This is a genomic window from Mesorhizobium sp. WSM4845 (assembly GCF_055811455.1).
Window position 1 is genome coordinate 208,179 of record NZ_JBVVQA010000004.1, and the last position, 112,149, is coordinate 320,327.

A 112,149-nucleotide genomic window follows, 5' to 3' on the forward strand; every position below is an offset into this window, starting at 1 on the left:
GCATTTCCTCCACCGGGGATCACGCGCTCGACTCGCGACTTCCCTTCGACGAGCCATACCGCATCCCCGAGCACACCGCGGCGCAGGTCGCGCGGGCAAAGCTGCGCGGCAGCCGCATCATCGCGGTCGGCACGAGCGTCGTGCGCGCGCTTGAGGCGGCCGCCAATCCCGATGGCAGCGTGCGTGCAGGAAATGGCATTGCGACGGGCCGCGTCGCGCGGGACACGCCGCTTCGCGTGGTCGATGCGATTCTCACAGGCGTCCACCAGCCCGGCGAAAGCCATTTCGAGCTCCTGCGCGCCTTTGCCGACGATGCTCTGCTCGCCAACGCCTCCGCAGCCTTCGCCGCGCACCGATACCGCACGCATGAATTCGGCGATTCCATGCTGCTCATCGGCAACCGCTGGATTGGTCGCACGACCCAAACCGTGCGCGAGACGCAGCCTCTACTCTATAGGCGATCCGAGATCTTGGTTTTCCAGGGCTTCCGGAAAACCATGTTTTAACAGGTAATTGATTTAGAATAACTATTTTGACCTTAGTAGCTACGAATCGAGGGTCAGGAGTTCGCATCTCTTCGGGCGCGCCATTCCAAAATCGTGTCGCGACGTCCAGTTCTGACCCAACGGCGACTTTTGTCTGGACCGTCGGTAGGTCTCGTCAGGGTGGAAACCGGAGTACGGCCAGAGAACTGTCCTTCCAGAAGCGACGCGGGATCAAGGGACGTCGCCTGGCCGGACGTGACGCGCAGGAGAGGGCATCTTTGCAACCGCGACGATCACTCCGGCACGCCGGAGATGCCCAGCGCCTCGACGTAACTCTCGGCGAACACCTTGTCCCGCCACGGGTTGATCTGTCTCTGCAGGGTGAGCGTGTAGGTCGGGAACGCCTCCATCAGCCGCCGCGCCGCCGCCTGCGCCTCATCCAGCCGGTTGAGTTTGACCAGCGCCATGATCACCACCCGGTGCGAGGAGCCGTAGTTCGGCATCTCGTGCAGCGCGCTCTCTCCCCATGCCAGCGCTTCTTCGTAGCGCTCGAGCATCAGGTAGCTCATCCCGATGCCGGAGAGCGCGATGCCCTTCTCGGGGTCGACCGGGCTCAGCCGCATTGCCCTGTGAAAATGCTCGATCGCGACGAGCGGGCGGCTGGAATGTGCGTTCACCCAGCCGCTGCCCGTATGGCCTTGCGCCGAATTGGGGTTGAGTAGCAGGGATCGTTCGATCGTGCCCAGCGCCATCTCGTAGTCCTTCGCGCTGTAGGCGATCACCTGCGCGGCGAAGCGTAGGCTCGTGGGGTCGTCGCGCGCTTCAGCCAATACCTCGCGCGCCATGCGCGCGGCGACTCGGTTATCGTCGGGCTCGTGCCAGCACTGGCTCACGGATAGGCTGCGGATATAGGCGCCGAGTGCCTTCGCCAAGTTGAAGCTGGGGTCGATGCTGAGCGCCTCGTTGGTGAGCCGGCGCACGTCGGCAAAGCCTTCGGGCGTCATGCTGTAGAAGCGCGGCAGCGCGCGAAGGTAGAGGTCGTAGGCGCTGATGTAGTCGGTCGGCTTCATGCGCGCCTGCTTGATCTCCTGCAGCCGGATGCTCGGCTCGACGGCGCCGACGACGCTCTCGGTCACCTTGTCCTGCAGGTCGAAGATGTCGCTCACGTCCCCCTCGAAGCGGTCGGCCCAGACATGGTGTCCGCTGATCGCGTCCACCAACTGCCCACTGATGCGTACCCGCGATCCTGCTCTGCGGATGCTGCCTTCGAGCACGTAGCGGACGCCCAGCTCGCGCCCGACCTGGCGCAGGTCCACCGCCCGGCCCTTGTAGGTGAAGGACGAGTTGCGGGCGATCACGAAGAAGGAGTTCACCCGGCTCAATCCCGTGATGATGTCCTCCACCAGCCCGTCGGCGAAGTATTCCTGGTCGGGGTCGCCGCTCATGTTGGTGAAAGGCAGAACCGCGATCGAGGGTTTCTCGGGCAGGGGAGGCAGTGCAGCCACCGAGGCGCTGGCGTCGGTCTCGACGCGGTAGGCGCGCACAGGCCGCTTGATGTTCTTGAGGCGCAGGTCGCCGAGCGGCGTGAAGCCGCAGTCGAGCTTGCCCTGAAGGTGCTCGTAGGCGGTGCCCGATACGACTACGGCGCCGGGATCGGCGATGCTTTCGAGGCGGGCGGCGATGTTGACCCCGTCGCCGTAGAGGTCGCCGTCCTCCTCGCAGACCACGTCGCCGAGATTGACGCCGATGCGGAAGCGAATCCGCTCTTCCTCGGGCGTCTCCGCCTCGTGTTCTGCCAGGGCCTGCTGGATCGCCATCGCCGAGGTCACCGCGTTAACGACGCTCGCGAACTCGCACAGCATCCCGTCGCCGGTGAGCTTGACGATCCGACCCTGGTGCTCGGAGACCAGCGGTACGAGGAGGTCCTTGCGGTAGATCTTCAGCCGCTCGAGCGTGCCGCGCTCGTCGCGCTCCGTCAGGCGCGAATAGCCGACCACGTCACAAGCCAGGATCGCTGCGAGGCGGCGCTTCGTGGTCATTGCACCGCTCAGCCAAGCGCCGGCACGCGGGCCGCCCCGCGTCCATGTCCTGCTAACTTCCGGACGCCCTGTGTGCATGGTATCCATCTCTCCCAGTCGCCGCCCGTCGCCGATACAGAACGGAGATCGCAGCTGACCTTGCCTTCACGAGACTTCGCTATCCCGCTTGCGAGGCGTGAAGCGTTCCAGTCGCCGCGCTAACAGCCAACCGACGACACGCCCACGCTAGCCTCTGGGACGCTGACCACTCCCAGAAGGCCGGAGATATTTCCTGCTCTGTGTAACCGGTTGACGCCACCGTGGCGGTGCTTTGTCACCGCGATGTAACAGGGAGATGCCCGACAACGCCCGCATCACACCAGACGTTCGCGCTTGGAGGTGCTGAGGTCGGCAAGTGGCGCAACGCCGACCCTCCGCTCCGAGAAGTGATCTTAGAAATCAATGGGCGCAGTAATGACATAGCGGTGCCCAGTTTCATCCTCTCCGGCGCGCCATTTGCAGCCGCGATAGTCGGTGACAGCAAACGGCAACGCATTTTTTGTTTCTGGCAGATCAGCGGCGATCGGCGGAACTCATGGGAAAGCGCCAGCACATTTCCATGTCTGTCACAGTCCTGTTCCGCCGTCGCAACGCCTGCTGATGGAATCCACCATTTGCTCAACTCACCCGCAAAGCGAGCTTGCCGACGTAGTGGGTGGCAAGTGCTCGGTGCGCATCAACAACCCTGTTGAACGCGAATGTCCGGGCGACATGGACGTCGAACGGGCCTGAGTCGATCAGGCGGTTAAGCTTGTCGGTCGCGTCCTGGCTGCGGGCGCAACGCGAAGTGGCTGATTATCTCATCGCGCACGGCGTCATCTTGCCAACGCCAGCCCCGATCTCGAAGAAGTTGGCTGCCGCCGACGTAGAGAAAGGCCGATCCTCCTTCTCCCGCCTCTGTGCCTACTGCCACAATGCCGTGCCGGACGAAGGGGCCAATCAGGGACCGACTTTGTGGAACGTCGTCGGTCGCGACAAAGCATCTGTGGCCAAGAGGCGTTACTCCGACGCCTTGCTGGCATGGCAGGGTGTCTTGACATACGAGGACCTGAACAAATTTCTGCTTGAGCCCATGCTCACGACGCCGGGCGTTTACATGGAGGTGCCGGGTGTTCCGGACGAGACTGAACGAACGAACTTAATTGCCTACTTGCGCACACTCAGTGACACGCCAATCCCGCTACCCTGAATCCTCGCTGCCAGGAGTGGCCGCGGCCGGGTTGCGCCGAAGCCGATGAACGCTCGAATTCTGCATGGAGGTCACTTCGCTTCCCCTTGACCAATGACCGGTTGGTCCGATCTTGGCTGGGGCGGCGAGGGCAGTTTATGGGGCGCAAGGCGGACCGCTCCGAGCGGTGATCTCAAAAAGGCGCAGCAACAATATACGAGTTCCCAGTTTCATCCTGTCCGGCGAACTTATTTCGGCTGGACTGCGGTGCACGCTCTGCATGCCCAGCCGTTGAGTTTCACCTCGATTTGGCTTTGCGTTGCGCTATCTAGCCAAAAATGGAGGCAGCCATGCGTATGACGTTCCTACTGGTGACATCAGCGACGATGATGGCGACAGTCGTTGCCCACGCGGACAGTCAGTCCTCGAACACAAGCTCGAATAGCTCGTCGAACAACGGCGTTGTGCGTGAGCGAATTGTCGAGACCTACTGTGAAGACGACTATTGTGAGACCTACGTCAAACGCAGGGTTTACCAGGAGGACCGATCCTCCCGTCGTTACAAGGACTATGATCGTCGCCGCTAGCGACCGCTATACGGATGATGACGACGACGACTAATGCATGTCGCGCAAAAGTGCGTAGCGGTTTTGCGATAACGACATGCATAAAAACAACAACCTAAAGCGCGTCGCATGAGGCTTTAGGAAAAAGCCGCCCCGCTGACGCACGCGAGCGCTCGATTTTGGACCGGATCGGCGGCCCAGCTTCTCGCACCGAGATGCTTTTGGCGCACCAAGGGCGACGATGACGGTATCGGCTTCGCGACCCTGCGGCGACGAGGATTATCGTCGCCAGAAGGGCTTGGCGATCTCTGCCTCGACCTGTCGTCTCGTCAGACCGATGTCGTCGATCAAATGGGGATTGTCCTTCGACATCTGCTCAAGTTCCCAGCGAAAGCGTTTGCGCTCGTCCCAGGCCGCGATAATGCTGCGCAAGGTCGTCAGGTGCCGACGCGACATTTCCGCCGGCTCCACGGGCGTTGCCCCTGCCTGATGTGGGGCCGATGCAAGAGTATCGTTCATAGCAACCTCCATCGGTTTGAAGGTCCAGGGACCCTCGACCTGAAAGAGGCTGAATTCTGCAGGATACGAACAGCGTCGTAATTAAGCTCTGCCAAATAGTTCTCAAAACTTCCAAACGGGCTATAGATACGCCGCATGCAGGGATCGCGCTTTGCCTTTGGTCCGTTCGTGCTTGATTCCGGTGCGGGAACGCTGCTTCGCAATGATGTCCCCGTTGCCGTTGGCTACCGCGGGCTAAAGCTGCTTGCGGCGCTCGTTGGACGAGCCGGCGAGATCCTTGAGAAGGCCGAGTTGATGGACGCGGCGTGGCCGGGCACGGCCGTCGAGGAAGGCAACCTCACCGTGCAGATCGCGCTGCTGCGAAAGCTGCTTGGCCCGGCTGCAGATGGTGGCGACTGGATCGCCACGGTTCCGCGCGTCGGCTACCGCTTCACGGGGGCCGTCGAACAGCTCGGCGCGAAGCGAAAACCTATACCGCTGCCCGGCAAGCCATCGATAGCGGTGCTGCCCTTTGTCAATGTCAGCAACGATCCCGAGCAGGAATCCTTCGCGGATGGCTTGACCGACGACCTGATTACCGACCTGTCCAGGATCTCCGGGCTGTTCGTCATCGCACGCAACTCGGCCTTCGCCTATAAAGGAAAGGCGATGGACGTGCGCGATATCGCACAGGATCTCGGCGTGCGCTACCTGCTGGAGGGGAGCGCACGGCGCGCTGCGGGGCGCGTGCGCATCAACGCCCAGCTGGTCGACGCAGTGAGTGGCGACCATCTATGGGCGGAGCGCTTCGATCGCAGCCTGGAAGACATTTTTGCCGTTCAGGACGAGGTCACCGGCATGATCGTCGAGGCGTTGCTCGGCAGGCTGCGCGCACCGCCGCCGCGCAACCGGCCCAAAAGCCTTGAGGCTTACGATCTCTGCGTGCGGGCGCGCAAGCTGATGGATGACACGCCGCAGACGGCGCGCGAAGCGCATCTGATGCTTACCCGCGCGGTTTCGCTCGATCCGGAATATGCCGAGGCCTATCGCTGGCTTGCCATGAACCACTGGATGGGATGGGTGCATTCCGGCGGACCAACCGAAACGTCCCGTAGCGTTGCGTTGGAACTGGCGCGCAAAGCCGTGGCGGTCGATCCGAACGATGCCGGCTGCCGCTGGGTTTTGGCTTACCTGCTTGCCTATGAGCGCAGCTTCGCCGAGGCGGATGCGGAATTCGCCAGGGCGATCGAGCTCGATCCGAACGAGGCCGATGCCTGGGCGGCATTGTCCGACATCGCGGTCCTGGCCGGACGGGTAAAGGAAGGCCTTGAGCACATTCGCAAGGCGTTCCGGTTGAACCCGTTTCCGGCAAGTTGGTACTATCTGACGCTTGGCCAGGCGCAATATGCGGCCGGCCAATACGAAGCGGCTGCCGAAACACTGCGCAGGGACGAGACTTATCGTACAAGCTCACGCCGCTTCCTGGCGGCAAGCCTTGCCCAACTGGGCCAGGTCGACGCGGCGCGCGCCGAGGCCGAACTGTTCCTCGTCGGCAACCCGCATTTCACAACCCGCCACTGGGCCGCGACGGAGCCATTCCGCGACGCTGCGACGCTCGAGCATTTCGTCGACGGCTTCCGCAAGGCCGGTCTTCCGGAGTGACGTGCCGGCGTGACCTCCCAAAACGCTTTCGTACCGTTCGTGGCGACTACGCCTCAAAGCGACTCGTGGCGTCACGGTCGCGCTCGTACCGCCTCGTGAGCGGAAACGGCGGCAACCAGGACTCGCGACGGATGATCCAGCTTTCGTAGGTTGGCATCAGTTGGTCGGGGGCGTCCAGGGATCCCAGGTTCAACTCGATTTCGTCTGCGGTGCGTCCGAAAATTGTCGAGCCGCAGCGGGGGCAGAAAAACCGCCCGGCGTAGTCGCGCGTCTCGCCTTCGATCGTCACAGCGTCTTGGGGGAACACCGCGGAAGCGTGAAAAAGCGCGCCATGATGCTTGCGGCAGTCGAGGCAATGACAAATGCCGACCCGGTACGGGAGCCCCGACGCCACAATCCGGACGCTGCCGCAAAGACAACCGCCAGTGAATCGGTCCATGCTGCGTCTCCTCCAAAATCAAGCGGTCGCAATGGCTACAACGAACGGCACCGTCATTGCAATTGCCACGCGCGGGGCCGTCTGCGGGACGCATCGACTTCCGCAGTGGGCGACAGCTGGCTCGCTTGCTGCAGCCGCATGCCATCTGGAAAGTTCGGACGAAGCGGCCCTTTCGCTCTTGACAATTACACTCGTCAACGCGCATTGACAGGAAAGATTGTCAATGGGAGGGCTGCATGCTCGATATCGAAGTCATAGATCGGCCGAGCGCGGCCGCCGCCGCGTTGGAGCCCGTTCGGAGTCAACTCCTCTCAGAACTGCGGGAGCCGGCCTCGGCCGCTACCCTCGCCACACGCCTCGGCCTCAAGCGGCAGAAGATCAATTACCACCTGCATGCTCTGGAGGAGCACGGGCTTGTCCAAGTTGCAGACACGCGCAAGTGGGGTGGCCTGACGGAGCGGCTCATGGTGGCGAGCGCCACAAGCTATGTCGTCTCGACGAGCGCACTGGGTCCGGTCGGCGCCGATCCGGACCGCACCCCGGACCGCCTGTCGGCAAGCTACCTGATCGCGCTCGGCGCCCGGCTGGTGCGGGAGATCGGAGCTCTCCAGCGCGCCGCCACCGATGCCGGCAAGCGCTTGGCGACCTTGGCGATCGACACCGAAATCCGCTTCCGCTCCGCCGCCGACCGCGCCTCGTTCACGCGTGAATTGACTGAGGCCATCACCACGCTGGCAGCACGCTATCACGACGAAACTGCGCCGCAGGGACGGTCGCATCGCCTTGTCGTGACGGCGCATCCGTCACCAGCCAAACCGCAAGGAAAGGTGGTTCAGTAAAAAAGATGCTGCAGGCGATCGCTCGGTCGATGCAGCGAGCATCGCAAAACGGGAGGAGCCAAAATGGCGAACCTGGCTTGGAAAGCACTGCCCAACTCCCGCGGAGTAGCGCTGCAGGAGAAACGCAATTGTCAGTTTCATCCACGCTGGCGGCGCCGACGAAGCTTTCCGAGTTATGATTGCCGACTTCGTGCGGGCAAGCCGCTGGGGTGCTTCTGCGCAGTCTGCTCCGCAAGCAGATCGAAGAGCCATGCCACGCCCGCATCCACCATCGCGACCTTGGGAGCGACGGCGTTGAGCCGGAAGCCGGGCAACGGCAACGGGGCATCGAGGCTCAGCACGCCGAAACGCGCCGCATGCATGGCAACGAACCGCCGCGGCAGGGCCGAGATGAGGTCGGTCTCGGCGATGACGGCAAGCGCGAACATGAAGTTCGGAACCGTCAACGCAACCCGTCGCGCCCGGCCTTGCTTGGCTAGTTGTTCATCGACGAAGCCGTAAGGATCGCCGCTGTCCGAGACGACCAGATGCTGCACGCTGCAGTATCGCTCCAGGCTCGGATCACGCGCGAACGGATGTCCAGGGCGCATGGCAATTACAAAGTCTTCCTCGTAGATGCAGCGCTTTTCGAAGCGAGGCGGGATGTCATCGGACGGAATGATCGCGATATCGATGGCGTGCGCCTCGAGATCGACAATCGCGCTCCGCCAGACGCGGGCTGGCGAGGGCAAGATCTGACGCACGCCGACGTCGATGCGTGGCGCAATCCGGCTGAGTTCGGCGAGGAGCGGGCGCAGGATCACGGCTGAGACACCGTCCGGTGCGCCGATTGCGAACCGGCGCATGGCCGTGGCGGGATCGAAGGGCGCGGCAGTCGCCATCACGCTGCGCACGCGCGCCAGAACGTCGGCGATCGGCGCGGCCAGTTCCGTTGCACGCGCCGTCGGCACCACGCCCTTGGGCGTTCTCAGGAACAGCGGATCGTTGAGGAGCCGGCGCAGCCGGCCGAGTCCGTGACTGACTGCCGATGGCGTCAGGTTAAGCCGGTCCGCCGCCCGGCCCACGTGGCCCTCTCCGAGCACGGCCTCAAAGAGGACGAGGAGATTGAGATCGGTACGCGAAAGATCAATTTCATTCAGCATATCCAGATATCATATCATTGGCTTCATCAAGATCAAACATGCAATTCTACCGGCTGGGCGGTGCATCGCTCGGACGAACGCGAAATGGCGGCTTGCGCATCGGCATGCAGACCCGCTCGTCCGGGGTGTCAGCCTGGAGCAGGCGGCCGCGCTGGCCCGCCGCTGCCGGCATTCACGACGAAATTGCCGCGCTCAGAACCTCCCAAGGTTCAGCGCCGCCGCCGTCCTTGCCGGTCGCCAAGATGAAAGACTGGCTGCACGGCAACGAGGCGATGCGAGAGACGGTCTAGCCAGTTGGCGCATGACCCCGAACATCGGAATCGATTTCGCAAGGGATTATGCGCCAGATCAAAAGCTACAGCGGACCCAAAGAGATGGCACCGCCCATTACAAGGCCTGTTGCGCCGGCGGCTCTTTCGCCACGGCGGCTTCCTCCTGGCTGAGGGCGCCCGGCCGGAGCTTGAACAGGATCAGCAGCGGCCCGGCGACGAAGATGGAGGAATAGGTCCCGGCGAGGATGCCGAAGATCATTGCGACCGTGAAGGACTGGATCACCTCGCCGCCCCAGATCGAAAGCGCCGCCAGCGCAAACAGCGTGGTCACGCCGGTCAGGACCGTTCGCGCCAGCGTCTGGTTCATCGACAGGTCCAGCAGCTCGGCAATCGGCATCCTTTTATAGCGGCGCAGATTCTCGCGGACCCGGTCATAGACGACAACCGTATCGTTGATGGAATAGCCGACAATAGTCAGGATCGCGGCAATCGAGGTCAAATTGAACTCTATGCCGGCGACGACGTAGAAGCCGACCATCAGGATCACGTCGTGGAACGTCGAAATGATGGCGCCGAGCCCGAACTGCCACTCGAACCTGATCCAGATGTAGACGAGCATCGCCAGCAGCGAGGCGAGCACGCCCATTGTGCCGTTGAACGCGAGCTCGGAGGACACTGTCGGACCGACAACCTCGATGCGGCGGAACTCGTAGTCGGTTTCGAGCGCGCTTCTTACCTTCTCGACGGCGGACTGTTCGGCAACGTCGCCGCCCCCCTGGGTGCCGATGCGGATCAGCACATCCCGGGCCGAGCCGAACTCCTGCACCTGCACCTCGCCCAGTTCGAGACCCGTCAGCCGCTCACGGATGTCGCCGATGTCGGCCTGCTGGCCCTTTGCCTGCACCTCGATGCTCGAACCACCGCGGAAGTCGATGCCGTAGTTCATGCCGACAGTGAAGAACAGCACCGCCGAAGCGATCGACAACAGCACGGACAGCGTGAAGGCGTATTTTCTGAATGCCATGAACGGCACGCGCGTGTCGTCGGGCACCAGCCGCATGACACCGGCGGGCATGGTTTTCGGCCGCTGCCGGCGAAGCCAGAACGCGACCAGCCAGCGCGTCAGCGTGAACGCCGTGAACACGGTGGTGACGATACCGATGGCGAGGGTGACGGCAAACCCCTTGATCGGCCCCGAGCCGAGGAAGAACAGGATGACGGCGGCGATCAGCGTCGTCACATTGGCGTCGACGACAGTCGCCAGCGCCTGTTTGAACCCGGAATCCATCGACTGCACGATCGAGCGCCCTTGGCGGTTCTCTTCGCGGACGCGCTCGAAGATGATGACGTTGGAATCGACCGCCATGCCCATCGTCAGCACGATGCCGGCGATGCCAGGCAGCGTCAGCGTCGCCCCGAGCACGGACAGGACGGCGATGATCAGTGCGACGTTGGCCAGCAGCGCGATATTCGCGATCAGCCCCAGCCGCCCATAGGCGAACAGCATGAAGCCGACGACGAGGACCCCGGCGATGATTGCCGCGAACTGGCCCGCCTCGATCGAATCGCTGCCGAGGCTCGGACCGACGGTGCGCTCCTCGACGATGGTGAGGTCGGCAGGCAGTGCACCGGCGCGCAGCAGGACCGCAAGATCGTTCGCGCTCTCCACCGTGAAACTGCCGGATATCTGCCCGGTGCCGCCCAGGATCGGTTCGCGGATCTGAGGCGCGGAGATCACCTCGTTGTCGAGGATGATCGCGAACAGGCGCCCGACATTGGCCTGGGTGGCCTGACCGAAGCGGGTGGCGCCGCGGCTGTCAAAGCGAAACGAGACCACCGGCTCGTTGGTGCGCTGGTCGAAGGTTGCCTGCGCATCGACAAGGTTTTCGCCGGAAACGATGATCCGGTTCTCGATCAGATGCGGAACCCGCGGCTCTTCCGTCGAATACATCACCGTTGAGCCCGCCGGCGGGCGGCCGGAGATCGCCTCCTCGACCGGGATCGACTGGTCGACCATCTGGAAAGTCAGCTTAGCCGTCTGTCCGAGGATATCCTTCAGCCGCTGCGGATCCTGCAGGCCCGGCACCTGGACCATGATGCGGTCCGATCCCTGGCGCTGGATGATCGGCTCGGTCGTGCCGAGTTCGTTGACGCGCCGGCTCACCACCTCGATCGATTGGGTCAGCGCTGCGGCGATCCGGTAGTCGATCCCGGCTTCGGTCAGCGTGAAGCGCAGCAGGCCCGGTTCCGGCTCGGTCATCTCCATCTCGGTCACCGAGCCGCTCATGAACATGCCCGTCGAGATCGGCTGCGCCAATCTTTCGAGCGCGCTCTTCGCCGCTTCGATCCGGCCTTGGTCGCGAATGCGGACCTGGATGGAATTGGCGGTGCCGGCAAGCCCGGTATAGCCGATCTGGGCATCGCGCAGCGATGTGCGGACCTCGTCGCGTGCCGATTCGAGACGTTCGTTGGCAAGGTCCTGCCGATCGATCTGGAGCAGGATGTGCGAGCCGCCCTGCAGGTCGAGTCCCAGCGTCAGCTGCTGCTTTGGCAGCCAATTCGGCAGCGATGCCAGAGTGGAGGCGGGAACCAGATTGGGAGCTGCGTAAAGAATACCGGCCAGGACCGTCAGCCAGATGAGAATGGTCTTCCAGCGCGAAAAATGCAGCATGTTCTTGTCCGTTCAGCCCATATCGGGCGGAAACCGCCTCCGACAAGAGCTTTGGCGTTCCGATCGGCGAGCAACTCGACGAACGGAACGCGATGTGAAAGTTTTGCGAGTCCAGGACCCCGGTCGCGGCCAGGTTCACGCCGTGAGAAGCGGAGGCGCGCGCGCATCAAAGGCGCGGATCGGCGACAATTCCGGCCGGTCTTCGGACCATATGCCAAACGGCGCGGCTGACGCGGTTTCAGGCGGCAGCCGCAAATCCGCGATAATGCAAAACGGTTTGCCATCTCTCGCAATGACAGGTGTCTTGAAACGGGAAGTCTCAGCGCCGACGTGGCGCGCAATGCTGCGGGCAAGGACAGTCGGGTGTGTGACTGGCTCGGTCGCGCCGATTTGGCCTTTGGCTAGGTCGTGCGCAACCTGGTCGGCTGTTGCCGCAGGAATGGTCCAGATCAGAAAGAGCAGCGAAGCCAGCAGCCGCAGACCGGCACCCAGGCTGAGCACGACGCCAGGCCCGCCCCGTCCTCGGCCGCCTCGTCTCATCCCATCGCTACGGCTTTCATACACTGCGACCAATACGCTTTCGCTTTCGTTGCCTCGGTAAGCGGCGAGCCGCGTTCTTGGTCTCACTATAGCACTTGTGCTGCGAATTGAAGCGCACCTTTCTCGGGACTAGAACGGTTGGCTGCAGAAGCTGTTCTCAGATTGCCGAACTGGATATTAGTATACTCGTATACCAATATCCACAGGAGCCTCATCTGCATAGCTTTGGACCACCTTTGTCCGGGACGTTAGCGCTGCAGGGCAACGCTACACAATCACGAAATATCAGACAAATCGGACTATTTACGAGCAGCCAATGAGTCTCTAGAGTTCAGATCGTGGCTGGGATGGCGCCGTTCTTTCGCTGCCAGCACCCTTGAGGAGGAGGGCGTCCAAGCCGCATTCGACAAAGTTCAGATCAGCGAAAATGACTGGATCAAATGGGAGGTTGAACATGAAATCTGCGATACGAAATGCGTCCGTCGCCGCAGCGGCCCTGGCTCTAGGTCTGTCCTTCACGGCGATTGCCGGTGCCCAGGACAAACCGACGCTGGCCTTCGTCGTCAACGGCGCTTCCGATTTCTGGAAGGCGGCCGAAGCCGGCGTCAAGAAGGCCCAGGCCGAATTGCCCAACTACAATCTCGAGCTCAAATATCCGGAACAGTCGTCGGTCGCCATCCAGCAGCGGCTGATGGATGATCTGGTGACGGCCGGCGTCAAGGCGATCATGGTTTCGGCCGTCGATCCCAAGACCTCGACCGACGGGCTCAACAAGATCGCCTCGGAGACGGCGCTGTTCACCACCGACAGCGACGCGCCGCAGACCAAGCGTATCGCCTATATCGGCTCGTCCAACATCGATGCCGGCAAGCAGGCGGCCGAGATCGCCAAGAAGGCGATGCCCGACGGCGGCAAATGCCTCGGCTTCGTCGGCCTGCTCGGCGCCGACAATGCCAAAGAGCGCATCGAAGGCATGAAGGAAGGGCTCGCCGGCACCAAGATCGAGTTGATCGACGTGCGTGGCGACGACATCGACCAGGCCCGCGCCAAGAAGAACGTCGAGGACGCGCTGGTCGCCAGCCCCGACGTCACCTGCATGGTCGGCTTCTATTCCTACAACACGCCGCGCATCTATGAAGCGCTGCGCGACGCCGGCAAGCTCGGCCAGATCACGGTCGTCGGCTTCGACGACGATCCGATCACGCTCGGCGGCGTCAAAGAAGGCACCGTTGCCGCCACCGTCGTGCAGCAGCCGTTCGAATGGGCCTACCAGGGCATGAGGCTGATGGCGGCCTATCTCGAGGGCGACAAGTCGGGCATTCCGGAGAACGGCCTGATCATCATCCCGACCAAGATCATCGGCAAGGACGACGTCGACGCCTATGCCGCCAATCTGAAAGCGATGTCCGGAAACTGAGCGTCGTCGGCGCTGGCCCCTCATCCCCCTTCTTCCCGTGCAGAACGGGGAGAAGGGCAGTGGTTGCAACGCTGGCGAATCCTCCGTTTTTTACGGGGAGAGGGTTAGGGGGAGGGCAGCGCGACGCTGGCGTGACTGGCTCCGCTTGTTATTGACGGGCCTGATCAGGCTCATCAATCTGCGGGGAGGCTGGCCCGCCAACTGCTGTCAGGCATGATGAACTATTCCGACGCATCCATCGGCGCATCCACGATTGCCCCGTTCCTCAGTCTCGAGGCCGTGCGCAAGACCTATCCCGGCGTGGTCGCGCTGGACGGGTTTTCGCTGGAGGTGAGGCCTGGCGAGGTTATCGGCCTCGTCGGCGAAAACGGCGCCGGCAAGTCGACGCTGATGAAAATCCTCGGTGGCGTGACCACACCCGACACCGGCACGATCACCGTCGACGGCGTTGCCCATGACGGGCTGACCGTCGAGGCCAGCATCGGTTCCGGCATCGCTTTCGTCCACCAGGAACTCAACCTGTTCGAAAACCTCGACGTTGCTGCCAACATCTTTTTCGGCCGCGAGCCGTTGCGCGCCGGTCCGCTCAGGCTTGTCGACCGCACCAGGCTGCGCATGCTGGCGGCGCCGCTGCTCAAACGTGTGGGCGCCAATTTCTCGGCCGACACCCCGGTATCGGCGCTGTCGCTTGCCCAGCAGCAGATGGTCGAAATCGCCAAGGCGCTGTCGATCGAGGCGCGGCTGGTCATCCTCGACGAGCCGACGTCGAGCCTGCCCCTTGCCGAAACCGACAAGCTGCTCGATGTCATCAAGGCGTTGAAGGCCGACGGCATCAGCGTCATCTTCATCTCGCATCGCCTTCACGAGGTCGAGCGGGTTGCCGATCGCGTCGTCGTGCTGAGGGACGGCATGCTTGCCGGCACGCTGCCGAAGAACGCCATCAACCACGACCAGATGGTCAAGCTGATGATCGGCCGCATGCTGAAGGAGCGGGAGAAGGCCGCAGAATCGGCGCGCCCGCCCGGCGCCGTCGCGCTGTCGGCCAAGGCCGTTCGCACCAGCGCCTATCCAGACCGACAGGTCGATCTCGGCGTCAGGCGCGGCGAAATCCTTGGCCTGGCAGGCCTTGTCGGCTCCGGCCGGACCGAACTGGCGCGCGTGCTTTTCGGCATCGAGAAGAGCCTTGGCGGCGCGCTCCAGCTTGATGGAAAAGATCTGGTTCTTGGTTCGGCGGCCGACGCTGTGGCCAACGGGATCTTCCTCGTCCCCGAGGATCGCAAGCTGACCGGCATCCTGCTCGACCTGTCGATTGCCCAGAACATTTCGCTTCCCAATCTGCCGGCCCATGCCCGGCGATCCCTGGTCTCTGCCCGTGCCGAAGCCGTCACCGCCGAGAAGCAGAAACGCAATCTCGGCATCAAGGCGCCCTCGGTGGCGACGCGCACCGGCACGCTGTCGGGCGGCAACCAGCAAAAGGTGGTGCTGGCCAAGTGGCTGGCCATGAGCCCCAAGGTGATGATCCTCGACGAGCCGACGCGCGGCATCGACATCGGCGCCAAGGCGGAGATCTACGGGCTGATGCGGGCGCTGGCCGATGCCGGCGTCGCCGTGCTGATGATATCGAGCGACATGGAGGAGGTGATCGGCGTCTCCGACCGCATCGCCGTCATGCATGAGGGCCAGATCTCAGGCATTCTCGACAAGGAACAGTTCAGCCAGGAAAACGTGCTGCTGCTGGCCGTCGGCAAGCAGCCGAAATAGCTTTTGTTTGGCGCAGGTTCCGGTCGCAAAACCGCGCAACACTTTTGCGGAACCTGCTTAGGCAGGCATTGGGGAGAAGACGATGAGCAAGAAAGATCTCGGCCTGCTGATCCTGATCCTTGTGGTCGGAGCGGTGGTGGCGATCATCAACCCGCGTTTCCTGCTGCCGATCAACCTCGCCAACACATCGAACCTGATCGGGCTGTTCGGCATCCTGGCGATCGGCCAGGCCTTCGTCATCATCACCGGCGGCATCGAATTATCGGTCGGCTCGGTGGTTGCGCTGCTCGGCGTCCTGTTCGTCGATTTCATCGCCACGCGCGGCATGGCATGGCCGGTGGCACTGCCGCTGATCCTCGTGCTCGGCGGCATCATCGGGCTGGCACATGGCTGGCTGATCACGCGGCTCAAATTGCAGCCTTTCGTGGTGACGCTGTGCGGCCTGTTGATCTATCGCGGCGTGGCGCGGTTCTACACAGCCGACGGCACGGCGGGCTTCGCTTTCGGACAGAATTTCCCGGAACTCGAATTCCTGACCGCGGGGCGATCCTATGGCGTGCCAAACAGCTTCATCGCGCTGATCGTCATCGCCATCGTGATGTGGGTGGTGCTGCACCGTTCGGTGTTCGGCCGCTACCTCTACGCCATCGGCAAGAACGAGGAGGCGGCGAAATATTCGGGCATCCGCACCGGCCGCGTCGTCATGGCGGCCTATGTCATCTGCGGTGTGCTGACGGCGCTGTCGGCGATCTATTTCGCCATGTACACGCGCTCGATCTCGCCGGCCAGCCACGGCCAGTTCTACGAACTCTACGCCATTGCCGCAGCCGTGCTCGGCGGCTTCTCGCTGCGCGGCGGCGAAGGCTCGCTGCTCGGCGTGATCCTAGGCACGGTTCTGCTGCAGGAACTGCAAAACCTCGTCAACCTGCTTGGCATCCCGTCCTCGCTCAATTTCGCGGTGATGGGCGGCGTGATTTTGATCGGCGTGCTGGTCGACCAGCAATGGGGCGTGTACCGGGAGCGGCGGCTGATGCTGGAGGCAACCCGCAAGGGCGCGGCCGGCGCGGCAGCGGAGTAGCGGCTCCGCCTCTCCCTTCTCCCACAGAGGGAGAAGGTAAGAGGCGGCTTAAATCGTGCCCGACCGGTCGGAGAAGGCCATTGCCTTGCGCAGCACTTCGACAAAACGCTCGCCGGCCGCCTCGCGCTGGCCGCTATTGTCGATCGGGGTGACGCCTGGCCCGGACAACGCCACATTGGCGCTGCGCGCCAGCCGCGCCAGCACTTCGCCGCGCGACTCGCGGCCGCGCATCGCCAGTCGCTCAGCCAGGATCTGCGGCGATGCGGTGATCTCGACGACAGCCAGATTGGCATAGCGATCACGCAGCGCCGGGATGATGGCGCGGGAGACATTGGCGATGGCGACGCGGCCATTGGCCACCGACCGGTCGACTTCAGCCGGGATGCCGTAGCGCAAGCCATGCGCCTCCCAGGAGATGGCGAAGGCGCCGTCCGCCTCAGCCTCGACGAAGGCCGCATCGGCCAGCGTGTCGTGATCCTCGCTTGCCGTGTCGCTCGGCCGGGTGATGACCCGGCGCACGAACTCCAGCCGGGTCTCGTCGGCAAACAGTGACCGGGCATAGCCGATCACCGTGTCCTTGCCGGCGCCGCTCGGCCCGACGACAGCGACGAACACCCCGTCGCGGATCGGAAACGCCGCGGCGGACAATTCACGCTCGATCGACGCCGACACCATCACGCGACCCGACGTCCCTGCCGCCAGACCGTGCGGACAACCGGGACATGGTCGTCAAGACGGACGCGAACCAGATCGGCGCGCCGGCCCTGCTCGATGACACCACGGTCGGCGAGGCCGACTGCCTCCGCCGGGTTCTTCGAAACCATCGCCACCGCCTGCGGCAGGGAGATGCCGTCGACAACGTCGCCGAGGAAAAACGCCGACTGGATCAGGCTGAAGGGGATGTAGTCGGACGACAATATGTCGAGCAAGCCTTCGCCGGCGAGTGTCCGGGCTGAAACATTGCCCGAATGCGAGGCGCCGCGCATGACGTTCGGGGCGCCCATCAGCACCCCGAGCCCGGCGGCCTTCGAAGCTTTTGCGGCCTCTTTGGTGGTCGGGAATTCGGCGACGCGGACGCCTTGTTCGATCGCCTCGTCGACATGGCCGGTCGTGGCGTCGTCATGGCTGGCCAGCACGATGCCGCGCTGATGGCAGGCGGCAGCAATGAAGGCGCGGTTCGGCCCCGAATTCGTCGCCGACTCCGCCATCCGCTTCTCGCAGAATTGCTGGAATTCGCGGTCCGTCAGCTTTAGCTTGCGCTGGTAGTAATAGGCATAGGTTTCCAAATCGACGAACTGGCGCTGTCCCGGCGCATGGTCCATCAGCGACGCCAGCTTGATCCTGTCATCGCCGTCAAAATGCGCGAAGGCTGCAAGGCAATCCGGCGCCGAAACCTCGCAGCGCAGATGGATGAAATGGTCGGCCCGCAGCCGGTCCTGCTGGACGCTGTCCTCGATCGCATCGGCCAGCTTGCGCATGTCGGCCGAATTCATGTCGGCGTCGTCGTCCATGCCGACGCGCAAGGCATCGAGCACGGTGGTGATGCCGGCGGTCGCCACCTGCGCGTCGTGGGCGAGAACGGCGGCGATCGGGTTCCAGCGCACCTTCGGCCGCGGCGCGTAGTGACCCTCCAGGTGGTCGGTATGAAGCTCGACCAGCCCGGGAATGATGAAATCGCCGGCCATGTCCTCGCCGTTCCGGCCGGCGCCGGCATCGATCCCGGCGATCAAGCCGTCGCGCAGCACGATCGAGCCTTCGACGATCTCGTCGGCAAGCACGATGCGGGCATTGTTGAGAACGGTCTCGACGGTCATTTCAGGCAGTCCTTGGAGCATTTGCGGCCAATTGAATCACCGATTGGGAATGAGTTGGCGTCGTACAAAAGCGGTTAAAACAAGTAGTTTTCAGGCAGTTTTTCTCACCGGGCGCCGCCCGAGCGCATGATGGGAAAGCACCATGAACGGGGCGCCAGGTTCGGTTTCGACAAACAGGATCAGCGCGTCCACCGGCACCGGCCGTTGCAGGACTCCAGCAAACAGGCTGTCGATTGCTGCGCGAAGACGAGGGCTTTCCTGTGACGAGGCGCGGCCGGACAGCGTCATATGAAAGCGGAAGGTCTCGAAGACATAGGGGTAACCCCACTGGCAGAGATTGCGGAATTCAGCCGGCTTCAGCGAGTCAGGGCTGCGCCGTTCGATCTCAGCCTCGCTCAGCGGCGCGCGAAAACGGTCGAAGTCGCGCACGACGTCGTCGGCGAAGCGGTTGAGCGCCGGCAGCGGTCCTTCCGGCACCAGCGCGAAGAAGCCGTCGATCTGGCTGACGACCAGCCGTGGGATCGTCACCACCGGCGTCGTTTCGGCGAAATCGTCCAGTGCCGCGCGAAGCGCGGCTTCCGTTTCGTTCGAAGCCAGCCGGAAGGGCGCCTTCAGCGTCGCATGAAAGCCGTAGCGGCGCGCCGAAGCGGTATGGAAGGCGACTTCCGCCGGCGACAACTCGCCCACGGCCTCGACCGGCCTCGTGGCGGCGCCGAACGGGTCGCGGCCGAGCCAATTGGCGGCGATCCGCGCCAGCGGTTCGTCCTGCCGGGGGGTGAAATAGATAGCGTAGCGCATCGAAAGTCCTCGTCAACTCCCGCTGCCATAGGCGATTTGCATGACGAAATGACGAAGCTGATGATCGCTCCTGATAACAAACTTGTTCAGGCGGGTCATTAGCCGACGATTTTTTCGCCTTGGGCCAGTTGCCGACCCGGACGGGCAGCGCCTCAGGCCTTCATCAGCCATTCGTGCTCGGGCGCGTTGTGGAATTTCCACGTCCGCTTCGGCCCGGCCATGACGTTGAGGTAGTAGAGGTCGTAGCCATGGCAGGCGGCGCAAGGGTGATAACCCTTGGGCACCAGCACGACGTCGCCGTCCTCGATCGCCATCGCCTCGTCGAGCGAACGAGCCCCGTTCCGGTCGGCATCGGTGTAGACGCGCTGGAAGGCAAAGCCCTGCGGCGGATTGAGGCGGTGGTAATAGGTCTCCTCGAGATAGGACTCGGCCGGCAGATTGTCCTGATCATGCTTGTGCGGTGGGTAGCTCGACGTGTGGCCGCCAGGCGTGATGACCTCGACCACCAGCAATGAATCGGCCGGCTTGCCTTCCGGCAGGATGTTGGTGACATAGCGCGTGTTGGTGCCCTTGCCGCGAACCTCCTGGCCGAGATCTTTTGGCGCAATGACGCGGACCGGCAGGCCGCCGCCAAGCCCCGGCGCTGAGCAGACCGCGAGTTCGAGACCGGTGTCGGCGGTCACCGACCAGTCAGAGCCCTGCGGCACATAGATCGACCACGGCTTGCCTTCGAAGGGCGACATGCGTTCGCCGAGCAGGCCGAGATCGTTGCCGCCGGCCTTGGCCTTGCCCTCGCCGGTGACGAACACCAGGCAGACTTCACGGCTCGCGGTTTGTCCGGAGACGGTCTCGCCGGGCCGCAATCGATGCAGATCGAAACCGACATAGGTCCAGCCGGCGTTTTGCGGCGTCACATGGGCGACGCGGCCATGGCCCTTATCGGCTTTGACGAGCAGTTTCGACATCGCACTTCACTCCTTTGGTTCGGCGTCGGCCGAACCCTTGCCGCTGTCGGCCGGCTTGTAGAGATAGAAGAACTGCCAGACGGCATAGCCGGCGAAGCCGAGCGCGATCGTGCCCCAGAACGGCGCGCCGGTGGCAAACTCGACCACGGCCCAGCCCAGGCAGACCGCGACGATGGCAACACGCCGCCACAGCGGCCGGAAGAACGGATGCTCTGAATCCTTCATCGGATCAGCCCCCGCATCGGATGACCCCGTCGACGGGAATAGACTCGCTCAAGCATTGGGGAAGCCCTGCGTTTCAACCGTGTAGCCGGCGGCCGTCATCACCCGCATCAATTCCCTGTAGCCGACTTGCGCCATCCTGAGCGGCGGATTCTTCTTGGGGTCCTGCTCGGCCTCGACCACGAACCAGCCTTCATAGCCGTAGTTCGCCAGCCTTTCCACAATGGCACCAAAATCCAGCGACCCGTCGCCCGGCACCGTGAAGGCGCCGAGCGCCACGGCATCAAGGAAGGATTGCTTCTGGCGATCGAGTTTTTCGATCACCTCCAGGCGCACGTCCTTGACATGGACATGATTGATGCGCCGGTGATGATTGTCGACGGCGCGCAGCACATCGCCGCCGGCAAAGGCCAGATGGCCGGCGTCGAGCAGCAGTGGAATGCCTTCTCCCGAATGGCGCATGAAGGCGTCGAGCTCCGGCTCGGTCTCGACGACCGCCGCCATATGATGGTGGTAGGAGAGCGGCATGCCTTGATCGGCGCACCATTCGCCGAACTGCGTGAGGCGCCTCGCATAGGCCCTCATCTCGTCGTCCGAAAGCCTGGGCTTGGTGGCGAGCGGCTTTGAGCGGTCACCCTGGATGGAGCGGCCGACCTCGCCATAGACGATGCAGGGCGCGTCCACCGCCTTGAACAGATCAATCATCGGCTGGATGCGATCCTTATTCCTGGCCATGTCTTCGTCGACCAGAGTACCGGAGAACCAGCCGCCGCAGAGCGTCACGTCGGCCTTCTTCAGGATCGGCAGCATGATTTTCGGATCACTGGGAAAACGGCGGCCCATTTCCATGCCGGTGAAGCCCGCCGAGCGCGACTGCGCCAAGCATTCCTCCAGCGACACGTCATCGCTGAGTTCCGCAAGATCGTCGTTCCACCATGCAATGGGGGACATGCCCAGTTTGGCTTTCAAGTCGTCACTCCAATGTCAGTTCGTTCAATTTTCATTCGCCGACATCAATCACCAACACTCTGCATCCGCCGCTTTTCTTCATAGGCTTTGCGTGCGGCGTTGACCTGCGGCCGCGAAGAAACTTCCGGCACGGCGACGTCCCACCAATGGCCGCCGACATCGGTCGACACCAGTGGATCGGTGTCGATGACCAGTACCGTCGTCTTGCTATTGTCTTTCGCTTTTGCCAGCGCCGTTTCCAGCCCGGCGATCGACGAAACTTTCTCGGCGATGGCGCCGAGGCTTGCCGCATGCGCGGCGAAGTCGATGTCGGGCATAATCTCATGGCGGGCGTCCTTCAGCAGATTGTTGAAGTTGGCGCCGCCCGTTGCCATCTGCAGCCGGTTGATGCAGCCATAGCCGCTGTTGTCGAGCAGCACGATGGTCAGCTTGAGGCCGAGCATGACCGACGTTGCGATCTCGGAATTGAGCATCAGATAGGAGCCGTCGCCGATCATGACGACGACCTCCTCGTCGGGCTTGGCCATCTTGACGCCGAGCCCGCCTGCGATCTCGTAGCCCATGGTCGAGAAGCCGTATTCGGCGTGGTAGGAGCCGGGCGCGCCCGCCTGCCAGAGCTTGTGCAATTCGCCGGGCAGGCCGCCGGCGGCATGAAGCAATATCACGTCGGAGCCCATGGCGCGTTGCACGGCGCCGATCACCTGCGCGTCCGACGGGTAGGCGGCATTGGTCGAGGCCGTCACCTTGCCGGCTTCGGCCTGCCATTCTTTCTTGCCCGTGGCCGCATTATCGGTCCAGGCTGCCGGCGCCTGCCAGCCGTTCAGCGCCGCGCCGAGTTCGGCCAGCCCTTCGGCCGCATCGGCTACCAGCGGCAACGCCTGGTGCTTGCCCGCGTCGAAAGGCTGGACGTTCAGCCCGATGATGGTCTTGCCGGAATTCTTGAACAGCGCCCACGAGCCGGTGGTGAAATCCTGCAGCCTGGTGCCGACGGCAAGCACGACATCGGCTTCTTCAGCCAGCCGGTTGGCCGCCAAAGTGCCGGTGACGCCGACCGCCGCCATGTTGAGGGGATGATCGTCCGGCAGCGAGGATTTGCCGCCCTGCGTCTCGCAGACCGGGATGCCGGCGCCTTGCGCCAGCTGCGCCAGTTCGCCGGAAGCCTGCGAATAAAGCACGCCGCCGCCGGCAATCACCAAGGGCTTTGTTGCCGCCTTCAGCGCCGCCACCGCGGCCGCCAATTCCCCACGGTCCGGACGCGGCCGGCGCTGATGCCAGACCCGTTCGGCAAAGAAGCTCTCGGGGTAATCAAAGGCCTCGGCCTGCACGTCCTGGCAGAGCGCCAAGGTCACCGGTCCGCATTCGGCCGGATCGGTCAGCACCTGCATCGCACGGTTGAGCGCCGGGATGATCTGCTCGGGCCGGGTGATGCGGTCGAAATAGCGCGACACCGGCCGGAAGCAGTCATTGACCGTCGCCGTTCCGTCGGAGAAATCCTCTGCCTGCTGCAGCACGGGATCGGGGATACGATTGGCGAAGACGTCGCCGGGGAGAAACAGGACGGGCAACCGGTTTACATGCGCAAGTGCCGCCGCCGTCACCATGTTGAGCGCGCCGGGGCCGATCGAACTGGTCGCCGCCATGAACCGGCGGCGGAAATTGGCCTTGGCATAGGCGATCGCCGCATGCGCCATGGCCTGTTCGTTGTGGGCGCGAAAAGTCGGCAATTCGTCGCGCACCTGATAAAGCGCCTCGCCGATGCCGGCGACATTGCCGTGGCCGAAGATCGCCCAGACGCCGCCGAAGATCGGCATTTTCCTGCCGTCGATCTCGGTCATCTGGCAGCCGAGAAAGCGGGTCAGCGCCTGCGCCATCGTCAGGCGGATTGTCTTGGTCATGTTGTTTTCCTCCGCAGTCCTTGTGCCGCGCCTTCTTATGCTGCTTTGCGGCCGCGCGCGGCAAGCCATGCCTCGGTCAGCCTCTCGAAGCGCGACGCCATGTCGGCCACCGCCTCCTCGTCCGACATCTTGCCGGCAAGCCATTGTTCGGCCGCGTTGATGAAGATGGTGCGACCGACGGCGAAGCCCTTGACGATGGGCGCCTTGGCGGTGGCGGCAAAGGCCGCTTCCAGTTCGTCCGGCGGCGCTTCGAGGCCGAGCAGCACAACCCCGCGGCACCACGGATCGTTCTTCAGGATCACCGCTTCGATCTTCGCCCAGGCCCCGGCTGAGGCCTGCGGTTCAAGCTTCCACCAGTCGGGCTTGATATCAAGCGCATAGAGTTCCTCCAGCGCCCGCGGAATCGTCGTGTCGTTGAGCTCGCCGTGCTTGCCGGCGATGATCTCGATGAGAAGTTCTCTCCCCACTTTCCGCGCGGCTTCGAACAGGCTTTTGAGCTTCTGCTGCTGCTCGGTCTTCAGCGCCTCCGGGTCGTCGGGGTGATAGAAGCACAGGCACTTGATGCAATGGTCGACCGGCCACTCGATCAGTTGCGAGCCGATATCCTGCGAGAATTCGAAACGAAGCGGCCGCGATCCAGGCAATTCGACTGGCCGGCCAAGCCAGGCGAAAGGATGGCGGGCGAATTCGAACATCGCCTCGCGGCCGTATTTTTCGTCGAGCAGCATGCCGTAGCCGGCGCGGCCGGCGGCAACCTTTGCCGCCGCCTTGACCGTCAGCACCTTGAAATCATGGATGCGCGACGGGTCGGCGCCTGCCTTCGCGGCGACATCGTCAAGCTGGATACGGTGATCGCAGGCCAGCGCCATCAGCGATGGAATGTCTCGCCGGCGCGTCGTCGCCCAATGGATATGGTTGATCGCCTCGTCCTTGCGCAGCGCCAGGTGCCTGCTGCCGTTCTTGAGGAAGAACTCCAATTCCTCGAAGGTCGGGTATTCCGGCGCGCAGAGCAGCCGCGACACGGCGAAAGCGCCGCAGGCGTTGGCCCAGGTTGCCGCCGTCTCCAGGCTCTCGCCGCCGAGCCAGCCGCGCAAAAAACCCGACATGAAGGCATCGCCGGCGCCGAGCACATTGTAGACCTCGATCGGAAAACCCTTGCCAACGATCCCGTCCTCGAGGTCGTCGCTGATCGGCCCGTCATAGACGATGCAGCCCATGGCGCCGCGCTTCAAGACGATCGTGGCCTTGGATAGCGAGCGGATCGTCTTCAACGCGCTCAGGCAATCATCGGCACCGGAGGCGATCATGATCTCTTCTTCGGTGCCGACGATCAGGTCGCAGTCGGGCAGCACTGTCTTCAGCTGGGCGGAGACCCGGTCGGATTTCACATAGCGCTCGAAGCCTTCGGCATGGCCGGCAAGGCCCCACAGATTAGGACGGTAGTCGATGTCGAACACCACTTTGCCGCCCGTGGCCTTGATGGCACGGATCGCCTTGCGCTGCGCGGCGTCGCTGTTGGGCCGCGAAAAATGCGTGCCGGTGACGACGATCGCGCGTGCCGAAGCGATGAACGTCTCATCGATGTCGTCTTCCGAAAGCGCCATGTCGGCGCAGTCGGTGCGATAGAAGATCATCGGCGACACGCCCTCGTCCTCGACCGACAGCAGCACCAGCGCGGTCAGCCGGTCCGGATCGGTCCTGAGGCCGTCAACCGAAACCCCTTCGCGCGTCAACTGCTCGCGGATGAAGCGGCCCATCTGCTCGTCGCCGACGCGGGTGAGCAGCGCCGAACGCAGACCGAGCCTCGCCGTGCCGACCGAAATGTTGGCCGGACAGCCGCCGACCGACTTGGCGAAAGAGGTGATGTCCTCCAGGCGCGAGCCGATCTGCTGGCCGTAGAGGTCGACGGAGGCGCGGCCAATGGTGATAACGTCGAGCGGCGCATGTTTCGCGTCCACGGCTTCGCCCATTCGAACCTCCCATCAGCCTTGTTGTCTTGGTAACACATTGTTTGGGTAACACGCGCGAGCGGCAGCGTGGCGCCGGCAATATGAAATAATAATTCCAATCGATAGTCAATATGGAACGCGCGTTCCTTTGCCGAAAAGTAGCCTGTCAGGCCTTGCGCTTCCCGCCGGTGTCGCGCCGCTTTTCGCCGACCGCAACGGTCAGCGCCATGGCCAGCGCCATCGTCGCCGACAGCGAGCGGAAGCCGGCGAAATCGGCCTCGGCGACCTCGAACCAGACCTTGGCGAACTGGGCGAGCGGCGAGAACGAGCTGTCGGTGATCGCCACGATCGGCACGCCTTGCTCCGAGATGACGCGCGCCTCCTCGATGGCCGCCGGGGCATAAGGCGAGAAACTGATGGCGATGACGGCATCCCTGGGCGAGGCAAAGCCGATCATCTCGGCGTTGAGGCCGGCGGCCGATTCGATCAGCTGGTTGCGGATCTTGAGCTTGCCCAGCGCATAGGCGATGTAGGAGGCGACCGGATAGGAGCGGCGCTTGGCCAGCACATAGATGGTCTCCGCCTTTGCCAGCAAGGCGATCGCATCTTCGAGATGGTCTTCGTTCAACCTGCCCGAAATATCGTTGAGTGAGGTGCTGGCCGCCGCGACAAAGCCGTCGAAGATCGCCCGGTGACCGGCGCCTTCCTCGGCCTTGGCGCGCAATGCCGCCAGCCTTTCGTCATAGGACGAATTGCGCTCGCGCAGGCGCTCGCGAAACACCAGCTGCAGGCTGGTGAAGCCGTCGAAGCCGAGCTGCTGGGCGAAGCGGATCAAGGTCGAAGGCTGGACGCCGGCGGAGGCAGCGATGCTGGCGGCGGTGCCGAAAGCAATATCGTCGGGATTGTCGAGCGCATAGGCGGCGATCTGCGCGATACGCTTGGGCAGGCTATGGCGCCGTTCCAGGATCGTCGTACGCAGCGTCTCGAAATCGCGGGGCACCCGTTCGTCCATCGTCGCTCCGCCCAGGTCCATCAGTCGATGCCGTGTGATGCCCCATCATAGCGAGCCTGTGCAAGAAGGCCATAAAAAATGAGCCATGCGTTCCATTTCTGGAAAAAATGGACTAATTCATCCACGCAACCTTTCTGGCAGTGGAGACAAGGAAATGGTCGGAGTCGGTCTTATCGGCACGGGGTTCATGGGCAAGTGCCACGCCATCGCCTGGAACGCGGTCGGCACCGTCTTTCCGGATGTGGCCAAGCCTAGGCTGGTCCATCTCGGCGAGGTCGATGACGACCTTGCCAAGCGCCGGGCGACCGAGTTCGGCTTCGCCAAGGGCTCCGGCGACTGGCGCGCCGTCGTCGATGACCCGGACGTCGATATCGTCTCGCTGACCACGCCGAACCAGTTCCACCCGGAGATGGCCATCGCCATCCTCGAAGCCGGCAAGCACCTGTGGTGCGAAAAACCGATGGCGCCGAGCTTTGCCGAGGCGCAAGCCATGGCGGCGGCGGCCAAAAAATCCGGCAAGGTGGCCGCGCTCGGCTACAACTACATCCAGAATCCGGCGATCCGCCATATCGGTGCGCTGCTCGACGAGAAGATCATCGGTGAAGTCAACCATCTGCGAATCGAGATGGACGAGGATTTCATGGCCGACCCGGAGGCGCTGTTCTTCTGGAAGCACGAGGCGGCGTCCGGTTACGGCGCGCTCGACGATTTCGCCGTGCATCCGCTGTCGCTGGTCTCGGTGCTGTTCGGCCGCGTCGCCCGCGTCATGTGCGACATGGCGAAACCCTATGCCGATCGCCGCGTCGCATCAGGCGGGCGCCGCGCGGTCGAGACCTACGACATCGCCAGCGTGCTGATGCATCTCGAAAACGGCATTGCCGGCACGCTGCTGGTCAACCGTTCGGCCTGGGGCCGCAAGGGCCGGATCGCCATTCAGATCTTCGGCTCGAAGGGCTCGATCCTGTACGACCAGGAGCAGATGAACGAGTTCCAGCTTTACCTGACAGCCGACCGCCCGACCGAGCAAGGCTATCGCACCATCCTGGTGGCGCCGCACCACAAGCCCTACGACGCCTTCCTGCCGGCGCCCGGCCACGGCCTCGGTTTCAACGACCTCAAGATTATCGAATGCCGCGAGCTGTTGACGCGGCTGGCCGGCAAGCCGGCGCGGATCATCGATTTTGACGAAGGCCTCGAGATCGAGCGGACGGTGCATGCTATGGCGCGCTCGTTCGAGGAGCAGCGCTGGATTGCGGTGCGGTAGCGACCCGCAATCCGAGCCTCGACGCCACCCATGCCAGAGCAAGGGAGAGCTTGTGTTGGAGAGTGCCAATTGTCGATATTGACGCAGCCCCTCATTGCCCATGAGGGGGCGGCGCCGGCCTTTCAAAGCCAAGCAGCAAGGTAGCAACCGCCCGCAACATTCCGTGCCAACCGCCTCAGGCGGCGCCCGGACGGCTGGCGATCAGGGCGCGTCGTGCTGACCGGCGCCGCTCGACGGCGTCGGCAAGGCGGTGCAGCACCGTCTCGGTGGTTGTCCAGTCGATGCAGCCATCGGTGATGCTCTGGCCATAGACGAGCGGCTTGCCGGGCATGACCTCCTGCCGGCCGGCGACGAGGTTGCTCTCGATCATGACGCCGATGATGCGTTCGTCGCCTGCCGCGACCTGGCCCGCGACGTCGGCCGCCACCATCGGCTGGTTCTCCGGCTTCTTGTTGCTGTTGGCGTGGCTGACGTCGATCATCAGCCGTGGTGCTACGCCGATCCGGCCGAGTGCCGCGCAGGCTGCAGCTATGCTCGTTGCGTCATAGTTCGGCGCAATGCCGCCGCGCAGGATGACGTGGCAGTCCTCGTTGCCGGTGGTCGCCGCGATGGCGCTGCGTCCGCCCTTCGTCACCGCCATGAAATGATGCGGCTGGGCGGCGGACTTCACCGCCTCGGCGGCGATCCGCAAATTGCCGTCGGTGCCGTTCTTGAAGCCGACCGGGCAGGACAGGCCGGATGCGAGTTCGCGATGGATCTGGCTCTCTGTCGTGCGCGCGCCAATCGCGCCCCAGGCGACGAGGTCGGCAATGTATTGCGGGGTGGCCATGTCGAGGAATTCCGTCGCCGCCGGAAGGCCAAGATTGTTGACCGCAGAGAGCACGTTGCGGGCCATCCGCAGGCCCTTGTCGATGTTGAAGCTGCCGTCCAGGTCGGGATCGTTGATCAGGCCCTTCCAGCCAACCGTCGTGCGCGGCTTCTCGAAATACACGCGCATCACGATCTCCAGCCGGTCCGACAGGCTCTCGCGCAGCGCCACCAGCCGGCTGGCATAGTCGACGGCAGCGATCGGGTCGTGGATCGAACAGGGGCCGACGACGACGACCAGCCGATCGTCGGCTCCGGTCAGCACGGCGTGGATGGCGTTGCGTGACGCGGCAACGGTGCGCGTCGCCGTCAGCGTGCGCGGTATCTCCCGCATCACCTGGTCCGGCGTACTCAATTCCCTTATTTCCTTGACCCGAAGATCGTCGGTGGTTGTCAACACGGCTTTCTGCTCCTGGTTGGGAGACCTGCCGGCTGAAACAAAAAAGCCGCCAGGTCTGGCGGCTGTTAGGATTTTGATGCTGCAATCTTCAGATCGAGCGCAATCCTCCCGCCGCCAGCGAGCTGCCGTAGCTAAAGTACCAGAACGAGGCGGTCAGGTGGATCATGCCAGCCCTATAGCCGAAGCCAGGGTGCTTGTCACGTTCAGATGACGCTACTCAGATGACACTATTCCGGCGAAGACCCTGCAATGGTTTGGTTGTAGTCGACCAGCGAGCCGGTCATGACGCCGGACTGCGAGCTGATCATATAGCTGATCAGCCGGGCAAGCTGCGCCGGCTTCACCAACTGGCCCATGGGCTGCGCTGCCTCGGCCTTTTCCAGCCAGTCGTCCGGCGCGTCGTGCCATTTCTTCTGCACGATCGCCTCGCCCTCGGTATCCATCCAGCCGGGCAGCACGGCGTTGCAGCGGATGCGATTGCTGCGATAGGCATTGGCGACATTCTTGGTCAGCGTCGCCAGTGCGCCCTTGCTCGACGAATAGGGCGCCAGGAACGACTGGCCGCAATGCGCCGACATCGAAAGCACGTTGACGATCGAGCCGGGCGCCTTGCGGTCGAGCAGATGCGCCACCACACCCTGCATCAGGAAGAAGGGGCCGCGCACATTGGTCTGGAAGATCTGGTCAAAAAGATCCTCGGAGGTCTCGACCAGTGAGCCGCGGGCCGAGGTGGCGGCGGCGTTGACCAGCGCATTGACGGTGCCGAAATGAGCGATCGCCGTTTCCACGACCCGCTTGCAGTCGGCCACCACTGAGACGTCGGCGCTGATGAAGATGGCGTCGACGCCGTCTTTCGCAAGTGCGGCGACCGCCTTGTCGCCTTTCTCCCTGGAACGGCCGACCAACGCCAGGGCGCGGCAGCCCTCGTCGGCCAGCACCTCGGCGACGGCGAAGCCGATGCCTTGCGCGCCGCCGGTGACGATGGCGCGTGTTTCTGAATTGCGACCGGCGGAACCGTTCATCGCCTTGCTCCTGTGGTTGATGGTCAGACTGTCTTGTCGAGGCGGACGGTCTTGCCTTCCCTCGCCGATTTCAGCGCCGCGTCCGCCAGCCGCAGCGCGACCAGCCCGTCCGCACCGCTTGGCGCCGCCTTGTTGCCTGACGTCGCCGCCGCGATGAAGGCGGCGATCTCGTTGGCATAGGCGTCGAGGTAGCGGGTCATGAAGAAGTCGTGCAGCGGCGGGCGCGTATAGCCCTTTTCATTGGCCAGTTCGATCGACACCGGCCGCTGGTTCTCGGCCGCCACCATGCCTTTCGAGCCATGCACCTCGATGCGCTGGTCGTAGCCATAAGTGGCGCGTCGCGAATTGGAGATGATGCACTGCTTGCCGGAGGCGGTTTCGAGGATGACGCTGACGCTGTCGAAGTCGCCGGCCTCGCCGATCTTCTTGTCGACCAGCACCGAGGCATGGGCGCTGACCGCCACCGGCTCCTCGCCGAGCAGGAAGCGCGCCATATCGAAATCATGGATGGTCATGTCGCGGAAGATGCCGCCCGAGCGGCCGATATAGTCGAGCGGCGGCGGGCCGGGATCGCGCGACGTGATGGTCACCATCTCGACCTTGCCGATGGCGCCGTCGTCGATCGCCTTGCGCACGGCGGCGAAATGCGGATCGAAGCGGCGGTTGAACCCGACCATCAAAGTGGCGCCGGCCTTGTCGACCACGGCCAGGCATTCTTCCACTCGGCCGGCGTCAAGATCGATCGGCTTCTCGCAGAAGATCGCCTTGCCGGCCTTGGCGAACCGCTCGATCAGATCGGCATGGGTGTCGGTCGGCGTGCAGATAATGACCGCATCGATATCCCCGGCTTTTTCGATGGCGTCGATGCTGCGCACTTCCGCGCCATAGGCCGACGCCAGATCGGTCGCCGCCTTCTCGAACGCATCGGCAACTGCGACCAGCCTGGCCTGCGGATTGGAACCCACGGCGCGGGCGTGGACCTTGCCGATGCGGCCGGCGCCGAGAAGAGCGAAGCGGAGAGACATGGAAATTTCCTTTGGGATGGTTCGAAATGGAAGTGCGTCTTTACTGCACCGTTCAGGGCAAGGCGCAGTAGATTTTCTTATTTCGGCTGATTGGCGACGGGCCGATGACCCGCCGCGCCGGCATCCGCCCTAAGCCGCAAGTTCCGCCTCTCCGGTCTTGGCGCCGGTGATGTATGAGACGATGTCGTTGCCGTCGGTGTCCTGCTTGCGCAGGTTGGCGACGATGCGGCCGCGCCTGAACACGACGATGCGGTCGACGAGGTCGAACACCTGGCGCATGTTGTGACTGATCAGGATCAGCGGCTCGCCATTGGCTTTCAGCGTGCGGATGATGTTTTCTACCTGCGTCGTCTCCTGCACACCAAGCGCTGCCGTCGGCTCATCCATGATGATGAGCTTGGATGCAAAAGTCGCGGTTCTGGCGATTGCCACGCACTGGCGCTGGCCGCCCGACATGTGGCGGATGGTGTTGGAAAGATTGGGAATCTTGACCGCCGTGCGGATCAGCGCTGCCTCGGTCGCCTTGCGCATGAACTTGCGATCGAGGATCGAGAAAGGCCCGAGATTGAAAAGCACCTTTTCGCGGCCGAGAAACAGGTTCGACGGCACGTCGAGATCGTCGGCAAGCGCCAGGTTCTGGAACACCGTTTCAATGCCCGCCTCGCGCGCCGCGATCGGGCCGGCGAAGTTCACTTCCTTGCCGTCGAACCAGACCTTGCCGCTGGTGCGCTGCTCGACGGCGGTGATCTGGCGCACGAAGGTCGATTTGCCGGCGCCGTTGTCACCCATGATGGCGACATGCTCGCCCTTGCGCAGTTCGAAATTCGCGCTTTCGAGCGCATGCACGCCGCCATAGTATTTGGTCAGGTTTTCGGTCTTCAGGACGATGTCTGACATGATCAAGCCCTCATTGCCCGCAGGCGCTGGCGCCACTGGTCGAGAACGACTGCGCCGATGATGATCACGCCCTTGACCATCTCCTGGTAGTAGGCGTCGAGGCGCAGGAAGGTGAAGCCGGAGATGATGACACCGAAGATCAGCGCACCGATCACCGTTCCGATGATCGAGCCGCGGCCGCCCGACAGCGAGACGCCGCCGATGACCGCCATGGCGATCGCGTCCAGTTCGTACATCACGCCCATGCCGGCCTGAGCGGTGAGGTTCTTGGAGCTCAGCACCACGGCGGCGAGCGAGGCGAGGATGCCGGCAATGACAAAGACGAGGATCTTGTGGTTCTGGACATTTATGCCGGACATGCGGGCGGCGTCCTCGTTGGAGCCGATGGCATAACAGTGCTTGCCGTACCTGGTGTATGACAGGATCAGCTGGAACAGAATCGCCAGCGATATGAAGATGACGACCGGCATCAGCCCCTTGCCGATGGCGGCGAAACTTTCGGTGGGAAACGAGATCGGCTGCCCCTTGGACCACCATTTGGCGATGCCGCGCGCCGTGACCATCATGCCGAGCGTGGCGATGAACGGCGGAATGCGCGTGTAGGCGATCAACGAGCCGTTGACCAGGCCCGCCAGCAGGCCGCAGCCGATCGCGACCAGCACCGGCACGATCACCGGCAGGTCGGTCCAGCCTTGCGCGAGGAACACCGCCTTGGGATTAGGGTTGCCGTTGACCGTCGCCACCTGGGCGAAACTCATGGCGATCATCGCCGTGGCGCCGACGATCGAACCAGAGGAAAGGTCGATGCCGCCGGAAATGATCACCTGCGTCACGCCAATGGCGATGATGCCGACGATCGACACCTGCAGGATGATGATCTGCAGGCGCGCCTCGTTGAAGATCGTATCGACATTGGGGCGGGTGTTGAACAGAAAGCTGTCGCCAAGAAAGACGCGGCCTATCAGCTCGAAGGCGCCGACCAGGATGATGAGCGCCAGGAAAACGTTGAATTCGGCAGGCCATGTCCGCTTTTTCGCATCATAGCTCAGTCCGCCGACGCCATGGGTTGTCTGTGTCAACTTTTGCTTCCTCCAACCGCTTCGGCCCGAAAATCGGGATCGATTTTCGGAAAGCACGATGCGTAGTCCCAAAGTTTTAGAGCGTACTTTTGTGCGTCCAAACGGACGCACATCGCTCTAATCGCAGTGGCCCTCTCGCCGTTTGTTTCGGCGATGAGGGAAAGAGGGAGCGGCGCTGCTTTTTTTGTACTTAAAACGTCGGATTCCAAAAACCGGTCCGATGCTCTGCCGCGCCGCCCCTATCGAGAACGCTCCTCTGCTCAATTCTTCTGCAGGAACTTGTCGATGTTTGCCGGCGTGACCAGCTGGAAGGGGATGTAGACCTTCTGCTCGACCGCCTCGCCCTTGGAAAGCTTGAGCGCCGCGTCCAGCGCCCCGGCGCCCTGGCCGGCCGCGTCCTGGAACACGGTGACGTCGAGATCGCCCGCCTGCATCGCGGCAAGCGCGTCCTGGGTGGCGTCCACGCCGCCGACAACAACCGACTTCATGTCGATGTTGGCAGCCTTCATGGCCTGGATGGCGCCGATGGCGCTCTCGTCATTGTTGGCGATCACGCCATCGAACGGCGCGCCGGTCGACAGCCAGTTGGTCATCAGGTTCTGTGCTTCCTCGCGTTTCCAGTTCGACGTCTGCTTGTCGATGATCTTGATGAAGCTGCATTCGGGAGTGGCGATCACATCGTCGATGTCCTTGGTGCGCTGCACCGCGGCCTGGTTCGACAACTCGCCCATGATCACATAGACATTGGCCTCGGTCTTGCCGGCTTCCTTGAACAGGCGGCAAACTTCCTGGGTCTCGAGAGTGCCTGACTCAACCTCGTTTGAGGCAACGAAAGCCTGGTTGTCAGGCAGCTTGTCGACATTGACCGGCTCGCGGTTGACATAGACCAGCGGAACGTTGGCCGCAGCGGCGGCATCCGACATTGCCTGGGTGGCCGAGGTGTCGACTGGATTGACGACAATCGCGTCGACGCCCGAGGCGACGAAGTTCTTGATCTGGTCGAGTTGCTTGGCGACGTCGTTCTGCGCGTCCTCGACCTGCAGTTCGACGCCTTCCATGCCTTTGGCCTGCTCGATCATGCCGTTGCGCAGCACGGTGAGAAAATTGTCGTCGAACAGCGCCATCGACACGCCGATTTTGGCAGCGAGGGCGGACGAGCTCATCAGCGCCAGGAATGTGGCGCCCAACAGCAGCTTTTTCATTCTATTTCTCCTCCACAGAATTGGTGTCCGGCTGCACCGATCTACCCGGAATCCCCGATCTCCCAGGGAATCTCTCCCGATTGCTTCTCCGTTTCCGATGGCGATTTCCGCGTTGGCTGGAACGCCAAGCCCTCCGTTGAAACAGATGTTCCGGAACGAAAGAACCAAAATAGCTAGTTGGTGAAATATTTATTCCATTCTACTGGCGGGCGTCAAGGAGATTCCGAAAGCGGCTGCCGGTTTTTTCGGACAACGCGGCTGAGGGCCGGCAAACCTTCTGCAAGAATCCATCAGGCTGATGGTTCACATCACTGCCGACGCCCCGATCTAAACAGGATGTCTTGGCTGACCCCAGATGTTCTGCCCGAGCCTAGATGTTTTCCGGCAGATAGATGTCGAAGGGCAGGAAGGTCTGGCCCGGCGCATTGGCGGCGCCTGCCTCGATGGCATGCACCATCAGCCCGACAAGTTCGCGGCATAGTGCTGCCAGCGGGGTCGAAATCACCATGGTCAGGATGTTGTCGGCGAGCGCCGCGCGCGATTCGGCGTTGATCTCGTTGCAGACGACCACTGGCATGTTTGCCGGCCTGGCCGCCCGTAGCGCGGAAACCGCGCCTTCCATGCCGCCGCCAGCGACATAGCAGCCGGCCAGATCCGGGTACCGCGCCAGAAGATCGATCATTGCATCATGGGTCACCTGGTTGGCCTCCAGGTTGACCAGCGTCTCCATCACCGTGAATTCCGGCGCATGCTCGCGGAAAAATGATCTGAAGCCGATCTCGCGCAGCTCATGGCCATGGAAGCGATGGCTGCCGACGAAAAGGGCGACCTTGCCGGGCTTCCTCGCCGCTCTGGCGATCATCCAGGCCGCGGTGCGACCGACCTTGCGATTGTCGAGGCCGACATAGCCCTCGCGGATGCCGGCTGCAAAGTCGGATAGCAGGGAGAAGACGGGTTGCCCCCTCGCCTTCAGGGTCTCGACGGCCGCCGTCAGCGTTGGATGGTCCGGACCGATAAGGGCGACTGCCCTGGATTTCGCCGCCAGCTTGCGCATCTGCGCGGCGATCTCGTCGGGGGCCAGCGAACTGGCGAAATCGATGGTGGCGACGCCGCGGAAGCGCTGCGACTGCGAGACAGCCAGTTCGACCTCCCGGGCGAAATCGCTGTAGAAAACATCATTGCCCCTCAGCAGCAGAAAGCCGAGCCGGTATTCCGGCAGTTCCTGGCGCATCCGCTGCTTGATCAGCCCGGCGGCGTGGTAGCCGATGCTGGTGGCGGCCTCATAGACGCGGCGCGCGGTTTCCTCGCGCACCGGCAGGCGATTGTTCAGCACCCGATCGACGGTGGCGACGCTGACCCCCGAAATACGCGCCAGATCGGCGATGGTTGGCCGTTTTGCCATACGCTTCCTGCCTGATTGCCTGGCATAGGCTATACATCATTCTGATGGGAAATGATAGAAACTATCTTCATGATGTTGAGCCTATCACGGCTTGGCGTTATTTTAGGGCATAAGCACCTGTGGCAGAGGCACCCGTTCCGACGGATGCCGACGGAGGCAGCCTCAATGGAAGCGACACTATCCGCAATGCCGTCCCGGCGAGACTACAGCCTGCTCGGCCGCGACGCGAAACGCGCCGTCGAGACCGGGCTAGCGGCGGCCGAATGGTATCATACCGACGTGCCCCGCAAGCAGATGAAGGAGCTGATGCAGCGCTCCGATGGGCCGGCGATCCGCGACACCATCATCTGGCTCTCCGCCCTGGTCCTGAGCGGCGCCGGCGGCGCCTGGTTCTGGGGCACATGGTGGTGCGTGCCGTTCTTCTTCGTCTATGGCGTGCTCTACGGCTCTTCCACCGATTCACGCTGGCACGAATGCGGCCACGGCACCGCCTTCAGGACGCAGTGGATGAATGATGCGGTCTATCAGATCGCCTGCTTCATGATCATGCGCAACCCGGTGGCCTGGCGCTGGAGCCATACGCGGCATCACACTGACACGATCATCGTCGGCCGCGATCCGGAGATCGCGGTGATGCGCCCGCCGGACCTGTTGCGCGTCGTGCTCAATTTCTTCGGCATTGTCGATGCCTGGCATGCCATGAGCGACATGGTGCGCAACGCGGCCGGTATCATCAGCCCGGCGGAAAAGACCTTCATTCCCGAGCAGGAGCAGCCGAAGGCGATCCGCATTGCCCGCATCTGGACCGCGATCTATGCCGCGACGATCGCGCTGGCACTTTATAGCGGCTCGTTCCTGCCCTTGATGCTGGTCGGTCTGCCCAGGCTTTACGGCGCCTGGCATCACGTCATGACCGGCCTGCTGCAGCATGGCGGCCTCGCCGAAAATGTCATCGACCACCGCCTCAACAGCCGCACGGTCCACATGAACCCGATCAGCCGCTTCATCTACTGGAACATGAACTACCACGTCGAGCACCACATGTTCCCGATGGTGCCCTATCACGCGCTGCCGAGGCTGCATGAGCTGATCAAGCACGACCTGCCGGCGCCGACGCCATCGATCCTGGCCGGCTATCGCGAGATGGTGCCTGCCTTCCTGCGCCAGCTGCGCAATGAAGACTATTTCCTCAAGCGCGAACTGCCGCCGACCGCCAAGCCTTATCGCGAGGAATTCCACAACGATAACGACGCCGTCGCGGCAGCAGCCGAATGATTTGCGCGCCTGTGCCGGGGCATGTTGACCAAGAAAAATTCTGCCGGGAGGATCAATGAGCGACTGGGTCGAGGCCTGTGGTGCCGATGACATCGACGAAGAGGACGTGATGCGGTTCGACCATGACGGCCGCACCTTCGCCATCTATCGCAGTCCCGACGACGAATATTTCGCGACGGACGGCCTTTGCACGCATGAGAAGGTGCATCTGGCCGACGGGTTGGTGATGGACGACATCATCGAATGCCCGAAGCACAATGGCCGCTTCAACTACAAGACCGGTGCAGCCAGGGGCGCGCCGGTCTGCGTCAATCTCAGGACCTATCCGGTCAAGCTCGACGCCGGCAAAATCCTCATTCAGATCGGGTGACGGTGATGGCGAAAGGAATGCTCATCATCGGCGCCGGCGAATGCGGCGGGCGGGCTGCCCTGGCGCTGCGCGATCTCGGCTATGATGGCCCGGTGACGCTGGTAGGCGACGAGCCGCATCTGCCCTATGAGCGGCCGCCGCTGTCGAAGGACGCGATGGCCGGCGATGCGCCGGTGATCAAGGCGATCGCCAGCGATGAGATCCTGGCCGAGAGATCGATAAGGCATATCCATTCGGTTCAGGCGGTGGCGATCGACCGCGCTGCTCATGTCGTGCGCCTGTCGGACGGCTCGGCGCTGCCATACGACAAATTGCTGCTGGCGACCGGTTCCCTGCCGCGCAGACTGCCAATGCCGGGCCTCGGGCCGCGTTGTGCCTATCTCCGGACCTTCAACGACGCGCTGGCAATTCGAGCCCATCTCCGCGCCGGAAACCGCATCGCCATCGTTGGCGGCGGCTTCATCGGTCTTGAGCTCGCCGCCGCAGCACGCAGACTGGGCGCAGTTGTCACCGTCATCGAGGCGCAGCCGCGCATCCTGATGCGCGGCGTGCCGGCCGAGATCGCCAAGATCGTCCACGAGGCGCATGAAGCCGAACGCGTCAAAATCCTGTGCGGCGACGCAATCGCCGCGATTGCCGATGACGGCGCCGAGGTGAGCATCGCGCTTGCCGGCGGGCAGGACATCGTCGCCGACCTGGCGGTGATCGGCATCGGCGCTGTGCCGGTGACCGGACTTGCCGCAGAAGCGGGCCTGACGATCGACAACGGCATAGCCGTCGATGCCGAGCTTCGCACCAGCGATCCGGATATCTTTGCCGCCGGCGATTGCTGCTCGTTTCCGCTTGCCGTCTATGGCGGCCGGCGCGTGCGGCTGGAGGCCTGGCGCAACGCGCAGGAGCAGGGCGCGATTGCGGCCAGCAACATGCTTGGCGCCGGTGAGGCCCACTCGGCTGTGCCATGGTTCTGGTCGGATCAGTACGGCCTGACCTTGCAGATATCTGGGCTGTCGGACGAGGGCAGCAAGGTCGTGCGCCGCGACCTCGACGACGGCGCCTTCATCCTGTTTCACCTGGCGCAAGACGGCAGGCTGGTCGCGGCGAGCGGAATCGGTCCGGGCAATTCTGTCGCCCGCGACATCAGGCTGGCCGAGATGCTGATCGCAAAAAGGGCAAAGCCGGCGCCTGAGGCGCTCGGTTCGCAAACGATCAAGCTGAAGTCGCTGCTGGCGGCGTGAGCCCGGTGCGTGCCGATTGTCGAAAGCAGGCGATGAGGGGCAGCGCAAACGCCTAAGGGGCGACTTCGGTTTCAGCTCAAAGTGCAGATATCAATACCCACTAAAACAGCGCCTTCAGCTCCGGCAGTTTGTCGTTGACCAGCCAGCCATAGTAATTTTCCTCGGGCAGCTTCTCCGGTTCGCCCGCGGCGCGGCGCCTGTCGTTTTCGGCCTTCAGCGCATGGGCGCGCTGCTCAGGATTGCCGACATTGTAGAGCGTCGATGTGATGCCGGGATTGCCCGATATGTCGAAGCCGGCAATGCTCTGATAGGCATCGATCGATTTCCGGATCGTCGCCGCGACATAGTCCAAGGTCAGGTCCGGATCCATGATGGTCTTGTAGACCGCGTTCGGATCGCCGACGTCGAGCTTCGGCAGGCCGGACACCTGGTGCACGAGATCGCTCATCTGCAAGGCGGTCAGCGGATTGAGCTGGCCCAGGCCAAAAGTCTGGCCGGCATAATAGGGCTGGAAAAAAGTCGCGCCGAAGCGGTCGTCGGGGAAGCTCTCACCGCCGACAGTCTTGCCGCGAAAGGAAAGGTTCCACACCTGCTCGCGGCATTCCCAGAGCTCGTAACTATCCGATTTGCCGACGCATTCCTGGAATTGCGGCCGTTGCACGAAATCGGTGATGTCCTCGCCTTCGTAGGCGAAGGACAGCTTGCTCGACAGATAGGAGATCGCCTTGACGTAGTAGGTCTGCAGCCGGTCGTAGGCGTCGACATTGTAGGTGTGCTCGCCGACGATGGCGCCGACGATATGCATAGGATCGATGCCATAGGTCGCTGCTGCCTGCTCGATCTTGCCGCGAAGACCGGCGTCGTGCTGCAGCAGCGCATAGACCTTGCGGTATTTCGACTGGAAGGTGGTGTTGGTGGCCTGGGTGCGCCGGCTTGAGGCGCCCGGTATGTTGGGCTGCTCGACATGACTGTTGCCCGGCGGCACCATCGTCGCCGCTTCGGCGGCGAACATGGCTGTCGCCAGCGTCAGCCCGAGAGTGACGAGGATCGTTTTTTTCATGCGCCGCCGCCTGCAACAACGCATGACCCTCGGAACCGATTCTCGGGGGTCATGCGCAGAACCAACTGTACAGCGTCCTTTGCGCATCCAAAAAGCTGCGCGGCGCTGGTGTTGCCGGCAAACTAGGTAAAGCTGCAACGGGAGTCGAGAGCCCCGTCGCCCGGCAAGACAAAAGCTGGCCAGATGCTTCCATTTGGCCACACGTGCCGGCTCCGCCGGTCCGACTCTTGCGGATCGATCGCCTGCTACAGGATGAATCGCGACAGATCCGTGTTTCTCGACAGATCGCCGACATGCTTCTCCACATAGGCGGCGTCGACTGTCACCGACGTGCCGTGGCGGTCCGGCGCGTCATAGGAGATCTCGTCCAGCACCCGCTCCATCACCGTCTGCAGTCGCCTGGCGCCGATGTTCTCGACGCTGGCGTTGAGATCGACGGCGATGCCGGCCAGTGAATCGATGGCGTCGTCGGTGAAGACGAGATCGACGCCCTCGGTCTTCATCAGCGCGATGTACTGCTTGATCAGGCTGGCCTCGGTCTCGGTCAGGATGCGGACGAAATCGTCCTTCTCCAGCGCACGCAGCTCGACGCGGATCGGCAGACGGCCCTGCAGTTCGGGCAGCAGATCGGATGGCTTGGCAACGTGGAACGCGCCCGATGCGATAAACAGGATGTGATCCGTCTTCACCGGTCCGTATTTGGTCGCGACCGTGGTGCCTTCGACAAGCGGCAGCAGGTCGCGCTGCACGCCTTCGCGGGAAACACCGGCGCCCATGCCGCCTTCGCGCGAGGCGATCTTGTCGATCTCGTCGAGGAAGACGATGCCGTCGTTTTCGGTCGATTCGAGCGCCCTGCGCACCACCTCGTCCTGGTCGAGCAGCTTGTCGGACTCGTCGCCGACCAGCACCGCGTAGGATTCCTTCACTGTCGTCTTGCGGGTCTTGGTCTTCTGGCCGCCCATCGCTTTCGACAGCATGTCGTTGATGTTCAACACGCCGATATTGGCGCCCGGCATGCCGGGTATCTCGAAGCCGGGCATGCCGCCAGTGCCGGTATCGCTCACTTCGATCTCGATCTCCTTGTCGTCGAGCTCGCCGTCGCGCAGCTTTTTGCGGAAACTGTCGCGCGTCGCCGGGCTCGCCGTCTTGCCGACGAGCGCTTCGAGCACGCGTTCCTCGGCATTGATATGGGCGCGCGCCTTGACGTCCTCGCGCATCTTCTCGCGCACCAGGCCGATGGCGATCTCGACCAGGTCGCGGATGATCTGCTCGACGTCGCGGCCGACATAGCCGACCTCAGTGAACTTGGTCGCCTCGACCTTGACGAACGGCGCACCGGCAAGGCGCGCCAGGCGGCGCGATATCTCGGTCTTGCCGACGCCGGTTGGGCCGATCATCAGGATGTTCTTCGGCATCACCTCTTCACGCATCTGGCCTTCGAGCTGCTGGCGGCGCCAGCGGTTGCGCAAGGCGATGGCCACGGCGCGCTTGGCGTCCTTCTGGCCGATGATGAAGCGATCGAGTTCCGAAACGATTTCGCGGGGCGAGAATGTGGTCATATCGCTAAATTCCACTTTGCCACTGCCGGATGGACTCGAACGGATGCAGCAGCATGATCACGTTGAGTGTCAGATTGTCCCTGATGATGTAGCCGACACCGAATTCGAAGATGAGAGCGAGGGTCACGATCACCCATATAGGAAGCCTGCGCGCCATCACAAATCCCAGCACCATCGCCAGCGTGTCCGCCACCGAATTGATGATGCTGTCGCCGTAATAGTCGAGCGAGATCGTGCCGGCGCGGTAGCGCTCGATGATCAACGGGCTGTTCTCGAGAAGCTCCCAGCCGCCCTCGATGACGACCGCAAATGCCAGCCTGAGCCCGATCGGCGAGCGCGGGAACAGAGCCCACGCCAGCGCGTAGAACAGGAAGCCGTGGATGAGGTGCGAGAATGTGTACCAGTCGGAAATATGCTGGGAATTCTCCGAGCTCTGCACGATGCCGTGCCACAGCTTGACATAGCCGCATTCGCAGATCGGCGTTCGGCCCATGCCGTAGAGGGCTCCAGCCTGGAATATAATCAGGCCGAGGACGAGCAGAAGTCCCATCCGCCAGCTGTCTTCATAGGCCGAGACGGTCTTGTCGGCGCCGCTTGTACTCATGCTGTTACTGCCCCTCTTCGGCGCCTTATTCGGCGTCACCCTATTCGATATTGCCCTCTTGGGCGCCGCCCTCTTCCGCGTCAATTGCCATCAGCACGGCGTCGCCATATTCCGATTGCCTGCGATCGATAGTTCTGAACCCGGCCTTTTGATAGGCACGGATCGCTCGTCCGTTGGATGGATCCGGGTCGATGATGACACGCGGTGCCCCTTCCTCGAACAGCTGTTCCACGAACTGCCGGACAATTGCCGAGCCGTGGCCGCGTCCGACAAGCTCGGGCCTGCCGATCGACAGATCGATGCCGAGCGTGCCGAAAGGCTGGTCGCTGTAGGGGTGGCCGTCCTCCAGATGCGGATCGTAGCTCTGCATGTAGCCGATCGGCTCGCCGTCGAGCTCGATGATCAGCGGCTCGACGGAAATGCTGTCGATGTGCTCACGGATCTGGGCGATCTCCGTCTCGGGATCGTCCCACCACTCGGCGACATGCGGCTCGGCCAGCCATGCCGCGATCATCGGCAGGTCCGCCTCCGTCACCGGTCGAAAATCATATCTATTTTCTCGTTTGGCCATGATCTCCTGCGAACCGAAGGTCAGCGAAGCAAAAACCGGTTTCCACTTTTCGGGATCATGGCCAGCGGCCGGCTCAGCCGGCATCGAGGATTTCGATGACAAAATTGTTGTTGGTGTAGACGCAGATGTCGGATGCGATCTGCATCGCCTTGCGGGCGATTTCTTCGGCATCCTTGTCGGTGTCCATCAGCGCGCGCGCCGCGGCCAGCGCATAATTGCCGCCCGAGCCGATCGCCATGACGCCATGTTCGGGTTCGAGCACGTCGCCGGTGCCGGTCAGCGCCAGCGAGACCGACTTGTCGGCAACCAGCATCATCGCTTCCAGCCGGCGCAGATAGCGGTCGGTGCGCCAGTCCTTAGCGAGTTCGACGCAGGCCCGCGTCAATTGCTCAGGATATTGTTCGAGCTTGGCCTCCAGCCGCTCCAGAAGCGTGAAGGCGTCAGCGGTGGCGCCGGCGAAACCGGCAATGACATTGCCGCTTTTGCCGATTCGGCGCACCTTCTTGGCGTTGCCTTTCATGATCGTCTGGCCAAGGCTGACCTGGCCATCACCGGCGATCACCACCTTGCCGCCCCTGCGCACGGTCAGGATCGTCGTGGCGTGCATGGTCAGTTCGTTCGACATCTCTGCTCCGATCAGCACCGGTCCCGACAAGGCGATTGGCGCATTACGAGTGACTTGATCGACCCTATGTATGCATAGGTCCGACGATTGCCAACCGGTCATCGGCCAGGCTCGATACTGCTTGGCACGGCAACTGGCAATCACCGGATCATGCTGCTAGAAGGCTCTCGTTTTCAAGCACGTGGACGCTTTCAAGCATGTGGACGCTTGGAACGCCTGAACTCTGGACAAGGATGAACATGCCGCCCCGTTCCGCCAACGCAAGCCGCAAGACCAGGGAAACCGACATCTCCGTATCGGTCCAGGTCGACGGCTCGGGAAAATCCGATATTTCGACGGGCGTCGGCTTCTTCGATCACATGCTGGACCAGCTGTCGCGCCATTCGCTGATCGACATGACGGTCAAGGCCAAGGGCGACCTCCACATAGACGATCATCACACGGTCGAGGACACCGGCATCGCGCTCGGTCAGGCGCTGGCCAAGGCACTAGGCGAGCGGCGGGGCATCATGCGCTATGCCTCGATCGATCTCGCCATGGACGAGACGCTGACGCGCGCGGCGATCGACGTTTCCGGCCGTCCTTTCCTTGTCTGGAACGTTGTGTTCTCGTCGCCGAAGATCGGCACGTTCGACACCGAACTGGTGCGCGAATTCTTCCAGGCCCTGGCGCAAAATGCCGGCATCACGCTGCATGTCACCAACCATTACGGCGCCAACAATCACCACATCGCCGAGACCTGCTTCAAGGCGGTGGCGCGTGCGCTGCGTTTCGCGCTTGAAAGCGACCCGCGCCAGCCTGACGCGGTTCCTTCCACCAAGGGATCTCTGAAGGGATAGGCCATGGCCGTCTATGTCGTGATGGAACCGCCGGGCCGCGGCGAAAAGCCTGACACAACGGCCTTTGTCCGTGATGGGTTTTCCTGGCTTGGCTTCCTCGTGCCGCCGCTGTGGCTGCTCTGGCACCGGTTGTGGATCGAGGCAGCACTGGCGTTTGTCGGCATGGCTCTGCTTTCGATGCTTGCCGAAGGGCTGAGCCTTGGGCTGGCCGGCCCGCTGCTGTCGCTGCTGGTATCGCTCTATGTCGGGCTGGAAGGGCAGGCGTTGCGGATCGCCGCACTGCGCCGTCGTGGCTGGCACGAATGGGGCGTCGTCGAGGCCGACAGGCTCGACGATGCCGATACGCGCTATGTGCTGGAAGCCGAAGCGCGTGCGGATGAGCCAGCGCCAGTGCCGCGCATCGTTCCGGATGCTGCCCATGCCCGGCCGGCACAGACAGGCTTGGTGCTCGGACTGACGCACACGCCGGGAAGGCCCTGACATGCGGGTCGCGATCATCGATTATGGCTCGGGCAACCTGCGCTCGGCCACCAAGGCCTTCGAGCGCGCCGCGCACGAGGCCGGCATCGCCGCCGCCATCGACCTGACCGCCGATGCCGAGCGTGTCAGAACCGCCGATCGCATCGTCCTGCCCGGCGTCGGCGCCTATGCCGATTGCGCGGCCGGGCTGCGCGCCGTGGCCGGCATGTGGGAAGCGGTCGAGGAGGTCGCGATCGTCAAGCGGCGGCCATTCCTCGGGATCTGCGTCGGCATGCAGCTGATGTCGGAGCGGGGCCTGGAAAAGACTGTCACAAAAGGCTTTGGCTGGATCGCCGGCGACGTCAAGGAGATCACCCCGGCCGATCCTGCGCTAAAAATCCCGCAGATCGGCTGGAACACGATCGAGCTCACGCGCAAGCATCCGCTGTTTTCCGGCATTCCGACCGGCAGCAAGGGGCTGCACGCCTATTTCGTTCATTCCTACCATCTCGACGCGCAGAAGCCGGACGAGGTGCTGGCGATTGCCGACTATGGTGGTCCGGTTACAGCTGCTGTTATCAGCGACAATCTCGCCGGCACGCAGTTTCATCCCGAAAAGAGCCAGGCGCTTGGCCTGGCGCTGATCACCAATTTCCTGCGCTGGAGGCCCTAGAAAATGAGCAAGAAAGGCTACTGGATGGCGATGGTCGATGTCCGCGATCCCGAGGGCTACAAGCAGTATATCGAGGCGAACGCGGCGGCTTTTGCGAAATATGGCGCGAAGTTTCCCGTGCGGGCGGGGCGTTATGCGAACCCGGAAGGGCCGACAGGCAACCGCCACGTCCTGGTCGAGTTCGAGTCCTACGACAAGGCGATAGAATGCTACGAATCGCCTGAATACCGGGAGGCATTGAAGTACAGGCTTGCCGCCTCGACCGGTCACTTCGTCATTGTTGAAGGCGCCTGAACGGTGATCCTGTTCCCGGCCATCGACCTCAAGGACGGCAAGTGCGTGCGCCTGAAGCACGGCGATATGGCGACCGCGACGATTTACAATGACGACCCGGCCGCGCAGGCCAGGGCTTTCGAGCAACAAGGCTTTGAATGGCTGCATGTCGTCGACCTCAACGGCGCCTTCAAGGGCCAGAGCGTCAACGGCGCGGCGGTCGGCGCCATTCTCAAGGCATCGAAAAACCCGGTGCAGCTCGGCGGCGGCATCCGCACCCTGGCGCAGGTCGAGGACTGGCTCGATCGCGGCCTGGCCCGCATCATTCTCGGCACGGTGGCGGTGCGCGATCCGGATCTGGTCAGGCAGGCCTGCAAGGCATTCCCCGGCAAGATCGCCGTCGGCATCGACGCCAAGGGCGGCAAGGTGGCGGTCGAGGGCTGGGCCGAGGCCTCTAGTCTCGGCGTCATCGAACTGGCGAAGAAGTTCGAGGGCGCCGGCGTTGCCGCCATCATCTACACCGACATCGACCGCGACGGTGTGCTGACCGGCATCAACTGGGACGCCACCATCGATCTTGCCGACGCCGTGTCCATCCCGGTCATCGCCTCCGGCGGGCTGGCGTCGATCGCCGACATTGTGCGCATGACGATGCCCGATGCGCAAATGCTCGAAGGCGCCATCTCAGGGCGTGCACTTTATGACGGACGTATCGACCCGGCCGAGGCGTTGGCGATCCTGGCGGCCGGACCGGAGAGGGCGAGGGCGCGATGAAACTCTCGATCATCCTCGCACCCTATGACAGCGGCCTTTACCACGCCGGCTTTGGCCAGGGCCCCGACGCCATCATTGCCGGCGGCCTTGTCGATGAACTTGCGTTGCGCGGCCATGATGTCATCGTCGAGGACATCGGCGAGGTCGGCGATGCCCAGAGACGCGAAATCGCGACAGGTTTCGCGGTTTGTCGGGCAGTCGCCACCAAGGTCGACATGGCGCGCGACGATGAGCGTTTTCCCATCGTGCTCGCCGGAAATTGCCTGACCGCCGCCGGTGCGGTGGCTGGCGACGCCGCTGATTCGATCATCTGGATCGATCAGCATGGCGATCTCAACACGCCCGAGACGTCCGCCTACGGCTTTCTCGACGGCATGGCGCTGGCGACGACGCTGGGGCTCTGCTGGCGGCCGATGACGTCAGCGATTCCCGGCTTCCAGGCGATCGACCCGTCGCGCTGCATGCTGGTCGACGCGCGCGACCTCGATCCAGATGAAAGGCGGTTTCTCGAGACATTGCCGATCATTCGCGCCCAGTGGACCGATGCACTCGACAATGTCGGAAAGCTCAAGGCGGCCGGCGCGGCCCAAGCGCATTTGCATCTTGATCTTGATGTTCACGATCCGGATGTGCTGCAAGTGAACCGCTATGCGCTGCCGGGAGGTCCAAATCCGGAGCAGCTGCGGCAACTGGTTTGCGGGCTGGCCAAGTCGATCCCGATCGTCGGCATCACCCTGTCAGCCTACGATCCTGCCTTTGACGCCAAAGGCGAGGTTCCGCCTGTCGTTGGGCAATTGCTTGGCGATTTTCTTGCCGCGCATGCGAGGATCTGATGCTGAAAGCCCGCGTCATCCCCTGTCTCGACGTCAAGAACGGCCGCGTCGTCAAAGGCGTCAATTTCGTCGACCTGATCGATGCCGGCGATCCGGTCGAAGCGGCCAAGGCCTATGATGCCGCCGGCGCCGACGAGCTCTGCTTCCTCGACATCACCGCCTCGTCCGAAAATCGCGAGACCATCTTCGACATCGTCGCCCGCACCGCCGAGCAATGCTTCATGCCGCTGACCGTCGGCGGCGGCGTGCGCCAGGTCGCCGACATAAGAAAGCTGCTTTTGGCCGGCGCCGACAAAGTGTCGATCAACACGGCGGCGGTGAGAGATCCCGATTTCATCGCCGAGGCGGCCGACAAGTTCGGCAACCAGTGCATCGTCGTCGCCATCGACGCCAAGAAAGTGTCGGCCGAAGGCGAGGCCGACCGCTGGGAGATTTTCACCCATGGCGGACGCGAAAAGACCGGCATCGACGCGGTCGAATTCGCTCGGCAGATGGTCGATCGCGGCGCCGGCGAGATCCTGGTGACGTCGATGGACCGCGATGGCACCAAGGCCGGCTACGACATCGCGCTCACCCGCGCGGTCGCCGACGCCGTGCGTGCGCCGGTCATCGCCTCCGGCGGCGTCGGCACGCTCGATCACCTGGTCGAGGGCATTCGCGACGGCCATGCCGGCGCGGTGCTGGCGGCATCGATTTTCCATTTCGGCACGTACAGCATTGCCGAAGCCAAGTCGCACATGGCCCGCGCCGGCCTGCCGATGCGACTGGACTCGTCAGGGGATCGGCTCTAAAGCATGATCCCGAACCGAAGGTCCGTGCGCCAGCCAAAAGGGGGAACCGGTTTCGGAAAAGATCATGCTTAAACAAGCAGATAAATGGCGCCATGGCTGAGTTTTCGCTCTCCGATCTGGAGACAATCATCAGGGAACGCGCGCATTCCGGCGATCCGGATTCGTGGACGGCAAAGCTGTTCGCGCGCGGCATCGACAAGGCGGCGCAGAAGCTCGGCGAAGAGGCGGTCGAAACGGTGATCGCGGCCGTTGGTGGTGACAGACAAGCCCTCGTTTCGGAAAGCGCCGATCTCATCTATCATTGGCTCGTCGTTCTGGGTGTCGCCGGCGTTCCGCTTGCCGATGTCCTGACCGAACTCGAGCGCCGCACCGGTCGTTCGGGCATCGCCGAAAAGGCGTCTCGGCAGGACCGGGGCTGATCGCTGCGGAGGGCAGGAAACTCGATGGACCAGCTCGCCCCCACCGAGAAATATTCGCCCTTCCGTTTTTTCTCGGCGGAAGAATGGTCGCAGTTCCGCGCCGATACGCCGATGACGCTCGGCGAGGACGAGATCCGTCGCCTGCGTTCGCTCAACGATCCGGTCGACCTCGAAGAAGTCAAGCGCATCTATCTTTCGCTATCTCGGCTGTTGTCGGCCCATGTCGAGGCCAGCCAACTGCTGTTCAGGCAGCGCCAGGCCTTCTTCAACGCGGCGGATGTCGTCAAGACGCCCTTCATCATCGGCATTGCCGGCTCCGTCGCGGTCGGAAAATCGACCACGGCGCGCGTCCTCAAGGAATTGCTGGCGCGCTGGCCGTCGAGCCCCAAGGTCGATCTGATCACCACCGACGGCTTCCTGCTTCCCAACGAAATCCTGCGCCGCAACAATTTGATGGAGCGCAAGGGCTTTCCCGACAGCTACGATGTCGGCGCCCTGCTGCGTTTCCTGTCGGGCATCAAATCGGGGCAGCGCAATGTCCGCGCGCCAGTCTATTCGCACCTGACCTACGACGTCGTTCCCGGCGCGTTCCAGACCATCGACCGGCCGGACATATTGATCTTCGAAGGAATCAACGTCCTGCAGCCGGGCAAGCTGCCAAAGGACGGCAAGATCGTGCCTTTCCTGTCGGATTTCTTCGACTTCGCCATCTATATCGATGCCGAAGAGGAGCTGATCCATCAATGGTACATCGCCCGCTTCATGCGGCTGCGCGAGACCGCCTTCCGCGATCCGGACTCCTTCTTCCACCGCTATTCGCACCTTTCGCACGCAGCGGCCCGCGCCATCGCGGAAGGCCTGTGGGCCAACATCAACCTGAAGAATCTGCGTGAGAACATCCTGCCGACGCGAGCCCGCGCCGATCTCATCCTGCGCAAGGGCGCCAATCATCTGGTCGAGGAAGTGGCGCTCAGGAAGCTGTAACGAAGCGGTTAACGGCGCTTTAATGCATGTCGCGCAAAAGTGTGCAGCGGTTTTGCGATAACGACATGCATAAAACAATAACCTGAAGCGCGTCGCATGAGGCCGGTCACTGCATAGCGCCGGCCTGACATTTCCACCTGGCGCGGAACGCTCGCTCCGCGCCAGCTTCTCAAATTCGCCTCGGTCGGACTTGCGGCCACAGTGCTCTATGCGCTTTGTGCCTGCCCCTTCACCAGTGCCGGGTCAACATACCTGTCACCGGCCACAGCCTCCGTCGCCGCCTATGCGGTCGCGGCAATCTTTTCCGGTCGCTCAGTCGCGGGCCTCGGCCGTGACACGAAGCGGGTGCCGGTTTTAGGAAAATCCGATGCCTGAAAAAAGTGATGAACGGCGATACGGCTCGACTTGAAAGTCCGCGCTTTTGCGCGACAGCATTAGCCAGGATAGGTCACCCGCCGCAGCGTCAGATTGATCCGCCCGCCGTTCCTGAGCAGTGCCGAGGTCGATGGATAGATACGGTCGACGCCGTGGAAACACAGGCGGCCTTCGCCGCCAAGCACGACGACGTCGCCGCTTTTCAGCCTGAACGATTTGGTGCCGCCTTCGCGCGTGCTCTGGCCGACCCTGAACAGGCAATCGTCGCCCAGTGAAACGGAGACGACCGGGGCGGAGAAATCGATCTCGTCGCGGTCCTGATGAAGGCCCATCTTCGCGTCGGGCGAATAGAAATTGACCAGGCAGGCCTCCGGCGGATGGGGATAGGCAGACACCTCGCGCCACAGCTCCAGCAGCACGTCCGGGATCGGCGGCCAGGGCGTCCCGGTCACCGGGTGCGTCGGCTGGTAGCGATAGCCGTGCTGCTTGTCGGTGACCCAGCCAAGCGAACCGCAATTGGTCATGCGCACGCTCATCTCCTTGCCGGTGCGCGGCATCGCCGGCACGAACAGCGGCGCTTCCTGCACGACCTGCCTCACATCCTCGACCAGCGCTTCCTGCACCGCGCGGGATAGGTAGCCGGGCATGTGGCGGACGCCTCTGGGCAGAACGAGCATCAGCTTGGTCGCTTCATCGGGTTCATCTGGCGGACAATGCCACCAACAAACAAGAACGGCGACCCGAAAGCCGCCGTTCTTGTCCTTGGATGGCAATCGCCAGCTTAAGGTGTGGTGAGATTCAGGTCAGGCCGAGCCGAAAATGGTGGTTTCAGAGAACCGGAGCGGAGCGTACTTAAGTACGTGAGCACCGGAAGCGCAGGAAACCGCCGTTTGCAGGCCGGCATCACCTGAATATCAACATACCTTAGTCGAGATCCGGGATGCGCAGAACCTGCCCCGGATAGATCCTGTCCGGGTCGGTCAGCATCGGCTTGTTGGCCTCGAAAATGATCGTGTTCTTCGCACCCTTGCCCTTGCCATAGCTCTTTTCCGCGATCTTCCAGAGATTGTCGCCTTTCTTGACCGTGTAGAAGGTCGGTTGCTTGGCCGGGGCTGCGGGCGTGCCGGCCTCGGGTGCGGCGACCTGCAATTCATCCGCCTGCACCTTGGACACGCCGAGCGTGTTGCCGACGGCGATGATGGCTTTTTCGAAGATCGACTGATCCTTGACCACGCCTTTCAGCACAGCCGTATCGCCCTTGACGTCGACTTCCACATTGTCGGTGCCGAGCGCGTGCGAATCGAGTTCCTTCTTCAGCGTATCGGCGGTCGGCTCCGGCTCATCGTCGCCGAAGCCGAGCTTCTTGCCGACGTCCTTGACGAAATCAAACATGCCCATCTGGGGTCTCCTTGCTGTGACGAATACCGAACTTGCCACCTGCAACCTCGAATTGGAAGCGGTCTCGACCGCGATCGATGTCGCGCCCGCCGCATCGGCCCAAAACTCGGAATCGATTTTTGGAAAAGCACCATGCGTGGCTGCCAGAGCGCGCACCCTTTGCGTCCGGGTGGACGCGTGTCAATCGTCGTCCACGCGACCGCGCAGCTTCTTGATCGTGCCGCGCCCAGCCTTGGTCTTCAGCCGCCTTTCGACCGCGCCTTTCGAAGGCCTCGTCTTCTTGCGCGGCGGCGGCGGCGGTTCGGCGGCCTTGGCGACCAGTTCCGCAAGCCGCGCCCGGGCGTCCGCCCGGTTCTGCTCTTGCGTGCGGAAGCGACCGGCCTCGATGACGATGACGCCGTCCTTGGTGGCGCGCTGGCCGGCCAGCCTTATGGTTCGCTCGCGGACGCGCTCCGACAGGCCCGGCGCATTCGCTGCATCGAAGCGCAATTGCACCGCCGTCGCCACCTTGTTGACGTTCTGGCCGCCGGGGCCGGACGAGCGGATGAAGTCCTCGTGCAGGTCATCCGGATGGATCACCGCATCGTCGGCAATGATGATCTTGTCGTCGGCGTTCATGCCGCAGTCATGGCGCGGCGAACGAAAAAAGAAAAGGCCCGATCCCCGGATCGGACCTTCCCCGGGTCGGGCCTTCCCGATCCCGGTCCCGGGTCGGGCGTTCCCGACCCCGGTCCGGCGCCTCGAGATGCAGCGGCGACTATTCCGCGGCTTCGCGCATGCGCGGCGCGGCGCCGAGCACGATGGCGTCGACATGCGGTTCGAATTTTTCGAAATTGACGGCGAACATGCCGACCAGCCTCGCCGCCTGCAGGTCATAGGCTGAGGTATCGGCCCATGTCGATCTTGGATCGAGAATGGCACGGTCGACGCCCGCGACCGCCACCGGCACCTCGAAACCAAAATTGGCGTCGGTCCGGTAATCGGCCCCTTTCAGCGAGCCGTCGAGCGCCGCGGCGAGCAGCGCCCGCGTTGCCTTGATCGGCATCCGCTTGCCGGTGCCGTAGGCACCGCCGGTCCAGCCGGTGTTGACCAGCCAGCAATCGACACTGTGATGGGCGATCAGCTCGCGCAGCAGATTGCCGTATTCCGACGGATGGCGCGGCATGAACGGTGCGCCGAAACAGGTCGAAAACGTCGCTTCGGGTTCGGTGACGCCCTTTTCGGTCCCTGCCACCTTGGCGGTGTAGCCGGAGAGGAAATGATACATCGCCTGCGCCGGGGTCAGCCGGGCGATCGGCGGCATCACGCCGAATGCGTCGGCGGTCAGCATGATGATGTTTTTCGGGTGACCGGCGCGGCCCGTCTTGCTGGCGTTGGGGATGAAGTGGAGCGGATAGGCGCAGCGCGTGTTTTCAGTGAGATTGCCGTCGTTGAAATCCGGCACGCGGCCGGCGTCGAGCACCACATTCTCCAGCACCGTGCCGAAGCGTTGGGTGGTGGCGAAGATCTCCGGCTCGGCTGCGGCCGAGAGCTTTATCGTCTTGGCATAGCAGCCGCCTTCGAAGTTGAAGATACCATGCGGACCCCAGCCGTGCTCGTCGTCGCCGACCAGCGTGCGCGACGGATCGGCCGACAGCGTCGTCTTGCCGGTTCCCGAGAGGCCGAAGAAGATCGCCGCGTCTCCGCCGGCGCCTTCATTGGCCGAGCAATGCATCGGCATCACGCCCTTCGCCGGCAACAGATAGTTGAGCACGGTGAACACCGATTTTTTCATTTCGCCGGCATAGGAGGTGCCGCCGATCAGCACGATCATGCGCGTCAGATCGACGGCGATCACCGTTCCGGTTCGGGTGCCGTGGCGGACGGGATCGGCACGGAACGACGGCAGGTCGATGATCGTCAACTCGGGCACGAAATTCTCGAGCTCGGCGGCTTCCGGGCGAATGAGCAGATTGCGGATGAACAAGGAGTGCCAGGCAAGCTCCGTGACGACCCGGGTCGTCAGCTTCAAGTCCTCATCGGCGCCGCCGACCAGGTCCTGCACATAAAGATCCTTGTCCGCCGCGTGGGCGCGAAAATCGGCGAGCAGCGTGTCGAACTGGACCGGCGAAATCGACTTGTTGTTGTCCCACCAGACATGCGGCCCGGTGGTCTCGTCGCGGACGACGAATTTGTCCTTGGGCGAGCGGCCGGTGTGCTGCCCGGTCTCGGCGACCAGTGCGCCATGCGCGGTAAGCCGGGCCTCGCCGCGGCGGATCGCCTCCTCGTAAAGGACTGCCTCGCCGAAATTATAGCGCACCGCGCCGGTGGTTTTCAGGCCGATCCGGTCGATCGCCCATGCGGGATTGCGTTTGCCGGCTTCCGACATGAGGGGTTCCTTCTTCGATTGCAGCATCCTGGCCGGCGAACTTCCGGAGCCCCCAACGATGGAGACTGTAACGGTCAGAACCAGAAAAGCCAAATGATATCAAATATTTAATCGATTTAAATATTTTGAAAGTTGTTTAAATCGTTTATATGTGCGAAAAATCAGGCGGGTGCCCAAAGGATTGGCGGTCTGTATCGGTCCAATCCATGTTGAGGTGAGATTGTGGCCGCCGGCATGCCGCTCGTGACAGCGGACGAAGCCTGTGCCACATTTTGTACCTAATTTGTCCTGCAAAAGCCCCTTCTCGACCAAAGAAGGGACAGCTCATGAGGGAGCCACTTGAAATGGCAACAATCGCGCTTGTCGACGACGACCGCAACATTCTGACGTCGGTGTCGATCGCCCTGGAATCGGAGGGGTATCGCGTCGAAACTTATACGGATGGGGCGTCGGCGCTGGAAGGTCTGGCGGCGCGCCCGCCGAATCTCGCCATCCTCGACATCAAGATGCCGCGCATGGACGGCATGGAGCTTCTGCGCCGGATGCGCCAGAAATCCGACCTGCCGGTGATCTTCCTGACCTCCAAGGACGACGAGATCGATGAGCTTTTCGGCCTCAAGATGGGCGCCGACGACTTTATCCGCAAACCCTTCTCGCAGCGTCTTCTGGTCGAGCGGGTTCGCGCCGTGCTGCGCCGTGCCAGCGCCCGCGAGGCGTCGGCCAAGACGCCCAACCAGCAGGCCCGTTCGCTTGAGCGCGGCCAGCTTGTCATGGACCAGGAGCGCCACACCTGCACCTGGAAAGGCGAGCCGGTGACGCTTACCGTCACCGAATTCCTGATCCTGCATTCTCTGGCCCAACGCCCCGGTGTGGTAAAAAGCCGTGATGCGCTGATGGATTCGGCCTATGATGAGCAGGTCTATGTCGATGACCGCACCATCGACAGTCACATCAAGCGCCTTCGCAAGAAGTTCAAGGCCGTCGATGATGACTTCGAGATGATCGAAACCCTTTACGGAGTCGGATATCGGTTTCGCGAAGCATGAACTGATGCATGTCGCCCAAAAGTGGTCCCGGTTCTGGGACACCGACATGCTCAAAACTTAATGCATGTCGCCCAAAAGTGGTCCCGGTTTTGGGACACCGACATGCATAAAAACCAGGACTGAGCGGGGGCTGCTATTCGATGGCAGTGGACGTAGAGCGAGTGAGACGGACGGGCGCCCGGCGCCCGTCGCGGATTCTGCCCGCATTCCTGTCGAGGATCACGGTGCCGATGCGCCGCTTCCTCGGCCACCATATCTTTTCCAGCCTGACGCGGCGCATTCTCTTCCTCAACCTCGCCGGCCTGGCCGTCCTGGTCACCGGCATTCTCTACCTCAACACGTTTCGCGACGGGCTGATCGATGCCCGCGTCGAGAGCCTGATGACCCAGGGCGAGATCATCGCCGGCGCGATCGCGGCATCGGCGACGGTCGAGACCGATTCGATCAGCATCGATCCGGAAAAGCTGCTTGAACTGCAGGCCGGCGAAAGCCTGGGCCCCGGCTCCGATCAACTCGACAATCTGGACTTTCCGATCAATCCGGAACGCGTCGCGCCGGTGCTCAGGCGCTTGATTTCGCCGACGCGGACGCGCGCCCGGATCTATGACCGCGACGCCAATCTGCTGCTCGATTCGCGCCACCTCTATTCGCGCGGCCAGATCCTTCGCTACGATCTGCCGCCGACCGACAAGGAAGAGCCCGATCTTCTCGAGCGAATCCAGAAATTCGTCTTCGACTTCTTCCGCAACACCGCGCTGCCGGTCTACCATGAGCAGCCGGGTGGCAACGGCGCTGCATTTCCGGAGGTGGTCAAGGCGCTTACCGGCAGCCCGTCGACCATCGTCCGGATCTCCGAACAGGGCGAGCAGATTGTTTCGGTCGCCGTGCCGATCCAGCGCTTCCGCGCCGTCCTCGGCGTGCTGATGCTGTCGACGGAAGGCGGCGACATCGACAAGATCGTCGCGGCTGAGCGCAAGGCGATCCTGCGCGTCTTCGGCATCGCCGCCCTTGTCACCGCCATCCTGTCGATGCTGCTTGCCTCGACCATCGCCAACCCGCTGCGCCGGCTGTCGGCGGCGGCGGTCAGGGTGCGGCGCGGTGTCAAGAATCGCGAGGAAATCCCGGACTTCTCCGATCGGCAGGACGAGATCGGCAATCTGTCGATCGCCGTGCGCGACATGACCAATGCGCTCTACGCCCGCATCGAGGCGATCGAAAGTTTCGCGGCCGACGTATCGCACGAGTTGAAGAACCCGCTGACCTCGCTGCGCAGCGCGGTAGAGACCCTGCCTCTGGCCAAGAACGAGGCGTCGCGCGCCCGGCTGATGGAGATCATCCAGCACGACGTCAGGCGGCTGGACCGTCTCATCACCGACATTTCCGATGCCTCCCGCCTTGACGCCGAGCTCGCGCGCGAAGACGCAGGAACCGTGGATCTCAAGAAATTCATCACGGATCTGGTCGACGTTTCGCGCACGGCCACGCGCAACAAGAAGACGGTCGACATCGAGTTCAAGGTCGCCAAACTGCCGCAGGGCGTCAAAGGCTATTTTGTCGCCGGCCATGACCTGAGGATCGGCCAGGTCATCACCAACCTGATCGAGAATGCCCGCTCCTTCGTTCCTGAGGAGCGCGGCCACATCGCCATATCGCTAGCGCGCGCCGGCAAGGTCAACATCATCACCGTCGACGACAATGGTCCCGGTATAAGGGCCGACAACATCGACCGCATCTTCGAGCGCTTCTACACCGACCGGCCGGCCGGCGAGGCGTTCGGCCAGAACTCGGGTCTTGGCCTGTCGATCAGCAGGCAGATCGTCGAAGCCCATGGCGGCACGCTGACCGCCGAGAACATCCCGGGCACCAAACCCGGCGAGATCAAGGGCGCGCGTTTCGTCGTGACACTGCCGGCGGAAGGCTGATCTGTGCGTGCTGAAAACATTCATGGAACGGCGCTGCTGATCGGCGAGCGCGGCGTCCTCATCACCGGACCGTCCGGCGCCGGCAAGACGACGCTGGCGCTGACACTCCTGGATCATTGCCGCGCGCGCGGGCTGTTTTCGCGGCTTATCGGCGACGACAGGCTGCTCGCCGCGGCCCACGCCGGGCGGCTGGTCTGTCGCGTGCCGGCGACCATCGCCGGTCTCGCCGAAGTGCCTGGCTTCATGCCGCGCCCGCTGCCGTTCGAGCCGGGTGGAGTGATCGACCTGCATGTCCGGCTGGTGCCGAAGGCAGAAATGGCCCGTTTCCAGGAGGAAATCAGCGAGCCGGTGGCAGGCTGTCCGGTGTGGCGTATCGACCTTGCCGAGCGCAACGCCGCCACGGCCTTGCCGGCGGTGATGGCGCGGCTGTCGATCGCGCCCTTTTTATGATCCGGTTCCGGTTTTTTGCTGCAATGCGTCAAAATGGCCTGGGCCTGTGCAATTTTGGGCTTGTCAACGCGTCTCGCGTCGACAAGATAGCGCTCCCGCCGCCTGGAATGGCCGGCGAGCATAAAATGCGGCTGTGAAGCGGCGATGACGGGAGCCACCAAAGAATGATCGGACTCGTGCTTGTAACGCACGGTCAACTGGCCGCCGAGTTCCGCCATGCCGTGGAACATGTCGTCGGGCCACAAGACAATTTCGAGACCGTGGCGATCGGCGCCGACGACGATATGGAGCAGCGCCGCAGCGACATCGTCGACGCCGTCGTCCGTGTCGACACGGGGGCGGGCGTCATCGTCTTGACCGACATGTTCGGCGGCACGCCCTCCAATCTCGCCATTTCGGTGATGGAATCCGGTCGTACCGAGGTCATTGCCGGCATGAACCTGCCGATGCTGATCAAGCTGTCCAGCATTCGCAAGGGCGACAATATGAGCGCAGCGCTGGACGAGGCGCAGGCGGCCGGCCGCAAATACATCAATGTCGCTAGCCAGCTTCTGAGCAGCAAATGAGCGCGCTGTCGGCCAACAAGGGTGACATCGTCCGGGAATTTCCAATCGTCAACCAGCGTGGCCTGCATGCCCGCGCCTCGGCAAAGTTCGTTCAGGTCGCCAGCGGTTTCGACGCCTCCGTCCAGGTCGAGAAGGACGGCGTCACGGTTGGTGGCACCTCGATCATGGGCCTCATGATGCTGGCGGCAAGCCCCGGCTATTCGATCCGCGTCACCGCCAGCGGCCCGGAGGCCGAGCAGGTGATCGACGCGCTGGAGCAGCTGGTCGCCTCCCGCTTCGGCGAAGAGTCCTGACGCCTGGAGCGCGTCGCGGCTGAACCCGATCTCGCGCCGGTGCGCCTGCGAAGACATGCACGGATAAAGATTTCTTTATATCCCATTGTCGTCCGACCGACGATCTGCTAGTCAGGCCGGCAACTCGCGCCCTTCGACACGCCTTCCGGCGCGGGCGCATCCCGAAGACAATTCTTGATCGGAGCACTGCCATGACGGGTAGCAATGACTATGTGGTCGCCGACATCTCGCTTGCCGGCTGGGGCCGCAAGGAGATCGAGATCGCCGAAACCGAAATGCCGGGCCTGATGGCCTGCCGCGAAGAATTCGGCAAGGCGCAGCCGCTCAAGGGCGCGCGCATCACCGGCTCGCTGCACATGACCATCCAGACGGCGGTGCTGATCGAAACGCTGAAGGCGCTCGGCGCCGAGATCCGCTGGGCCTCCTGCAACATCTTCTCGACCCAGGACCATGCGGCCGCGGCCATCGCCGAGGCCGGCATTCCGGTCTTCGCCGTCAAGGGCGAGTCGCTCGAGGACTACTGGGTCTACACCGACAAGATATTCCAGTGGGCCGATGGCGGCACCTCCAATATGATCCTCGACGATGGCGGCGACGCCACCATGTACATCCTGATCGGCGCGCGCGCCGAAGCCGGCGAGGATGTGCTCTCCAATCCGGGCAGCGAGGAGGAAGAAATCCTGTTTGCCCAGATCAAGAAGCGTATGGCGGCATCGCCCGGGTTCTTCGCCAAGCAGAAGGAAGCGATCCGCGGCGTCACCGAAGAGACCACCACCGGCGTCAACCGGCTCTATCAGTTGCAGAAGAAGGGCCTGCTGCCGTTCCCGGCGATTAACGTCAACGATAGCGTGACCAAGTCGAAATTCGACAATAAATATGGCTGCAAGGAATCGCTGGTCGACGGCATTCGCCGCGGCACCGACACGATGATGGCCGGCAAGGTTGCGGTCGTCTGCGGCTATGGCGACGTCGGCAAGGGCTCTTCGGCGTCGCTCAAGGGCGCCGGCGCCCGCGTCAAGGTCACCGAGGTCGATCCGATCTGCGCCTTGCAGGCGGCGATGGATGGCTTCGAAGTCGTCACCCTCGAAGATGCCGCCCCGACCGCCGACATCATCATCACCACCACCGGCAACAAGGATGTCGTCACCATCGACCATATGCGGGCGATGAAGGACATGGTGATCGTCGGCAATATCGGCCACTTCGACAACGAGATCCAGGTGGCGTCGCTGCGCAATCTGAAGTGGACCAACATCAAGCCGCAGGTCGACATGATCACCTTCCCGGACGGCAAGCGGATGATCCTTTTGTCGGAAGGCCGCCTGCTCAATCTCGGCAACGCCACCGGCCACCCGAGCTTCGTTATGTCGGCGTCCTTCACCAACCAGGTGCTGGCCCAGATCGAGCTGTACAGCAAGCCCGGCCAGTATCAGAACCAGGTCTATGTCCTGCCGAAGCATCTCGATGAAAAGGTCGCGCGCCTGCATCTCGACAAGCTCGGCGCCCGGCTTACCGAACTGTCCGGCGAACAGGCCGCCTATATCGGCGTGACCCCGCAGGGACCGTTCAAGCCGGAACACTACCGCTATTAACCACAGCGGAAATTACCACTAGATATTGAGGCCGGGCGATTGACTTTCGCCCGGCTTTATTTTTGCGCTGATTGATTCTTCACGCCGATTCGCGCAAGCGCTATGGTGCTGATTCGCGGGCCCGGGGACGAGGGCCGAAGCCCGCATCAGGGCGGTCTTGCATTCAGGCGGCGAAGAGGACCAGGACATGCCGGGGGATTACCCGCCTTGCGCGGGACAGGCCGTTTCCGGCGGCCACAACGATATGGTGACCACGGGTTCCGCTGCCAGAGGCGGAAGCTTCTTATGGCGCGCTGGCGCCCGCGTCGGAAAATTGCTTGCTTCTTCCGCGCTCGCCGGCCCGCTGCTTGGCCTTTCGGCACACGCTGGACCGGCTGCTGCATCCCACGCGGCTGCGCCCAAAGCCGGGCTGTCGGTCAGCACGGTCGAGGTCATGCAACTCGCCATGTTTGTCGGCGTCATGGGCGCGGCGCTTGTCTCGGCCATTTTCCTGATCCGCGAACGGGCGCGCACCTCGGCCCAGAATGGCGAACTCAGAGCCCGCCTGGCCGACGTCAACGCTGCGCTGCAGCGCTCCGAGGCGCTGCTCAACCTGCGCGACCAGCGTGTCGTCGTGTGGGCATCGGAAAACAAAAGGCCCGAGCTCGTCGGGACATTGCCGGTTGAAAGCGGGGCTCCGGAAGACCGTGCCGCCTTCCTCGCCTTTGGCCGTTGGCTGATGCCGCGCTCGGCGGCGGCGCTCGAGAATGCCGTGGCGGGACTGCGGGAAAGGGCGAAGCCGTTCGATCTCGTCATCGAATCGCAGGCCGGGGCGCCGCTCGAAGTGCACGGCCGCAAGAGCGCAGCACACGTGCTCGTCCGCTTCGTCTCGCTTTCTGAAACGCAGCGAAGCGAGGCCAGGCTAAGAATTGAGAACCAGCGCCTTGCCGCCGACTATGACACCATGCTCGGTCTTTTCAACGCACTCAGCATGCCAGCCTGGCTGCGCTCGGCGGACGGGCGGCTGAAATGGGTCAACCGCGCCTATGCCAGGGCGGTCGAGGCGGAAAACGCCGAAGCTGCGGTTCGCGACGCGAAGGAGTTCCTGGGCGGCCAGGCGCGCGATGCAATCGCTGCGCAGCACAAGTCGCATCCCGTCTTCGAGCAGGCGCTTTCCACCGTGATCGAAGGCGACCGCCGCATGTTCGCCGTGACCGACTTCGCCGGCGCGGACGGCTCGGCGGGTCTCGCCTGCGACACCAGCGCCATCGAAACGATCCGTAGCGAATATGAGCGGACCGTGCGCAGCCATGCCGACACGCTCGACCAGCTCAACACCGCCGTGGCGATTTTCGATACCGACGAAAAACTGCGGTTTTTCAACCAGGCGTTTCAGAAACTATGGGGTCTCGACGCCGGCTTCCTGCACAGCGCTCCGGACAACGCCTTGTTGCTCGACCGGCTGCGCAGCGAAGGCAAGATCGCCGAGCAGCCCGAATGGCGGCGCTGGAAGGAAAGCCTGCTTGGCGCCTATCGCGCGGTCGAGTCGCAGGAACATTGGTGGCATTTGCCGGACGGCAAGACCATCCGCGTCGTTGCCAATCCGCAGCCCAAAGGTGGCGTCACCTGGGTGTTCGAGAACCTGACCGAGAAGATGGACCTTGAAAGCCGCTACCAGACCGCGGTGCGGGTCCAGGGCGAAACGCTCGACAATCTTGCCGAAGGCGTAGCCGTGTTCGGCCCCGACGGCAGGCTCAGATTGTCGAACCCGGCATTCGCAGCACTTTGGGGGCTCGACGCCGACGCCGCCAAGCCCAACGTTCACGTCTCCACGATCCGCGATCTGTGCGACCGGCGCGCCGCCGACAGCCCCTGGCGCGGGTTCGTTGCCGCCGTCACCGGTTTCGACGACGAGCGCCGCGACCGCCACGGCCAGACCGAGCTGAACAACGGCACCGTGCTGCGCTACGCGATGATCCCGCTGCCCAACGGGCAGGTGATGATGACCTTCGTCGACGTCACCGACAGCGTCAATGTCGAGCGGGCGCTGAAGGACAAGAATGAGGCGCTGGAAAAATCCGACCAGCTCAAGAACGAGTTTGTGCAGCACGTCTCCTACGAGCTGCGCTCGCCGCTGACCAACATCATCGGCTTCACCGAGCTGCTTTCGCTGCCCTCGACCGGGCCATTGAACCAGAAGCAGAGCGAATATGTCGAGCATGTCAGTTCGTCTTCCTCGGTCCTGCTCACCATCGTCAATGACATCCTCGATCTGGCGACCGTGGATGCCGGCATCATGGAGCTCGATATCTCCGAAGTTCACGTCGACCGGACCATCGCTGCCGCTGCCGAGCTTGTTGCCGACCGGCTGGAGGAGCATGCGATCAGGCTCAAGATCGATGCGACCACTGCGCCAAAGACGTTTCACGGCGACGAAATCCGCATCCGCCAGATCCTCTACAACCTGCTGAGCAATGCCGCGAACTACGCACCGGAGGCGAGCACCATTACGCTCGCCTGCCGCTCGCTTGCCGAAGGCGTGGAATTCTCCGTTCACGACGACGGTCCCGGCATGCCGCCGGACCTGCTCGATTCCGTGTTCCGCCGTTTCGAACCGCGCACCAATGGCGGCCGCCGGCGCGGCCCCGGCCTGGGCCTGTCGATCGTCAAGAGCTTTGTCGAACTGCATGGCGGCAGTGTCCGCATCGAAACCGGCAAGGACATGGGCACCACCGTCATTTGTGCCTTTCCCGACACGCCGTCCGGCATCCGCGCGGCGGCCGAGTAGCGCGCTCGATGGCAGGCATGGTGCTGGAGCGTTTTCTCGCCGACGAGGCTGCGACCGCAAGGCTGGGCGAGGATCTGGCCATGTCGCTGCGCCCCGGCGACGTGCTGGCTCTCAGAGGCGATCTCGGCGCCGGCAAGTCGACTTTGGCGCGGGCGTTGATCAGGGCAATGACCGACGATGCCGGTCTCGACGTGCCGAGCCCGACCTTCACGCTCGTCCAGAGCTATGAGGCGCGCGTCCCCGTCCATCATTTCGACCTCTATCGCCTGTCCGCGGCGTCCGAACTGGACGAACTGGGTTTCGACGAGGCGCTGGCGCAAGGCGCTGCCCTGGTCGAATGGCCGGAGCGGGCAGAGGCCTATTTGCCAAAGACTTCGGTGCTGATCGAACTCGTCCATCAGGACGACGGGCGCCTGGCGAGATTGTCGGGACAAGGCGCTGCCTTCGAGCGCGCGGCGCGCTCGCTGGCCATGCGCAATTTTCTCGAAACAGCCGGCTGGGGTGAAGCGCAGAGACGCTATTTTATCGGCGACGCCTCGGCCCGCTCCTATGAGGTCGTCTCGCTGGCCGGCCTGCCGCCGCGCGTGTTGATGAACTCGCCGCGGCTGGTGCTCGGGCCGCCGGTCCGCGACGGCAAGCCCTATGCGGGGATCGCCCACACCGCACAATCCGTCGCCGCCTTCGTCGCCATCGATCGGGCATTGCGGACCGGCGGCGTCAGCGCCCCGGAAATCCACGCGCAGGACCTGGACCAGGGCTTTCTTCTCATGGAGCATCTCGGCTCGGAGGAATTTCTCTGCCAGCACGGTCAGCCGCTGGCGGAGCGCTACGCGGCGGCGGCCGAACTGCTGGCGATGATGCACGGCAAGACGTGGCCCGATCGCATCGAGGCCGCGCCCGGCGTCTTTCACGATGTGCCGCCTTTCGACCGCGACGCCATGATGATCGAAGCCGAATTGCTGCTCGACTGGTATGTGCCGGCGATTTCAGGCGGCCCGGCAAGCGATGCCTTGCGCGCCGGCTATACCAAGGAATGGAACGCGGCCCTCGACCGGCTGGAGGGGTGCGAATACACGCTCATGCTGCGCGACTTTCATTCGCCGAACATCATCTGGCGCGGCAAACGTACCGGTCACGATCGCCTTGGCATCGTCGATGTCCAGGACGCGCTGATCGGCCCTTCCGCCTACGATCTCGCCTCTCTCGCCATGGATGCCCGGGTTACAATCTCGCCTGAGATCGAGCGACGGACGCTCGATGCCTATATCGCTGCGCGCCATAAGGCCGGTGCTTTCAACGAGGACGAATTCGTCGAGGCCTATGCGATCATGGCGGCGCAGCGCAATTCGAAGATCCTCGGCATTTTCGTCCGGCTCGAAAAGCGCGACGGCAAGCCCTATTATCTGAAACACCTGCCGCGCATCCGCGATTATCTTCGGCGGGCGCTGGCGCATCCGGCACTGGCCGGCCTGCGGGATTTCTACACCGCCCACGGGCTGCTGGAGGAGCGGCCGCTGTGACGACACGTCCCAAAACCGCAATGGTGCTTGCCGCCGGGCTGGGAAAGCGCATGCGGCCAATCACCGACACAATGCCGAAACCGCTGGTCAGGATATCAGGCAAGACGTTGCTCGACTGGAGCCTGGACGGCCTGGCCCGTGCCGGCGTCGACAAGGCCATCGTCAACGTCCATTATTTTCCCGAGCAGATCGTCGCCCACGTCGCCGCGCGCCGCGCGCCGCGCGTCGTTATTTCCGACGAAAGCCAAACACTGCTCGATTCCGCCGGCGGTATCGTCCATGCTTTGCCGGAACTGGGAGGGGCTCCCTTTTACATCGTCAACGCCGACACCTTCTGGATCGACAGCGGCGTGCCCAACCTTGCCCGCCTCGCCCTTGCATGGGACGCGGCGAAAATGGATATTCTGCTGATGCTCGCGGACTCCCAGTCGGCAACCGGACACAGCGGCGGCACCGATTTCCTGATGGCGCCGGACGGCGCCTTGCGGCGTTCGAAAGGCGACCCGACAGGCCTGATCTATGCCGGCGCGGCGATCGTCCATCCCAGGCTTTTCAAGGATGCGCCGGCCGGCCCACACTCGCTCAACGCCTATTTCGATGCAGCCATCGCAGCCGGCCGCCTGTACGGCATGGTGATGCACGGCCATTGGATCACCGTTGGCACGCCCGACGCCATTCCGCTTGCGGAAGCGGTCGTTGCCACCGCTCTTGCTGAGTCGCCCGGCACTCTTACCGAGTTGACCAGCGCTCTCACCGAGTTGAAATGAGCGGCTCCCGCCGCGTTTTCTCGATCCCGCCCGGAGCGCCGTTTCTGCCGACGCTGGCCGAGGCCCTGCTGTCAGGGCGCCTCGTTTCCGGTTTCCGCTTCGACGGCGACCCGCTGGCGCTGGCCGACGCCACCATCTACGTGCCGACGCGCCGCGCCGCGCGGGCGCTGCGCGGCGTCTTCGTCGACTGTCTGGGTGGCCGCTCGGCGATACTGCCGGTCATCCGCCCGCTCGGCGAGTTCGACGAGGACGAGGCCGCGTTCGAGGCCGACGCATCGGCCGCCATCGACCTCGCGCCGCCGATCGCCGCGATCGAGCGCCTGCTGCTGCTGGCGCCGCTGGTGCGCGCCTGGAAACGCCGCCTGCCGGCGCATGTCGCGGCACTTTTCGACGAGGAGATCGTTGTGCCGGCGTCGGCCGCCGATGCCATCTGGCTGGCGCGCGACCTGGCCCGGCTGATGGACGAGATCGAGACGGAAGGCACGGACTGGACCAGGCTCGCCGATCTGGTGACCGGCAACCTCGCCGGCTGGTGGCAAGTGACGCTCGACTTCCTGAGCATCGTCACCGAAAACTGGCCGAATCTCCTCGAAGAACGCAATCGCTCCAACCCGGCTGCGCATCGCAATGCGCTGATAAGGCTGGAAGCAGCGCGGCTGAAGCGCAATCCGCCGACCGGGCCGGTGATCGCCGCCGGCTCCACCGGGTCCATTCCCGCCACCGCTGAATTGCTTGCGGTGATCGCCGGCCTGCCCAGCGGCGCGGTCGTGCTGCCCGGCCTCGACCTGATGCTGGATGAGCCGTCATTCCAGGCAATTGCGGTGCCCGGCGCGCGGCCGGCCTTGCTTGGCCACCCGCAATACGGCCTGGCAAAACTGATCGGCAAGATCGGCGTGCTGCGCGGCGATGTCGAGGAGATCGCCGTTGCCGAAAGGCCGCTCGCGCTGCGCGCCGCACTTGTCGGCGAGGCGCTGCGGCCGGCGGAGACCACCGAGCTGTGGGTCGAGACGCGCGCCCGCTTTACGGCCGGCGATATCACCGAGGCCTTCGCCGACGTGACGCTGCTCGAAGCCGCCGGCGAGCGCGACGAAGCGGTGGCGATCGCCGTCGCGCTGAAACGCGCCGTCGAAGAGCCCGGCCAGCGCGCCGCGCTCGTCACCGGCGACCGCGCCCTGGCGCGGCGCGTCTCGGTCGAGCTGTTGCGCTTTGGTGTCGTCGCCGACGATTCGGGCGGCACACCGCTCATCAACACGCCAGCCGCCGGCCTGCTCAGACTGGCGCTTCAGGCGGCGTTCCGCCCCGGCGATCCCGTGGCCCTGCTGTCGCTGCTCAAGCACCCGCTGCTTGGCCTCGGTCTGGAACGCACAAGCGTCCGTCGCGCGGTGGAGATCGTCGAACTGGTGGCGCTGCGCGGCGGCACCGGCCGCCCCGACGTCGCCTCGCTGCCGGAGCTCTTCGATGCCCGGCTCCTCGAATTCGATGATCGCGGCAATCGCCGCCCGCCCTTCTGGCGATCGCGGCTTTCGGTCAGGCGCATCGAAGAAGCCCGAGACCTGCTGATCCGGTTAACCGCCGCGCTTGCGCCGCTGGTTGCCTATCGCGACGAGGAGAATGCCGATCTTGCCACACTTGTGCGGGCCAGCGTCGTCGCGCTCGAAGGTCTCGGCCGCTCCGCGGGTGGCTGTCTGAGCGAACTCTATGCCGACGACGCCGGCGAAAAGCTCACCGAGCTCTTGCGCGGGCTGGTCGCTGCCTCGGCGTCGTTCTCCTTCGGAGCCGACGAATGGCCCGATGTGATGGAGGCGCTGATCGCACCCGAGACGGTCAAGCCGGCACAAGGCACCGACAGGAACATCGCCATCTGGGGTACGCTGGAAGCCCGGTTGCAGAACGTCGACACGCTGGTCGTCGGCGGGCTCAACGAAGGCGTGTGGCCGCGCAAGCCGGAAAGCGACCGCTTCATGTCCCGGCTGATGAAGACCGGCATCGACCTCGAGCCGCCCGAACGGCGCATCGGCCTGGCCGCCCATGATTTCCAGATGGCGATGGGGGCGAAGAAAGTGGTGCTGGCGCGCTCCGCCCGCTCCGGCGACGCGCCGGCAGTGCCGTCGCGCTGGCTGCAGCGCCTGCTGACCTTCATCGGCAAGGACCATGCGGCGGTGCTTCGCCGGCGTGGTGATGAATTCCTGTCCTGGGCCCGTGCGCTCGATGCCGGCGAACGAAGAGACTTCGCGCCGCGGCCGCAGCCGAAGCCACCGCTGGATGTGCGGCCGCAACATTTCTCGGTCACCGAGATCGAAACGCTGCGCCGCGACCCTTACGCGATCTATGCCAGGAGGATCCTCCGCCTGATGCCGCTCGACCCGGTCATCCGCGACCCGGGTGCTGCCGAACGCGGCACGCTGTTACACGCCATCCTGCATCTTTTTTCGCGGACCGTGGCCGATCCGCTTGTGCCGGAGGCGCTGGACGGTCTCATTGCCGCCGGCCGAGCATGCTTTGCCGAGGCGGCCCTTCCTCCCGATGTCGAGGCGGTGTGGTGGCCGCGCTTCGAAAAGCTCGCCGCCGGCATCATCGAATGGGAACGCGGCCGCGCCTTAGCCGTGACAATGCGGCATGCCGAGGAGCGCGCCGAGAAAACAGGCGTCGGCCAGTCCGGCGTGACGCTGTCCGGCTATGCCGATCGCGTCGATCTCCTGGCCGGCGGCATGGCCGACATCCTGGATTACAAGACCGGCTCCTCGCCGTCCAAGGCGCAGGCTCATACGCTGCTTTCGCCGCAACTGGCGCTCGAGGGCGCGCTGCTCAGGCGCGGCGCCTTCAAGGGGCTTGGCGCGCGCGAGCCGTCGCAGCTGGCCTTCATCAGGCTGAAGCCGAACGGCGAGGTGTTCGAGGAATCCATCCTCGAATACAACCGCAAGCCGCGAACCGCCGCAGACCTCGCCGAGGAGGCCTGGGCGCGGCTCGAAAAACTGCTGATCCACTATGCCAACCCGGCGACCGGATACTTGTCGCGGGCGTTGCCGTTTCGCGAGGGCGAGACCGACGGCGACTACGACCATCTCGCCCGCGTGCTCGAATGGTCTGCCGGCGGCGACGCCGACGACGAGGGAGGGGAGGCATGAAGAAGGCCTATCCCATCCCGACCGATACCGCCGTCAGCCAGGCAAGCGCCTCAGATCCGCAAAATTCCGCCTGGGTGTCGGCCAACGCCGGATCGGGCAAGACCCATGTGCTGGCCCAGCGTGTCATCCGTCTTCTGCTGCGTGGCACCGATCCGTCGAAGATCCTGTGCCTGACCTACACCCGCGCCGCCGCCGCCAACATGTCGAACCGGGTGTTTTCGACATTGTCGGAATGGACGGCGCTTGGCGATGCAGAACTGGCGACAAGGATAGAGACGCTGGACGGTCGCCAGCCCGATCGCGAAACCATGCGCCGCGCCCGCCGGCTGTTCGCCGAGGCGCTGGAGACGCCCGGCGGGCTGAAGATCCAGACCATCCACGCCTTCTGCGAATCGGTGCTGCACCAGTTCCCGCTGGAGGCCAACATACCGGCCCATTTCGAAATGCTCGATCCGCAGATGGAGGCGTCGCTCTTCGGTGCCGCCCGCCGTGACATGATCTCGGGCACGGCCGCCGGCGATGCGGGGCTGGCCGAGGCTTTCGCCACCATTCTGGAACGCGGCGGCGAACATGGGCTTGACGCCTTGCTGGCCGAGATCGTGCGCAAGCGCGACGGTCTGCGCGCTTTCATCAGCGCGGCCGGCGGCGATGGTTTTCAGGCGCTGTTCGACGAGTTCAGGTTTCGCGCCGGCCAGACCGCCGAAGGCCTGGCGACGTCCGTCTGGCCGCTGCCGGGCTTCCTGCCGCACTATTTCATCACCTTTGCCCGCGCTGCCGAATCCGCCGATGCCCGCTTCGTGCTCAACAACGTTCTGCCCTATGCGCGTCTTGCCTTCGCCGAGGATGATCCGGTTCGCCGGCTGCATCTGCTGGCAAAAGCCTTCCTGCGAGGCGATGGCGAGCCTTATGAGCCGGCAATGTTCAAGAAGGCGTTGCTCGACCGGCTGCCGGATCTTGCCGAGCGCTATCTGTCAGCGGTCGATGCTATTCTCGAAATCTCCGACCGATTGGCCTTGTTCAGGATGCTGGAGGGCACACGTGCCGCGCTGACCATCGCCGACTGGCTGATCGCCCGCTACGAGCACTTGAAGCGCGCCCGCGGCTTCCTCGATTTCAACGACCTCATTACCCGAACGGTCAATCTCCTGGCGCGGCCCGACGCCGGCCCCTGGGTGCAGTACAAGCTCGACCAGGGCATCGACCATATCCTGCTCGACGAGGCGCAGGACACCAGTCCCGACCAGTGGGAGGTGGTGAAGCGACTGGCCGAGGAATTCTTTGCCGGGCTCGGCGCACGCGACAATGTTCACCGCACGGTGTTCGCCGTCGGCGACGAAAAACAGTCGATCTATTCCTTTCAAGGAGCGGCGCCCGACTCCTTCGCCGACTCAAGGCTGCTGTTTTCCGCGAAAGTGCGCGACGCCAAAGCCACCTTCGCCGATCTCAAGCTGACCTGGTCGTTCCGCTCGACCGAAGACGTGCTTGCGGCGGTGGACCGTGTCTTTGCCGACCCGCTCGTGCGGCGCGGCATCAGCCACGATCCCGACCCGCTGACCCACAAGGCGATCCGCAGCGATGCGCCGGGCTATGTCGAGGTCTGGCCGTCGATCGGCGCCGACGTCGTCGACGAACCCGACGACTGGACGCAAGCCGTCGACCACGCCCATGCGCCGGCGGTGCGTATTGCCGAAAACGTGGCGGCAACCATTGCCGGCTGGATCGGCGCCGGCGAGATCATCGAAGGCCGCGGCAAGAAGCTTCGGCCCGGCGACGTGCTGGTGCTGGTGCGCAAGCGCGATCGTTTCGTCCATGCCCTGACGCGCGCACTGAAGCGCCGCGACATCCCGGTCGCCGGCGCCGACCGCCTCAGCCTGCCCGGTCATATCGCGGTCAAGGACCTGATCGCGCTCGGCCACTTTCTTGTCCAGCCCGAGGACGATCTGTCGCTCGCCTCCGTGCTGCGCAGCCCGATTTTCGACGTTTCGGAAGAGATGCTTTTCGCGCTCGCCGGCGAGCGGCCGTCCGGCCTCTCGTTGATCGCTTCGCTCAGGCAGCAAGCCGGCGAAAGCGCCGCCTTGGCCGCAATCGCTGCCCAGCTCGACACATGGTCCGATGAAGCCGCATTCAGGCCGGTGTTCGAATTCTATGCCGGGGCTCTCGCCCGCGACGGCTTGCGCAAGAAAATGATCGCGCGGCTCGGGCCGGAAGCCGGCGACATCCTCGACGAATTCCTGAGCTTCTGCCTGGCCGAGGAGCGGACCGGCCTGCCAGGGCTGGAATCCTTCCTGTCGACGCTGGAGAATGCCGGCCCCGAGATCAAGCGCGAAATGGACCAGACCCGCGACGAGGTTCGCGTCATGACCGTGCATGCCGCCAAGGGCCTCGAGGCGCCCGTCGTGTTCCTGGTCGATGGTGGCTCGGCGCCGTTCAGCGATCAGCATCTGCCGCGACTGATGCCGTTCGATGGCTCGGGCCAACACTGGGACGGCAAGGGCTATCTCTGGCGTTCGGCTGGCGATGTCGCCAATGGCTTTTCGCGGGCCGCTTCGGTCCGCGCGCGCGAACTGGCCGACGACGAATACCGCCGGCTGCTCTATGTCGGCATGACCCGCGCCGAAGACCGGCTGATCGTCTGCGGCTATCACGGCAAGCGGGTGCCGAATGCCGGCACCTGGCACTCGATTGTCAGCCGCGCGCTGGTCGGCGCGCCCGAAAGCATCGAGCGGCAGCATCCCGCCACCGGCGAGACCGTGCATCGCTTTCACGTGACAAAATTTCCGCCGGTCGCACAGGCGGCCGCCGAAGCGGCGCGGCAGGCGCAACAGTTCGAGCCGTTGCCGAAGAGCCTGTTCCAGCCCTTGCCGCCCTTCGAGGATCTGCCGCGGCCGCTGTCGCCGTCCGGCGCCTCGGCGCTGATCGATGAGGCCAGGCAAGCCGTAGTCGACACCGGCTCGCCGGTGCTGGACACCGAGGCAGAACCTGGCTTTGCGGTGATGCGGGGGCTGGCGCTGCACAAATTGCTGCAGATGCTGCCCGGCATCGCCGAGACCGAACGCCGCGATGCCGCGGAGCGCTACCTCAAGCGCGCTGGCGCGCAATGGCCTGAAACCGAGCGCGACAAGGCCTTGGCTTCAGTGGCGGCGATCCTTGCCGACAGCCGCTTCGATCAGCTGTTTGCGCCGAACTCACGCGCTGAGGTCGCGGTCATGGGCAGCCTGGAGGTCAAGGGCAAGCTGCGCTCGATCTCCGGCAAGATCGACCGGCTGGCGATCACATCAGGCAAGGTGTCGATAGTCGACTACAAGACCAACCGGCCGGCGCCTGCAGCGCTGGCGGACGTTCCACCGGCCTATGTCCTGCAGCTCGCGCTCTATCGCGCACTGCTCCAGCCGCTTTATCCCGGGCATGAGGTCTCGGCGGCGCTGCTGTTCACTGAAGCGCCGCGATTGATCGAGCTGCCACCGGCGGCGATGGACGACGCCCTTGCCCGACTCACGGGAGCGTGACACAACAGCTGCTTGAAGAAGGGCGCGATCACCACCACATTTGGTGCGACAATAACTCTCGAAAGGATTTTCGCATGGCCACCGTCAAGGTCGACAAGAGCAATTTCCAGACCGATGTGCTTGACGCCAAGGAGCCGGTCGTCGTCGATTTCTGGGCGGAATGGTGCGGCCCGTGCAAGATGATCGCGCCGGCGCTGGAAGACATCGCCATCGAACTCGGCGGCAAGGTCAAGATCGCCAAGCTCAACATCGACGAGAATCCCGAGTTGGCCGCGCAGTTCGGCGTGCGCTCGATCCCGACGCTGATGATCTTCAAGGGCGGCGAAATGGCCGACATGAAGGTCGGCGCCGCGCCGAAGACGGCGCTGTCGCACTGGATCAACGGCAATCTCGCCTGATCCGGCGGAAAATCCGCAGACAAGCCCGGCCCTCGCGCCGGGCTTTTTGCTGCGCGTCATCTAATGTGCCGCGCGTCCCCCTGGACGCGCGAAGGACGCTGCAGCGCTTGATCTGACCGAAGATCGGATCGGATTTTCTGGGTCATGCGGCTGGTCCGCCGTGGCACTCGCCACTTGCCGGCCCATGTTCTTGTCTGGCTTAAAGCAGGAGAACGACATGACCGGATCCGCCAAGGCCACCGTCTTCATCGACAATGAGCGCGTCATCGTCACCGAATACCGCTTCGCACCGGGTGACAATACCGGCTGGCATCGCCATGGCCATGATTATGTCGTCGTGCCGCTGATGGACGGCAAGCTCAAGCTCCTGACCAAGGACGGCGAATCCTTCGCCGAAATGAAGAAGGGGGCGCCCTATTTCCGCAAGGAGGGCGTGGAGCATGACGTCATCAATGCCAATGAGGGCGAGTATGCCTTCATCGAGATTGAGCTGAAGTAGTCCCCACCGAGGCCGTCTCCGCCATAGGCGTGAGGCGATCACCAATCCGCGATACGATCGCCTCCGACGAACTGCGCACTTTTCTCTGTGTACTCAAACAGTTCTATCTTCACGTTATTAGGATCGCGAATCCACGCCTGGTAGGTATCATCGCATGCGTGTTTCTTTGATGTGACTTCAACGCCTTTCGCTCTTACGTGGGCGATCGCGGCGTCAAGGTTTTCCACTTCAAGGCAGAAGTGGTTGATCTGGTTCAAGTCGCTATAGCTGGCCCCGTCTTTCTGGAACACCTCGACGTGGCTGCGGCTGCCGCAATTGAGGTAGAAACCGAAAATCTTGCCGTCGCGCAGGAAGTTGAACTGGGTGTCCATGCCGAGGACGTCCCGATAGAAGCTTCGCGTCACTTCGAGATCATCTGCGAAAATGCAAACGTGAGCGAGCTGCTTTACGTTGATCATGGCTGGCTCCTCGCGGTGATCTGACGAAGTCCGGCGTCATCGTGCCCTGGTGAACCAGCGCCTCAAACCGGCGGCGTGCCGTTTTCGGCCAGCACCGCGCCGGCCAGATAGAGCGAGCCGCTGATCAGGATGCGCGGCGGCGGTCCGTCCCACGTGTCGCGCAGCAGCATCAGCGCATTGGCGACGGAGCTCACCGGTTCGGCCGACAGGCCGGCTTCGACGGCGCGGATCGCCAGTTCGTCATTCGGCACGCTGGCCTCGCTGAGGCTCACCGGCACCGTGTAAACATGCCGCACCAGGCCCTTAAAGGCGCGGAAATAGCCGCTCTGGTCCTTGGTGTTGATCATGCCGCAAATCAAGAACAGCGGCCGCGGGTTTTTTTCCTCCTGCTCGGCCAATGCCTCGGCGACGACCACACCGGCGCCGGGATTGTGGCCGCCGTCGAGCCAGATGTCGGCGCCCTTTGGCGCCAGTTCCGTCAGCCTGCCTTGCGGCAATTTCTGCATCCGCCCCGGCCAGGTGACATTGGCCATCGCCTTGTCGGCGACGCGATGGCTGATCTCGAAACCTGCCGACTTGACCGCCGCAATCGCCGCCGCCGCATTGGCGAACTGGTGGCGCCCTGGCAGGCGCGGTGGCGACAGGTCCATCAGCCCGTCTTCGTCCTGATAGACCATCCGGCCGTTTTCCTCGAAGGCGAGGAAATCCTGGCCATAGACGAAGGCGGGACAGTCGAGCCGCTCGGCGGTTTCGATAAGCACCTGAAGCGCCGTTTCGCTTTCCTGCGCGCCGATGACCACCGGGCAACCGCCCTTGATGATGCCGGCCTTTTCGGCTGCGATCAGTTCGACACGATCGCCGAGAAAGGATTCGTGGTCGAGCGAGACCGGCATGATCACCGACACCGCCGGTTCCTTGATGACATTGGTGGCATCAAAGCGGCCGCCAAGGCCGACCTCGATGATGACGGCATCTGCCGGATGTTCGGAAAACAGCAGGAAGGTGACGGCGGTGAGGATCTCGAAGACGGTGATCTTCTGGCCTTCATTGGCCTTGGCGACGCGGGCGATGGCATCGGCGAAGACCTCGTCCTCGACCAGCCTGCCGCCGCCGTCGGCGGCCAGCCGGTAGCGCTCATGCCAGTTCACCAGATGTGGCGATGTGTGGACATGGACGCGGTGGCCGGCCGCTTCGAGCAGCGCCCGCGAAAACGCGGCGCAGGAGCCCTTGCCGTTGGTGCCGGCGATGTGGATGACCGGCGGCAGATGGTCCTGCGGATTGCCAAGCCGCTCCAGCAGCCGCGAAATGCGGTCGAGCGAAAGATCGAAGCCCTTCGGATGAAGCGACATCAGGCTTTCGATTTCGCGGTCGGCGGCAAGCGTGCTCATGGGAGAATCCTAGCGCATGACCCCGAAAATCGAAATCGATTTTCGGAAAGGAATCATGCGTGAAATCAAGATGCTACAGCGCCACAGATGGCGCGCATTCGCGGTTCGCGACGACGGATGTCGCGTCAGGCTTGCGGGCGTGCTTCCGCCGGGACCGCCACCGGCGGCAGGATTTCCGGTTCCAGCGGCTTTTCTTCTTCCGGCAGCTTGAGCAGCATTTTCAGGAGCCGTGCGATCGTCTGGCGCATCTCCAGCCGCGACACCACCATGTCGACCATGCCGTGCTCCATCAGATACTCGGAGCGCTGGAAGCCGTCGGGCAGCTTTTCCCTGATCGTCTGCTCGATCACGCGCGGCCCGGCAAAGCCGATCAGCGCGCCGGGCTCGGCGATGTGCACGTCGCCCAGCATGGCGTAGGAGGCAGTGACGCCGCCGGTAGTCGGGTTGGTCAGAACGACGATATAGGGAAGACCGGCTTCCTTCAGCCGATCGACGCCGATCGTGGTTCTCGGCAATTGCATGAGCGACAGGATGCCCTCCTGCATGCGGGCGCCGCCGGAGGCCGCGAACAGGATCAGCGGCCGCTTGCGTTGCACTGCGACCTCGAAGCCACGAACGATGGCGTCGCCGGCGGCCATGCCGAGCGAGCCGCCCATGAAGGCGAAGTCCTGCACGGTCACCACCACGGGCAGGCCTTCGACGGTACCCAGCGCATTGATGATCGCGTCCTCCAGCCCGGTCTTGGCCTTGGCGTCCTTCAGCCGGTCGGTGTAGCGCTTCTCGTCGCGGAATTTCAGCGGATCCTGCACCACCTTGGGGTTTTCGAGCATCTCGTACTTGCCGTCGTCCATGAAGAATCTCAGCCGCTCCCTGGCCGAGATCTTCATGTGATGGCCGGAGGACGGGATGACGAACTGGTTCTGCTCCAGATCCTTGTGGAAGACCATCTCGCCGGTCTCCGGATCCTTGATCCAGAGGTTTTCAGGCATGTCGGTGCGCCGGCCGAGCATCGAATTGATCTTTGGTCGAACGTAGTTGGTGATCCAGTTCATCGTTTCGGCTCCTGTCCTGACGAAGAGTTAGACCATGATCCCGAAAAGTGGAAACCGGTTTTCGGTGGAGATCATGGTCAAACCAGAAGATCAAGACTATTCGGCGGCAGCAAGGCGGGCCGCGCGCACGCCTTGCGAAAGCCCGCTGACCAGCGTGGCGACCGCCTCGGCCGGGTCGGCGGTCTTTTCGCCCTTCGGCCCCAGAACATTGGCGACCGCATTGACGATCGCAGTGCCGACGACGACGCCGTCGGCCGACGCTCCGATGATGCGGGCCTGCTCGGCGGTCTTGACGCCGAAGCCGACGCAGACCGGCAGGTCGGTATGGCCCTTGATGCGCCTGACCGCCGCCGCCACCTTGCCGGTGTCGGCAAGTGCTGAGCCGGTGATGCCGGTCATCGACACGTAATAGACGAAGCCGGAGGTGTTCTGCAGCACCTTGGGCAGGCGCTTGTCGTCGGTGGTCGGCGTCGCCAGCCGGATGAAATTGATGCCGGCCTTCAGCGCCGGAATGCACAGCTCCTCATCCATTTCCGGCGGCAGGTCGACGACGATCAGCCCGTCTATGCCGCTGGCCAGCGCATCGCCGAGGAAGCGGTCGACGCCGTGGATGTAGATCGGATTGTAGTAGCCCATCAAAACGATCGGCGTTTCATTGTCGGCGGCACGGAATTCCGACGCCATCTTCAGCGTCTTGACCAGCGTCTGCCCGCCTTTCAGCGCGCGCAGGCCGGCCGCCTGGATCGCCGGGCCGTCGGCCATCGGATCGGAAAACGGCATGCCGAGCTCGATGATGTCGCTGCCGGCGCCGGGCAGCGCCTTCATGATCGACAGGGAGGTGTCGTAGTCCGGGTCGCCGCCCATGAAATAGGTGACGAGTGCCGGGCGCCCTTCGGCCTTCAGTTTGGCCATACGGCGGTCGATGCGGGTGGTCATGATCAGATCTCCATGCCCAGCATATTGGCCACCGTATGCACGTCCTTGTCGCCGCGGCCGGACAGGTTGACAATGACGATCTGGTCCTTGTCCATGGCGGGCACGATCTTCACCGCATGCGCGATGGCATGGGCGGATTCGAGCGCCGGAATGATGCCTTCGACGCGTGTCGTCAACTGAAACGCCTCCAGCGCCTCGTCGTCGAGAACAGGCACATAGTCGACGCGGCCACTGTCGCGCAGCCAGGAATGCTCCGGCCCGACGCCGGGATAGTCGAGGCCGGCCGAAATCGAATGCCCGTCCATGATCTGCCCGTCGGCGTTCTGCAGGAGATAGGTGCGGTTGCCGTGCAGCACGCCGGGCGCGCCGGCGTTCATTGAGGCGCAATGCTCGATGCCGTCGAGGCCGCGGCCACCGGCCTCGATGCCGATGATCTTTACGCTGCGGTCGTCGAGGAACGGGTGAAAAAGGCCGATGGCGTTGGAGCCGCCGCCGACGGCGGCGATGATCGTGTCCGGCAGCCGCCCTTCCTGTTCGAGGATCTGGGCGCGCGCCTCGATGCCGATCACCGACTGGAAGTCGCGCACCAGCTCCGGATAGGGGTGCGGGCCGGCAGCGGTGCCGATCAGGTAGTAGGTGTCCTCGACATTGGTCACCCAATCCCGAAGAGCTTCGTTCATGGCGTCCTTCAACGTGCCGTGGCCGGCGGTCACCGGCCGCACCTCGGCGCCGAGCAGCTTCATGCGGAAGACGTTCGGGCTTTGCCGGGCGACGTCGGTGGCGCCCATATAGACGACGCACGGAAAGCCGAAACGCGCCGCTACGGTGGCCGACGCGACGCCGTGCTGGCCGGCGCCGGTCTCGGCGATGATGCGCTTCTTGCCCATGCGCTTGGCCAGCAGGATCTGGCCGAGGCAGTTGTTGATCTTGTGCGAGCCGGTGTGGTTCAGATCCTCGCGCTTGAAATAGACCTTTGCGCCGCCCCCGAGGCCCTTAGCCGCGGAAATTTCGCGAAGATGCCTGGTCAGGCCTTCGGCGAAATAAAGCTTCGACGGCCGCCCGGCATAGTGGGTCGAAAGGTCAGTCAGTTCGGCCATGAAATCCGCATCGTCCTTGACCTCGTTCCAGTGCCGCTCGAGGTCGAGGATCAGCGGCATTAATGTTTCGGCAACGAAACGACCGCCGAAGATGCCGAACATGCCCTGCTCGTCGGGTCCGGTGCGGAAGGAATTGGGTATCGCCGGCTTGTTCATCGCCGATCTCCTAGCTTGTGGTTTGAAGCACGGTCAGGCGGCGCGGCTGTCGCGTGCTGCCTTGACGGCCCGGAAAAACTGTTCGATCAGCGCCGGATCCTTGACGCCCGGCGCGCTTTCCACGCCTGAGGAAATGTCTAGTCCGGGCGGGTTGGCAAGCCGAAAGGCATCGCCGATGTTGGCGGCGTTGAGCCCACCGGAAAGCATGTAATCGACGCCTGCGTCAAGGCCGGCCAGAATGCGCCAGTCGAAAGCAATGCCGTTGCCGCCCGGCAGTTGCGAACCCTTCGGCGGCTTGGCGTCGAACAGGAAACGGTCGGCAATGCCGACGAAGGGTCTTGTCCGCTCCAGGTCGGCAGTATCGCTGACCGGCAGCGCCTTCATCACCGGCAGGCCGTAGCGGGCCTTGATCTCGGCCACCCGCTCCGGCGTTTCCGAGCCATGCAGCTGCAGCATGTCGGGCTGCATTTTTTCGACGATTTCATCCAGAAACGCATCGCCGGCGTCGACCGTCACGGCAACCGCCTTGGCCTTGCCGATTGCCGCTTCGCGCAAGCGGCCGGCTTCCGCCGGCTCGATATAGCGCGGGCTTTTGGCAAAGAAAATAAAGCCGACATGGCTGGCGCCGCCGGCCAATGCCGCGGCCAATGCCTTGTCGGTCTTCAGTCCGCATATCTTGATGTCGAGCGCCATGACGCGGGGATTGGCACGAAACGGCAAAAGAGTCGAGAAAAAGCGCATGTTTGCCACCGGCGCGGAACGCGCTACCTTCCTAAGACAAGAGAGCGGAACGGGCTACTTACTTCAGATAATACCGACGGGAGCAAACAAGCATGGCAGACGATACCGTCGCCCAACTCAGGCAAAAAGTCGCGCAGGCTCGCGAGGTCATCGCTCATCTGATGGACAAGGCCGCCTTCAACGGCGCCGAGGCACACCGCGCGCTCGACTATTTCGGCAGCAATGCCTTCAAGAAGGACTTCCTGCCATGGCCGCGCCATACCGACGAGGGGCTGCGGCCGGAGGAGTTGAATGCGGCGAATGACGACTGAGCGGCAGTGCAGAACCTATTGATGCCGGGGGGACAGAGGGGGGTGCGAAGGATCGCTACAGTTTTTATTCCGCTCCGCCTTCAAGCATCCTACTCGAACATGATCGCTTGCAGCGCGCCGCCATTGCGCTTGAGCCAGTCCTTGCAGCGCTCGGTGTCGGGGCAGAGCTGCTCACACAGTTTCCAGAATTTCGGGCCGTGGTTCATCTCCTTGAGATGCGCCACCTCATGCGCGACGAGATAGTTTATGACCGGTCGCGGCGCCATCATGATGCGCCAGGAGAACGACAGGTTGCCGTCCGACGTGCATGACCCCCAGCGGCTCGACGTGTCCTTGAAGCGGATTGCCTTGGCGCGCTTGCCGATCGTCCCGGTGTGCCTGACCACCAACCGCTCGATCTCGCGCTTGGCCTCGCGCTTGAGGAAATCGGCGATGCGGCGCGGCAGGTGCACGCGCTCGCCATGCACGATCATCAGCGGACCGCGTTCGTCGCACGACAGCGTGACGGTACCGCGTTTCGAGGGCTCATGAACGATGCGATGCGGCACGCCGCGCACCGGAATTTTGATACCGGGCCGCACCTGCGGCCGGTTGGGCACTTTGGCCAGCCGCTGCTCCAGCCAGTCCTGATGGCGGTCAAGGAATTTTTCCACCTCGCCTCGCCGCAGGCCCGGTGGCACGGTGATGCGTAGGCCCCGGCCGCCGGAATCGATGCGCAGCGTCAATCGCCGCGCCCGGTCGCTCTCGACGATCTTGAGCGGCAGCGTGCGGCCGGCAACACAATGCTCCCGCTCCACGACGGGGGCGGGCCTGGGTTTGGTCAGGTTGCGGAAGAAGCCGAATGACATGGCCAGGACGATACGTGATTCGAGGAAAACGAATAGAACAAAAAAGAAACGGCGCCGCTGACGCGACGCCGTTTTTGATTATTATTTATGTCGAGGCAAGTGCCTTACTCGTCAAGCAGGCCTGGCGTGGATTTGCTACCTCCGGTTGTGGGCCCGCCGGTTGTGGGCGACGTCGACTTGTTGCGGTTCGCCATGAAGCGGTCGAACTCTTCCTGGTCCTTGGCGCGACGCAATTCCCTGGCGTATTCGTCGAACTCGCTCAGCATCTCGTCGAGCTTGCGGCGCTCTTCATTGAGCCGCTCGAGTTCTTTTTCGCGCCAGTCGTCGAAAGCGACGTTGCCGGTGCGGGCAGAGCCGTGGCCCCAGCGCGCCGCTTTGTCGGAACCGCGGCGGCAGCCGGCGAAGATGCCGTCGGTCGCGCGGTTGACGTCGCGCTTGAAGCCGTCAAGCCGGTCGCCCCAGATGATGTAGGCGAGCATGGCGAGGCCGAGCGGCCAGAACACCATAAAACCGATCACCATCAGAGCGATGGTCGCCGGCGTCCAGGCCGGACGGATCAATGCAGATGTGTTCATTTTCTCCCAATCCTTCAGTTGGAGACAGCCAATCCCGGCTGCGTGGAATCGAAATGGGATGAGAAAAACGGCGATTCAAGACAGTGTCGGCCAAAACCGGACAAGCGTTTGAAATGATTATCGCTTTTTGAGCGTTTCAAGGAAAAGGACGATCAGGCCCGCAATCAGGCCCCAGAACGCCGCACCGACGCCGAACAGCGTCAGCCCCGAGGCGGTGACGGCAAAGGTGACGGTAGCGGCCATGCGTTCGCCGTCTTCCTTCAAGGCGATCGACAAGGCGATCGACAGCGCGTTGGCGAGCGGCGCCATCAGCGCCAGTCCGGCGACAAGCACGATCAGGCTCTGCGGCAGCACGGCGAAGATCGCCACCAGCGAGGCGCCGAAAATGGCGAAGACGAGGTAGGCAAGCGCGTAGAAGGGACCGGTCTTCCAGCGCTCGCCCGGATCGGGATGCACGTCGGGGCCGGTGCAGATCGCCGCCGAGATCGCCGCCAGATTGGTGGTCGAGGCCCCGAATGGTGCCGACAGCAGCGAAAGCAGGCCGGTGACGCCGATCAGCGGGCCGGGTTCCGGGTGGTAGCCCGCCGCCCTCAGCACGGCGAGGCCGGACAGGTTCTGCGACGCCATGGTGACGAGATAAAGCGGCAGCGCCAGGCCGATAATCGCCGTGACGGTGAACTGCGGCGCAATCAGCGTCAATGTCGAAAGTTCCGGGGTTGGCAGACCACCGACCCGGCCGGTGAGGAAGGCGGCAGCGCCGCCGCCGATCAGCACTGCCAGCACCGAGAGCGCCGGATTGAACAGGCGGATGACAAAGAAGGCGGCGATCAGCGGCAGGATCAGCCATGGGTCGACGGGAATCGCCTTCACCGCATTGATGGCGAAGGTGACAACGATGCCGGCGAGCATCCCCGACGCGACCGAGGCCGGTATCCTGGCGATCAGCTTGGTCAAGGGCCTGAACAGGCCGGTGGCAATCAGCAAAATCCCGGTGACGATGAAGGCGCCGACGGCCTCGTTGATCGAAAAGCCGCTCGATGCCGCGATCAGCGCAACCCCCGGCGTCGACCATGCGGCGATGACCGGCATCCTGGTGCGCCACGACAGCCACAGGCTCTCGATCGCCATGGCGAGGCAGATCGCCGTCACCCAGCTCGCGGTTTCGACCTGCGTCGCGCCGACCGCCTTGGCGGCGGCGATGACGATGGCCAACGTGCCGCCGAAGCCGACGATCGCTGCGACGAAGGCGGATACCGGAATGGAAATGCGCATGTCCTAGCCTGCCTGCCGCACCATGGCGTCGACCGCCCGCACCAGCATGTCGAGATCCTGAGGCCGCGACAGGCGGTGGTCGCCGTCGGGGATCAGCGACAGCGTGACGTCGTCGGCCGGCAACAGGCCGACCAGTTTCAGCGCATGGCTCGGCGGCACGTCGGCATCGGCCAGCCCTTGCAATATGTGGACGGGGCAGTGGGTGTCGATCGGCCCGCTCAGCATCCGGTTGTTGCGGCCGTCCTCGATCAGCGCTCGGGTGTAGACGTAAGGCTCGGCCGAATAGTCCGACGGCTCCTCGAAAAAACCTTTTTTGGCAAGATCGCGCTTCTGCGCTTTGGTCAGCGCCGGCTCGACCAACTCGGCGGTGAAATCCGGCGCCGGCGCTAGAAGCACCAGACCGGCGATGCGGTTCTCGCCTGGCGTGTGCAATTCCTGGCGCAATTCCTGGACCATGCGCAGCGCGATCCATGCGCCCATCGAGGAGCCGACCAGGATTTGCCTGCCTTGCGTGAAATGATTGAAGACGGCAAGACTTTGCGAAAGCCAGTTCGAGACGGTGCCGTCGGCAAAGGCGCCGCCCGATTCGCCGTGACCGGAATAGTCGTGGCGCAGGAAAGCCCGGCCTTGCCCGCTCGCCCATTCCGCCAGCTTCTCGGCCTTGGTGCCCAGCATGTCCGACTTGTAGCCGCCGAGCCAGACAATGCCTGGCTCGGCACCCGCAGCGCGCCTGACAGCGATGCTGGTTCCGTCGACGTCGAGAAAAACCGGTGCGGTCATGGCTCACTCCTCACGCAGGTCTTTTGACACAGCGAACGGTTCATCGAAAAGTGCTCGGCAACTTTCTTCGTTTGGTGCAGGCAGAAGTCAGGGAACAGGTGATTTCCTGTGAGCGCTGTGCTATTGACTCCGGCCGCGCGCTCACCACATTGGCGCGTTCGCAATTCTGAATTGAAAACCCCGAACGAAACGGCTCAAGGAGACCACGACCATTCGCAGACCTTTCAAAGCAACGGCGCCCACCAAGGAGGGCCCGCGCTCCAACCGTGACATCCGGGTTCCCCGGGTCCAGCTTATCGACGCCGAAGGCCACAACCATGGCGATGTCTCCATCAACGACGCATTGTTGCTCGCCGAAGAGGCTGGGCTCGATCTGGTCGAGATATCGCCCAACGCAGTGCCGCCCGTCGTAAAAATTCTCGATCTCGGCAAGCTGAAATACGCCAACCAGAAGAAGGCGGCCGAGGCGCGCAAGAACCAGAAGGTCATCGAGATCAAAGAGATCAAGATGCGCCCGAACATCGACAGCCATGACTACGAGACCAAGATGAAAGCGGTCCGGCGGTTTTTCGAGGAAGGTGACAAGGTCAAGCTGACATTGCGCTTTCGCGGCCGCGAGATGGCGCATATGGAACTCGGCATGCAGCTTTTGAACAAGGTTCGCGAGGAAGTTGCACCGATCGCCAAAGTCGAAGCCGAACCGAAGCTCGAAGGCCGCCAGATGATGATGGTGCTGGCGCCCCGCTAAGCGATTCCGCTAACGCGGTCCCCGTCAAAGCAAAGGCCGCTTCGGCGGCCTTTTGTTTGTTTTGTCGTCGCCATGATTTCTCCGCAAGTTGCATCGACAAGGAGTCCGGTTGCCGGTCCTCGCGGCGAAAGGATTGTCCATGGCCGCTGCGGCACGTTCTCCGATTGAAAGATCGTTCGACGAAATGGGCCGCTATCAGCGGCGCCGGCGCGTCCTGCTGGCGCTGCTGATCGGTGCTTTTTGCGCTTTGCTGATCTTCGGCGGCTCCACCCACGATGAACTAGGCCACGAACGCATAGAGGGGCAGTACGGCATCGCCCTGATACTGATCGGGATTGGCGGCCGGCTCTGGTCGATCCTCTATATCGGCGGCCGCAAGTCGGCCGAACTGGTTGCTACCGGCCCATATTCGGTGATGCGCAACCCGCTGTATTTTTTCTCCACCATTGGGGCCGCCGGCATCGGCGCCCAGACCGGCAGCGTGATCGTCTCGGTGGCGTCGGCGGTTTTGTGCGCGGCCGCGTTCTACATCGTCACGCTGCGCGAGGAACGGCATTTGACGACCGTGCTCGGGGCGCCGTACAAGGACTACATCGCACGGGTGCCGCGGTTTTTTCCTAATCCCCGGCTTTATCGCGATCAGGCCGAGGTCACCTTCACACCGCGCATTTTTAATCACACGCTGCGCGACGGCTTGATGTTCGTGGCTTCCGTACCGTTTTTCGAACTCATCGAGTCCGGACAGGAAAGAGGCGTAATTCCCGTCCTCTTCTGGCTGTATTGAGCTGCGGATGCCGCGATCGCCGGCAAGTTCCTCGACGATTGGATTCCCGACATGCTCAATGAAGTTAAATCTGCGCAGGCCGAACAAGCGCAGGCCAGGCGTGCGCTGGGCAGGTATCAGCACGCGCGCAGGATGGTGCTTGCCGCCCTCGTGGTCGTCATGTTCGCAGCGCTGCTGTTTGGCCAGTCTGCTTTTCCTCCCGAAAGCGTGCCGCACGAAACGATCGAAATGGTCGGCGTCCTGCTGATCTTTCTTGGCATTGTCGGGCGCTTGTGGTCGACGCTCTATATCGGCGGACGCAAATCCTCCGAGGTGGTTACCGGCGGACCGTATTCGATCACCCGCAATCCGCTCTATGTCTTCTCCTCGATAGCTGCCGCCGGCGTCGGCGCGCAGATGGGCTCGATCACTGCGGCGATCGGCTTCGCGGTGATTTGCGCCGCCGCCTTTCATGTCGTCATCCTGCGCGAAGAGACGTTCCTGAAGGAGGCCTTCGGAACGCCATTCCAGGCCTATATGGCGCGAGTGCCGCGCTTTTTCCCGAAGCTTTCGCTGTATCAGGAAGGCGACACCGGCGGCTTCAAGCCGCGCCTGCTGCGGACGACGCTGCTGGACGGACTGGTGTTCCTCGTCGCCATGCCGTTTTTCGAATCGATCGACGCCGCCCAGCAATCGGGCATACTTCCGGTGCTGTTCCGTTTCCCATAGGCCCATTGTGTGTCGGCACAGGGTGTTGCACGCCGGCCCGCTTTGACGTATAGCACCGCCGTTCCCAAAAACCGCCCGGCAGGGCATGCCGTGGCGGTTTCATTTGCTTTTCGGGCTTTGGTCGGCCTGAAGCGAACAAAAAGCGCGATGATGCGCACATAAACGGAGTAGCAAAATGCCCAAGATGAAGACCAAGTCAGCCGCCAAGAAGCGGTTCAAGATCACAGGTACGGGTAAAGTCCTGTCGGCTGCGGCCGGCAAGCGTCACGGCATGATCAAGCGTTCCAACAAGTTCATTCGAAATGCCCGCGGCACGATGGTTCTGGCTGAACCGGATGGCAAGAAGGTCATCAAGAATTTTCTGCCGAACGGCCTCTAAGGCATTCGGTCTGGACAAGTTTTAAGGAGATCATGACATGGCACGCGTAAAAAGAGGCGTCACCTCGCACGCCAAACACAAAAAGGTCCTGAAAGCCGCCAAGGGTTTCTACGGCCGCCGCAAGAACACCATTCGCATCGCCAAGCAGGCGGTGGAAAAGTCGCTGCAGTATGCCTACCGCGACCGCAAGAACCGCAAGCGTTCGTTCCGCGCTCTGTGGATCCAGCGCATCAATGCCGCGACCCACGAGCACGGCCTGACCTATGGCCGGTTCATCGACGGTCTCAACAAGGCCGGCATCGAGATCGATCGCAAGGTCCTGTCGGACATGGCCATCCACGAGCCGCAGGCATTTGCCGCCCTTGTGGCCAAGGCCAAGGTCGCGCTCGAGTACCTCAAGAACACCACGCCGAACGCTTTTGAAAGCGCTGTAGCCTAACCAGCGCCTTCCCAAGCACATCGACACTTGATTTGGGAAACCCGCGCTGGCAGGGCTGGCGCGGGTTTTTCTTTGCCTTCAATCGAGTCTGAAACATGAGTGACATGGAAACTCTCGAAAATTCCCTGATGAGCGACATTGCGTCGGCCGCCGACGAGCAGGCGATCGAAGCCGTGCGTGTTTCAGCGCTCGGCAAGAAGGGCTCGGTCTCCGAAATGCTGAAGACGCTCGGCTCGATGAGCGCAGAAGAGCGCCAGATAAAAGGCCCGGCGATCAACGGTCTCAAGAACCGCATCACCGAGGCGCTTACCGCGCGCCGCGCCGAACTCAAGGACGCAGCGATCGCGGCACGGCTCGCGGCGGAAAAGGTCGACGTCACGCTGCCGGTGCGGCAATCGCCGGCCGAGCGCGGCCGCATCCATCCGATCAGCCAGGTCAGCGACGAGATTGCCGCGATCTTCGGCGACCTCGGCTTTGCCATCGCCGAAGGTCCCGATATCGAGACCGATTACTACAATTTCACCGCGCTGAATTTCCCGGAAGGCCATCCGGCGCGCGAGATGCATGACACCTTCTTTTTCCAGCCGGACGAGAAGGGCGAGCGCAAGCTTTTGCGCACCCACACCTCGCCGGTGCAGATCCGCACCATGGAGGTGCAGAAGCCGCCGATCCGCATCGTCATTCCCGGAAAAACCTACCGCCAGGATTCCGATGCCACGCACTCGCCGATGTTCCATCAGGTCGAAGGGCTGGTGATCGACAGATCAGCCAACGTCGCCAACATGAAATGGGTGCTGGAGGAGTTCTGCAAGGCCTTCTTTGAGGTACGCCAGGTCAAGATGCGCTTCCGGCCGAGCTTCTTCCCGTTCACCGAACCCAGCATGGAGGTCGACATCCAGTGCGACCGTTCGCGGCCGGGCGAGGTGCGCTTTGGCGAAGGCTCCGACTGGATGGAGATCCTCGGCTGCGGCATGGTCCACCCCAATGTGCTGAGATATGGCGGGCTCGATCCCGACGAATATCAGGGCTTTGCCTGGGGCATGGGCATCGATCGCATCGCCATGCTGAAATACGGCATGCCGGACCTGCGCGCCTTCTTCGACGCCGATGTGCGCTGGCTGTCGCATTACGGCTTCCGGCCGCTCGACATGCCGACGCTGTTCGCAGGCTTGAGCACATGACAGCGGCCCACACCGGCGGCTGCCGCTGCGGCGCCGTGCGGTTCGAGGCTTCGGCCGAACCGCACCATGTCAGCTATTGCCATTGCGGCGATTGCCGGCGGGCCAGCGGCGCGCCGGTATCGGCCTTCGTCGGCTTCATCACCGAGCAGGTCGCCTTCACGGGCAAGGCGCTGAAGATGTTCGAGAACGGGCCGGTGACGCGCTCCTTTTGCGGCATCTGCGGCTCGCCGATCGCCTATGTCGATGAGCGGCTGGCCGACCACATCTATTTCATGCTCGGCGCCATGGACATGCCGGCCTATTTCAAGCCGACGCACCACGCCCATGTGCGCGAGCAGCTTCCCTTCGTGCACATGCCGGATGACTTGCCGAGACATCTGAAGACCAGCGTGCCCAGACCAGACGGAACACAGTCATGAAATTCACCCTATCCTGGCTCAAGGACCACCTCGAGACCGACGCCTCGCTCAACGAGCTCGTCGAGCGGCTGACCTCGATCGGCCTCGAAGTCGAGCATGTCGACGACAGATCGAGCCTAAAACCCTTCGTCATCGCCAAGGTGCTGGCGGCGGTGCAGCACCCCGATGCCGATCGGTTGCGCGTGCTGACGGTCGATACCGGCGACGGCAAGGCACCCGTGCAGGTTGTGTGTGGAGCGCCGAACGCCCGCGCGGGCCTGATCGGCGCCTTTGCAGCACCCGGCACCTATATTCCGGGCATCGACGTGACGCTGACGGTCGGCAAGATCAGGGGTGTCGAAAGCCATGGCATGATGTGCTCCGAGCGCGAGCTCGAGCTTTCCGAAGAGCATGACGGCATCATCGATCTGCCGGCCGATGCGCCGGTCGGCACCAGCTTCGCCGCCTATGCGCATCTCGACGATCCGGTCATAGAGATCAATTTGACGCCGAACCGTCCGGACGCGACCAGCGTCTACGGCATTGCCCGCGATCTGGCGGCGAGCGGGCTCGGCCGCCTCGTCGGCGGCGCGATCATGCCGCATGCCGGCAGCGGCATGTGCCCGGTGAAGGTGACGATCGAAGCCCCTGAGCTCTGCCCCGGCTTCGCCCTGAGATTGGTGAAAGGCGTGAACAACGGTCCGTCGCCGAAATGGCTGCAGCAGCGGCTGATCGCCATTGGGCTGAGGCCGATCAGCGCGCTGGTCGACATCACCAATTTCGTCACCTTCGATCGCGGCCGGCCCTTGCATGTGTTCGACGCGAACAAGGTCGCCGGCAACCTTACCGTGCGCCGGGCGCGTGACGGTGAAAAGGTGCTGGCGCTTGACGGCCGCGAACACACGCTGACGCCTGACATGTGCGTGATAGCAGACCAGGACGGCGTCGAATCGATCGCCGGCATCATGGGCGGCGAGCATTCCGGCTGCGACGAGAACACCACCGACGTGCTGATCGAATCGGCGCTTTGGGATCCGATCACCACGGCCCGCACCGGCAGGACGCTCGGCATCATCAGCGATGCGCGCTACCGCTTCGAGCGCGGCGTCGACCCGGAATTCATGGTGCCCGGCGTGGAACTGGCGACCAAGCTGGTGCTGGACTTCTGCGGCGGCACGCCGACTGAAACCGAAGTCGTCGGCTATGCCGGTCACGCGCCGAAGATCGTTTCTTTCCCGCTGTCGGAAGTGAGGCGGCTGACCGGCACAGAGGTGCCCATGGAGGAGAGCCTCGCCATTCTTTCGCGCCTCGGCTTCAAGCCGGAAGGCGCGGCCGATGTCGTCGATGTGGCGGTGCCGTCCTGGCGGCCGGATGTCGACGGCAAGGCCGATCTGGTCGAGGAGGTCATGCGCATCCATGGCGTCAACAACATCGCGCCGCAGCCGCTCGGCGCGCACGATGCCGTCAACGCCAAGATCCTGACTGTCCTGCAGGTCCGCACCCGCGCCGCCAAGCGGGCACTGGCGGTGCGCGGCATGATGGAGGCGGTCACCTGGTCGTTCATTCCGGCAAAACATGCCGAACTGTTCGGCGGCGGCCAGACCGCACTGAAGCTCGCAAACCCGATCGCTGCCGACATGTCCGACATGCGGCCGTCGCTGCTGCCGGGCCTGATCGCCGCCGCGCAGCGCAATGCCGACAAGGGCATCGGCGATGTCGCGCTGTTCGAAGTGTCCGGCACCTATGAGGGCGATGCGGCCGACCAGCAGCGGCGCGTCGCCGCCGGCGTGCGGCGCGGCACGGCCAGGCTCGAAGGCTCCGGCCGCCACTGGGCCGGCAATGCCGCTCCGGTCGGCGTATTCGACGCCAAGGCCGACGCGATCGCAGCACTCGAGGCCTGCGGCGCGCCGGTCGAGCGGCTGCAGATCGAGGCCGGCGGCCCGGCCTGGTATCATCCCGGCCGCTCCGGCACGATCAAGCTCGGGCCGAAGGTCATTTTGGGCACGTTCGGCGAGTTCCACCCGAAGACGCTGGAGGAACTTGACGTCTCCGGGCCGCTCTGCGGCTTCGAGGTTTTCATCGATGCCGTGCCGGAGCCGAAGGCCAAGCCGACGCGGACAAAACCGAGACTGGAACTGTCCGCCTTCCAGGCGGTCAAGCGCGATTTCGCCTTCGTCGTCGACAAGGCGGTCGAAGCCGGCACGCTGACCCGCGCAGCCCTTGCCGCCGACAGGAAGCTGATCACCAACGTCTCGGTCTTCGATGTTTTCGAAGGGGCGTCACTCGGCGCAGCCAAGAAATCGATCGCCATTGAAGTGTCGATCCAGCCGGTCGAAAGGACGCTGACCGACGAGGATTTCGAGGCGCTGGCCAAGCGCATCGTCGAGAATGTGCATAAGCAGACCGGTGGCGTGCTCAGAGCCTGACGCTGCGGGCACATGGCGTTCACTGTCGTGCCGTGGTGAGCCGAGTATTCTCCGCAGAAGTTGGCCGGACAGCGCCCCCTCTGTCCTGTCGGACATCTCCTCCGACAGGGGTGAGAATGGCTGTTTCGCCGTCCCGCCATCTTACGGCGCTGGCAGTTGGCGAAAGTGGGAGAGATCCAATCTCCCCACTTGAGGGGGAGATGTCCGGCAGGACAGAGGGGGGTGTCTCGCGCCCACGTCTCGCAATTGTTGCGCGGGGCTCGAAAAAGGCGCATCGAAACGCCCCGTTTCGATTGCTCCGTAGATCACCGATCATCCATTGACCAGCGCCAGCATTTCTTCGGTGTAGCGCTTGCCGACGACCTTCTCCGGCGACAGGGCCTCGCCAATGGCCGCCACTTCCGCCTGGCTCAGCGCAATCTGTGCTGCTGCCGCATTCTGCTCGAGATGGCGGATTTTTCGCGCACCGGGAATCGGCACGATGAAATCGCCCTGATGCAGCACCCAGGCGAGCGCCAGCTGCGCCGGCGTCACGCCCTTGTCCGCCGCCATTGTCTCCAGCGTCGCGACAACGGCCGCATTGGCGGCCATGGCGTCGGCCTGGAAGCGCGGTAGTCCACGCCGCCAGTCATCGGCACCGAGCACCTCTGGCTTGGCGATCGTTCCGGTCAGCAGGCCGCGGCCGAGCGGGCTGTAGGGGACAAAGCCGATGCCGAGTTCGCGGCAGACGGCGAACACCTCTTCCTCCGGATCGCGGCTCCACAGCGAATATTCGCTCTGCACTGCTGATATCGGATGCACCGCATGCGCCCGGCGAATGGTCGCCGCGCTCGCCTCCGACAGACCGAGCGCGCGCACCTTGCCCTCGCGCACCAGCTCGGCCATGGCGCCGACCGTATCCTCGATCGGCACATTGGGATCGACGCGATGCTGGTAGTACAGGTCGATCACCTCGGTGCCCAGCCGCTTCAATGACGCTTCGGCCACCGCCTTGACGTGTTCGGGGCGGCTGTCGACACCCGCCATGCGCTCGACGCCGTTACCTTCTTCAAGAATCCTGAAGCCGAATTTCGTCGCGATCGTCACCTGGCCACGCACCGGCTTCAGCGCCTTGCCGAGCAGGATCTCATTCTCGTACGGGCCATAGACCTCGGCCGTGTCGAAGAAATTGACGCCGATATCGACGGCGCGGCGCAGTGTGGCGATCGCGTCCACCTCCGGCTGGCCGCCATAGCCGAAGCTCATCCCCATGCAGCCGAGGCCGACCGGATAGACGTCAAGTTCATTTCCAAGCTTGCGGGTTTGCATCACGCGTCTCCTTGTTGTGATGCGGCAGAGATAGCGCCTTGCACTGCGTTCGATAATCGGCGCTTACTCGCACGGGCTGTTCTAAAAGATAGATCAATGAATCGAACACATCTCTCGCAACTTGCGGTGCTGGCAACCGTCGCCCAGTGCGGCAGCTTTCGCGGTGCGGCCAAGGATCTCGGCATAGCGCCCTCCGCAGTCAGCCACGCGGTTTCCAGCCTGGAAGCGCGTCTTGGCGTGCGGCTCCTGGCGCGCAGCACGCGCAGCGTCGCCCCGACCGAGGAAGGCGCACAGCTGCTCGAGCGGCTGAGGCCGGCGCTGTCAGAAATCGATCTGGCGCTGGAATCGGCGGTCGAGGCGCGCGACCGGCCGGCTGGCAATCTCCGGTTGACCGTGCCACGCACCGCCGCCCACCTGGCGCTGACGCCGCGGCTCGGTGCCTTTGCATCGGCCTATCCCGACATCGTGCTGGAGATCGTCATCGAAGACCGCTTCACTGATGTGGTCGAAGGCGGCTTCGACGCCGGCGTCCGGCTCGGCGAGAGCCTGCAGCGCGACATGATCGCTGTGCGCATCGGTCCAAACCTTCGCGGCGCCGTCGTCGGCGCGCCATCCTACTTCGCAACCATGCCCAGGCCGCGCCATCCACACGATCTCGTCGGTCACCGTTGCATCCGCTTCCGTTTCTCCAGCGGCATCCTCTACCGCTGGGAATTCGAGAAGGACGGCGAGGAGATCGAGCTGGCGGTGCAAGGGCCGCTGATCCTCGACGAAGACCATCTGATCGCCAATGCGGCGGCCGACGGCGCTGGGCTTGCCTTCCTGTTCGAGGACTATGTCCGCGAGGCGTTGGCCACCGGCCGGCTCATTCGCGTGCTGGAAGACTGGTGCCCGCCCTTCGACGGTTTCTTCGCCTACTACCCGAGCCGCCGCCAGATGCGGCCGGCGCTGCGAGCCTTTGTCGATTTCTTCAAGATAGAAAGCCGGCTTGTAGGAACGTCGTCGGCTTCGACATGACACATACAGGTAGAAGGGGATAGCCTTTGCAGGACCTGGTTTCCTCGCCCCCCCTTTGCGGAGACGAGGAACCCAAGCTCTGCGGAGGGCAGCGCCGGCATCCGAACAAGCCGCAGACGATCGCCTTGCTCGCTGCCATGCTTCGCATTGGCTTTTTTGCCGATTTCAGGCAAACCTCCACGCCTGCAATTTGAAGAGGGAGAAGCCTGATGTTCCGATGGGGTGTTTTGTCGACGGCCAAGATCGGCCGCGAGCATCTTTTGCCTGCAATGGTCGAGGCGGAGAACGGCGTGCTGTCGGCGATCGCCAGCCGCGACCTGTCGAAAGCCCGTGCCCTGGCCGATCGGTTCGGCGCCCCCCATGCCTTCGGCTCCTATGACGAGCTGCTCGCATCCAGGGATGTCGACGGCGTCTACATCCCGCTGCCGACCGCCCAGCATGTCGAATGGACCGCCAAGGCGATCGAGGCCGGCAAGCATGTTCTGGTCGAAAAGCCGCTGGCGCTCGACGCCAGGGACATTCCGCCGCTGATCAAGCTGCGCGACGCCAAAAACGTGCTGGTCTGCGAAGCCTTCATGGTCGTCTACCACCCGCAATGGGTCAAGGTGCGCGAGCTGATCGCCAACGGCGCCATCGGCCCGCTGCGCCATGTCCAGGGCGCGTTCTCCTACTACAATGTCGATCCCAAGAACATGCGCAACCAGCTCGACCTCGGTGGCGGCGCGCTGCCCGACATCGGCGTCTACCCGACGGTGTCGACGCGCTTTTCGACGGGCAAGGAGCCGCTGCGCGTCCAGGCGACGATCGAGCGCGACAAGACATTCGGCACCGACATCTACTCCTCGATCCGCGCCGATTTCGGTGATTTCGAATTGTCGTTCTATCTGTCGACGCAGATGGCGGCCCGGCAGGTGATGGTGTTCCACGGCGAGAAGGGCTTCATCGAGGTGCTTTCGCCGTTCAACGCCGGCATCTACGACCACCATCGCATCGAGCTGCACAACCAGAACCACAGCGAGGCGCAAGTGTTCCGCTTCCCCGGCATGCAGCAATACCGGCTGGAGGTCGAGGCCTTCGCGCGGGCGGCACAGGGCGGCACCGACCGCGTCTTCACGCTGGAAGAGTCCGTGCTCAACCAGAAGGTCATCGACGCCATCTTCCGCGCCGGCGAGAAGGAAGGCTGGGAGACGGTCTGACAATCGTCAAGCGGGGGAGGAGAGCCGGGGGAGGAGAAAGTGGCTGACGATGCGGATGTGATCATTGTCGGCGCCGGCCTTGCCGGGCTCGTCGCGGCGGCCGAGCTGGCCGAGGCCGGCAAGAAGACCATCATCGTCGACCAGGAGCCTGAACAGTCGCTCGGCGGCCAGGCGTTCTGGTCGCTTGGCGGCATCTTCCTCGTCGATTCGCCCGAGCAGCGGCGCATGCGCATCCGCGATTCGCATGATCTGGCGCTCGAGGACTGGCTTGGCACCGCCGCCTTCGACCGTGCGGAAGATTTTTGGCCGCGCCGCTGGGCCGAGGCCTATGTCGGCTTCGCCGCCGGCGAGAAGCGCTCCTGGCTGACGCAGCGCGGCATGAAGTTCTTCCCAATCGTCGGCTGGGCCGAGCGCGGCGGCGGCAACGCCGTCGGCCACGGCAATTCGGTGCCGCGCTTTCACGTCACCTGGGGCACCGGGCCGGGCGTGCTCGACCCGTTCGTACGGCGCGTGCGCGAGGCCGAGAATAGCGGGCTGATCCGCTTCAAATTCCGCCACCGGATCAACGAACTGACGCGGACAGGCGCCGTCGTGAATGGCGTGCGCGGCGACATGCTTGAGCCGAGCGATGTCGAGCGCGGCCGCAGGAGTTCGCGCGATATCGCCGGCGACTTCGAGTTCAAGGCGCAAGCGGTCATCGTCGCCTCCGGCGGCATCGGCGGCAATCCCGAGCTTGTCCGCAAAAACTGGCCGCAGCGGCTCGGCACGCCGCCCAGGTGCATGATCTCTGGCGTTCCCGACCATGTCGACGGCCGCATGCTGGCGATCACCGAACAGGCCGGCGGCAGCATCATCAACCGCGACCGCATGTGGCACTACGTCGAAGGCATCAGGAACTGGGCGCCGCTCTGGACCGACCATGCAATCCGCATCCTGCCCGGCCCGTCGTCGCTGTGGCTCGACGCCCGCGGCAAACGACTGCCGGTGCCGCTCTATCCCGGCTTCGACACGCTGGGCACGCTCAGCCACATCATGAGCACCGGCTTCGATTATTCCTGGTTCATCCTGACCAAAAAGATCATCCAGAAGGAGTTCGCACTGTCGGGCTCCGAGCAGAATCCCGACCTCACCGGAAAAAGCTGGCGCCAGGTGCTTGGCCGCGCCACATCGGGCGTTCCCGGTCCGGTAAAGGCGTTCATGGAGAAGGGCGAGGATTTCATCGTCGAGCCTGGTTTGCCGGCGCTGGTCGCCCGCATGAACGCGCTTGTCGGCGGCGAGCCGCTGCTCGAACTGGCACAGGTCGAGCACGAAATCCGCGCCCGTGACAGGCAGCTCGACAATCCGTTCTCCAAGGATATGCAGATCACCGCCTTGCGCGGCGCCCGAGCCTATCTCGGCGACCGGCTGATCCGCACGGCCAAGCCGCACAAGATGCTCGACCCTGCCAATGGGCCGCTGATCGCGGTCAGGCTCAACATCCTGACCCGCAAGACGCTGGGAGGCTTGCAGACCGATCTCGACAGCCGTGTCCTGGGTACCGATGGCCAGCCGGTCGAGGGATTGTACGCGGTCGGCGAAGCCGCCGGTTTCGGCGGCGGCGGCATGCATGGCTATGCGGCGCTGGAAGGGACGTTTCTTGGCGGCTGCATTTTTTCAGGCCGCAGCGCCGGCCGGGCGGCGTCGCGGGCAGTGGGGTAGAATCCTCACCAGATCCATTCGCCGCGTCCCAGAGCCGATACCGCGTCAACGATCCGGGTAAAGCTCGAGCGCGCACGATCGACCATGTGCCGGCCTCTGAGATAGCCATGCACCAGCCCCGGCTCTTCGAACCAGTAGGCGTGACCCTCCTCCGCGACGAGGCGGTCGCGATAGGCCTCGCCGTCTGACGACAGCGGGTCGCATTGGGCGGTGATCAGCACAGTCGGCGGCAGATTGGCAAAATCGGCATCGGCCAGCGGCGACAGCGTGAGATCGCCGGTGCGGTCTTCGCCACCGGTCCTGATATTCGTGTAGAAATCGAGGTCGCGGACCGTCAGCATCGGCGCCTCGGCATGGGTCACGTAAGAGCCTTGCGAGCGGTCGCCGCCAAGGCCGGGATAGATCAGCACCTGGCCGATCGGCCTTCGTGCATGGCCGCGCGTCGCATGGCTGACCGCGGCGGCAAGATTGCCGCCGGCGCTGTCGCCGCAAAGCAGGATCGGGCGCCTGTAGGTCGTCGCCGCCCATTCGAAGGCGCTGATGGCATCGTCGAAGCCGGCCGGATGCAGATGTTCCGGCGCCAGCCGGTAATCGACCGAAACCAGCTCATAGCCGGTGCGGCTGCAAAGCTCGGCGCAGAGGTCGTCATGGCTGTCGAGCCCGCCGAGGATATAACCGCCGCCATGGAAATAAAGCACCATCGCCGCCGCTTCCGGCGCGGGTGTGCGGTAGATGCGGATCGGGATGGGATGCGAAGGCGTGGCAATGGCGGTGGTCTCCGCCGTAACGTTGTCTGGGTGGCCGGCAGAGAATTCACGGCACATGCGGTCGTAGATGTCGCGCTGCTGATCGATCGTGTAGTCGATCGCATCAGGCGGAAAATAGGAATTGGTCCGCTCGATGAAGGCCCAGGTCTCGGCGTCGATGAGCTTTTTGTAGTCGGTCATGGACGCTGAACGCGATCTGACGACAGCGCCTGGGCACCCCCCTCTGCCCTGCCGGGCATCTCCCCCCTCAAGGGGGGAGATCGGATGTCGCTTCGGTTTTCGCCAATCTCCAACGTTGCAAGATGGGCTGCAAGGCCGAAGCTGCCAATCTCCCCCCTTGAGGGGGAGATGGCCGGCAGGCCAGAGGGGGGTGGGCGCCGTCATTTCAACAATACCTTCACTTCCCCTTCCACACCGGGTCGCGCTTTTCGGCAAAGGCGCGAAAACCCTCGAGATTGTCCTCCGAGCCGTACAGTGCGTCAACCGTCGCCAATTGGCGGCGCGTCACCCGGTTCATCGCGTCCTGGAAGGTGAGTGCTTCGGCGATCCGCGCCGTCTCCTTGATCGCGGCAAAGACCAGCGGCGGACCGCCGGCGAGCAGTCGTGCGATCTCCCAGACGCGATCCTCGAGCTTCTCCTTGGGCAGAACCTCGTTGACCAGACCCCAGCGATGCGCTTCGGCGACATCCATCCAGCGGCCGGTGAACAAAAGGTCCATGGCGACATGATAGGGAATGCGCTTCGGCAGCTTGATCGTCGCTGCATCGGCCAGCGTGCCGGCGCGAATTTCCGGCAGCGCAAAGGAGGAGTGATCCGACGCGTAGATGAGGTCGCAGGACAGCGCCAGCTCGAAGCCGCCGCCGACCGCCATGCCGTTGACGCAGGCGATGACCGGCTTGTTGAGATCGCGCAGTTCCTGCAGTCCGCCGAACCCGCCGACTCCATAGTCGCCGTCGACAGCATCGCCGCCGGCCGCGGCTTTCAGGTCCCAGCCGGCGCAGAAGAACTTGTCGCCGGCAGTCTTGACGATGGCGACCCGCAGATCCGGATCGTCGCGGAACGCCTTGAAGGTCTCGCCCATCAGCCGCGAGGTGTTGAGGTCGATAGCGTTGGCCTTGGGCCGATCGAGCGTGATTTCGAGGATCGTGCCCTCGCGGCGGGTGGTGATGACGTCAGACATTCTAGTTTTCTCCAAGCACCAGCAGCGCGTCGGCGATCCAGGCGCCTTTGCCTTGCGCGCAGACGATCAGCGGGTTGATGTCGAGCTCCTCGATCTCGCCGGCATTTTTCTGCACGAAGGCGGCGATGCCTGATATCGCCTCGATGGCCGCCGCGAGATCGGCCTTGGGCCGGCCGCGATAGCCTTCGAGCAGCGGGAACAATTTGAGCCCGCGCAATGCCGCCTCGATGTCGTCGCGGGTCGCCGGCAGCATCAGCGTGACGCTGTCGCGCAGCAGCTCGACCAGCACGCCGCCGGTGCCCAGCGTCATCACCGCGCCGAACATCGGGTCACGGGTGAAGCCGACGAGCAGTTCGGCGACGCCGTCGCGCACCATGCGCTCGACATAGAGGCCGGTGCCGAGCGCATCGAGATCATGGGCGGCCGTGCTGACGGATTCGGCGTCCCTGAGGTTGAGCCGAACCGCGTCAAGCTCGGATTTGTGGGTGACGCCCAAAGCCTTCAGCGCAACCGGAAAACCGAGCGCCATCGAGGAGATGACCGCCTCGACCGCATTGCCGGCGCGTTCACCGCTCGGCACGGGGAGCCCGGCCTCGATCAGCCGCGCTTTCGCCTCGGCCTCATCAGGCGTGACATGGTCGCCGGCCGGCGCCCCGGAAGCGGAGGTGTCGATCGGCTGCGCCTGCGGCTCGCGCCAGGCCCAGCCAATGAAGGCGGCCGCCTGGGCGGCGTCCATGGCTTCGGAAATGCCGAACAACGGCACCATGCCGCGTCCCATCAGCCCGGCGGTGTATTCCTCGGGCAGGTTCTCCGGCAGCGAGGAGACGATCGCGCCCTGTGCCTTGTTGGTCTTCAGCGCCGTTTCGAAGGCGCGCAGCGTCGTCCACCAGTCGGTGTCGGAGCAGCGGTCGGGGCGCGGGAAATCGAGCACCAGCATGTTGAGGTCGAAGCCGCCCGACACCATGGCGGTGAAGGTGGCGGTCATCGCCGGCTCGTTGTTCCAGATGAAGGTGTGGTAGTCGAGCGGATTGGCCACCGCAACCAGCGGCCCGAGCGTCGATTTGACGTGGGCGCGGTGGGTGTCGGTCAGCGCCGGGAAATTGACCCAGCGGCCTTCGGCGCTGTCGGCCATGACAGACGCCTCGCCGCCCGAACAGCTCATCGACGACAGCCGGTAGCCGGGCAGGGGGCCGGTGACGTGCAGCAGCTTGAGCGCCTCGATGAAGGCAGGGATGGAATCGACGCGGGCGATGCCGAGCCGCTTCAGGAAGGCGCCCGAGGCAGCGTCCGAGCCGGCCAGCGACGCGGTATGCGACACCGTTGCTTGCCGCGCCTGCTCGGAGCGGCCAACCTTCATGGCGATGATCGGTTTCTTCAGCTCTCGCGCCCGCGCGGCCAGCCTTTCGAAGCCGGCTACCGAATCGAACGCCTCGATATGCAGGCCGAGCGAAGTGACCCGATCGTCCTCGATCAGGCCGAGCGCCATTTCCGAAAGGCCGGTCTGTGCCTGGTTGCCGGCGGTCATCAGAAAGGCGATCGGCAGGCCGCGCTTCTGCATCGTCATGTTGATGGCGATGTTCGACGACTGGGTGATGATGGCGACCCCGCGGCCACCCTCGGCCAGCCTGATGCCGCCATGCTGGTCGGGCCATAAAAGCGCGCCATCGGCATAATTGATCAGGCCGTAGCAGTTCGGCCCGATGACCGGCATCTGGCCCGCCGCAGCGACCAGTTCCGCCTGCAATCGCTCGCCATGCTCGTCATAAGCCTCGGTCTCGAGAAAACCGGCGGCAAAGCAGACGGCGCCGCCTGCGCCGCGTTCGGCCAGCGCCTTGACCACCTCGATGGTCAAATGCCGGTTGACGCCGACAAAGGCGGCGTCGGGCGCGCCGGGCAGGTCGGCCACCGAGCGGTAGGCCTTTCGGCCGGCGACTTCATCCTTGGTCGGGTGCACCGGCCAGATCTCGCCGGCAAAGCCCATCTTGATCGACTGCGCGACGACGGCGGCGGCCTGCGCGCCGCCGAACACGGCGATCGTTCGCGGGCGCAAGAGGCGCTCAAGTTTGTGCATTTATCAGCCCCCGAACGGGCGCAGCAGCGCCCGTGAAATGATGTGGCGCTGGATTTCCGACGTGCCTTCCCAGATGCGCTCGACGCGGGCGTCGCGCCAGATGCGCTCCAGCGGCAGATCATCCATCAGCCCCATGCCGCCATGGATCTGGATCGCCTCGTCGGCGACGAAGGCAAGCATTTCGGTGGCCTTCAGCTTGGCCATGGCCATGTCCTGATCGGTGACGGTGCCCTGATCGTACTTCCAGCCGGCTTCGAACACCATCAGGTCGGCCGCTTTCAGTTCGGTCGCCATATCGGCAAGCTTGAATGAAACGCCCTGGAACTTGCCGATCTGCTGGCCGAACTGCTGGCGCTGCGCGGCGTATTCGATGGCATGGCCAAGCGCCCGCTCGGCCCGGCCGAGACAGGTCGCGCCGACCTGCAGGCGGGTTGCACCAAGCCATGAATTGGCGACGTCGAAACCCTTGTGGACCTCGCCCAGAACCTGGGCTCCGGGCAGCCGGCAATCGTCGAATTCGAGGATGGCGTTGGTGTAACCGCGATGCGAGACGTTGCGGTAGCCGTCACGCACCGTAAAACCCTTGGTGCCCTTGTCGACGAAGAAGGCCGTGATCTTCTTGCGTTTTCCACGCGGCGTCTCCTCTTCGCCCGAAGCCATGAAGACGATGGCGAAATCGGCGAGGTCGGCATGGCTGATGAAATGCTTGGTGCCGTTCAGCACCCAGTCGTCGCCGTCCTGCACCGCGGTTGCCTTCATGCCGCGCAGATCGGAGCCGGCACCCGGCTCGGTCATCGCCAGGCAATCCCACTTCTCGCCGCGAATGCAGGGATAGAGATACTTTTCGCGCTGCTCCGGCGTGCCGGCCAAGAGGATGTTGGATGGCCGCGCCACGCAGGTCCAGTGCAGTGCGTAATTGGCGCGGCCGAGCTCCTTCTCGTAAAGCAGCCAGGTCACCGTATCGAGGCCGGCGCCACCGACCTCCGCAGGCATGTTGGCGGCATAGAGCCCGGCTTCGATCGCCTTGGCCTTGATCTCATCGATCAGCTCGCGGCGCAGCACGCCGGTGCGCTCCACCTCGCGCTCATGCGGGTAAAGCTCGTTCTCGACGAAGGCGCGCGTCGTCTCGACGATCAGTTTCTGTTCCTCGGAGAGGCCAAAATCCATGGTCTCAGCCTTTCTTCTTTTTCTTCGGCTTTTCGGCCTTGGCCTTCTCGGCCGCCTTGGAGGCGGTGGGCTTCTTCGCCGCAAGCTTGGCGAGCTGCTTGGTATAGTCCTTGTGCAAGGCGCCGGCGCCCCAGCCCTTGCCTTTGTTCTGCTTCGACAGCGCATCCATGATGGCGACCAGATTGTCGTCGCGGATCTTTTCGAGCTCGCGGATCGACAGGCCATCCGCCTGATCGTCCGACTGCGTGGCGATCAGGTCGACCAGTTCGTCGTTGAACTCCGGCACATCCATCAGCTTGGTCCACGGCCATTTCAGGCACGGCCCGAACTGCGCCATGAAATGGCGCATGCCGGCCTCGCCGCCGGCGACGCGGTAGACCTGGAACATGCCCATCTGCGCCCAGCGCAGGCCGAAGCCATAGCGCATGATGTCGTCGAGTTCCTCGACCGTGCAGATGCCGTCCTTGATCAGCCACAGCGCCTCGCGCCATGCCGCCTCCAGCAGGCGGTCGCCGACGAACGCCTCGATCTCCTTGCGGATCACCACTGGTTTCATGCCGATCGAGGCGTACATCTCCTTGGCGACCTCGATCGCCTCGGGAAAGGTCTGCTCGCCGCCGACGATCTCGACCAGCGGAAGCAAATAGACCGGGTTGAATGGATGGCCGACGACCAGCCGTTCCGGATGCTTCTTCATCGCCACCTGCATGTCGGTCGGCTTGATGCCGGAGGTCGAGGAGCCGACGATGGCATTGGCCGGCGCATAGAGGTCGATCTCGGCCAGCACGCGGTGTTTCAGGTCGAGCCGTTCCGGCACGCTTTCCTGGATGAAATCGGCATCGGCGACGGCGTCGGCAATGGTCTTGGCAAAGGTCAATTTGCCTTCTTTTGGCAGGCCGTCGGGCAGCATCTGCTTGTAGGCGCGGCGCGCGCCTTTCATCACTTCGCCGACCTTGCGCGCGGCTTCGGGGTCGGGATCGAAAATCGACACGTCGATGCCGTTCAAGAGCAGTCGCGCCACCCAGCCGGCGCCGATGACGCCGCCGCCGATTGCAGCTGCCTTGGTGATGATGCTCATGCGGAGGCTCCGGTTCTTGTCCTGGCTTTTTCCAGGTCGATGAGAGGCACGCGCTCGCCGGCGCGGATCACGGTGGGGTCATAGGCCCTGCGCGCAAACACCTCGAGCACGAAGGGCCGGAAGAAGTCGATCGGCAACGTCTCGCAATCGGGGTCGAAGCTCGACTGGTCCCAGCGCTCACAGAACTGGTCGCAATCGTCGAAATAAAGGTGGCCGGCGAAACGGTCGCGCGCATGCGGATTGCCGCCGAGATGGTGGGCGTAATAGAGGCGCTGGAAGTCGCCGTGCTTTTCCACAACCCAGGTGCACTGCTCGCGCACGAAAGGTTTTAGGACCGAAGCTGCATATTCGTCGTGATTGTACGGTGCGTAGACGTCGCCGATGTCGTGCAGCAGGGCGCAGACGATCCAGTCGGTGTCGGCGCCGTCGCGCCATGCGCGCGTCGCCGCCTGCAGCGAATGGCCGAGCCGGGTGATCTTGTAGCCGGACAGGCCTTCGTCGAGTTGGACAAGCGCGTCAAGCAGCCGTTCGCCGGTCTTCGCCGCATAGTCGATCTCGTGCTCGGTGAGGAACGCGTAATCGTCACGGTCGCCATCCTTCATTGCGGTGAATTTCACGGTCTTCATCGGCGGCTCCTCCCTACCGACTGCTTGTTCAAAGCGGCGCGCGCTTTGTCAAATTGAGCTTCTTGCGCACTTCATCGGGGCCGATGACCCTTGCGCCCATGTTCGACACGATGCTGACCGCCCGCTCGACCAGCTGCGCATTGGTCGCCAGCACGCCCTTGTCGAGCCAGAGATTGTCCTCGAGTCCGACGCGGACATTGCCGCCCGCCAGCACCGCAGCGGCGGCATAGGCCATCTGGTTGCGGCCGATGGAGAACGCCGACCAGGTCCAACCCGACGGCACATTGTTGACCATCGCCATAAAAGTGTTGAGATCGTCCGGCGCGCCCCATGGCACGCCCATGCACAATTGCACGAGAGCATCCGGGTCCAGCACCTTTTCCTCGACCAATTGCTTGGCAAACCACAGATGGCCGGTGTCGAAGGCCTCGATCTCCGGCTTGACGCCAAGCGCCGTCATCATGCCGCCCATGGCGCGCAGCATGCCTGGCGTGTTGGTCATGACATAGTCGGCCTCGGCGAAATTCATGGTGCCGCAGTCGAGCGTGCATATCTCCGGCAGGCACTGGCGCACATGTTCCACGCGGTTGGTGGCGCCGCCCATATCGGTGGCTTTCTCGTTCAGCGGCAGCGGGTTTTCTGGCGAGCCGAACACCATGTCGCCGCCCATGCCGGCGGTCAGGTTCAGCACCACGTCGACGTCTGCCGCACGGATGCGCTCGGTCACTTCGCGATAAAGCTGCACGTCGCGGCGCGGCCTGCCGGTTTCGGGGTCGCGCACATGGCAGTGGACGATCGCCGCACCCGCCTTTGCCGCGTCGATGGCCGAATCGGCGATCTGCTTGGGCGAGCGCGGCACATGCGGGCTGCGGTCTTGCGAGCTGCCGGACCCGGTTATGGCACAGGTAATGAAGACCTCACGGTTCATCGCAAGCGGCATCGACTTTTCTCCCAATCAGCACAGATGGTCCCGATCAAACATGGGCCCAATCGAACAGATGGCAACAATGCCTGACTTGCCGGAAACTGTTTTGCATTTTACGAAGTGCGTATGATGAAAAACGAAAAGTCGTCGATCTTTCGCGCCGAACGGTTGCCGCTCAAGGTGACGCTGCTGGTGTTTTCCGGGTCGTCGATCATGTGTGTGGCCTCGGCCGTCGATCCGCTGCGCGCCGCCAACCGTATTGCCGGCGAGACGCTGTTCGATTTCAGGCTGGTTTCGGTGACCGGCGAAGCGCCGGTCACCACATGCGGCCTGCCGGTTGCGGTCAGCGGCCGCTTCGATGCGGCGGATACGACGGATGTGCTTGTCGTCGTCGCCGGTTTCGGCACGCAGAACTATGCCACGTCGGCCCTGCTTGCCGGCCTGCGCCGAGCGGGGCGCGCCGCACGCGCCTGTGGCGGCGTCGAAGCCGGTACCTGGCTGGTCGCCCGCGCCGGTCTGCTGGAAGGGCGCAGCGCCACCACCCATTGGGAGGACATGGAGGATTTCTCCTCGGCCTTTCCCGAGGTCGACGTTCGCCCCGACCGCTATGTCATCGACGGGCCGGTCTTCACCTCCGGTGGCGCTTCGCCAACCTTCGACCTGATGCTGCATCTGATCCGCACGCGGCTCGGCATGGCGGTCGCGCTCGATGTGGCAAGCGTCTTCATCTACGACCAGGCACGCGCCGCGACCGACGCGCAGCCTTTGGTCTCGCTCGGCCGCCTCGACGGCTACGATCCGCGGCTTGCGCAAGCCATCCGGCTGATGGAAACCCACGTCGACCAGCCCTTGACCATCGCCGCGGTGGCAAAGCGTGCCGGGGTGACGGCACGTACGCTGGAAAGCATCTTTCGCAAGTCGATCGGCGAGACGCCGGGCGCCTATTATCTCAGGCTGCGGCTGGGTGCAGCGCGCCGGCTGGTGGTCGACACGCGCGTGGCCATGGCCGATATTGCCGGGCGAGCGGGGTTCTCGTCCGCCGCGGCATTTTCCAGGGCGTTCTCAAGAGCTTTCGGCGAAGCGCCGGTCAGGCTGCGCAGGAGATAGTCGGGATCAGGCAGCGTCCTGGCGGTCGCTTTTGCCGTCGATCTGCGAGCGCATCTGTCTCGCAAGGTGGGTCTCGAAGCGGCTGGCGACCGCGCGGTCCCATTCGTTTGCACCGCGCGCGCCATCCTTCGGATGCGGCAGCGCCATCAGCCGGTCGATGATCGATCCCTCGCCAGATGAGAGCAGGGCGTCGATTTCGCGTTCGTGCTGCATATCGGTTCGCCTCCTTTTTTCTGTTCCCGCCACGAACCACATATACGAGATTCGTGACGGCTGTTTGAAGGCAAGAGCGAGGCGATTGAGGGGCGGTGCGAGGCAAAACCTTGTCGTCGGTTCCGCCCTCGCGCAAAGCTGTTCCGGGCCGGCGGGTCGGTCAACAGACCCGCCGGTGCGGCACCTCAGACGTACCGGTTGACGATATTCTCAAGCAGTTCCTGGCGGCCGGATCTCGGCTGCGGCTCGATCCTCTTCTTGACGACGCGCTCGGTGATCTCCTCCAGCGTGCGCTTGCCGGCAAGCATCGCCTTGGCCTCGGCCGAATTCCAGCCGGCATAGCGCTCGGCCAGCGGGGCCGACAGCGCCTTGTCCTCCACCATTTTAGCAGCGGCCTTGAGGCCGCGTGCGCAGCAATCCATGCCGCCGATATGGCCAATCAGCAGATCCTGCGGATCGAGCGACTGTCGCCGAAGCTTGGCGTCGAAATTGGTGCCGCCGGTCTTGAAGCCACCGGCCTGCAGGACCTGATAATAGGCCAATGCCATCTCCGGCACATTGTTGGGGAACTGGTCGGTGTCCCAGCCCGACTGGTAGTCGTTGCGGTTCATGTCGATCGAGCCGAAGATGCCGAGCGCATTGGCCAGCGCCAGTTCATGCTCGAAGGAATGGCCCGCCAGGATCGCATGGCCCTGCTCGATGTTGAGCTTGACCTCCTTCTCCAGCCCGAAGCGTTTCAGGAAGCCGTAGACGGTGGCGACGTCATAGTCGTACTGGTGCTTGGTCGGTTCCTGCGGCTTCGGCTCGATCAGGATGGTGCCCTTGAAGCCGATCCGGTGCTTGTAGTCTACGACCAGGTTGAGGAAGCGGCCGGCCTGTTCCTGTTCGCGGGCAAGGTCGGTGTTGAGCAGCGTCTCATAGCCCTCGCGGCCGCCCCACAGCACATAATTCTCGCCCTTCAGCCGCTTGGTGACGTCGATGCAGTGCTTCACCGTCGCTGCCGCATAGGCAAACACGTCCGGGTCGGGATTGGTGGCGGCGCCCGCCATGAAGCGGCGGTTGGAGAACAGGTTGGCCGTGCCCCAAAGCAGCTTGACCCCGGTCTGCTTCATCTTCGCCGCAAAATAGTCTGATATCTCGTCGAGCCGAGCGGCACTTTCAGAAAAGTCTTTTCCCTCCGGCCGCACATCGGCATCGTGGAAGCAGAAATAGGGAACACCCAGCAGCGAAAACATGTCGAAGGCGACATCGGCCTTGAGCTTGGCCAGTTCCATCGTGTCGGTGCCACCGGCTTCGGCGAACCACGGCCGCTCGAAGGTCTGGCCGCCGAACGGATCGCCGCCCGGCCAGGCGAAGGAATGCCAGTAGGCGACGGCAAACCGCAAATGGTCTTCCAGTCGCTTGCCGGCGATAATTTCATCGGGATTGTAGAACCGGTAGGCCAGTGGATTGGTCGAATCCGGCCCCTCGTATTTGATCTTCTGGATGTCGCCGAAAAAGCCGCTGGTCATGTCTGTCTGTCCTCTCGCAGGGTTCGGTCCTGATTACCTCAGGCGTAATTGGTTTCGCGCTGGCGCTGGATGAAAAAGGTCATGTCAAAGCCAATCAACAACGGAGACAGACCATGACCGACCTCAATACGATCGCCGAAAACTACATCGCCGCCTGGAACGAGAGCGATGCCGCGCGCCGGCAAGCCTTGCTCAAGGCGGCCTTCACCGAAGACGTCAGCTACCGCGATCCGATCGTGCAGGGAGACGGCCACAATGGCCTCGCCGCACTGATCGATGGTGTCCAAAAACGTTTTGCCGGCTTCCGGTTCTCGCTGAAGGGCAAGCCGGACGGGTTTGGCGACACGATCCGCTTCTCGTGGAATCCCGGGCCGGAAGGCACCGATTCCGTCATCGAAGGCACCGACATCGGCGTCATCGAGAATGGCCGCCTGAAAAGCGTCACCGGCTTTCTCGACAAGGTCCCGGCACAGTGACTCGGGCCACGGCGGGGATGGGAAACCACTCACGCCGTGGCCGCCTTGATAGCCGGGTAAAGCAAGCGGTAGCGCTGATAGGCATCCGCATAGGCGTTGCTTAGCGCGGCGACCGGCTCGATTGTGGCATCGGTGGCCGGCGCCGTGCACACTCTGAGCGGATCGGCGCCCGTCGCCGCGATCAGGCCAAGCCTCGCTGCACCGAAGGCGGCGCCGAAATCGCCGTCGGCGGGAATGTCGACGGGCAGGCCGAGCGCGGTGGCGATTGCCTTTAGCCAGTAGTGCGAGCGCGAGCCGCCGCCGATCGCCGTCACCCGCGTCAGCGTCGTGCCGGCTTTGGCCAGGGCTTCGAGACTGTCGCGGAAGGCGAAAGCCACGCCCTCCAGCACGGCCTGGGTCAACACGGCGCGGCTCGATTCATGCGCAAGCCCGGTAAACGAGCCGCGAATGGCCGCATCATTGTGCGGGGTGCGCTCGCCCGAGAGATAGGGCAGGAAGGACACGCCGGTCGGCGCCTTCAGCGTATCGCCGAGCTCGGCGGTCAGCTCGCCGGCGCCTTTGCCTGAAATCTCGGACAGCCAGTTGAGCGAATCGGTTGCCGACAGGATGACGCCCATCTGGTGCCAGGTGTCGGGCAACGCGTGGCAGAATGTGTGCACCGCGCTTTCCGGGTTGGGCAGATAGGACGCATTGGCGGCAAACAGCACGCCTGACGTGCCAAGCGAGACAAAGGCCTGGCCGGCGGCGACCGTGCCCATGCCGCAGGCCGACGCCGCATTGTCGCCGGCGCCACCGGCGATCGGGATGCCCGCCTGCATCCCCCATTTCGAGGCCAGTTCGCTGCGCAACGCGCCGGCCTTCTCAGTGCCTTCGACCAGTGACGGCATCTGCTTCTCATCGAGCGAAGTGGCGAAAAGCAAGTCGGATGACCAGCCTCGCTTGCCGACATCGAGCCAGGACGTGCCGGCCGAGTCCGACATCTCCGAAATATGCTCGCCGGTGAGCCAGAGCCGCAGGAAATCCTTTGGCAGCAAGACCTTTGCCAGTTTGGCGAAAATATCCGGCTCGTTGTTTCTCACCCAGACCAGCTTTGGCGCGGTGAAACCGGGAAACACGATGTTGCCGGTCAGCTTGCGAAAGCGCGGGTCGGCGTCGAGCTTGGCGGCCTCGGCATGGCTGCGCGTGTCGTTCCACAGGATGCAGGGGCGCAGCATCTGGTCGCCGGCATCGAGCAATGTAGCGCCATGCATCTGGCCGGAGAGGCCGATGCCCTTCACGGCGGCGAGCTGTTCTGGATGAGAAACCTTGAGCTCGGCGATCGCTTCCTCGCAGGCGCGGATCCACTCGGCGGGGTTCTGCTCCGACCAGCCGGGGTGCGGCCGCGACACGTCGAGTGACGCGTGGCCGGAGCCGACGATGCTCTGCCCGGCATCGATCAACAGCGCCTTGACGCCCGACGTGCCCAGATCGAGGCCGAGATACATGGTGTCCTCCCATTGCCATTAATTTTTTCGGATCTCGAAAAAATCTGACTTGGCAGTTTTTAAGACAAGATCCGCCTCCGGTCAATTCTCCGACAAATCGGCAGCCCGCCGCGAAAGCAGTGCCGAGAGCGGGCTGTCGGGCCGCGCCAGCGCGCGTTCCGCCGCGAGTGCCCTTGCCAACGCACGGTCGCCCGACCGCAGCGCAGCCTCGATCAGCGTCAGGTCGATGACGTCGCGCTGCGCATGACTGCCGCCGAAGCGGTGGGCGATCGCCCGGATGGGTCGGATCAGGCGGACCGTCTCGGCAAAATTGCCGTCGCCGAACGCCTTGATGGCGAGCGTCAGGGGATGGCCGACATCCCGGGTAAAGGCAGCGTTGTCGTCGTTGGCGTGCATGGCCTCGTGCTGCGCCTCGAGCAAGGTGCGAGCCGGCATCTCTTGGCCGGCGCCGACGAGGGCCATCATTGCGTGGGCATCGTTGAAGGCATAGTTGCCGGCGCTGGCCTTCGCCCAGTTGGCGGCGAGCGCCGCCCAGCGGCCGCCGACATCGACGCCGTCGAGATGCAGCCGCCACAGGATCGCCGAGGCGTCGACCATGTTGAGCGCCAGCGTCGAGCGCTCGCCGTAGATCGGGCCGTCATAGAGCGCCAACACCTCGTCGGTTTCGCCGAGATCATAGTGGAACAGCGCCAGATGCCACCAATTATGCACTTTCAGGAAGCTTTCACGCGTCCACGCGTCGGGGTTGGCGCGCATCCAAGCGATGCCGTCCCTTTGCCGGCTCTGCATTTCCATGACATGGGCGACGGCGTGCTGCGCCCAGCCGTCGCGCGGCTCGATGTCGACTGCCATGCGGCCAAGCTTTTCGGCGCGCGCATAGTCGCCCATTTCCTCCAGTCCGAACGCCTGCATGCCGAGTACGGCGTGGTAGCCCGGCATGCCGCTTTGCCACGACGGCAGCGCGCGGCCGATGCGGTCGCGCAGCATGCGGGCATTGCCGGTGAAGAAATCGATCTGGTGCCCGGTCTGCAGCGCCAGCGCATCGAGTGGAAACTCGATGGCGATATCCTCGAGCAGACGGGCGGCTTCATGCCAGCGTCCTGCGGCAAGATGGCCAAGTGCTGCGACATGCGCCTGCTCGCGCGGCGTGGCGGCAAACGGCAGTGCCGCCTCGTGGCATGTCTTGGCCACGGCTGTCGCCTCGCGCTCGGTGGCGAGGCCGAAGAGATAGCCCTTGAACACATACGCCATGACGAAGCCGGGATCCTCGGCGATGGCGCGATCGACCGAGCCGACCGGATCGCCGATGAAGCATTGCAGTTCGCGCACGGCCTGGCTGTAAGGCGAGAACCCGGCCTCCGTCGCGCCCGAAAACGTCAGGCCGAATGCATCCCTGACTGCCATGTCATGTCCTCAATTGCCCGAGCGCATCGCCACTGTGGCGATGCCGGCCCCGACCAGCAGCGTGCCGCCGGTGCGGTTGAAGATGCGGATCGCCTTCGGGTTGCGAACGACGTTGCGTGCCCTTGCGGCGATCAGCGCGTAACCGAAGGCATTGGCGAAGGCGAGCGCCAGGAAAGTCGTCTCGAAGATCAGCATCTGCGTCCAGAAATCGGCATGCCGGTCGAGGAACTGTGGCAGGAAGGCGACGAAGAAGGTGATGCTTTTCGGATTGAGCGCGGTGACCAGCCAGGCATGCGCCATCATCTTGGCCGAGGACACCGCGTCCAGGCGCGGCTCCGCCTTGAGCGTGCCGCCGGCGCGAAACAGCTTTATGCCGAGATAGATCAGATAGCCGGCGCCGACCACCTTCAGCACCGTGAACACGGTGGCCGACGCCGCCAGCAGCGCGCCGATGCCAAGCATCGACAGCGTCATCGCGGTAAAATCGCCAAACGCCACGCCGACCGCCATCGGCAGCGCGGTGCGCCAGCCCTGGCCGAGCGCATAGGATACGACCAGAAGGATGGTCGGGCCGGGAATGACAAGAAGGATCGTCGAGGCGGCGGCAAAGGCGGCCCAGTTTTCGAAGGACATGTTCGTCTCCTTGAGCTCAAAGAAGAGGATAAATCCTTGGGCTCACAAAGATGTAAAGGGGCAAAAATCGAAAATGCCCCTGGTTAACATCAGGCGACGGTTCTTCACGCTTTTTCAACCATGATTGGTGAAAATGCACTCTATCCGGCCGGACCGTGTTTCCCGCCGACAGCGTAGGGTTTGGGTAGATGCGTGAGTTGCCGCAAGGTCTGACGCCGCCGCACGATGGCGACGAAATCGAAATTTCCGAAATCCAGCTTTCCCGCCGCGCAGTGTTGTCCGGCGCCGGTGCGCTGGCGCTGCTCGGCGTCGCCGGCTGCAGCCAGACGCTCGACCTGTCGGCGCTGCAACTCGACGCCGTCACCACCGGCGCGATCACCCCTGTCCGCCCGAGCATCAGCGTCGACAGGAACATCACCAGCCCTGGTGTGATGTATGCCTCCGTCACCGACGGCGGCTTCACGCTGCCGGAAGTGCCCTACCTCAAGGTCAAGCCGGAGTTCCGCCGCCAGATCGTCGTCGACCCGACCGGCGAGCAGCCCGGCACCATCGTCGTCCATTCGCAGGAGCGGCTGCTCTACCTGGTGCAGCCCGGCGGTGACGCGATCCGTTACGGCGTCGGCATCGGCAAGGATGGCTTTCGCTGGTCCGGCCGCGCCAACATCCAGTACGGCAAGGAATGGCCGACCTGGAGGCCGCCGGCCGAGATGATCGCCCGCAAGCCGGAACTGGTGAAATGGCAGGCCGGGCAGCCCGGCGGCCTCGACAACCCGCTCGGAGCGCGTGCGCTGTACATCTACCAGAACGGCCAGGACACCGGCTACCGCATCCACGGTTCGCCCGAATGGTGGAGCATCGGCCAGGCGATGTCGTCGGGCTGCGTTCGCCTGATCAATCAGGACATCATCGACCTCTACAGCCGCGTCTCCAGGAGGAACCCGGTCGTCGTCGTCTGACCCTCCCGGTCATCGTCTGAACTCGAGGCGGCTGACGCGGCCGATCGACTCTCCCGTTGCGCGATCTCGCAAGACAGGCGAATGTGGCTTGCAAAGCCACTGCTCGGGAGACGTGAAGCATGTCCGGAACTTTTGTCATCGCGCAAGGCGGCGGCCCGACCGCCGTCATCAACCAGACGGTGGTGGGCGCCACACTCGAGATCCGCAAGCGGCATCCCGGCGCCAAGGTCCTGGGCTCCATCCATGGCGTGCGCGGCATCCGCGACGGCAACTATGTCGATCTTTCGGCTATCCCTGAGGACCGGTTGCGGTTGATTGCTGCGACGCCGAGCGCCGCGCTTGGCTCGACCCGCGACAAGCCGGACGAGGCCTATTGCGAGATCATCCTCAACGGCCTGAACAAGGCGGGCGCCGATGCCTTCATCTATATCGGCGGCAACGACACGTCGGGCACGCAGCAGATCCTGACCGACGCCGCCGGCGGCAAGATGGCTTTCGTCCATGCGCCGAAAACCATCGACAACGATCTCGAGGAGAACGACCACACGCCCGGCTTCATTTCGGCAGCCGAGTTCGTCGCCGGCGCCTTTCTCTCGGTCGACCTCGACTTCCGTGCTCTGCCCGGCATCTATGTCGGCATCGTCATGGGGCGGCACGCCGGTTTCCTCACCGCCGCCGCCGCCGCATGGCAGCTTGATCCCGACAGCGGCCCGCACCTCGTTTATGTGCCGGAGCGTCCGTTCTCGGCTTCAGCCTTTATCGACGACGTGCGCGCCACGCTCGATCGCCACAAGCGCTGCATCGTCGCAGTCTCCGAAGGCGTCAGCACAGCCGACGGCAAGGCGCTGGTCGAAAGTCTTGTCCCGCCGGACAAACTGGAGCGCGATGCGCATGGCAACGTCAAGCTGTCGGGCAGCGACCTGCCGGCCGCCCTCGAGCGCGCGCTGGCCGAAGGATTGCCGGGCAAGCGGGCACGCGTCGATGCGCTCGGCTACATGCCGCGCGGCTATGTCGGCGCCATCAACGCCGTCGATGCGCAGGAAGCCTTTGATGCCGGCGTCTTTGCGGTCGCCGTCGCCGAGCAGGGCGGCGGCTCGGTGGCGCTGCAATATGACGGCAAGAAAACCGTGCTGAACAAGGTGCCGCTGAAAAACGTCGCCGGCAAGACCCGTCACATGCCCGACGATTTCATGCTGCCTGAGGTCAATCAGCTCTCCGATGCAGGAATGGCCTATCTGAAGCGACTGGTTCCCGAAAAATACAAGGTTGGAAAACCGTTCGTCTGATGCCGGCCCTCTGATGGATGATTGGTTCAGCAAGACGAAGGTCGACGCCGTTACAACCATGCTGACCGAGCCGTTCGTGCATGATTTCGTGCGCGCCAACATCTGGCATCTGCGCGGCCGCGACGTCGACCTGCTTGTCGACACCGGCATGGGGATTTGCCCGCTGGCGCCGGAGATCGACACGCCTGATGGAAAGCCGCTGCTCGTCGTCGCCACCCATATCCACCTCGACCATGTCGGCTCGCTGCACGAATTCCCGCTGCGAGCCGGGCCGAGGATGAGTGCTGCGCAATTCGACAGCATGGATGACGCCGTCACCTACGCCCACATGTTTCATGATCTCGACGGCGCCGTCTCGAAGCTGCCGGCACCGGCCTGGAGAGCGGCCGAATACAGAATCCAGCCGGCGCCGCTGACGCGGACGCTTGACGAGGGCGATCTGGTCGACCTTGGCGACCGGCAATTCCGGGTGCTGCATCTGCCCGGCCATTCGCCGGATTCGATCGCGCTGTTCGATGAGGCCGACGGCCTGTTCTTCGCCGGCGACGCCATCTACGACGCCTTGCTGATCGACGACCTGCCGGATTCCGACCGATCAGCCTATCGCCGAACCATGCAGCGGCTGCTCGATCTGCCTGTCAGCATCGGCCATGGCGGCCATGGACCAAGCTTCGACGCCAAACGGATGCGCGAGATCGCCACCGGTTATCTCAGGCGAACAGACGGCGCATAAGCCAAGAATCTGGTTGCCCGCCAGAGTATCTTTGACAACATTGGTGAAGGCCGACAGGCGGCCTGATGCAAACGGATTGTCTCGATGGTCACCCGCGGCTTCTCTTCAGGACGAAAGCCCCCGACGGATGCGGATGCGCGTATCCCGCCGGGGCAATATCTCGAGCAAGGGTTTCCGGTGCTGTCGGCCGGGCCGACGCCGCCTGTGCGCACCGAGGACTGGTCGTTCACGCTCAAGCACGGACCGCGGCCGATCAAGACGTGGAACTGGACAGAGTTCAACGCGCTGCCTTTGACCAAGATGACCCGCGACATCCACTGCGTCACCGCGTGGACCAAGTTCGACACGGCGTGGCAAGGCGTGCTGGTCGACGATATTCTGGCGGATGCCGGTATCGAGCCACCGACGGCCTTCACGCTGGCGCTGTCCTTCGACGGCTATACAACCAATGTGCCGACGCAGGATCTCACTGCCGGCAAGGCGATGGTGGCGCTGCTTTACGAAGGCAAGCCGATCACGCCGGACCATGGCGGCCCGGCGCGGCTGCTGGTTCCGCATCTCTATTTCTGGAAGTCGGCCAAATGGCTGAACGGCCTGCAGTTCACCGAGCGCGACGAGCCCGGCTTCTGGGAGCTGCGCGGCTATCACATCTATGGCGACCCGTGGCGCGAGCAGCGCTATACGGGCGATCCATGAGCGACGTGCCGGCGGCGCAGTCGCCCTGGCAGACGGTGACCATCGCCCGCATCGAAAAGCGCACGCCGCGCGTCACCAGCTTTTTCCTCCAGCCGTCGCGGCCCTTCGCCTATCGTGCCGGGCAGCATGTCGATGTCAGGCTGACGGCGCCGGACGGCTATCAGGCGCGCCGCTCCTACTCAATCGCCTCGGCGCCGGAAGCCGGCGAGACGATCGAGCTGGCGATCGAAAGGCTCGATGATGGCGAGATCTCGCCCTTCTTCCACGATATCGCGGCGGTTGGCGACGAGGTCGAGTTGCGCGGACCGCTCGGTGGCCACTTCGTCTGGTCCGACAGCGACGGCGGCCCGCTTCTGCTGGTCGGCGGCGGGTCCGGCGTGGTACCGCTGATGGCGATGATCCGCCATCGCGCCGCGCGCAGATCGGCGGTGCCCGTGGCATTGGTATTTTCCGCACGGGTCTGGGACGAGGTGATCTTTCGCGAGGAGCTGATCGACTTCCACGATCGTCGGGACGGCTTCGATCTGGTGTTGGCGCTGACCCGCGAGGCCGCCCGGCGCCCGTCAGACTATTCGCGGCGGGTCGATGCCGCGATGATGGAGCAAT

At 63.6% G+C, this 112,149-nt stretch carries 107 protein-coding genes (2 of these 107 running past the window's edge); 53 read left to right on the forward strand and 54 right to left on the reverse strand.

What is annotated here, in order from left to right:
• A protein-coding gene (locus tag AC0L2C_RS06990) for an S-adenosylmethionine:tRNA ribosyltransferase-isomerase (RefSeq protein WP_473523037.1) crosses the window boundary here: on the forward strand, positions 1-506 show its 3' end. It extends 619 nt beyond the left edge of the window; the window shows 506 of its 1,125 coding nt (coding positions 620-1,125); the start codon falls outside the window, past its left edge; its stop codon occupies positions 504-506.
• Between the two features lie 272 nt (positions 507-778).
• Here the strand turns inward: AC0L2C_RS06990 and AC0L2C_RS06995 are convergent, their stop codons facing one another.
• Together AC0L2C_RS06995 and AC0L2C_RS07000 are read right to left on the reverse strand one after the other, a co-directional pair.
• Positions 779-2,524 (reverse strand): adenylate/guanylate cyclase domain-containing protein, encoded by a 1,746-nt coding sequence (locus tag AC0L2C_RS06995; protein WP_473523038.1) that lies wholly within the window; start codon positions 2,522-2,524, stop codon positions 779-781.
• A gap of 657 nt (positions 2,525-3,181) precedes the next feature.
• A complete protein-coding gene (locus tag AC0L2C_RS07000; RefSeq protein WP_353838664.1) occupies positions 3,182-3,304 on the reverse strand; it encodes a hypothetical protein in 123 nt (40 codons plus the stop codon).
• Positions 3,305-3,314: 10 nt separating this feature from the next.
• On the opposite strand from AC0L2C_RS07000, the gene AC0L2C_RS07005 reads away from it, so the two are divergent.
• On the forward strand, positions 3,315-3,752 hold the full coding sequence (locus AC0L2C_RS07005; RefSeq protein WP_287071048.1) for a c-type cytochrome: 438 nt from the start codon (positions 3,315-3,317) through the stop codon (positions 3,750-3,752).
• Between the two features lie 824 nt (positions 3,753-4,576).
• Here AC0L2C_RS07005 and AC0L2C_RS07010 read toward each other — a convergent pair.
• Positions 4,577-4,816 (reverse strand): DUF1127 domain-containing protein, encoded by a 240-nt coding sequence (locus AC0L2C_RS07010; protein ID WP_287064099.1) that lies wholly within the window; start codon positions 4,814-4,816, stop codon positions 4,577-4,579.
• Positions 4,817-4,951: 135 nt separating this feature from the next.
• On the opposite strand from AC0L2C_RS07010, the gene AC0L2C_RS07015 reads away from it, so the two are divergent.
• Positions 4,952-6,457, forward strand: coding sequence for a winged helix-turn-helix domain-containing tetratricopeptide repeat protein (locus AC0L2C_RS07015; RefSeq protein WP_473523039.1), 1,506 nt, complete (start codon positions 4,952-4,954; stop codon positions 6,455-6,457).
• Between the two features lie 46 nt (positions 6,458-6,503).
• Here the strand turns inward: AC0L2C_RS07015 and AC0L2C_RS07020 are convergent, their stop codons facing one another.
• Positions 6,504-6,896 carry a GFA family protein gene (locus AC0L2C_RS07020; protein WP_287238418.1) on the reverse strand — a complete coding sequence of 131 codons (393 nt, stop codon included), beginning with the start codon at positions 6,894-6,896 and terminating at the stop codon, positions 6,504-6,506.
• Between the two features lie 236 nt (positions 6,897-7,132).
• Here AC0L2C_RS07020 and AC0L2C_RS07025 point away from each other — a divergent pair, with 236 nt between their 5' ends.
• Entirely contained in the window at positions 7,133-7,735 is a 603-nt protein-coding gene (locus AC0L2C_RS07025; protein ID WP_287120155.1) for an ArsR/SmtB family transcription factor, read from the forward strand.
• Between the two features lie 173 nt (positions 7,736-7,908).
• Here AC0L2C_RS07025 and AC0L2C_RS07030 read toward each other — a convergent pair whose 3' ends face one another.
• The gene (locus tag AC0L2C_RS07030) at positions 7,909-8,877 is read right to left on the reverse strand and encodes a LysR family transcriptional regulator (RefSeq protein ID WP_287238421.1); all 969 of its coding nucleotides are present in this window, start codon (positions 8,875-8,877) and stop codon (positions 7,909-7,911) included.
• Positions 8,878-8,915: 38 nt separating this feature from the next.
• On the opposite strand from AC0L2C_RS07030, the gene AC0L2C_RS07035 reads away from it, so the two are divergent.
• Positions 8,916-9,167, forward strand: coding sequence for a hypothetical protein (locus tag AC0L2C_RS07035; RefSeq protein ID WP_473523040.1), 252 nt, complete (start codon positions 8,916-8,918; stop codon positions 9,165-9,167).
• Positions 9,168-9,264: 97 nt separating this feature from the next.
• On the opposite strand, the gene secDF is transcribed toward AC0L2C_RS07035, so the two are convergent.
• Positions 9,265-11,820: a protein translocase subunit SecDF gene (gene secDF / locus AC0L2C_RS07040; RefSeq protein ID WP_287238424.1), complete on the reverse strand. Its 2,556-nt coding sequence runs from the start codon at positions 11,818-11,820 to the stop codon at positions 9,265-9,267.
• Positions 11,821-12,814: 994 nt separating this feature from the next.
• Here secDF and AC0L2C_RS07045 point away from each other — a divergent pair.
• From AC0L2C_RS07045 to AC0L2C_RS07055, 3 genes are all read left to right on the forward strand, one after another.
• Positions 12,815-13,777, forward strand: a complete 963-nt coding sequence (locus AC0L2C_RS07045; protein WP_287238426.1) for a sugar-binding protein — start codon at positions 12,815-12,817, stop codon at positions 13,775-13,777.
• Positions 13,778-13,993: 216 nt separating this feature from the next.
• Positions 13,994-15,538, forward strand: coding sequence for a sugar ABC transporter ATP-binding protein (locus AC0L2C_RS07050; protein WP_287246963.1), 1,545 nt, complete (start codon positions 13,994-13,996; stop codon positions 15,536-15,538).
• Between the two features lie 82 nt (positions 15,539-15,620).
• The gene (locus AC0L2C_RS07055; protein ID WP_023796946.1) at positions 15,621-16,616 is read left to right on the forward strand and encodes an ABC transporter permease; all 996 of its coding nucleotides are present in this window, start codon (positions 15,621-15,623) and stop codon (positions 16,614-16,616) included.
• A gap of 48 nt (positions 16,617-16,664) precedes the next feature.
• Here AC0L2C_RS07055 and phnN read toward each other — a convergent pair whose 3' ends face one another.
• The 9 genes from phnN to AC0L2C_RS07100 all read right to left on the reverse strand — a co-directional run bounded on the left by phnN (position 16,665) and on the right by AC0L2C_RS07100 (position 26,240).
• Positions 16,665-17,294, reverse strand: a complete 630-nt coding sequence (gene phnN, locus AC0L2C_RS07060) for a phosphonate metabolism protein/1,5-bisphosphokinase (PRPP-forming) PhnN (RefSeq protein ID WP_023796945.1) — start codon at positions 17,292-17,294, stop codon at positions 16,665-16,667.
• A complete protein-coding gene (locus AC0L2C_RS07065; RefSeq protein WP_287238428.1) occupies positions 17,291-18,430 on the reverse strand; it encodes an alpha-D-ribose 1-methylphosphonate 5-triphosphate diphosphatase in 1,140 nt (379 codons plus the stop codon). The genes phnN and AC0L2C_RS07065 overlap by 4 nt, the downstream gene beginning before the upstream one ends.
• 90 nt (positions 18,431-18,520) lie before the next feature.
• A complete protein-coding gene (locus tag AC0L2C_RS07070) occupies positions 18,521-19,228 on the reverse strand; it encodes a DUF1045 domain-containing protein (RefSeq protein ID WP_473523041.1) in 708 nt (235 codons plus the stop codon).
• 152 nt (positions 19,229-19,380) lie between these two features.
• Positions 19,381-20,193 (reverse strand): 5-deoxy-glucuronate isomerase, encoded by an 813-nt coding sequence (iolB, locus tag AC0L2C_RS07075; RefSeq protein WP_023796942.1) that lies wholly within the window; start codon positions 20,191-20,193, stop codon positions 19,381-19,383.
• Positions 20,194-20,199: 6 nt separating this feature from the next.
• A complete protein-coding gene (locus tag AC0L2C_RS07080; RefSeq protein ID WP_027152068.1) occupies positions 20,200-20,418 on the reverse strand; it encodes a DUF3329 domain-containing protein in 219 nt (72 codons plus the stop codon).
• Positions 20,419-20,466: 48 nt separating this feature from the next.
• Positions 20,467-21,384 (reverse strand): myo-inosose-2 dehydratase, encoded by a 918-nt coding sequence (iolE, locus tag AC0L2C_RS07085; RefSeq protein WP_128244610.1) that lies wholly within the window; start codon positions 21,382-21,384, stop codon positions 20,467-20,469.
• A gap of 44 nt (positions 21,385-21,428) precedes the next feature.
• Positions 21,429-23,279 (reverse strand): 3D-(3,5/4)-trihydroxycyclohexane-1,2-dione acylhydrolase (decyclizing), encoded by a 1,851-nt coding sequence (iolD, locus tag AC0L2C_RS07090; RefSeq protein WP_128244609.1) that lies wholly within the window; start codon positions 23,277-23,279, stop codon positions 21,429-21,431.
• A 35-nt stretch (positions 23,280-23,314) separates the two neighbouring features.
• Positions 23,315-25,249 (reverse strand): bifunctional 5-dehydro-2-deoxygluconokinase/5-dehydro-2-deoxyphosphogluconate aldolase, encoded by a 1,935-nt coding sequence (locus tag AC0L2C_RS07095; RefSeq protein ID WP_128244608.1) that lies wholly within the window; start codon positions 25,247-25,249, stop codon positions 23,315-23,317.
• A 145-nt stretch (positions 25,250-25,394) separates the two neighbouring features.
• A complete protein-coding gene (locus AC0L2C_RS07100) occupies positions 25,395-26,240 on the reverse strand; it encodes a MurR/RpiR family transcriptional regulator (RefSeq protein ID WP_287238512.1) in 846 nt (281 codons plus the stop codon).
• A 154-nt stretch (positions 26,241-26,394) separates the two neighbouring features.
• Between AC0L2C_RS07100 and AC0L2C_RS07105 the strand changes: the two genes are divergently transcribed.
• Positions 26,395-27,504 carry a Gfo/Idh/MocA family protein gene (locus tag AC0L2C_RS07105; protein WP_128244606.1) on the forward strand — a complete coding sequence of 370 codons (1,110 nt, stop codon included), beginning with the start codon at positions 26,395-26,397 and terminating at the stop codon, positions 27,502-27,504.
• Positions 27,505-27,679: 175 nt separating this feature from the next.
• Here the strand turns inward: AC0L2C_RS07105 and AC0L2C_RS07110 are convergent, their stop codons facing one another.
• The 7 genes from AC0L2C_RS07110 to AC0L2C_RS07140 all read right to left on the reverse strand — a co-directional run bounded on the left by AC0L2C_RS07110 (position 27,680) and on the right by AC0L2C_RS07140 (position 35,398).
• The gene (locus AC0L2C_RS07110) at positions 27,680-28,771 is read right to left on the reverse strand and encodes a 3-deoxy-7-phosphoheptulonate synthase (RefSeq protein WP_128244605.1); all 1,092 of its coding nucleotides are present in this window, start codon (positions 28,769-28,771) and stop codon (positions 27,680-27,682) included.
• A gap of 227 nt (positions 28,772-28,998) precedes the next feature.
• Positions 28,999-29,793: an SDR family oxidoreductase gene (locus AC0L2C_RS07115; RefSeq protein ID WP_473523042.1), complete on the reverse strand. Its 795-nt coding sequence runs from the start codon at positions 29,791-29,793 to the stop codon at positions 28,999-29,001.
• A 23-nt stretch (positions 29,794-29,816) separates the two neighbouring features.
• Positions 29,817-30,818, reverse strand: a complete 1,002-nt coding sequence (gene iolG / locus AC0L2C_RS07120) for an inositol 2-dehydrogenase (RefSeq protein ID WP_128244603.1) — start codon at positions 30,816-30,818, stop codon at positions 29,817-29,819.
• A gap of 129 nt (positions 30,819-30,947) precedes the next feature.
• Positions 30,948-31,715 carry an ATP-binding cassette domain-containing protein gene (locus AC0L2C_RS07125; protein WP_128244602.1) on the reverse strand — a complete coding sequence of 256 codons (768 nt, stop codon included), beginning with the start codon at positions 31,713-31,715 and terminating at the stop codon, positions 30,948-30,950.
• Between the two features lie 2 nt (positions 31,716-31,717).
• Entirely contained in the window at positions 31,718-32,794 is a 1,077-nt protein-coding gene (locus tag AC0L2C_RS07130; protein WP_473523043.1) for an ABC transporter permease, read from the reverse strand.
• Positions 32,795-33,054: 260 nt separating this feature from the next.
• The gene (locus AC0L2C_RS07135; protein WP_128244601.1) at positions 33,055-33,996 is read right to left on the reverse strand and encodes a sugar ABC transporter substrate-binding protein; all 942 of its coding nucleotides are present in this window, start codon (positions 33,994-33,996) and stop codon (positions 33,055-33,057) included.
• 370 nt (positions 33,997-34,366) lie between these two features.
• The gene (locus AC0L2C_RS07140; protein WP_473523044.1) at positions 34,367-35,398 is read right to left on the reverse strand and encodes a LacI family DNA-binding transcriptional regulator; all 1,032 of its coding nucleotides are present in this window, start codon (positions 35,396-35,398) and stop codon (positions 34,367-34,369) included.
• 165 nt (positions 35,399-35,563) lie between these two features.
• Between AC0L2C_RS07140 and AC0L2C_RS07145 the strand changes: the two genes are divergently transcribed.
• Genes AC0L2C_RS07145 through AC0L2C_RS07155 form a run of 3 tightly spaced genes read left to right on the forward strand, consistent with a single transcriptional unit; the run spans position 35,564 to position 38,278 of the window.
• Positions 35,564-36,673, forward strand: a complete 1,110-nt coding sequence (locus AC0L2C_RS07145) for a fatty acid desaturase family protein (protein WP_287238437.1) — start codon at positions 35,564-35,566, stop codon at positions 36,671-36,673.
• A gap of 55 nt (positions 36,674-36,728) precedes the next feature.
• Positions 36,729-37,043, forward strand: coding sequence for a MocE family 2Fe-2S type ferredoxin (locus AC0L2C_RS07150; RefSeq protein WP_023796929.1), 315 nt, complete (start codon positions 36,729-36,731; stop codon positions 37,041-37,043).
• A gap of 5 nt (positions 37,044-37,048) precedes the next feature.
• The gene (locus AC0L2C_RS07155; protein WP_473523045.1) at positions 37,049-38,278 is read left to right on the forward strand and encodes an NAD(P)/FAD-dependent oxidoreductase; all 1,230 of its coding nucleotides are present in this window, start codon (positions 37,049-37,051) and stop codon (positions 38,276-38,278) included.
• Between the two features lie 100 nt (positions 38,279-38,378).
• Here the strand turns inward: AC0L2C_RS07155 and AC0L2C_RS07160 are convergent, their stop codons facing one another.
• The 5 genes from AC0L2C_RS07160 to hslV all read right to left on the reverse strand — a co-directional run bounded on the left by AC0L2C_RS07160 (position 38,379) and on the right by hslV (position 42,697).
• Positions 38,379-39,338, reverse strand: coding sequence for a DUF1402 family protein (locus AC0L2C_RS07160; RefSeq protein WP_287176371.1), 960 nt, complete (start codon positions 39,336-39,338; stop codon positions 38,379-38,381).
• 245 nt (positions 39,339-39,583) lie between these two features.
• The gene (gene hslU, locus AC0L2C_RS07165; RefSeq protein WP_023796926.1) at positions 39,584-40,897 is read right to left on the reverse strand and encodes an ATP-dependent protease ATPase subunit HslU; all 1,314 of its coding nucleotides are present in this window, start codon (positions 40,895-40,897) and stop codon (positions 39,584-39,586) included.
• A 4-nt stretch (positions 40,898-40,901) separates the two neighbouring features.
• Positions 40,902-41,501 carry a DUF2585 domain-containing protein gene (locus AC0L2C_RS07170; RefSeq protein ID WP_023796925.1) on the reverse strand — a complete coding sequence of 200 codons (600 nt, stop codon included), beginning with the start codon at positions 41,499-41,501 and terminating at the stop codon, positions 40,902-40,904.
• A 40-nt stretch (positions 41,502-41,541) separates the two neighbouring features.
• Positions 41,542-42,072, reverse strand: coding sequence for a GNAT family N-acetyltransferase (locus tag AC0L2C_RS07175; protein ID WP_128168875.1), 531 nt, complete (start codon positions 42,070-42,072; stop codon positions 41,542-41,544).
• A gap of 73 nt (positions 42,073-42,145) precedes the next feature.
• Positions 42,146-42,697, reverse strand: coding sequence for an ATP-dependent protease subunit HslV (gene hslV / locus AC0L2C_RS07180; protein ID WP_023796923.1), 552 nt, complete (start codon positions 42,695-42,697; stop codon positions 42,146-42,148).
• Between the two features lie 239 nt (positions 42,698-42,936).
• On the opposite strand from hslV, the gene hisB reads away from it, so the two are divergent.
• The 9 genes from hisB (at position 42,937) to coaA (ending at position 48,742) form a co-directional block, all read left to right on the forward strand.
• On the forward strand, positions 42,937-43,536 hold the full coding sequence (hisB, locus tag AC0L2C_RS07185; RefSeq protein WP_091592962.1) for an imidazoleglycerol-phosphate dehydratase HisB: 600 nt from the start codon (positions 42,937-42,939) through the stop codon (positions 43,534-43,536).
• Positions 43,537-43,539: 3 nt separating this feature from the next.
• On the forward strand, positions 43,540-44,016 hold the full coding sequence (locus AC0L2C_RS07190) for a DUF2628 domain-containing protein (protein WP_091592551.1): 477 nt from the start codon (positions 43,540-43,542) through the stop codon (positions 44,014-44,016).
• Position 44,017: 1 nt separating this feature from the next.
• Positions 44,018-44,668, forward strand: a complete 651-nt coding sequence (hisH, locus tag AC0L2C_RS07195) for an imidazole glycerol phosphate synthase subunit HisH (RefSeq protein ID WP_128168855.1) — start codon at positions 44,018-44,020, stop codon at positions 44,666-44,668.
• Positions 44,669-44,671: 3 nt separating this feature from the next.
• Positions 44,672-44,962 carry a DUF1330 domain-containing protein gene (locus tag AC0L2C_RS07200; protein ID WP_023796919.1) on the forward strand — a complete coding sequence of 97 codons (291 nt, stop codon included), beginning with the start codon at positions 44,672-44,674 and terminating at the stop codon, positions 44,960-44,962.
• 3 nt (positions 44,963-44,965) lie between these two features.
• Entirely contained in the window at positions 44,966-45,715 is a 750-nt protein-coding gene (hisA, locus tag AC0L2C_RS07205; RefSeq protein ID WP_023796918.1) for a 1-(5-phosphoribosyl)-5-[(5-phosphoribosylamino)methylideneamino]imidazole-4-carboxamide isomerase, read from the forward strand.
• Positions 45,712-46,548, forward strand: coding sequence for an arginase family protein (locus AC0L2C_RS07210; protein WP_128172839.1), 837 nt, complete (start codon positions 45,712-45,714; stop codon positions 46,546-46,548). Before hisA ends, AC0L2C_RS07210 begins: the two co-directional genes overlap by 4 nt.
• Complete coding sequence (hisF, locus tag AC0L2C_RS07215; protein ID WP_287171516.1) at positions 46,545-47,339, forward strand: imidazole glycerol phosphate synthase subunit HisF; 795 nt, start codon at positions 46,545-46,547, stop codon at positions 47,337-47,339. The genes AC0L2C_RS07210 and hisF overlap by 4 nt, the downstream gene beginning before the upstream one ends.
• Positions 47,340-47,431: 92 nt before the next feature.
• The gene (locus AC0L2C_RS07220) at positions 47,432-47,758 is read left to right on the forward strand and encodes a phosphoribosyl-ATP diphosphatase (protein ID WP_023796915.1); all 327 of its coding nucleotides are present in this window, start codon (positions 47,432-47,434) and stop codon (positions 47,756-47,758) included.
• A 24-nt stretch (positions 47,759-47,782) separates the two neighbouring features.
• Positions 47,783-48,742 (forward strand): type I pantothenate kinase, encoded by a 960-nt coding sequence (coaA, locus tag AC0L2C_RS07225; RefSeq protein WP_023796914.1) that lies wholly within the window; start codon positions 47,783-47,785, stop codon positions 48,740-48,742.
• A 434-nt stretch (positions 48,743-49,176) separates the two neighbouring features.
• On the opposite strand, the gene AC0L2C_RS07230 is transcribed toward coaA, so the two are convergent.
• The 4 genes from AC0L2C_RS07230 to AC0L2C_RS07245 form a co-directional block, all read right to left on the reverse strand.
• The gene (locus AC0L2C_RS07230; protein ID WP_128244587.1) at positions 49,177-49,794 is read right to left on the reverse strand and encodes an alpha-ketoglutarate-dependent dioxygenase AlkB; all 618 of its coding nucleotides are present in this window, start codon (positions 49,792-49,794) and stop codon (positions 49,177-49,179) included.
• A 247-nt stretch (positions 49,795-50,041) separates the two neighbouring features.
• Entirely contained in the window at positions 50,042-50,515 is a 474-nt protein-coding gene (lysM, locus tag AC0L2C_RS07235; protein ID WP_023796912.1) for a peptidoglycan-binding protein LysM, read from the reverse strand.
• 180 nt (positions 50,516-50,695) lie between these two features.
• Positions 50,696-51,133, reverse strand: coding sequence for an alternative ribosome rescue aminoacyl-tRNA hydrolase ArfB (gene arfB, locus AC0L2C_RS07240; protein WP_023796911.1), 438 nt, complete (start codon positions 51,131-51,133; stop codon positions 50,696-50,698).
• A gap of 139 nt (positions 51,134-51,272) precedes the next feature.
• On the reverse strand, positions 51,273-52,883 hold the full coding sequence (locus tag AC0L2C_RS07245; RefSeq protein WP_023796910.1) for a phosphoenolpyruvate carboxykinase: 1,611 nt from the start codon (positions 52,881-52,883) through the stop codon (positions 51,273-51,275).
• 344 nt (positions 52,884-53,227) lie between these two features.
• On the opposite strand from AC0L2C_RS07245, the gene AC0L2C_RS07250 reads away from it, so the two are divergent.
• The 13 genes from AC0L2C_RS07250 (at position 53,228) to AC0L2C_RS07310 (ending at position 71,334) form a co-directional block, all read left to right on the forward strand.
• Positions 53,228-53,929, forward strand: coding sequence for a response regulator transcription factor (locus AC0L2C_RS07250; RefSeq protein WP_023796909.1), 702 nt, complete (start codon positions 53,228-53,230; stop codon positions 53,927-53,929).
• 140 nt (positions 53,930-54,069) lie between these two features.
• Entirely contained in the window at positions 54,070-55,851 is a 1,782-nt protein-coding gene (locus AC0L2C_RS07255; RefSeq protein ID WP_023796908.1) for a sensor histidine kinase, read from the forward strand.
• Positions 55,852-55,854: 3 nt separating this feature from the next.
• On the forward strand, positions 55,855-56,301 hold the full coding sequence (locus AC0L2C_RS07260; protein WP_236393353.1) for an HPr kinase/phosphorylase: 447 nt from the start codon (positions 55,855-55,857) through the stop codon (positions 56,299-56,301).
• Between the two features lie 164 nt (positions 56,302-56,465).
• Positions 56,466-56,867, forward strand: coding sequence for a PTS sugar transporter subunit IIA (locus AC0L2C_RS07265; RefSeq protein ID WP_473523046.1), 402 nt, complete (start codon positions 56,466-56,468; stop codon positions 56,865-56,867).
• The gene (locus AC0L2C_RS07270; protein ID WP_023796904.1) at positions 56,864-57,160 is read left to right on the forward strand and encodes an HPr family phosphocarrier protein; all 297 of its coding nucleotides are present in this window, start codon (positions 56,864-56,866) and stop codon (positions 57,158-57,160) included. The genes AC0L2C_RS07265 and AC0L2C_RS07270 overlap by 4 nt, the downstream gene beginning before the upstream one ends.
• A gap of 191 nt (positions 57,161-57,351) precedes the next feature.
• A complete protein-coding gene (gene ahcY, locus AC0L2C_RS07275; RefSeq protein WP_128168861.1) occupies positions 57,352-58,752 on the forward strand; it encodes an adenosylhomocysteinase in 1,401 nt (466 codons plus the stop codon).
• 187 nt (positions 58,753-58,939) lie between these two features.
• Positions 58,940-61,519, forward strand: coding sequence for a sensor histidine kinase (locus tag AC0L2C_RS07280; protein ID WP_473523047.1), 2,580 nt, complete (start codon positions 58,940-58,942; stop codon positions 61,517-61,519).
• 8 nt (positions 61,520-61,527) lie between these two features.
• Positions 61,528-63,039 carry a tRNA (adenosine(37)-N6)-threonylcarbamoyltransferase complex ATPase subunit type 1 TsaE gene (tsaE, locus tag AC0L2C_RS07285; RefSeq protein WP_473523048.1) on the forward strand — a complete coding sequence of 504 codons (1,512 nt, stop codon included), beginning with the start codon at positions 61,528-61,530 and terminating at the stop codon, positions 63,037-63,039.
• Positions 63,036-63,806 (forward strand): nucleotidyltransferase family protein, encoded by a 771-nt coding sequence (locus AC0L2C_RS07290; RefSeq protein WP_473523049.1) that lies wholly within the window; start codon positions 63,036-63,038, stop codon positions 63,804-63,806. Before tsaE ends, AC0L2C_RS07290 begins: the two co-directional genes overlap by 4 nt.
• Complete coding sequence (gene addB / locus AC0L2C_RS07295) at positions 63,803-66,931, forward strand: double-strand break repair protein AddB (RefSeq protein ID WP_473523050.1); 3,129 nt, start codon at positions 63,803-63,805, stop codon at positions 66,929-66,931. Before AC0L2C_RS07290 ends, addB begins: the two co-directional genes overlap by 4 nt.
• On the forward strand, positions 66,928-70,437 hold the full coding sequence (gene addA, locus AC0L2C_RS07300) for a double-strand break repair helicase AddA (protein WP_473523051.1): 3,510 nt from the start codon (positions 66,928-66,930) through the stop codon (positions 70,435-70,437). The genes addB and addA overlap by 4 nt, the downstream gene beginning before the upstream one ends.
• A gap of 74 nt (positions 70,438-70,511) precedes the next feature.
• Positions 70,512-70,835, forward strand: a complete 324-nt coding sequence (gene trxA, locus AC0L2C_RS07305) for a thioredoxin (protein ID WP_091592579.1) — start codon at positions 70,512-70,514, stop codon at positions 70,833-70,835.
• Positions 70,836-71,052: 217 nt separating this feature from the next.
• Entirely contained in the window at positions 71,053-71,334 is a 282-nt protein-coding gene (locus AC0L2C_RS07310) for a cupin domain-containing protein (RefSeq protein WP_023796896.1), read from the forward strand.
• Between the two features lie 38 nt (positions 71,335-71,372).
• On the opposite strand, the gene AC0L2C_RS07315 is transcribed toward AC0L2C_RS07310, so the two are convergent.
• The 6 genes from AC0L2C_RS07315 to AC0L2C_RS07340 all read right to left on the reverse strand — a co-directional run bounded on the left by AC0L2C_RS07315 (position 71,373) and on the right by AC0L2C_RS07340 (position 77,114).
• The gene (locus AC0L2C_RS07315) at positions 71,373-71,792 is read right to left on the reverse strand and encodes a VOC family protein (protein ID WP_473523052.1); all 420 of its coding nucleotides are present in this window, start codon (positions 71,790-71,792) and stop codon (positions 71,373-71,375) included.
• Positions 71,793-71,854: 62 nt separating this feature from the next.
• Entirely contained in the window at positions 71,855-73,180 is a 1,326-nt protein-coding gene (locus AC0L2C_RS07320; protein WP_473523053.1) for a bifunctional folylpolyglutamate synthase/dihydrofolate synthase, read from the reverse strand.
• A gap of 125 nt (positions 73,181-73,305) precedes the next feature.
• Positions 73,306-74,232 carry an acetyl-CoA carboxylase, carboxyltransferase subunit beta gene (gene accD, locus AC0L2C_RS07325; RefSeq protein ID WP_023796893.1) on the reverse strand — a complete coding sequence of 309 codons (927 nt, stop codon included), beginning with the start codon at positions 74,230-74,232 and terminating at the stop codon, positions 73,306-73,308.
• A 96-nt stretch (positions 74,233-74,328) separates the two neighbouring features.
• On the reverse strand, positions 74,329-75,168 hold the full coding sequence (gene trpA, locus AC0L2C_RS07330) for a tryptophan synthase subunit alpha (protein WP_027152027.1): 840 nt from the start codon (positions 75,166-75,168) through the stop codon (positions 74,329-74,331).
• A 2-nt stretch (positions 75,169-75,170) separates the two neighbouring features.
• Positions 75,171-76,421 carry a tryptophan synthase subunit beta gene (trpB, locus tag AC0L2C_RS07335; RefSeq protein WP_287120117.1) on the reverse strand — a complete coding sequence of 417 codons (1,251 nt, stop codon included), beginning with the start codon at positions 76,419-76,421 and terminating at the stop codon, positions 75,171-75,173.
• A 33-nt stretch (positions 76,422-76,454) separates the two neighbouring features.
• Complete coding sequence (locus AC0L2C_RS07340) at positions 76,455-77,114, reverse strand: phosphoribosylanthranilate isomerase (RefSeq protein WP_287120308.1); 660 nt, start codon at positions 77,112-77,114, stop codon at positions 76,455-76,457.
• Positions 77,115-77,254: 140 nt separating this feature from the next.
• Here AC0L2C_RS07340 and AC0L2C_RS07345 point away from each other — a divergent pair, with 140 nt between their 5' ends.
• Positions 77,255-77,473: a hypothetical protein gene (locus AC0L2C_RS07345; protein ID WP_023796889.1), complete on the forward strand. Its 219-nt coding sequence runs from the start codon at positions 77,255-77,257 to the stop codon at positions 77,471-77,473.
• 89 nt (positions 77,474-77,562) lie between these two features.
• Here the strand turns inward: AC0L2C_RS07345 and AC0L2C_RS07350 are convergent, their stop codons facing one another.
• From AC0L2C_RS07350 to AC0L2C_RS07365, 4 genes are all read right to left on the reverse strand, one after another.
• Complete coding sequence (locus AC0L2C_RS07350; protein ID WP_027152023.1) at positions 77,563-78,321, reverse strand: M48 family metallopeptidase; 759 nt, start codon at positions 78,319-78,321, stop codon at positions 77,563-77,565.
• 104 nt (positions 78,322-78,425) lie between these two features.
• Complete coding sequence (locus tag AC0L2C_RS07355; RefSeq protein ID WP_473523054.1) at positions 78,426-78,896, reverse strand: DUF2852 domain-containing protein; 471 nt, start codon at positions 78,894-78,896, stop codon at positions 78,426-78,428.
• 117 nt (positions 78,897-79,013) lie between these two features.
• Entirely contained in the window at positions 79,014-80,168 is a 1,155-nt protein-coding gene (locus AC0L2C_RS07360; RefSeq protein WP_473523055.1) for a benzoate/H(+) symporter BenE family transporter, read from the reverse strand.
• Positions 80,169-80,171: 3 nt separating this feature from the next.
• Positions 80,172-80,948 carry an alpha/beta hydrolase gene (locus AC0L2C_RS07365; RefSeq protein WP_473523056.1) on the reverse strand — a complete coding sequence of 259 codons (777 nt, stop codon included), beginning with the start codon at positions 80,946-80,948 and terminating at the stop codon, positions 80,172-80,174.
• A 211-nt stretch (positions 80,949-81,159) separates the two neighbouring features.
• Here AC0L2C_RS07365 and infC point away from each other — a divergent pair, with 211 nt between their 5' ends.
• From infC to pheT, 8 genes are all read left to right on the forward strand, one after another.
• A complete protein-coding gene (infC, locus tag AC0L2C_RS07370) occupies positions 81,160-81,696 on the forward strand; it encodes a translation initiation factor IF-3 (protein ID WP_077374810.1) in 537 nt (178 codons plus the stop codon).
• 139 nt (positions 81,697-81,835) lie between these two features.
• Entirely contained in the window at positions 81,836-82,480 is a 645-nt protein-coding gene (locus AC0L2C_RS07375; RefSeq protein ID WP_091592968.1) for a methyltransferase family protein, read from the forward strand.
• Positions 82,481-82,531: 51 nt separating this feature from the next.
• Complete coding sequence (locus AC0L2C_RS07380; protein ID WP_128244572.1) at positions 82,532-83,188, forward strand: methyltransferase family protein; 657 nt, start codon at positions 82,532-82,534, stop codon at positions 83,186-83,188.
• A 175-nt stretch (positions 83,189-83,363) separates the two neighbouring features.
• On the forward strand, positions 83,364-83,567 hold the full coding sequence (rpmI, locus tag AC0L2C_RS07385; protein ID WP_006201248.1) for a 50S ribosomal protein L35: 204 nt from the start codon (positions 83,364-83,366) through the stop codon (positions 83,565-83,567).
• A gap of 37 nt (positions 83,568-83,604) precedes the next feature.
• On the forward strand, positions 83,605-84,006 hold the full coding sequence (rplT, locus tag AC0L2C_RS07390; RefSeq protein WP_023796882.1) for a 50S ribosomal protein L20: 402 nt from the start codon (positions 83,605-83,607) through the stop codon (positions 84,004-84,006).
• 95 nt (positions 84,007-84,101) lie between these two features.
• Positions 84,102-85,187 carry a phenylalanine--tRNA ligase subunit alpha gene (pheS, locus tag AC0L2C_RS07395; RefSeq protein WP_287070983.1) on the forward strand — a complete coding sequence of 362 codons (1,086 nt, stop codon included), beginning with the start codon at positions 84,102-84,104 and terminating at the stop codon, positions 85,185-85,187.
• Complete coding sequence (locus AC0L2C_RS07400) at positions 85,184-85,606, forward strand: GFA family protein (RefSeq protein ID WP_027152017.1); 423 nt, start codon at positions 85,184-85,186, stop codon at positions 85,604-85,606. Before pheS ends, AC0L2C_RS07400 begins: the two co-directional genes overlap by 4 nt.
• Entirely contained in the window at positions 85,603-88,011 is a 2,409-nt protein-coding gene (pheT, locus tag AC0L2C_RS07405) for a phenylalanine--tRNA ligase subunit beta (RefSeq protein ID WP_473523057.1), read from the forward strand. The genes AC0L2C_RS07400 and pheT overlap by 4 nt, the downstream gene beginning before the upstream one ends.
• Before the next feature lie 312 nt (positions 88,012-88,323).
• Here the strand turns inward: pheT and AC0L2C_RS07410 are convergent, their stop codons facing one another.
• Complete coding sequence (locus AC0L2C_RS07410) at positions 88,324-89,319, reverse strand: aldo/keto reductase (protein ID WP_473523058.1); 996 nt, start codon at positions 89,317-89,319, stop codon at positions 88,324-88,326.
• Positions 89,320-89,415: 96 nt separating this feature from the next.
• Between AC0L2C_RS07410 and AC0L2C_RS07415 the strand changes: the two genes are divergently transcribed.
• The 3 genes from AC0L2C_RS07415 to AC0L2C_RS07425 all read left to right on the forward strand — a co-directional run bounded on the left by AC0L2C_RS07415 (position 89,416) and on the right by AC0L2C_RS07425 (position 93,230).
• Complete coding sequence (locus AC0L2C_RS07415; protein WP_473523059.1) at positions 89,416-90,336, forward strand: LysR family transcriptional regulator; 921 nt, start codon at positions 89,416-89,418, stop codon at positions 90,334-90,336.
• Positions 90,337-90,545: 209 nt separating this feature from the next.
• Entirely contained in the window at positions 90,546-91,532 is a 987-nt protein-coding gene (locus AC0L2C_RS07420; RefSeq protein ID WP_473523060.1) for a Gfo/Idh/MocA family protein, read from the forward strand.
• Positions 91,533-91,571: 39 nt separating this feature from the next.
• A complete protein-coding gene (locus AC0L2C_RS07425) occupies positions 91,572-93,230 on the forward strand; it encodes an FAD-binding dehydrogenase (RefSeq protein ID WP_473523061.1) in 1,659 nt (552 codons plus the stop codon).
• 5 nt (positions 93,231-93,235) lie between these two features.
• Here the strand turns inward: AC0L2C_RS07425 and AC0L2C_RS07430 are convergent, their stop codons facing one another.
• From AC0L2C_RS07430 to bcoG, 7 genes are all read right to left on the reverse strand, one after another.
• Positions 93,236-94,177, reverse strand: coding sequence for an alpha/beta hydrolase (locus AC0L2C_RS07430; protein WP_473523062.1), 942 nt, complete (start codon positions 94,175-94,177; stop codon positions 93,236-93,238).
• A 217-nt stretch (positions 94,178-94,394) separates the two neighbouring features.
• Positions 94,395-95,177 (reverse strand): carnitinyl-CoA dehydratase, encoded by a 783-nt coding sequence (locus AC0L2C_RS07435; RefSeq protein WP_473523063.1) that lies wholly within the window; start codon positions 95,175-95,177, stop codon positions 94,395-94,397.
• A gap of 1 nt (position 95,178) precedes the next feature.
• On the reverse strand, positions 95,179-97,248 hold the full coding sequence (locus AC0L2C_RS07440) for an acetate--CoA ligase family protein (protein WP_473523064.1): 2,070 nt from the start codon (positions 97,246-97,248) through the stop codon (positions 95,179-95,181).
• A gap of 3 nt (positions 97,249-97,251) precedes the next feature.
• Positions 97,252-98,415, reverse strand: a complete 1,164-nt coding sequence (locus tag AC0L2C_RS07445) for an acyl-CoA dehydrogenase family protein (RefSeq protein ID WP_128170375.1) — start codon at positions 98,413-98,415, stop codon at positions 97,252-97,254.
• 4 nt (positions 98,416-98,419) lie between these two features.
• Positions 98,420-99,493, reverse strand: a complete 1,074-nt coding sequence (locus AC0L2C_RS07450; protein WP_091592618.1) for a carnitine 3-dehydrogenase — start codon at positions 99,491-99,493, stop codon at positions 98,420-98,422.
• A complete protein-coding gene (locus AC0L2C_RS07455) occupies positions 99,490-100,119 on the reverse strand; it encodes an HD domain-containing protein (protein WP_473523065.1) in 630 nt (209 codons plus the stop codon). The genes AC0L2C_RS07450 and AC0L2C_RS07455 overlap by 4 nt, the downstream gene beginning before the upstream one ends.
• 28 nt (positions 100,120-100,147) lie before the next feature.
• The gene (bcoG, locus tag AC0L2C_RS07460) at positions 100,148-101,059 is read right to left on the reverse strand and encodes a 3-dehydrocarnitine:acetyl-CoA trimethylamine transferase BcoG (RefSeq protein WP_023796869.1); all 912 of its coding nucleotides are present in this window, start codon (positions 101,057-101,059) and stop codon (positions 100,148-100,150) included.
• Positions 101,060-101,170: 111 nt separating this feature from the next.
• Here bcoG and AC0L2C_RS07465 point away from each other — a divergent pair, with 111 nt between their 5' ends.
• Positions 101,171-102,151, forward strand: coding sequence for a GlxA family transcriptional regulator (locus tag AC0L2C_RS07465; protein ID WP_473523066.1), 981 nt, complete (start codon positions 101,171-101,173; stop codon positions 102,149-102,151).
• Between the two features lie 6 nt (positions 102,152-102,157).
• On the opposite strand, the gene AC0L2C_RS07470 is transcribed toward AC0L2C_RS07465, so the two are convergent.
• Together AC0L2C_RS07470 and xylA are read right to left on the reverse strand one after the other, a co-directional pair.
• The gene (locus tag AC0L2C_RS07470; protein ID WP_023796867.1) at positions 102,158-102,364 is read right to left on the reverse strand and encodes a hypothetical protein; all 207 of its coding nucleotides are present in this window, start codon (positions 102,362-102,364) and stop codon (positions 102,158-102,160) included.
• Positions 102,365-102,549: 185 nt separating this feature from the next.
• Positions 102,550-103,875 (reverse strand): xylose isomerase, encoded by a 1,326-nt coding sequence (gene xylA / locus AC0L2C_RS07475; protein ID WP_473523067.1) that lies wholly within the window; start codon positions 103,873-103,875, stop codon positions 102,550-102,552.
• A gap of 113 nt (positions 103,876-103,988) precedes the next feature.
• Here xylA and AC0L2C_RS07480 point away from each other — a divergent pair, with 113 nt between their 5' ends.
• The gene (locus AC0L2C_RS07480) at positions 103,989-104,351 is read left to right on the forward strand and encodes a nuclear transport factor 2 family protein (RefSeq protein WP_473523068.1); all 363 of its coding nucleotides are present in this window, start codon (positions 103,989-103,991) and stop codon (positions 104,349-104,351) included.
• A gap of 29 nt (positions 104,352-104,380) precedes the next feature.
• On the opposite strand, the gene xylB is transcribed toward AC0L2C_RS07480, so the two are convergent.
• The 3 genes from xylB to AC0L2C_RS07495 all read right to left on the reverse strand — a co-directional run bounded on the left by xylB (position 104,381) and on the right by AC0L2C_RS07495 (position 107,872).
• Positions 104,381-105,835, reverse strand: a complete 1,455-nt coding sequence (gene xylB, locus AC0L2C_RS07485; RefSeq protein ID WP_473523069.1) for a xylulokinase — start codon at positions 105,833-105,835, stop codon at positions 104,381-104,383.
• A gap of 81 nt (positions 105,836-105,916) precedes the next feature.
• Positions 105,917-107,239: a tetratricopeptide repeat protein gene (locus AC0L2C_RS07490; protein WP_473523070.1), complete on the reverse strand. Its 1,323-nt coding sequence runs from the start codon at positions 107,237-107,239 to the stop codon at positions 105,917-105,919.
• Between the two features lie 9 nt (positions 107,240-107,248).
• Complete coding sequence (locus tag AC0L2C_RS07495) at positions 107,249-107,872, reverse strand: LysE family translocator (RefSeq protein WP_077375225.1); 624 nt, start codon at positions 107,870-107,872, stop codon at positions 107,249-107,251.
• A 188-nt stretch (positions 107,873-108,060) separates the two neighbouring features.
• Here AC0L2C_RS07495 and AC0L2C_RS07500 point away from each other — a divergent pair, with 188 nt between their 5' ends.
• The 5 genes from AC0L2C_RS07500 to AC0L2C_RS07520 form a co-directional block, all read left to right on the forward strand.
• Positions 108,061-108,828: a L,D-transpeptidase gene (locus tag AC0L2C_RS07500; protein ID WP_473523071.1), complete on the forward strand. Its 768-nt coding sequence runs from the start codon at positions 108,061-108,063 to the stop codon at positions 108,826-108,828.
• A gap of 119 nt (positions 108,829-108,947) precedes the next feature.
• Positions 108,948-110,114 (forward strand): diphosphate--fructose-6-phosphate 1-phosphotransferase, encoded by a 1,167-nt coding sequence (locus AC0L2C_RS07505; protein ID WP_473523072.1) that lies wholly within the window; start codon positions 108,948-108,950, stop codon positions 110,112-110,114.
• 13 nt (positions 110,115-110,127) lie between these two features.
• On the forward strand, positions 110,128-110,847 hold the full coding sequence (locus AC0L2C_RS07510; protein WP_473523073.1) for an MBL fold metallo-hydrolase: 720 nt from the start codon (positions 110,128-110,130) through the stop codon (positions 110,845-110,847).
• 84 nt (positions 110,848-110,931) lie between these two features.
• Positions 110,932-111,543 (forward strand): molybdopterin-dependent oxidoreductase, encoded by a 612-nt coding sequence (locus AC0L2C_RS07515; protein WP_128170384.1) that lies wholly within the window; start codon positions 110,932-110,934, stop codon positions 111,541-111,543.
• On the forward strand, positions 111,540-112,149 hold the 5' portion of the coding sequence (locus tag AC0L2C_RS07520) for an FAD-binding oxidoreductase (RefSeq protein ID WP_473523074.1). 137 nt of this gene lie beyond the right edge of the window; 610 of the gene's 747 nt are visible here — the first part of the coding sequence; its start codon is at positions 111,540-111,542; the stop codon falls past the right edge of the window. The genes AC0L2C_RS07515 and AC0L2C_RS07520 overlap by 4 nt, the downstream gene beginning before the upstream one ends.

Excerpts from the sequence above, each read along its gene's own strand:
- AC0L2C_RS06995 (WP_473523038.1), bottom strand. The coding sequence starts at position 2,524 with ATGACCACGAAGCGCCGCCTCGCAGCGATCCTGGCTTGTGACGTGGTC.
- AC0L2C_RS07010 (WP_287064099.1), bottom strand. The coding sequence starts at position 4,816 with ATGAACGATACTCTTGCATCGGCCCCACATCAGGCAGGGGCAACGCCC.
- AC0L2C_RS07015 (WP_473523039.1), top strand. The coding sequence starts at position 4,952 with ATGCAGGGATCGCGCTTTGCCTTTGGTCCGTTCGTGCTTGATTCCGGT.
- AC0L2C_RS07020 (WP_287238418.1), bottom strand. The coding sequence starts at position 6,896 with ATGGACCGATTCACTGGCGGTTGTCTTTGCGGCAGCGTCCGGATTGTG.
- AC0L2C_RS07025 (WP_287120155.1), top strand. The coding sequence starts at position 7,133 with ATGCTCGATATCGAAGTCATAGATCGGCCGAGCGCGGCCGCCGCCGCG.
- AC0L2C_RS07030 (WP_287238421.1), bottom strand. The coding sequence starts at position 8,877 with ATGCTGAATGAAATTGATCTTTCGCGTACCGATCTCAATCTCCTCGTC.
- AC0L2C_RS07035 (WP_473523040.1), top strand. The coding sequence starts at position 8,916 with ATGCAATTCTACCGGCTGGGCGGTGCATCGCTCGGACGAACGCGAAAT.
- secDF (WP_287238424.1), bottom strand. The coding sequence starts at position 11,820 with ATGCTGCATTTTTCGCGCTGGAAGACCATTCTCATCTGGCTGACGGTC.
- AC0L2C_RS07045 (WP_287238426.1), top strand. The coding sequence starts at position 12,815 with ATGAAATCTGCGATACGAAATGCGTCCGTCGCCGCAGCGGCCCTGGCT.
- AC0L2C_RS07050 (WP_287246963.1), top strand. The coding sequence starts at position 13,994 with ATGAACTATTCCGACGCATCCATCGGCGCATCCACGATTGCCCCGTTC.
- AC0L2C_RS07055 (WP_023796946.1), top strand. The coding sequence starts at position 15,621 with ATGAGCAAGAAAGATCTCGGCCTGCTGATCCTGATCCTTGTGGTCGGA.
- AC0L2C_RS07065 (WP_287238428.1), bottom strand. The coding sequence starts at position 18,430 with ATGACCGTCGAGACCGTTCTCAACAATGCCCGCATCGTGCTTGCCGAC.
- AC0L2C_RS07070 (WP_473523041.1), bottom strand. The coding sequence starts at position 19,228 with ATGCGCTACGCTATCTATTTCACCCCCCGGCAGGACGAACCGCTGGCG.
- iolB (WP_023796942.1), bottom strand. The coding sequence starts at position 20,193 with ATGTCGAAACTGCTCGTCAAAGCCGATAAGGGCCATGGCCGCGTCGCC.
- AC0L2C_RS07080 (WP_027152068.1), bottom strand. The coding sequence starts at position 20,418 with ATGAAGGATTCAGAGCATCCGTTCTTCCGGCCGCTGTGGCGGCGTGTT.
- iolD (WP_128244609.1), bottom strand. The coding sequence starts at position 23,279 with ATGACCAAGACAATCCGCCTGACGATGGCGCAGGCGCTGACCCGCTTT.
- AC0L2C_RS07095 (WP_128244608.1), bottom strand. The coding sequence starts at position 25,249 with ATGGGCGAAGCCGTGGACGCGAAACATGCGCCGCTCGACGTTATCACC.
- AC0L2C_RS07100 (WP_287238512.1), bottom strand. The coding sequence starts at position 26,240 with ATGGACGAACGGGTGCCCCGCGATTTCGAGACGCTGCGTACGACGATC.
- AC0L2C_RS07105 (WP_128244606.1), top strand. The coding sequence starts at position 26,395 with ATGGTCGGAGTCGGTCTTATCGGCACGGGGTTCATGGGCAAGTGCCAC.
- AC0L2C_RS07115 (WP_473523042.1), bottom strand. The coding sequence starts at position 29,793 with ATGAACGGTTCCGCCGGTCGCAATTCAGAAACACGCGCCATCGTCACC.
- iolG (WP_128244603.1), bottom strand. The coding sequence starts at position 30,818 with ATGTCTCTCCGCTTCGCTCTTCTCGGCGCCGGCCGCATCGGCAAGGTC.
- AC0L2C_RS07125 (WP_128244602.1), bottom strand. The coding sequence starts at position 31,715 with ATGTCAGACATCGTCCTGAAGACCGAAAACCTGACCAAATACTATGGC.
- AC0L2C_RS07135 (WP_128244601.1), bottom strand. The coding sequence starts at position 33,996 with ATGAAAAAGCTGCTGTTGGGCGCCACATTCCTGGCGCTGATGAGCTCG.
- AC0L2C_RS07140 (WP_473523044.1), bottom strand. The coding sequence starts at position 35,398 with ATGGCAAAACGGCCAACCATCGCCGATCTGGCGCGTATTTCGGGGGTC.
- AC0L2C_RS07145 (WP_287238437.1), top strand. The coding sequence starts at position 35,564 with ATGGAAGCGACACTATCCGCAATGCCGTCCCGGCGAGACTACAGCCTG.
- AC0L2C_RS07150 (WP_023796929.1), top strand. The coding sequence starts at position 36,729 with ATGAGCGACTGGGTCGAGGCCTGTGGTGCCGATGACATCGACGAAGAG.
- AC0L2C_RS07155 (WP_473523045.1), top strand. The coding sequence starts at position 37,049 with ATGGCGAAAGGAATGCTCATCATCGGCGCCGGCGAATGCGGCGGGCGG.
- AC0L2C_RS07160 (WP_287176371.1), bottom strand. The coding sequence starts at position 39,338 with ATGAAAAAAACGATCCTCGTCACTCTCGGGCTGACGCTGGCGACAGCC.
- hslU (WP_023796926.1), bottom strand. The coding sequence starts at position 40,897 with ATGACCACATTCTCGCCCCGCGAAATCGTTTCGGAACTCGATCGCTTC.
- AC0L2C_RS07170 (WP_023796925.1), bottom strand. The coding sequence starts at position 41,501 with ATGAGTACAAGCGGCGCCGACAAGACCGTCTCGGCCTATGAAGACAGC.
- AC0L2C_RS07175 (WP_128168875.1), bottom strand. The coding sequence starts at position 42,072 with ATGGCCAAACGAGAAAATAGATATGATTTTCGACCGGTGACGGAGGCG.
- hslV (WP_023796923.1), bottom strand. The coding sequence starts at position 42,697 with ATGTCGAACGAACTGACCATGCACGCCACGACGATCCTGACCGTGCGC.
- hisB (WP_091592962.1), top strand. The coding sequence starts at position 42,937 with ATGCCGCCCCGTTCCGCCAACGCAAGCCGCAAGACCAGGGAAACCGAC.
- AC0L2C_RS07190 (WP_091592551.1), top strand. The coding sequence starts at position 43,540 with ATGGCCGTCTATGTCGTGATGGAACCGCCGGGCCGCGGCGAAAAGCCT.
- hisH (WP_128168855.1), top strand. The coding sequence starts at position 44,018 with ATGCGGGTCGCGATCATCGATTATGGCTCGGGCAACCTGCGCTCGGCC.
- AC0L2C_RS07200 (WP_023796919.1), top strand. The coding sequence starts at position 44,672 with ATGAGCAAGAAAGGCTACTGGATGGCGATGGTCGATGTCCGCGATCCC.
- AC0L2C_RS07210 (WP_128172839.1), top strand. The coding sequence starts at position 45,712 with ATGAAACTCTCGATCATCCTCGCACCCTATGACAGCGGCCTTTACCAC.
- AC0L2C_RS07220 (WP_023796915.1), top strand. The coding sequence starts at position 47,432 with ATGGCTGAGTTTTCGCTCTCCGATCTGGAGACAATCATCAGGGAACGC.
- coaA (WP_023796914.1), top strand. The coding sequence starts at position 47,783 with ATGGACCAGCTCGCCCCCACCGAGAAATATTCGCCCTTCCGTTTTTTC.
- AC0L2C_RS07230 (WP_128244587.1), bottom strand. The coding sequence starts at position 49,794 with ATGCTCGTTCTGCCCAGAGGCGTCCGCCACATGCCCGGCTACCTATCC.
- lysM (WP_023796912.1), bottom strand. The coding sequence starts at position 50,515 with ATGGGCATGTTTGATTTCGTCAAGGACGTCGGCAAGAAGCTCGGCTTC.
- arfB (WP_023796911.1), bottom strand. The coding sequence starts at position 51,133 with ATGAACGCCGACGACAAGATCATCATTGCCGACGATGCGGTGATCCAT.
- AC0L2C_RS07245 (WP_023796910.1), bottom strand. The coding sequence starts at position 52,883 with ATGTCGGAAGCCGGCAAACGCAATCCCGCATGGGCGATCGACCGGATC.
- AC0L2C_RS07250 (WP_023796909.1), top strand. The coding sequence starts at position 53,228 with ATGGCAACAATCGCGCTTGTCGACGACGACCGCAACATTCTGACGTCG.
- AC0L2C_RS07255 (WP_023796908.1), top strand. The coding sequence starts at position 54,070 with ATGGCAGTGGACGTAGAGCGAGTGAGACGGACGGGCGCCCGGCGCCCG.
- AC0L2C_RS07265 (WP_473523046.1), top strand. The coding sequence starts at position 56,466 with ATGATCGGACTCGTGCTTGTAACGCACGGTCAACTGGCCGCCGAGTTC.
- AC0L2C_RS07270 (WP_023796904.1), top strand. The coding sequence starts at position 56,864 with ATGAGCGCGCTGTCGGCCAACAAGGGTGACATCGTCCGGGAATTTCCA.
- ahcY (WP_128168861.1), top strand. The coding sequence starts at position 57,352 with ATGACGGGTAGCAATGACTATGTGGTCGCCGACATCTCGCTTGCCGGC.
- AC0L2C_RS07280 (WP_473523047.1), top strand. The coding sequence starts at position 58,940 with ATGCCGGGGGATTACCCGCCTTGCGCGGGACAGGCCGTTTCCGGCGGC.
- tsaE (WP_473523048.1), top strand. The coding sequence starts at position 61,528 with ATGGCAGGCATGGTGCTGGAGCGTTTTCTCGCCGACGAGGCTGCGACC.
- addB (WP_473523050.1), top strand. The coding sequence starts at position 63,803 with ATGAGCGGCTCCCGCCGCGTTTTCTCGATCCCGCCCGGAGCGCCGTTT.
- addA (WP_473523051.1), top strand. The coding sequence starts at position 66,928 with ATGAAGAAGGCCTATCCCATCCCGACCGATACCGCCGTCAGCCAGGCA.
- trxA (WP_091592579.1), top strand. The coding sequence starts at position 70,512 with ATGGCCACCGTCAAGGTCGACAAGAGCAATTTCCAGACCGATGTGCTT.
- AC0L2C_RS07310 (WP_023796896.1), top strand. The coding sequence starts at position 71,053 with ATGACCGGATCCGCCAAGGCCACCGTCTTCATCGACAATGAGCGCGTC.
- AC0L2C_RS07315 (WP_473523052.1), bottom strand. The coding sequence starts at position 71,792 with ATGATCAACGTAAAGCAGCTCGCTCACGTTTGCATTTTCGCAGATGAT.
- AC0L2C_RS07320 (WP_473523053.1), bottom strand. The coding sequence starts at position 73,180 with ATGAGCACGCTTGCCGCCGACCGCGAAATCGAAAGCCTGATGTCGCTT.
- accD (WP_023796893.1), bottom strand. The coding sequence starts at position 74,232 with ATGAACTGGATCACCAACTACGTTCGACCAAAGATCAATTCGATGCTC.
- trpA (WP_027152027.1), bottom strand. The coding sequence starts at position 75,168 with ATGACCACCCGCATCGACCGCCGTATGGCCAAACTGAAGGCCGAAGGG.
- trpB (WP_287120117.1), bottom strand. The coding sequence starts at position 76,421 with ATGAACAAGCCGGCGATACCCAATTCCTTCCGCACCGGACCCGACGAG.
- AC0L2C_RS07340 (WP_287120308.1), bottom strand. The coding sequence starts at position 77,114 with ATGGCGCTCGACATCAAGATATGCGGACTGAAGACCGACAAGGCATTG.
- AC0L2C_RS07345 (WP_023796889.1), top strand. The coding sequence starts at position 77,255 with ATGGCAGACGATACCGTCGCCCAACTCAGGCAAAAAGTCGCGCAGGCT.
- AC0L2C_RS07350 (WP_027152023.1), bottom strand. The coding sequence starts at position 78,321 with ATGTCATTCGGCTTCTTCCGCAACCTGACCAAACCCAGGCCCGCCCCC.
- AC0L2C_RS07355 (WP_473523054.1), bottom strand. The coding sequence starts at position 78,896 with ATGAACACATCTGCATTGATCCGTCCGGCCTGGACGCCGGCGACCATC.
- AC0L2C_RS07360 (WP_473523055.1), bottom strand. The coding sequence starts at position 80,168 with ATGCGCATTTCCATTCCGGTATCCGCCTTCGTCGCAGCGATCGTCGGC.
- AC0L2C_RS07365 (WP_473523056.1), bottom strand. The coding sequence starts at position 80,948 with ATGACCGCACCGGTTTTTCTCGACGTCGACGGAACCAGCATCGCTGTC.
- AC0L2C_RS07375 (WP_091592968.1), top strand. The coding sequence starts at position 81,836 with ATGGCCGCTGCGGCACGTTCTCCGATTGAAAGATCGTTCGACGAAATG.
- AC0L2C_RS07380 (WP_128244572.1), top strand. The coding sequence starts at position 82,532 with ATGCTCAATGAAGTTAAATCTGCGCAGGCCGAACAAGCGCAGGCCAGG.
- rpmI (WP_006201248.1), top strand. The coding sequence starts at position 83,364 with ATGCCCAAGATGAAGACCAAGTCAGCCGCCAAGAAGCGGTTCAAGATC.
- rplT (WP_023796882.1), top strand. The coding sequence starts at position 83,605 with ATGGCACGCGTAAAAAGAGGCGTCACCTCGCACGCCAAACACAAAAAG.
- pheS (WP_287070983.1), top strand. The coding sequence starts at position 84,102 with ATGAGTGACATGGAAACTCTCGAAAATTCCCTGATGAGCGACATTGCG.
- AC0L2C_RS07400 (WP_027152017.1), top strand. The coding sequence starts at position 85,184 with ATGACAGCGGCCCACACCGGCGGCTGCCGCTGCGGCGCCGTGCGGTTC.
- pheT (WP_473523057.1), top strand. The coding sequence starts at position 85,603 with ATGAAATTCACCCTATCCTGGCTCAAGGACCACCTCGAGACCGACGCC.
- AC0L2C_RS07410 (WP_473523058.1), bottom strand. The coding sequence starts at position 89,319 with ATGCAAACCCGCAAGCTTGGAAATGAACTTGACGTCTATCCGGTCGGC.
- AC0L2C_RS07415 (WP_473523059.1), top strand. The coding sequence starts at position 89,416 with ATGAATCGAACACATCTCTCGCAACTTGCGGTGCTGGCAACCGTCGCC.
- AC0L2C_RS07420 (WP_473523060.1), top strand. The coding sequence starts at position 90,546 with ATGTTCCGATGGGGTGTTTTGTCGACGGCCAAGATCGGCCGCGAGCAT.
- AC0L2C_RS07430 (WP_473523062.1), bottom strand. The coding sequence starts at position 94,177 with ATGACCGACTACAAAAAGCTCATCGACGCCGAGACCTGGGCCTTCATC.
- AC0L2C_RS07435 (WP_473523063.1), bottom strand. The coding sequence starts at position 95,177 with ATGTCTGACGTCATCACCACCCGCCGCGAGGGCACGATCCTCGAAATC.
- AC0L2C_RS07440 (WP_473523064.1), bottom strand. The coding sequence starts at position 97,248 with ATGCACAAACTTGAGCGCCTCTTGCGCCCGCGAACGATCGCCGTGTTC.
- AC0L2C_RS07445 (WP_128170375.1), bottom strand. The coding sequence starts at position 98,415 with ATGGATTTTGGCCTCTCCGAGGAACAGAAACTGATCGTCGAGACGACG.
- AC0L2C_RS07450 (WP_091592618.1), bottom strand. The coding sequence starts at position 99,493 with ATGAGCATCATCACCAAGGCAGCTGCAATCGGCGGCGGCGTCATCGGC.
- AC0L2C_RS07455 (WP_473523065.1), bottom strand. The coding sequence starts at position 100,119 with ATGAAGACCGTGAAATTCACCGCAATGAAGGATGGCGACCGTGACGAT.
- bcoG (WP_023796869.1), bottom strand. The coding sequence starts at position 101,059 with ATGCCGCTTGCGATGAACCGTGAGGTCTTCATTACCTGTGCCATAACC.
- AC0L2C_RS07465 (WP_473523066.1), top strand. The coding sequence starts at position 101,171 with ATGATGAAAAACGAAAAGTCGTCGATCTTTCGCGCCGAACGGTTGCCG.
- AC0L2C_RS07470 (WP_023796867.1), bottom strand. The coding sequence starts at position 102,364 with ATGCAGCACGAACGCGAAATCGACGCCCTGCTCTCATCTGGCGAGGGA.
- xylA (WP_473523067.1), bottom strand. The coding sequence starts at position 103,875 with ATGACCAGCGGCTTTTTCGGCGACATCCAGAAGATCAAATACGAGGGG.
- AC0L2C_RS07480 (WP_473523068.1), top strand. The coding sequence starts at position 103,989 with ATGACCGACCTCAATACGATCGCCGAAAACTACATCGCCGCCTGGAAC.
- xylB (WP_473523069.1), bottom strand. The coding sequence starts at position 105,835 with ATGTATCTCGGCCTCGATCTGGGCACGTCGGGCGTCAAGGCGCTGTTG.
- AC0L2C_RS07490 (WP_473523070.1), bottom strand. The coding sequence starts at position 107,239 with ATGGCAGTCAGGGATGCATTCGGCCTGACGTTTTCGGGCGCGACGGAG.
- AC0L2C_RS07495 (WP_077375225.1), bottom strand. The coding sequence starts at position 107,872 with ATGTCCTTCGAAAACTGGGCCGCCTTTGCCGCCGCCTCGACGATCCTT.
- AC0L2C_RS07500 (WP_473523071.1), top strand. The coding sequence starts at position 108,061 with ATGCGTGAGTTGCCGCAAGGTCTGACGCCGCCGCACGATGGCGACGAA.
- AC0L2C_RS07505 (WP_473523072.1), top strand. The coding sequence starts at position 108,948 with ATGTCCGGAACTTTTGTCATCGCGCAAGGCGGCGGCCCGACCGCCGTC.
- AC0L2C_RS07510 (WP_473523073.1), top strand. The coding sequence starts at position 110,128 with ATGGATGATTGGTTCAGCAAGACGAAGGTCGACGCCGTTACAACCATG.
- AC0L2C_RS07515 (WP_128170384.1), top strand. The coding sequence starts at position 110,932 with ATGGTCACCCGCGGCTTCTCTTCAGGACGAAAGCCCCCGACGGATGCG.